A 112437-nucleotide genomic window follows, 5' to 3' on the forward strand; every position below is an offset into this window, starting at 1 on the left:
CTGGGCGCGGAGACCGACGAGCAGGGAGTCACCGAGCGCGCCCGCTTCGCCCTCCGGATCAACGACCTCGTCGCCGACGGCGAGATCGCGGCACCGGTCGTCGTCACGCGCGACCACCTCGACTCGGGCAGCGTCGCCTCCCCCTTCCGCGAGACCGAAGACATGCAAGACGGCTCCGACGCCGTCGCCGACTGGCCGATCCTCAACGCGCTCCTCAACTGCGCGGCGGGCGCGGACATCGTCTCCGTCCACGACGGCGGCGGGGTCGGCATCGGCAACGCACTGCACACGAACAACCACGTCGTCCTCGACGGCTCCGACCTGGCCGCCGAGAAGGCCCGCCGCGTCTTCACGACAGACCCCGGGATGGGCGTCGTCCGCCACGCCGACGCGGGGTACGAACGGGCGCGCGAGCAGGCCGACGCGTCCGGGATCGCGATCCCGATGGAGGACCGAGCGGATGAGTGAGAACACACGCGATGCCTCCGGCAACGATGGCCTCGTCCCGCCGCCCGAGTGGGTCGGCCCCGCTGCCGACCCGAACGACGAGCAGTTCGGTGACGTGGTCGAACCGGCGACGCTCGACGACCTCGACGAGTACGGCGCCGTGATCGTCGGCGAACCGTACGACGGCGCAGTCATCGGCCGCCGCGGCGCCGCCGAGGGGCCGGCAGCCATCCGCGAGTCGCTCGCCGCGACGAAGACTCACCACGTCGACCTGGGACCGATCTCCGTCGCGGGTGACCCCGCCGACGAGGACGGCGAGAACGTCCCCCACGAGCGCATCCACGGGCCGATCGGCCCGGAAGTCGGTCTGGCGGATCTGGGAGACGTTGCACTGCCCGAGGCCGACGAGAGGTCCCCGAGCGGTGACGGCGGTGACGGCGGCGACGGCGGCGACGTGCCGGTCGACGACAGGGACCGGGAACCGTCGGTCGAAGCCGTCCAGGAGCGCGTCCGCGCGGTGACGAGCGACCTGTACGGGCGGGGCGTGGTCCCGGTCTTCCTCGGTGGCGACAACTCGCTTACCTACCCGAACGCGGCACCGCTGCTCGATCAGGGATCGCTCGGCGTCCTCAGCTTCGACGCACATCTCGACTGCCGCGAGGTCCGCGAGGGGACCGGCCCGACCAGCGGCACGCCCTACCGGCAGCTCCACGACGACGGCCTGGACGCCCTCGCGGTCCTCGGCGCCCGGAACTTCGAGACGTCGACTGCCTACCACGACTACCTCCACGAACAGGGCGGCCGCGTGTTCACGCCGACGGACGTGGCGGGGGCGCCCATCGACGCGATGGACGACGCCATCGCCTCTCTGGGCGACGTGGACGCCATCTACGTCAGCGTGGACCTGGACGTGCTCGACGCGGCCGCCGCGCCGGGGGTCAGCGCGCCGACGCCGGGCGGGCTCACGACGCGGGAGCTCTACCGCCTGCTCGAACACGTCGCGACCCACGGCCGCGTCGCCGGGTTCGAGGTCGTCGAGTGCGCGCCTCCGCTGGACCGCGATGGCCGGACGGTCGACGCCGCCGCCCGCGCCGTCGCGCACTTCCTCGCCAGCCTCGCCGCGCCGAAGGGCCGCCACTCGCGACGGGGGGCGCTCGATGCCTGAACTGACCGCCGTCGTCCGCGACGCCGCCGAGGTCGCGACAGCCACCGGCGACCTCCGGAGCGACGACCCCGCGGGCGTCGTCGAGGACGCCGCGGTCGCCGTCGTCGACGGCGAGATCGCCGCCGTCGGCTCGACAGAGGAGGTAACCCGCGAGTACCCGCCGGAGAACGCCGTCCACACGGTCGAGGGTCGCGGTCGAGCGGTGATCCCGGGCTACGTGGACTCGCACACCCACGCCCTGTTCGCCGGCGACCGCTCCGACGAGTTCGAGGCGAAGCTACAGGGGACGAGCTACGGCGAGTTGCTCGCCGGGGGCGGCGGGATCCACCGGACCGTCCGCGCGACCCGCGCCGCGAGCGACGCGGAGCTGCTCGACAACCTGCTCGACCAGCTCGACGTGATGGTCGCCCACGGGACGACCACCGTCGAGGTCAAGTCCGGCTACGGCCTCGACACGGAGACCGAACTGCGGATGCTGGAGGCCATCGACCGCGCCGACGACCGCCACCCGGTCGACGTCGTCCCGACGTTCATGGGCGCCCACGCGGTTCCCCGAAATTACGAGGGCGAGGGCGACCCCGTCGACGCCGACGACTACGTCGACCGAGTCGTCTCCGAACAACTGCCCGCGGTCGAGGAGCAGGGCATCGCCGAGTTCTGCGACGTGTTCTGCGACGAGGGCGCGTTCACCGTCGAGCAGTCGCGACGCGTCCTCGAAGCGGGAAGGGAACACGGTCTCACGCCGAAGGTCCACGCCGAGGAACTCGCCCACCGCGGCGGGACGAAACTCGCCGCCGACGTCGGCGCGGCGAGCGCCGACCACCTGCTGCACGCGACCGACGAGGACGTACAGGCGCTGATCGATGCCGACGTGACGCCCGTGCTTCTGCCGGGGACCGCCTTCGGCCTCGGTGCCGACTACGCCGACGGCCGGGCGATGGTCGACGCCGGCGCGCCGGTCGCCGTCGCCACCGACTTCAACCCGAACTGCCACTCCCAGAGCATGGGCTTCGCCTCCGCGCTCGCCTGCGTCGAGATGGGACTGACCCCCGCTCAGGCCCTCGTCGCCGGGACGCGCAACGGCGCCCGCGCCCTCGACCGCCCCGACCTGGGGGCTGTCCGCGAGGGCGCGCCCGCGGACCTGGTCGTTCTCGACGCGCCCTCGCACGTCCACGTCCCCTACAGCTACGGGATCAACCGCGTCGCGACCGTGCTGAAGGACGGCCGCCCCGTCGTCGGTCCCGAGTGGGTCGGCGAACCGGGGGACTCCCCCCGGGATGAGCAGGGTGACGAGTCAGGCGGTGACGCCGATGTCTGAGGTCGTCCTCGACGGCGAGTCGCTGACCCCGGCGGACGTGGTCGCGGTCGCGCGCGAGGGAGCAGCGGTTTCCATCACCGGTGACGCCCGCGAGGCCGTCCGCGCGTCCCGCGAACGGGTCGACGACGTGCTCGCCAGTGACGAGGGAGTCTACGGCGTCAACACCGGCTTCGGCGAACTCGTCGACGAACGCATTCCCCGCGAGGACGTGGAGACGCTGCAGACGAACCTGCTCAGGAGTCACAGCGCCGGCGCCGGCGAGGAACTCCCAGCCGAGGCCGTCCGCGCCATGCTCGTCGCCCGCGTCAACGCGCTCGTCAAGGGCTACTCGGGGATCCGGGAGGTCGTCGTCGACCACCTCGTGGCGATGCTGAACGAGGGCGTCACGCCGGTCGTCCCCCGGACCGGGAGCCTCGGGGCCAGCGGCGACCTCGCGCCGCTGGCGCACGCGACAATCGTCCTCATCGGCGAGGGCGTGGCAGAAATCGAAGGCGACAGCGACAACGGGGGCGGCGAACGCCTCTCCGGTGAGGAAGCGTTCGCGCGCGCAGGCCTCGAACCGCTCACCCTGCGCGCCAAGGAGGGCCTGGCGCTCATCAACGGGACGCAACTCTCTGTCGGCCTCGGCGCACTGCTCGTCGCGGACGCCGAGCGACTCGTCCGCGCGGCCGACGTGGCAGGGGCGCTCACGACCGAGGTGACGATGAGTTCCACGGTGCCGAGCCACCCCGCGATCCAGGCGGCCCGGCCCCACGACGGCCAGTTGGAGAGCGCCGCGAACGTCCGCCGCCTGACCGCCGACTCGGAGATCGTCGAGTCCCACCGCAACTGCGACCGCGTCCAGGACGCCTACTCGACGCGCTGTCTCCCGCAGGTCCACGGCGCCGTCCGCGACGCCGTCGCCCACCTCCGCGAGGCGGTCGAGACCGAACTCAACAGCGCCACCGACAACCCGCTCGTGTTCGCCAGGGACACCGTCGCCGAACCGGGAGAGGACCCGGGTACGTCGGCCGCCGCCGCGCGCGCCAGCGGCACCGACCGCGCGGCCGTCCTCTCCGGCGGCAACTTCCACGGCGCGCCGCTCGCCCACCGCCTCGACTACCTCGCCGCCGCCCTGACCGACCTCGCGGCCGTCAGCGAGCGCCGCGTCGACCGCATGCTCAACCCGAACACGCAGGAACCGCACCTGCCGCCCTTCCTCACGCCGGACCCCGGCGTCCGCTCGGGCTACATGATCGCCCAGTACACCGCCGCCGCGCTGGTCAACGAGTGCCGCGGAAACGGCCGCCCCGCCACCGACAACACGCCCGTCAGCGGCAACCAGGAGGACCACGTCAGCATGAGCGCGACCTCGGCGTTCCAGACCCGTGACGTGGCCGAACGCACGGGGCGCGTCCTCGGGATCGAACTGCTCTGCGGCGCCCAGGCCGCCGAGTTCGTCGACGAGGAACTCACGTCCGGCCGCGGCACTGGCGCGGCCTACGAGGCGGTCCGCGAGCGCGTCCCGCCGCTTGACGAAGACCGCCCGCTCGCCGACGAGATCGAGACCGCGGCGGACCTGGTTTCGTCCGGCACCATCGAATCGCGGGTGAACGAGGCGCTGGACGACCCGCTGCTGTGAGCGCGAGAGTGGTCGAGACGGACAGCTGACGGGGACTCAGCCGGAGAATCGCAGGTCCGAGCCCGCGTCGCTGGCGTCGTAGCGGTCGCCGCCGTCCCAGTTTCGAAGGCTCGACTGCGTCTCGAACAGCGCCGTGTCGAGGTGTTCCGTCCGGATCGCCTCACCCTCCTGGAGCGCGTTCCGGGCCGCGTTCTCCGCGAGGAGTTCGATGTCGCTCGCGGCGTACCCCTCGGTCCCCTCGACGATCCGGTCCCAGTCGACGTCGTCGGCGACCGGCCGGTCGTCGAGGTGCAGGTCGAGGATGGCGCGGCGCGCCTCGGCGTCCGGCGGCGGGACCTCCACGCGCTCGTCGAAGCGACCCGACCGGCGGATCGCCTGGTCCACGTCTTCGAGGAGATTCGTCGCGCCCACCACGACCACGTCGTCGTCCTCCAGCGATTCGAGTTCCGTGAGCAGCTGGTTGACCATCCCCTGCTGGCCGGACTGCAGGTCGCCGCGCGACCCGGCGACGGCGTCGATCTCGTCGACGAAGAGGAGACAGGGGGCGTTCGCGCGGGCGATCTCGAACATGTCGGCGACGTTCTGTTCGGGCTTGCCCATCCACTTGCTCGTCAGGTCCGCCGGTGACACCTCCACGAACGCGTGGCCGAGTTCGCCCGCGAGCGCCCGGGTGACGTGGGTCTTCCCGCAGCCCGGCGGGCCGTAGAGCAGCAGGCCCGAGAGCACGTCGATGTCGTAGCGCTCGTAGGCCTCGGGATTTTCCAGCGGGTCGACGACGGTCTCTCGCAAGCGGGCTTCGAGGTCGGCCATCCCTCCCACGTCCGCGAACGACTGGTCCACGTCGACCGACACCAGCGAGTGGGCGGACAGGTCGACCCCGTCGGGCTGGACGATGTGGGTCCCCTCCTTGTGCGAGACGCCGACCCAGTCGCCGATGCTCGAGTCGGTCTCTTCGAGCCCGGTTTCGAGGTGGGACTGGCCGATCGGTTCCTCGTCGCGCAGGGCCGCACGGGCGGCGTTCTCCGCGATCAGCTCGACGTCGCTCGCTGCGTAGCCAACCGTCTGCTCGACGACGGGCGCCAGATCGAGGTCGTCGACCGTCGGCCGCCCCGCGAGGTGCAGGTCGAGGATGGCCCGCCGCGCCTCGGCGTCGGGAGGGGGCACCTCCACGCGCTCGTCGAACCGACCGGACCGACGGATCGCGGGATCCACGTCTTCGAGCAAGTTGGTGGCGCCGACGACGACGACGTCGTGGTCGTCCAGCGACTCCAGTTCCGTCAGCAGCTGGTTGACGAGCTGTTGCTCGCTGGAGTTCATGTCGGTCTCGCCGCCGCGGTCGCCGGCGATCCCGTCGATCTCGTCGACGAAGAGGAGACAGGGGGCGTTCGCGCGGGCGATCGCGAACACGTCGGCGATCTTCTGCGCCGGCTCGCCCATGTACTTGCTCGTCACGTCCGCGGGCGACACTTCCACGAACGAGTGGCCGAGTTCGCCGGCCAGCGCCCGGGTCACGTAGGTCTTCCCGCAGCCCGGCGGGCCGTGCAGGAGCACCCCGTTGACGACGCTCAGGCCGTACGCGGCGAAGCGGTCGGGGTCCGCGACAGGTCGCACGACCTTGTGCCGCAGCGTCTCTTTCAGCTCGGCCATCCCGCCGACCTCGCCGAAGCCGTGGTCGGGCGAGGGGTCGACCAGCGATTCGGCGTTCATCTCCACCCCGTCTGGCTGGACGACCTCGGTCGTCCCGTCGGTCGAGTCGGTCCCGCCCGCACCCCGTCCGCCGGTCGATCCGACCGGGTCGGGGCCGCCCTCGTGGTTCGTCCCGGCGCCACTGGCCGGGGCAGTCGTGCCGGCATCGTCGTCGGCCGCGTCGGCCGCCCGCTGGACACGGTCGAGGTCGACCTCGTGGCCGTACTCGCCGACGACCGTCGGGTCGCCAGAGACCCACTCCGCAACCCAGCCGTCCGGGTGTTCGACGGCGGCGTCGTCTTCGTCGCGGAAGGAGACGAGATAGGCGTGGTCCGCGCTGTCGGCCCGGAACTCGGCGAGCCAGAAGGGCAGATACACGCGACTCACGTCGGTGACCTCGATGCCGCCGTCCGGGTCGAAGTCGTTCGGCAGGCCGTGGGCGTCCCGGAACTTGTTGAGGAAGACCGCGGCGGCCTCCTCGCCCGCGGCGGCCCGGCGCTCGCGGTAGTCGATGAGCCGCTCGACCAGCACGCTCTCGGCCCGGTCGTTGGTCGCCTGGAACTCCAGCATCACCGTCGTCCCGAGCGACGGGTGCTCGGTCCCGAGGTCGAACTCGTCGGGGTCGGCCGTCACCGGGTCGGCGGTGCCGTCGACGTACTCGTGGACGAACCGGTCGTTCCCGTCGACCAGCCCGTCGACGAGCGTCGTCGCCGTCTCCGCGTTCGACCCGAACGACAGCAACTCGGAGGCCTCGTACTCGAACTCGAGGCGGAAGGCCGGGTAGAGCACCCGGTGGAGGCGGTCGAGTCGCTCCCCCGGCCCGAAGGGGGTTACCGCGCGTTCGTCCAGCGCCGCACGGACCGTCTCCTCGTCGGGCAACCGACGGTCGAACGCGAACCGTTTCGGCACCACGTCAGACCACCCCGTCGCGTGCGAGAGTCATTACAGTCGTCTGTCACGGACAGCCGTATGAATCTTTCCGACCGCTACGCCGACAGTGACTCGACGGCGTCGATCCGGCGCTCGAACGACGGATGCGGCGAGACCAGTCCGCGGAGTCGGTCGGCCGCGGACCCACGACCGCCGCTGTCGAGCGTTCGCAGGAGGCCCGTGACGGTCGCGGGCGAGGTGTGACTGGCGGCGTAGGCGTCGGCCCGGTACTCGGTGGCGCGTCCCACGAGGACGGCGACGGCTCGCTCGCCGAGCAGCCAGCCGGCGAGCGCGGCTGTGGCCTCCGGCGTCGTCACCGAGAAGACCGTCGTGATGACCGCCGCACCGGCGAACAGCCAGCCAGCGCTCACCAGCGACCGGACGAGAGCGTGTCGCTCCGCCCGGTGGCCGCGCTCGTGGGCCAGGACGGCCGCGAGCTGCGCCGGCGGGAGCGTCTCGACCGCCGCCCGACTCACGCCGACTGTCCCGGACAGCGGCCCACCGATGCTGTAGCCGTTCCGGTGGGTCGGCCTCGCCGTCTCGACGACGCGGACCGACCCGTCCGGATCGATCCCCGCCGCCGCCAGCCGCCGCCGCTCTCGCTCGGTGGGCGCCCGAGCGGCGAGTCGTCGCCCGTGGACGAGCGGCCCGAGCGCGAGCGTTCCGGCGAACAGGACGGCCACGCCCCACAGCCACACGCCCAGCGGTTCCGTCCACACCAGCACTGACAGCGCCAGCGTCGCGACGACGGGGACTAGATCGACGAGTCGTTCCGGCCGCAGCCACTCCCGGGGGTGCCCGAGTTCGCCCGTCGACGGCGCCGCGTCCGGGCCGTCCAGCACGTCCCGCGCCGTCAGCCCGATCAGCACCGCCGCCACGGCGAGAACGACGGCCTCACCGTACCAGATCGTCGGCGTGTGTCCGACCACACCGGTCGGTGCGAGCCCGGTGTCGAGCGGCGCAGGCGTCGCCGGGAGGGTGGGGAGCGCGGGGAGAGCGGGGACCGTCACGCGCGGCGGTTAGCCGTGACCGGTTGTCAATCTTCGGCCGCGTCCGCGTCGTCGCCGCCCTCGCGGATCGCCCGCTCGGCGGCCGCGAGCGCCGCGTCGGGGTCGAACGCGGCGACGATCGATTCGAGCGTCTCGCGGTCCGCGTCGGCCAGGTCGCGAGCGTGCTCGGTGACGTTCGGCAGCGCGCGGATCACGTTGTCGACGATCGGCACGTCCGCGGCCTGCGCCGACCGAGAGAGCGGATTGAGGTCGATCACGATCTCGACTTTGCCCATCTCGCCCAGCGCCTCGGCGCGGTCGCCGTCCTCCAGCGGGACGACGACCACGTCGGCGTCGCCGATGCCGTCGGCGTCGACCTTCGCGCGTTCGTGCTCCAGACCGGGGATGCGGCCGTCGGCGGTGAGGCCCTTGACGTCCTCGGCGCCGTGCTCGCGCAGGTGGTCGACGATGGCGTTCATCCGCTCCTCCGTGCGGTTGAAGAGGTTGACTTCGAGGTCGGCGCTCGTCGCTTCGCCGAGTTCGACCACCTCGCCGGGGACGAGCGCGGCCACGTTGCCGTTCACGGAGATCACGGGGTGTTCGGCGAGCAGGAGGCGGGCCGCCGCGACCCGCTCGGCGTCGTCCGCCGCGGGGATCGTCCGCTCGCCGAGCAGGTAGTCGAAGGCCTCGCCGCGGCCCTGGGCGATGAGCCCCTGCCGGGAGGTGATCCCCTTCTCGACGCCCTCCTCGATGCGGTGACGGGTCAGCAGCGACTCGTAGCGCGGGTGGCTCTCCGGGACCTCGACGTCGGTCATGCACTGACGCTCGCGGGCGAACGAGGAAAAGCCGACGTTTCCGGACGCCGCCCGGTCGATGCGGTGGCGGGCGCCGCCGAGGGCGGCCGGGCGCTACCGTCACTCGACGTCGATGCGGTGGCCGCCGGCGGGGCTGTCCTCCTCGAACAGGGCGCAGAGGAGCTTTCGCTGGGCGGCGCGGAGGTGCTGGGAGAACGTCGACGGCGAGATGCCGAGTTGCGCCGCGACTTCGGCGCCCGTGCGCTCGCGGGGCCGCTGGAAGTACCCGCTCCGGTAGGCCGTCACCAGCACCTCCCGCTGGCGGTCGGTGAGCCGCTGGGCCAGCACGTCCTGGACGTGCTGGCGGAGAAAGAGCGGCCCGTCCCGCGGGCGGTCGCGCTTGGCGACCAGATCTACCGTCGGGTGGTCGTCGCGGACCGACTCGACGACGGCGCCGGGGTCCCTCGAGGGCATCACCTCCGCGACGACGCGACCGTCGCCCTCCTCGGCCCAGAGGTCCCGGATGAACGCCTCCTCGTCGGCGATCGTCGCCGCGACGCACTCCGAGGCGTCCTCGACGCGAAACACCACGACCCCGTTGTCCGTGTACCGGTCGACCAGTCGCTCGACGACCGGCTCCGTCTCCGAGATGGTCTCGACGACCGTCGGCGAGGCGCCGACGACTTCGAAAAACGCCAGGTACTCCCCGTGCGTCCGGCGGACTCATCCTCTCACTCGGCGAGACGACGGTTCGGGTCTCTCTTTCGGGTCGGCGGGAGTGAACGGTGCCACCGGCCTCGCGGCCGGTGTCGTCGCTCACTCCGCATACTGGTCCGTGCCGCGACCGGCGTCGAGACGGCGGCGTTCGCCACCGTCGGTGGCACGGTCGGCGAGCGCACCCAGTTCGGGGGCGAGCGCGAACACCGCCCGCCGGTGAGCGTCTTTCGACCGGTGGATGCCCGTCGGGCTGACGTCCATAGCCTCGTACTCGTCGAACGCGTCCGTCTGCAGGTCGCGGTTGTGCTCGAAGTCCTCGCGCACGAGCGCCAGGAGCGCGTGCAGGTAGAGTGATTCGCGTTTTCGCATCGTTCGGTGAAAGCCCGGAAGGACGGTTCCGGGCAGGGTGTGATGGGGTGGGTGCGGTGGGGTGGGTGTGGTGGGGTGGGTCCGGGGGTGGCGGGAGACGACGGACCGGGGTCGCGTCGGGCCGTCGGCCCACAACCGACTTGCGGATACATCGGGGAAAAACGAATACCTGAATAGTACGGTCACGCGGATCCGGTGCGGTAGGAGGGGCCTACTCGGGAAGCGTGCGATCGCTCGGCGGCCGTACCAGCGTCGCTCCCGTCGGGTCGACGCGGCAAACCGTCGGATCGTAGCCCGCGTCCGTCAGCCCCGTGCCGAGCGCGACGACGGTGTGGCCGAGCATCCCCATCAGCGCCTCCCCGTCGGCCTCGGCCACGTCGGTTATCACCTCGTACACCCGGTCGGAGAGCAGGTCCGCCTCCCGCGAGAACTGCCTGGACGACTCCACGAACGTCGACAGCGTCGGCTCGCGGACCAGCTGCGAGAGCGCCTGCTCGCCCGCCGTCGAGAGCGCCTCCGTGTCCCCGCCGATGACCTCGCTCGTCGACCGCTCGCCGAACGTCTGGAACTCGACGCGCGAGCGGGCCGGGACCGCGTCCATCTTGTTGTGTTGCGGACTCCCGGGTTCCAGCCGGATGGGCACGCCGCCGTGGAGTTGCGCGACCACGTCGCCCAGCCCGGTCCCGGCCTGGACCTCCGCGCCGTGGGCGATCGTCGCCAGTTCGTACGTCGAGAGCCGCCGGTCGAGCACGTCGTTGGTCGCCAGCGCCGCCCCGAGCGCCATGGCCCCCGAGACGCCGAAGCCCGAGCCGACCGGCAGGTCCGTGACGCCGGTGACCCCGACGGTCGCCTCCAGCGCGTCGAGGACGCGCTCGACCGCCTCGATTTCGACCGACTCGCCGTTGAGTACCGTCTCTCGCTCGTCGGCCGGCCGCACGGTGACGGTCACGCCTTCCGAGAGCGCGATGCCGGCGCCGCGCGATCCGGTCCTCGTCGGGTCCTCGCCCCTGTCGACCGTGAAAAAGCCCGTCACGTGCCCCGGGACGAACGCCCGTGCCACCGCTGTCATTGTCTCACCCTCGGCGCGGTGCCTGTAATCAGTTTCGTCCTCCGACGGCAAACCGCCGGTCAGGCCCGCTCTACTTCGTCGCGGTCGTCGGCCGTTCGGTCCCGGTCGTCAGCCGCACGGTCCAGGTCGCCGGCCGCTCGCCCGCGCCGGCGCTCCTCGTCCGCCTCGCCTCCGCGGAGGAACGTCTCGGCGTCGTCGATAGATTCGGTCTCCAGCAGCCGTTCGACGCGCGTTTCGAACTCCACGTCGTCGATCTCACCGCGAGCGTAGCGGTCGCGAAGCGCCTCCAGCGCCTCGTCGGCCCCTTCTTCCCGCTCGATCGACAGCCCCCGATCGCTCGCCCGAACCCCTTTGTCCGTTTCGCGGGATTCGTACCACTTCGCCAGCGAGACGGCCAGCGGCATCCCGCCGCCGAACCCGACCGGGAAGGCGACCCAGAACCACGGGACGCCGAGGAACATGAGTCCGAAGGCGACGCCGAGCGTCAGGAACGTCACCGCGCCGGCGGCCACGCCGGCCAGCGACCCCTCCTCGGCGTCCCAGTCGCCTGACTCGTCCCGTTCCGGTGCCATGTTTCGAGAGAAGACGGCCCCGCATTTGTATCTACGGACGGACGGGCCCGGTCGCGGCGGCCGGTCGTCGAGGTGACCCACAGAGTTATTGTATGCGGTGTTAGACAACGTATCGAGAATGCCGTCAGTCAGCGCTCGCCTCCCGATGGACGAGAAGGAGGAACTGGACGACGTCGCCGAACTGCTCGAAGAGGACCGGAGCACCACGATCCGGAAGGCCCTGCGCGAGGGGCTGAAGGAACTGCGGATCCGTCGCGCGGTCGAGCGCTACCAGACCGGCGAGGCCTCCGTCGCGGAGGCCGCCCGGGTCGCGGGCGTCTCGCTCGGCGAGTGGCTGGAGATCGCTCACGAGCGCAACCTGACGACGCAACTGGCCGCCGAGGACCTGAGCGACGACGCCTACACCGCACAGGAGCTGTAGATGAGCCGCATCTACGTCGGCCCGACGACGCTGTACGCCCTCGGACAGGTGGGCGAACTCGACCTCCTGCAGAGCTTCGACGGCCGCCTCGTCGTCCCGGAGGTCGTCCGCGAACAGGTGACGACCGAGCCAGCGCGGAGCGCCCTCGCGTCGTTCGTCGACGAGGCCGACGTGTCGACGGCCGTCCCCGACGCCGCCCACGAGCAGGCGACCGAGGTCGTCGGCGTCGAGGACGACACCCACGAGGCCGCCATGATCGCCGGCGTCATCGCCCACGCCGACCCCGAGGACCGCCACGCCGTCGCCGTCGTCTCCGAGGACCGCCGGGTCCGGCGCATCGCCGAAGGCCTCGGCGGCGCCGTCACCAGCAGTTTCGGCGTCGTCGCGCGGGCCGCCACGGAGGACAAGTACCTCTCGCGCTCGCAGGCGCGGCGGATCGTCCGCCGGATCGACGCCAACGGGATCCAGTTGACGGGCGAAATGCGGTCACAGGCGGTCGGTGCGGTCGGAGAATAGCGGTCGGAGCGGTCAGTTCAGTCGGTGCGATCGGTGCTGTCGGGGATTAGCGGCCAGTGCGGTCGGTGGATAGGCGCTGTCACGCACTCCGTTCGGGGCTGCCTTTTCCCCAGGTTCTCGACAGGCACGTTCGTCGCCCCTGCATTCGCCGGGAGTGGTTACTCCAGTGGCGGAACCAACAAACCACTATGTCACTGTTTCAACCTGTCTGGGTCCTGCAGCAAGTGACGCAGGGCGAGGTAGTCGAGGTGATCCGGAACGACGCGCTGTTGTCGTCGTCGCTGTGGGTGAACATCGCGCTCGCCGGGCTGTCGACCCTGCTGTTCCTCTACATGGGTCGAAACGTCGAGGGGGAGCGTGCGAGGCTCATCTGGGCGGCGACGCTGCTGGTCCCGCTCGTGTCGATATCGAGCTACACGGGGCTGTTGTCCGGACTGACGGCCGGGTTCGTCGAGATGCCCCCGAACCACCCCCTCGGTGGCGAAGCGGTGCTGAGTCAGTGGGGTCGGTATCTGACGTGGACGCTGTCGACGCCGATGATCCTGCTCGCGCTGGGGGTTCTGGCAGACGTGGACATCGCGAGCCTGTTCACCGTCGTCACTGCGGACGTCGCGATGTGCGTCACCGGTCTCGCCGCGGCGCTCGTCACGTCCTCGTACGCGCTCCGCTGGGCCTTCTACGTCATCAGTTGCACGTTCTTCGTGGTCGTCCTCTACGCGCTGGTGTTCAGGTGGCCCCGGGCCGCCGACGCCGCGGGAGCGGGAGAGATATTCGGGACGCTCCGGACGCTGACGGTCGTGCTGTGGCTGGGCTATCCGATCGTCTGGGCCGCCGGCGTCGAGGGACTGGCGCTGGTCGAATCCGTCGGACTCACGTCGTGGGCCTACTCTCTGCTGGACATCGGCGCGAAGTACGTCTTCGCGTTCCTGCTGTTGCGGTGGGTCGCCGCGAACCAGGACGTCGTCGGCCGTGCCGAGTTCGCGAGGGGGACCGAGCGCGGCGCCGCGATCGGCGACGACTGACGCTGCCGGTGGTCCGCCGGACGACCTCGAGTCTCGGGCTGCTCACTCCTCGTCCTCGACGGCCTCGTAGAACTCGCCCTCGTCCAGCACCGGGTCGTCTTCGAGGAACGTCACGCCGCGGGCCGTGGGCGCGACGCCGGTCTCCTGCTCGAACTCTTCGAGCAGGTCGCTCCCCCAGCCCATCCCGACGGGGGCGTCGAACGCGCCGAAGGGCTCGGTGAACATCGGCGCCGGCGGCGCGTGGGCGAAGGCGCGGAAGCGGAACTGGTGGTCCATGGCGAACCGGTAGAGTATGCCCTGGCCGGCGAGCCCGTCCTCGCCCTCGTAGCGGGCCTCCTCGGCCGGCGCGTCGTCGCGCTCCGAGCGATACAGCACCGCCTCCGTGCAGGTCTCGGTCTCGGAGTCGAACGTCGCGACGGTCGCCCGCTCCCACAGCGGCGCGCTCTCGACGAGCAGGCCGGGAACGGGGTCGTTCGTCAGCGCGTAGACGTACTCGGCGACCCAGGCCAGGTCCGCCGCGCGCTCCTCGCCGTCGCCGTCGACGAGGTCGCCGTGGACGTGATCCGCTTCGTCCGGGATCTCGACCGGGTGGTGCTCGTCGAACCACGCGACGAGTCTCTCGCGGGCCTCGGCGTCCGCGCACTCGAAACTGTAGGCCGTCCACTCCACTGGCGGGCCTCGTCAGGGGCTCAGGCGCTGCCGGTCCTGCGAGACTCGCACGCTCCTCTCGCTGGCTCCCAACGTCTTCGTCATGGACTCAGACGTTGGCGATCCCGCGGGAACAGCACGGCCTCGCGGATGTTGCCGAGGCCGAGCATCGTCATGACGAGGCGCTCGCCGCCGAGACCCCAGCCGGCGTGGGGCGGCATGCCGTACTTGAACATCTTGGTGTAGTAGTCGAACTGCTCGGGGTCGAGACCCTGCTGTTCGAACCCTTCGACGAGCTTGTCGTAGCGGTGTTCGCGCTGGCCGCCCGAGACGAGCTCCATCGTCGGGTGCATCATGTCGAAGCCGGTCGAGAGCTGCTCGTCGTCGTCGTGGTCCTTGATGTAGAACGGCTTGATCTCCGAGGGCCAGTCGGTGACGAAGTAGTGCTCGCCGACGTCCTGGCCGAGCGCGTGCTCGCCCTCGGTCGGGAGGTCGTCGCCCCAGACGAGCTGCTCGTCGAGTTCGCCCGTCGCGTTGATCCGCTCGATGGCTTCCTCGTAGGTGAGGCGCGGGAAGTCGCCCTCGGGCACCTCGAACTCATCGGTGAGGTCGAGCGCTTCGAGCTGTTCCTGGCAGTTCTCGGCGACGCCCTCGTAGGCGGCCGTGACGACCGTCTCGCAGGCGTCCATCGCCTCGGTGTGGTCGTAGAAGGCCGACTCGAAGTCGATCGAGGTCGCCTCGTTGAGGTGCCGCGGCGTGTTGTGTTCCTCGGCGCGGAAGATCGGGCCGATCTCGAAGACGCGTTCGAGGCCGGAGCCGACCATCAGCTGCTTGAACAGCTGCGGGCTCTGGTTCATGAACGCCTCCTGACCGAAGTACGTGATCGGGAACAGTTCCGTGCCGCCCTCGGTGCCGGTGGCGACGATCTTCGGCGTGTTGATCTCCGTGGCGTCGAGGTTCCGGAACGCCTCGCGGGTCGACCGCAGCACTTCGGCGCGGATCTCGAAGATGGCCTTGGTCTCGTCCTTGCGGAGGTCGAGGGTGCGGTTGTCGAGTCGCGTCGAGAGGTCGGCGTCGACCTTCCCGGAGGGGTCGAGCGGGAGTTCGGGGTCGGCCTCGGCGACCACGTCGAGGGAGTCGGGCGTGATCTCGACGCCGGTGGGCGCGCGCGGTTCCTCCTCGACGTCGCCGGTCACGGCGACGACGGACTCGCGGTGGACCCCGAGTCCGGTCTCGACGAGGTCCTCGTCCATCTCGTCTTTCTCGAACTTGACCTGGATCTTCCCGGTCGTGTCCCGGAGGATGAGGAAGGCGATGCCGCCGAGGTCGCGGATCTCGTGGACCCAGCCGGCGACCGTGACGGTCTGGCCCGGCTCGGCGTCTGCGGTGTAGGTGCGATCGTCCATGGGAGTGGGTTCTGGGGGGCTCGACTTAAGAACAGTCCTTCCGGGTCAGCGGTTCCCACGCCACGAGAACGGTTACCACCCGCCGGTCGCCCACCGCAACGTTTCTGTCAGCGGCCAGAGAATAGGGTGTCATGGCAGACCGCGAACTCGACGACCTCGACAGGGCGATCCTCCACGCGCTCCAGGACGACGCCCGAAAGCTGTCGACCAGCACGATCGCCGACCGGATGGACGTCGCGTCGAGCACAGTCCGGACCCGGATCCGCAACCTGGAGGAGGCCGGGATCATCACCGGGTACCACGCCGACGTCGACTACGAGGCCGCCGGCTTCCAGTTGCACACCCTGATCGTCTGCACCGCACCCGTCCCCGACCGCGAGCGCCTCGCCCAGGAGGCGCTGGAGATCGAGGGCGTCGTCGCCGTCCGCGAGGTGATGACCGGCAACGAGAACGTCCACGTCGAGGTCGTCGGCCGCGACGGCGACGACCTGTCCCGGATCGGCCGCGAACTCGACGAACTCGGTTTCGAGATCGAGGACGAGGACATCATCCGCAACGAGTACGTTCACCCGTACAGCGGATTCGCCGACGTCGACGACTGACGCGACATCCCCCTTGGTTTGCCGGAACGACTGTTTCACCATTTTTATTTGCCGGTTCGTCAAACAGATCGGCTAGTTTATGCCGCTCCGGGCCTTTCCGTCGGACGTACGATGAACCGATACCGCACTGCTGATGCAAACGGATTCGCGGTGGCGAACGGAGAGGTCGGACAGACGGTCGGTCCGCGGCGCTCAACGGAGGTGATTCCGTGGTCCTCGGATCTGCGCGCAGGCGGGTGAGCGAGGCGCTCGATCGGCCGACGTCGGTGCTCGTCGTCGGGTCGTCACAGGAGTCGCGGGCGCTCGCTCGTCGCCTCGCCGACGACTACGACGTCAGCTTCGTCAGCGACCGGTCGGACCTCGTCAACGGAGCGACCGCGGACGGTATCGACGCCCGCGAGTCGAGACTCGACGAGGGGAGCGAGCTCGCGGCCCTGGACCTGTCGGCCGACGCCGCGATCGTGGCGGCGTCGCGCGACCGGACGAACCTCTTCGTCGTCCAGCACCTCCGGTCCCGGTACGACGTCCCCCGGCTCGTGGTCCGCGTGAACGACCCCGACCGCGAGGACGTATTCACTGGACCCGAGATCGAGACTATCTGTTCGACGGACGTCCTGGCGCCGGAGATCAGGACGGCGCTCGGGGAGGCCATCTGACGTGCCCAAGGAACTCGAACGGGACCTCGGTCTCCCGTCGGTGCTGGCGATCAGTATCGGCGCGATGGTCGGGAGCGGTATCTTCATCCTCCCGGCGCTCGCGCTCGAGATGGCCGGACCGGCCGTCATCCTGGCGTACTTGCTCGCGGGCCTGCTCGTGCTCCCCGCGGCGCTGAGCAAGGCCGAGATGGCGACGGCGATGCCCGAGGCCGGCGGTACCTACATCTACATCGAGCGCGGGATGGGCCCGATGCTCGGGACGATCGCCGGCATCGGCACCTGGTTCGCGCTCTCGTTCAAGGGCGCCCTCGCCCTCGTCGGCGGCGTCCCCTACCTGGTCGTCCTGTTCGACCTCCCGGTGAAGCCGGTCGCGCTCGGCCTGGCGGCCCTGCTCATCGTCGTGAACCTCTTCGGCGCCAAGCAGACCGGTCGCCTCCAGGTCGCCATCGTCGCCGCGATGCTCGCGGCGATGGTCTGGTTCGTCGGCGGGAGCTTCGGCTCCGTCGAACGGGCGGCGTTCGACGGGTTCTTCGCCTCCGGTGGCGGCGGAATCCTCGCCGCGACCGGGTTCGTCTTCGTCTCCTACGCCGGCGTGACGAAGATCGCGAGCGTCGCCGAGGAGGTCGAGGACCCCGACCGCGTCATCCCGAAGGGGATGATCTACTCGCTCGGGTTCACGACGCTTCTGTACGTGCTGATCGTCGCCGTCATCGTCGGCGTGACGCCCGACGGGATCGTCGGCTCGAATACGCCGGTCGCCGACGTGGCGGCCGCGACCATGCCGACTGCGGGCGTCGTCGTGGTCGTCGCCGCGGCGATCCTCGCGCTCGTCAGCACCGCCAACGCCGGCCTGCTCTCGTCGTCGCGCTACCCCTTCGCGATGAGCCGTGACCAGCTCGCGCCGCCGTCGCTATCGACCATCAGCGAGCGGTTCAACACGCCGACGACGGCGATCACGCTGACCGGCGTCGTCATGCTCGGGCTGATCGCGTTCGTCCCGATCATGGAGATCGCCAAGCTCGCGAGCGCGTTCCAGATCCTCGTGTTCGTCCTCGTCAACGTCGCCGTCGTGGCATTCCGGACGAGCGACGTCGACTACGAACCGTCCTACCATTCGCCGCTGTACCCCTGGATGCAGGCGTTCGGCGTCGTCGGCGGGCTCGTCCTCCTCACGCAGATGGGGACGCTCCCGCTCGTCGGCGCCCTCGTCATTACGGTCGGGGGCGCGCTGTGGTACTACGCCTACGGCCGCCCGCGCGTCCAGCGCCAGGGCGTCGCCGCCGACGCCGTCCGCCGGCGCATCGACCGGCAGGCCGTCGCCGAGACCGACTCGGCGTTCCACGACGCCGACGACACCGACGTGCTCGTCGCCGTCACCGAGGGCACGACGGAGTCGCGCGAGCGCGCGCTCCTGACGGTCGCCGCGAGCCTGGCACGGCGCGACGACGGGACGGTCACCGTCGTCCAGTTCGACCAGGTGCCCGACCAGACGCCGCTCGACTACGCCGAGGGGATCGTCTCCGACGCCGACCGCCGCTTCGAGGAGCGAACCGCCCGACTCGTCGCCGACCTCGACGTCCCCGTCGAGTACGGCGAGGTGGTCAGCCACGACCCCGAGCGCGCGACGGTCAACTTCGCGACCGACCACAACTTCGACCAGGTCGTGGCCGAACCCGCGGCCAGCGGGCCCGTCTCGCGCCTGTTCGACGGCGGTCGGACCGAGTACGATCTGCTGACGGTCGCCGCCGAGGGGGTCGACGACCTCGACACCGTGACGCTCGTCACGGACCGCGGCCCCTTCGACCCGACGAAGGTCCGGGTCGCCGACGCGATCGCCGCGGACAAGGGCGCGTCGCTCGAACTCGTCCACGCGATCGACGCCGACGAGCCCCCCGAGCGCGCGACGGCCGTCGACGACTACCACGACTCGCTCGCCGACCTGTGTTCGGTCCCGGTCGAGTCCCGCGTCGTCAGCGGCGTCGACCGCGACGCCGCGCTCTCGGACGCCGCGAGCGGGAGCGACCTCGTGATCGCCGCGAGCGACGGCGACGTGGTCGTGCGTTCCGACCGCCTCGGCCCGGCCCACGAGAAGACAGGTCTCATCACGGTCCGCCCGCGGCCCTCGCGCCGCACCGGCCTCGTCGGCCGCCTGCTCGAACGCACCGTCTTCTGAGAGGCGGGACGCAGGCGTGGTTCCACGACCGGCACCCACTCTTCGTTCACCCCTATTCTCGTCCGGTTCGAGCCCCACCGCGAAAAAATTCGCCGTTCGTCTCGTTCGTCGCCACCGTCGATCTGTCGAGCGACGCGAGACGGATCCCGGTGGAACTATTCTCCACCGTCGGTCAGCACCTCGACGTCGTCGCCGCCTTCCTCGTTCAGGAACTCCGGCAGATCGTCCTCGGTCTCCGCCTCGGCCTCGTCGCGGTCACGGTCCCAGACGCGGGAGGTGTATTCGTGGCACATGGTATCACACCATCTAGAGACGAGGTCCAGACGCAGTTCAACCTTGCGTCGGGGGAGCCGTTCGGCGAGAATCGGCTGCGAGAGCGGCCGTTTCAGTCGGTCAGCGTCGCGGCCGCGGCGTCTTTGGCGCCTTCGACGGTCTCGGTGACGGCGTCGACGCCCTCGTCGTGGACGAGGTCGCCGACGATGACGGTGTCGGCGTACTGGGCCATCGTGTTCGCCGACTCGTAGTCGTGGATGCCGCCGCCGTAGAATAGCGTCGACTCCTCCAGCGCGTCGGCGGCCGCGCCGACGACCTCCGGGTCGCCGAACGTGCCCGAGTATTCGGCGTAGATGATCTCCTGGCCGAGCATCTGTTCGCCGACCTCGGCGTAGGCGGCCACGTCGTCGGCGTCGAGATCGCAGTTCGACTCGGTGTAGATCGCGGCCGAGGACTCCGGGTTGAGGACGATGTACCCCTCGGTGAACGTGCGCTCCCAGTCGATCTCGTCGTCGAGGCGGACCCACTCCTTTTGCATCCCGGTGAGCCACGCCACGTCACCGGCGTTCAGGACTTCCGGGACGAGGTAGCCGTCGACCCCGTCGGTGTGGACGACGTTCGTGAGGTTCGACGGTTCGATGTACAACGGGATGTCGTACTCGGCGCAGCCGTCGATGACCCAGCGCATCTTCTCCTCGGTGACGCCGGTGGTCCCGCCGACTTCGATGGCGTCCGTCCCGCACTCGGCGATATCCTCGAACGTCTCGCCGTCGACGAGGTCCTTGTCCGGGTCGACCTTCAGTATGTGGTCCCAGTCGTCCCACGGCCTCTGCATACTGGCACACACCCCACGCCCGGATAAAACGGCTTCGGATAGGGACGATCCCGGGCTGGAGTGGGTCAGGCCGTCGAACGCGCCCGCTGCGCCGCCTCGATCGTTGGCTCCAGCGCGCGACGAACGCCCTCGGCCCGCTCGGACGACTCGGTTCGTTTCGCCCGCGGGACACCAGCGAAGCGAGCGCGCCCCACCCGTGCCCGCGCTCGGGGAATCCATCGCCGTCGGTTCTATTTCGGCGGTCTCGTCGAAATCCTCGAGGAGGAACACGAGGAGTGGACCCAACGCGACGAGCGAGTCACACCCATATCCGAACGTCCGATTCAGCCGACGTGTCCGTTCGCCCTCGCCGAGTGCGTCCGAGACGAGTCCCTGTCGAGACTGAGAGCGGTGGGCAGCCTCTGCCGAGAATCGAACCCGAGGTGATTCACCGAGATACCGAGGGTAGACAGTTGGGTCAGAGACCCGTGTCGGTAGTCGCCTCGCGTTCAGTCCGGTGACTCCAGCGCAAGCGAAACGCCTGCACCAGTTCGTAGAGCCACAGGACGACGAGTGCGGCGTATCCGGGGCCAAAGAGGTACGCCGACCAGGACTGATCCTGATAGAAGAAGCCGACGCCAACCGTCAAGACCGCGATGTTCCACACCCAGACCATCCACGTCGAAATCACCGACGGGACGACTCCATCCGGGAGGAGACCGGTCGCGTCAACGTAGTCACTATCCCCCAAACGCCCGTCGCGCAGGGCAGGGAGGTTCCGGAAGTAAAGCAGCAGTCCAGCGAGTGCGATCGGAAGCGCCCACCCCACGAAGAAGAAGTGGAGAGCGCCGTCTTCGATATACGCCGGGTCCACCCACTCGACGCCGAACAGCACGAACGGTGCGAACCCCGCCGGCCCGAGCATCCAGAACTGCGCTACCAGGACCGATAACGCGATACCCGACCGGAAGTCCGCCGACCGATACGTCTGGACGAGGTTGTACAGGTACAGTGCGAACCCCGTCGCGAAGAGGACCAGCCCGGTCGCCGTGACTGTCCGACCCATCCCGATCCAGGGACCGGTTATCAGCGGAAAGATGCCGGCGACGAAGAACCACGCCGAGTAGTCCCGTAACGTCTCACTGTAGAGATCGGTACCGAGAACCCGAGGAACGAGGTCGTACAGCGTGCCGATGGCCGCGAGCCCGAGAAAACCCCACGCGTTGGCGTGGACGTGAGCCTCGCGCAAGCCGAGCCAACCACCGGGGACCTCCCAGAGGTGGGCGAACAGCCCGTACGCGTACGTGATCCCCCACAGGAACACGAAAACTGACACCAGGTACAGCCCGATCGTCGCATTCCACGCGCAGTCGCTTTGCATTACCATCCGCAGCATCACCAGTAGCAACCCGGCGACGAGGAGCCAGATAGCGACGAGCCCGCCGTCAAACGCCCAGGTGCGGCTCCACCCCCGTCCGTACCAGAGCAGGAGAAACCCGCCGTTCAACCCGACGAAGTTCAGCCAATCGTAGTACTTCGATGGCAGTGGGCGATCAAGTTTCCGTGCCGTGAGCTGGGGGAGCATTCCGACCAGTAGTTGCGTGAAGCCACCGATCGTCACGAAGTGGATGTGGCTCCACGAAACCCATCCGAGCCGCGGGACGAGATTGAATTGCGCGAGACCGTGATACACCGCTAATACGAGGCCGGCGAGCAGAAATAGGATACCCGCGAGGTGGAAGGGGGTGAACCGGATCGGGTTGCGTGTCATAGTTACACATCCGGGCGCGACCCAAAGTGGGTTCTCGCGAATAACTGAGCGTACATCGAACGTATTCGTACTTCGTATGAGTGTCATAGTCGAGCACGCCCACACTATTCGAAAGCCGTTCGCGTTCCGACGACGCCCCTCCCCCAATTCGCCTGCCGACTGTGTCGATAGCGGGTGATTCACACCACACGTCCGACGCAGCGGTCGGAGAGCGGAACAGCGAACCCGGCCTCGGACCGACGCTCTCGTTCGCACCCTGCGGAGTCTCCGCGAACGACGTGCGTGACTTCGCCCGGGCCGTGAGGCGTGGATCCCAGGGCCGAACGTGCGTCCGCGTTCCGAGGGCCGCTTCACGCCCGCTCACAGAACCCCGTTCTCGCTGCGTGCTATGGTCTTCGTGGCACCGCTCCTCTGGGTCCCCGTTCGCCGGCGCCGTGCTCGTTTGAGTCCGCTCCTGGCGCTCGATGGACTTCTCACGCCGATCGGCATCCTCTCGGGGATCTACCTCGGTCTGCCCCCCGCCCTAGTTTCGGTCGGGGCAGTTTCGATTACCACGGCGACGGCGCTGTTCGCACTCGAAGTCGTACAGATCGATGACGATGGCTCGATGCCCTCGAAACTCGAGAGGGTGACGATAATGTTCGAAGTGGAGTTTAACGGCTCGTAGTGTGTAGCATATTCATGGGACAGACGTTTCGCAGCGACCTCGAGACAGACTCACTCGCTCCGGCCCACTGGCTCGCGATACTGCTCGTCCTGATAACGGGAGTCATCCACGTGTACGCCGGACTCGTCGAAGGGCGGATTCCAGTTTCACTCGCGGGGGCCGGGTTCCTCGGCGCCGCCGTATTGGTTCTCCTGGATTACCGTCGGCCCCTTCTCTACCTGGTGGGGATCGCGTACACGGCGGTGCAGTTCCCGCTCTGGTACGTGGCGAACGCTGGCGAGTACACGACACTCGGGTACGTAGACAAGATAGTTCAGGGGGTGCTCATCGTCGTTCTCGCATACCTCTACTGGAAAGACCGGAACGCGCCTGAACGAGAGCGGGACGCGACGACCGCGTAGTCTCCCAGACTGCTCCACGTCTCCGCGTGTCTGGTGGGCGTCGGCTACCTCGCACTCTCTGGAGGTGGGTATCGCGCCGAGAGAGCCCGCAGTCCCGGATCGACGCACCGCCGGCCCCGTCGAACCGGCAGCGGTCGAGAGACAGGGGTGTCAGAGACCGTATTCGGGGGATGGATTGACGAGTGTGGAGGCGCATATCGTACACGTGGCGTATCAATTCGAGTGTGCGGCCCCGGACTGCGTGTTCCGAATCCGGGCCGCGGACGAGCAAGAGATTATCGAACAGGTCCAACGACATTCGGAAGAGCGACACGGGAAATCCCCGCCGTCGGCGGACGTGATCCGCGAGCGAATGGAGACCGTCGACGTCGAGTGATACTGCGAAACTCGGTCCCATTCGAGCCGGGCACGGCGAAGTCGCTTGCCGTCCGCGACCGTGACGTCGTCGCGTTCACCGGCAACCGCGATGTCCGCCTCGCCGACCGCGTTGCGCGAGTACTGACCGTCGGGGAGAGTCGGAACCGCGTCTAACCGAGGGCCGCGCTCTGTATTCAGCGCGACCGATTGAACCTATCACTACTCGAGGGCTTCAACAGAGTCATTTCGGCGAGTGCCGATGTACGGACGATGGCAGACGGCGCGCGACTCACGGCGGTCGAGACCGTCCACGAGGAGGGATCGTTCCTGTTCACGGCGAGCAACTCCTTCGACATGGAGGAGGAGATCATCGTGGTCCCCTGCGAGGACGAAGTCGCCGCTGACGGCGGGGCCGCGGCCGACGAGGGCGGCGTCGCCGCGTGGCTCAACCGCTGTACGCACGAAGCCCAGCGCTTCGACACCGGACGCGGCGTCCCCATGCGCGACGGCGAGATCATCTGTCCGAAGCACGGGTCGATGTTCGACGCCTGCTCGGGCGACTGTGACAACGGCGAGGCCGCCGGGACGACGCTCCCAGACGTGGACGTAGCCGTCGAAGACGGGGACGTGTATCTTGTCGATGGTGACTACACGTTCGAACACGAGGGCAAAATCGACGACGGCGACGACGGACCGAGTTCGACCTCACACGTCGGGTTCTGAACTGCGGGCGGTCAGTCGCTCTCTGCGCGTTCGTCGGCGGCGCTCGCGCCGTCGATCAGGTCCTCGGTGTCAGCCTCGGACTCCGCGTCCGCGTCGTCGTCGGGGTCGTCGTCCTCGCCGGCATCGACGTCCGGCAGTTGCGAGATCCAGTCGCGGATCTGGCCGGCGCTCACACCCTGAATCTCCGTCGCGAGGACGTCGGGGTCGACGTCGTGGAGGTCCTGTGGCGCCTCGACGCCGGCGGTCTCCAGGCGCTCGGCCGTGGCGGGGCCGACGCCGTCGAGGTCTTCGAGGTCGTCGACGGCCTGGCGGGCCTGGTACTCCCTGAAGTTGCAGATGGGACAGCCCAGTTCCCAGGGGTCGTCGCCGCTGTGGACGACCAGTTCGGGCAGGTCGTGCTCGTCGCAGTACTCGTCGGTTATCTCGATGTCGCCCCGGCGCGGGAGCGGCAGCGAGTAGTCGCAGTCCGGGTAGCGCGTACAGCCGACGAGCCGCGAACCCGAGCGGAGCTTCTTGATCGCCAGTTCGCCGCCGTGGGCTTCCCCGCAGTCCGGACACGCGCCGATGACTTCGTCCTCCGTGTCGTCGGCCTCGTCGGCCTTGCACTGCGGGCAGCCGTGGACGAACGTGTCCCGCCCGGCGAGCATCTTCACGTGGTTCAGGCCGTGCTCCTCGCAGGTCTCTTCGAGGACGAGCGGCTCGCCCGAACTCGGCAGCGGGAGCGTGTACTGGCAGTCGGGGTAGCCGTCGCAGCCGACGAAGTACGACCCCTGGCGGCTCTGGCGGATGAGCAGGTCGTGGTCGCTCTCGGGACAGGGGCCGAGGCGGCGGTCGGCCTTGAGCGACTCCTGGAGGTGGTCGCCGATGTCTTCGCGGGACGCCCGCAGCTCCTCGAACACCCGTTCGAGCATCTCGCGGGACTCCTCCGTCACGTCGTCGAGTGTCGCCTCGCCGCTGGCGATGGCGGACATGTCGGCTTCGAGCTGGGCCGTCATGTCGTCGCTGACGACGCGGTCGGCGAACTCCTCGGCGGCCTCGACGACCGCCTCGGCGATGGCGGTCGGTCGCGGCGGGTCGGACTCGATGTACCCGCGGTCGTAGAGCTTCTCGATGGTGTTGTGCCGCGTCGCTTTCGTCCCCAGTCCGAGGTCCTCCATCTTCTGGATGAGCCGCGACTGGCCGTACCGGCGGGGCGGCTGGGTCTGCTTGGCTTCGAGTTCGACGTCGCTCACGTCGAGGTGTTCGCCCTCTTCGACGGCCGGCAGGAACGACTCGCTGGCCGACGAGTAGGGGTACACGTCGTGATAGCCCGCCTCGAGCAGGCGCTTGCCCGTGGCCTTGAGCTGGCAGCCTTTCGCTTCGGCGACGACGCGAAGGTGCTCCCACGTGGCCGGTTCGGCGACCGTCGCGAAAAAGCGGCGGACGACGAGTTCGTACACTTCCCACTCGTCCTCGGAGAGGGCGCCCCGGTCGGGGAGTTCGCCCGTCGGGTGGATCGGCGGGTGGTCGGTCGTCTCGTCGTCGCCCTCGGTCGCCTCGATCTCGTCCAGATCGAGCAGCGACTCGGCGTCGTCCCCGAACTCCCGCGTCGCCACGAACTCGTCGAGCAGATCCTCGGGGTCCAGGTCGTCGGGGTAGACGGTGTTGTCCGTCCGCGGGTAGGTGATGTACCCAGTGGTGTACAGCTCCTCTGCGATGGACATCGCCCGCTGGGCGGAGTAGCCGAGCGAGCCCGCGGCGGAGATGAACGCGGTCGTGTTGAACGGCGCCGGCGGGTTGTCCGTGCGCGTGCGCCGGCGGACGGTCGTGATCTCCGCGCTCGTCGCCTCGCGGAGTCGCTCGTAGGCCTCGGTCGCGTCGTCCTCGTCCCAGACGCGCTCGGCCTCGCTGCCGTCGTCGTCGTAGAAGTACTGCGCCTCGAAGGTGTCGCCGTCTTTCGTCAGGTCGGCGAACAGCTCCCAGTAGTCCTCGGGGTCGAACGCCTGGATCTCCCGCTCGCGGTCGACGATGAGCTTCAGGGTGGGCGACTGCACCCGCCCGACGGAGATGAAGTCCTCGCCGAGTTGCCGGGCCGACAGCGAGAGGAAGCGAGTGAGCGCGGCGCCCCACACGAGGTCGATGATCTGGCGGGCCTCGCCGGCGGCGGCCAGGTCGAAGTCGATGTCGTCCGGTTCGGCGAAGGCGTTCTTGACCTCCCGTTCGGTGATCGAGGAGAAGCGGACCCGCTTGACGGGCACGTCGGTCTCGTCGCGGATGAGCTCGTAGGCTTCCTTGCCGATGAGTTCGCCCTCGCGGTCGTAGTCGGTCGCGATGACGGCCTCGTCGGCCTCGCGGGCGAGCTGTCGCAGGGTCGTGACGATGTTCTGCTGGGTCGGCGACTTGACGATGTCGGCGTCGATCAGCTCGACGGGCTCGACGTCGCGCCAGTCGGCGTACTCCTCGGGGAAGTCGACGCCGACGACGTGACCCGAGAGGCCGACGCAGCGGGTCGCGCCCCACTCGTAGACGTTGACGCCGTTGCGCTGGGTGGTACTCGCGCCGCCGTCGCTGAGGATCTCGGCGATCCGTCTGGCGGCGTTGTTCTTCTCGGTGATTATCAGCTCCACCGGGAGCCACCTCCGGGTCCGCGGGAGTCGGTCATGGGAGGCGATAGGCGTGTCCCCGCCCTAAAGGTTTCGGGCGAAATCGACCGACAGCGGGCGTGTGCGTACGATCGAGCGCCCGCGAGTGAGCGCGCGGTCGCGTCCCGCGTGCGCGTGTGCGATGGACTACTTCACGCCGCCTGTTCGGCCGCGCCGCTCGACTCCGGCTCTCGCGAAATCGCGCAGGCGGGGTCGTGGCTCGCCCGCAGCGCGCTCCCGGTCAGCAGGAGGACGCTCGCGGCGAAGAAGAGGCCGCCGACCGGCGACGAGGGGTCCATGAACGCCCAGTAGACGGGCGTGGCCGCCGCGCCGAAGAGCGCGCCGGCGGCGCCGTAGACGGCAGGCGCACAGCACCCGCAAGCGGTCGCGCCGGCGGTCGTCACGGTGCCGATCATCGCCCGGGGGGACTCGATGGCCCCGCCCGCCGTCCACTGCCTGGCGGCGAGCGCGGCGTTGCTCGCGACGAGGCCGCCCAGCACGCCGACGAGCAGCAGCGATCCCAGGGAGACGTAGCCCGACAGCGGGATCGCGGGCAGGTAGAACTCCAGCGCCGGCCAGTAGACCAGCGGCGAGGCGACCTGATACGGCGTGACGAACCCCTGGCCGACCATGTCGGCCGTCACGTCGGGGTTCACCGAGACCGTGCCCGCCGAGAACGCGTAGAAGACGGCGAACGTCGTGAACGAGACCACCGCGGTTGCCAGGGGGACCCGCATCCGCAGGACCCGCGGAAACGCGTCCCCCGCGTCGCGCCAGAGGACGTAGCCGATAGCGGCCGGCACCGCGGCGGCGAGCAGGTACCCGAACGGGTGATAGAGGCCCTCGTTTGGCATCAGCGTCGGGTAGCCGATCCACGCCGCGAGCAGGAGGCCGAGGCCGACGTACCGCGGTCGCTCCGGCCACTGCCAGCGGACGACGACGAGGCTCCCGACGGCGAGGAGGGTCGCCGTGACGGCGTTTATCACCGGGAACCAGCGCGTCCAGTCGGGCGTGGCTCCGGGCGTTATCTGGACCTCGACGAGGCCGATCGTCCCCGCGATGACCAGGACGACCCCGCCAGAGAAGAGGGCGACACCGGTCCGACCGGTCGCGTCCGCGTCCCGGAGTGACTTCCAGCCTCCCGCGACGGCGAGGATCCCCAGGATCGTGACCGCGCCGAGCAGCCAGTGAGGGGTCCCGGCGTGGGTCGTCCCGCTGTGGGCGACGACGGCGTCGATAGCGCCGGGGAACCCGCGCGCGGCCGCTCCGAGCGCCTGTCCGAGTGTCATTGTCGACTGTCGGGCCCGGACGGTCAAGGACGTTCTGATACGCGAGTCGAAAGGGGCCGCCAGTCCGGCGACCGCGACCGGCCGGAGACGATTCACCAGCGACCGACCCAGGTGGATCCGTCCGCGACGAATACGTTTACGGGCGGGTGGTCCCTCCACGCGGACAGTGAGCGAATCGGAGAGTCGCGTGGACATGACCACCGGCGCGGTGACGCCGCGCCTGTTCAAACTCGCCTGGCCGCTCGTCGCCGGCAACCTCCTCCAGACCGCCTACAACCTCGCGGACATGTTCTGGGTGGGGCGCGTCAGTGCCGAGGCCGTCGCCGCCGTCTCCCTGATGTTCCCGACCGCCTACCTCTTCATCTCCGTGGCGATGGGGCTGACCGCCGCGACCAACGCCATCGTCTCACAGCACATCGGCGCCGGCAACGAGCGCCGCGCCGAGCGGACCGTCGCCCAGTCGGTCCTCCTGGCCGTCGCCGTCGCCGTCGCGCTCGGCCTGTTCGGCTTCGCCGTCCGGAACCCGCTCGTCGCCCTCATCGGTGCCGAGGGGGCCGTCTTCGACGCCGCCGTCGCCTACATCGAGTTCGTCTTCCTCGCCATCCCCTTCACCTTCCTCTTTTTCGTCTTCCGCTCGTCACTGCGGGCCGCCGGCGACACGAAGACCGCGATGTGGCTCGTCGGCGCGAGCGCCGGCCTCAACATCGTCATCGACCCCGTGTTCATCCTCGACTGGGGCCCGTTCCTCGGCCTCGGCGCGCAGGGCGCGGCCGTCGCCACCTTCATCTCCCGGGGCGTCGCCGCCGCCATCGGCCTGTACATCCTCGTGAACGGCGGCTGGGGGATCCGCCTCCGACTCGGCGACCTGACTCCCGACCCGGCCATCCTCCGCCACCTCATCGACGTGGGTTACCCCGCGACGTTCGACGGGCTCACGCGCTCGCTCGCGGCGGTCACCTTCGCCGCGTTCGTCGCCCGCTTCGGCGCCGTCGCCACCGCCGCCTACGGCATCGGAATCAGGCTAATGTCCGTCTCGTGGACCGTCTCGGGCGCGGTCGGACAGGCCGCCGCGACCGGCGTCGGACAGAACCTCGGGGCCGTACAGCCCGACCGCGCGGCCGACGTGACGTGGAAGGCCACCGGCGGCGCGATGGCCGTCCTCTTCGCCGCCGGCGGGCTGGTCTACGCGTTCCCGGCCATCGCGATGGGCGTGTTCATCGGCGATCAAGCCGTCATCGACGCCGGCGTCACCCTGTTGCGGATCATCGCGCCCTTCTGGGCCTTCTTCGGCGGGCTGATGGTGATCCAGGGCGGGTTCCGCGGCGCCGGCCGGACGAAAGTCGCGTTCGTCCTCTCGCTGCTCTCCCGGTGGATCTTCCGCGTTCCCGTCGCCTTCGCCCTGGCGTACGCCGTCGCGCTCGACCCGGTCTCGGTGACGCCGGTCGACGTGAACGGGCTCTGGTGGGCGATGGCGTTCTCCAGTGTCGCCTCCTTCCTCGTCGGTGTCCTCTGGTTCCGCCGCGGCGGCTGGCGCGAGGCCGTCATCGACGATGACGCGGAGGTGCCTGGTGGACCGCGCGCCGGCGGTGAGGGCGTGGACGCCGACGAGGAACTGACGACCGATTAGGGCCAGTCCAGACGCTCGGGACCGGTGCGTAAGTTCCGGCTAGCGAGAGGAGGGCCGGACGCAGGCACGGTAGTCCGTCGACGGACTCCAGGTCGGAGCGGGCGCAACCACGTAATACCAGATTTACGGCGTGAGCCGCCCGTAAACGGAGGTACGGGTTTATTCGGACACCACACATCGTGAGAGTGTCGCATCCGTCGAGTGGGCGCCCGCCCACGTGATCTCTCGTGAATCACGACCCATCACAGGATCCGCAACCGTCACCACAGGAGGGACAGAACCGACCAGCCGAACCGGGAGGGAACCGGTCGCCGTCGAGTCTCGATCCCATCGAGTTCCAGCGGGATCCAGACACGGGGCGATTCCTCACCACCGAAGAGCGGGCCTACGTGGAACGGCTCAGTCAGCAGTATCCGGAACAGGTCCGGCAGGCCTACGAACAGAACGTCTCGCTCGCCGCCGTCGGGCTGGCGGTCCCGCCGAACCTCGGTGACCGGGGAACGCAGGTCGGCTCGGGGTACCAGCAACAGCAGCCGTCGCCACCGCAGCAACAGCCACCGCAGCAACAGCCACCGCAGCAACAGCCACCACAACAACAGCCACCGCAGCAACAGCTACCACAACAACCGCCGCAGCAACAGTCGTCGTTCCCGCAGCAACAAGCCGCGCAGACGGGTCAGCAGCCGACAGGGGGAGTTCAACGACCCCAGCCGTCGCAACCGCCGCAGCAACAGCCCCGACAGCAACCGTTCGAACAGCCCCAACAGCAACAGTCCCAGCAGCACCCGTCACAACAGCCGTCACAGCAGCAACCGCCACAACAGCCACCGCAGCAACAGCCGCCACAGCAACCGCCACAACAGGAACAACGGGGCCAGTCGCGACAGGCGGATCGACCGTACGGACCGGGAGAGCAGCAGTTCCAGGGATCACAGCCGTCGGCACCCGCCGGCGAACAACCCGCGGCGCAGGTGCAGATGCCCGACCGCGAACAGGCCGCCCAACAGCCCGTTCAGCCGGAGACGCCGTCGGAATCCGGACAGAGCCCCACGGACGTCCCGATAGAGACGCCGGGGGCGGAGCAAGGGGAGACAGACGTTCCAGTGCAGACCGGGGGGACGAGTGAGCAAGCGCGACGACCGGGTCAGCGCCGGCGCCGACAGCAGCGCTGGTCGTGGTGGTACAACTGGTGAAGACGGGCGCGGCGTCGTCCGGCGACCCGTCGCCCCGCTTTCGGCCGGGAGTACTCCCATATCGGTCCCAACCCGATCCGGTACCGAACCGCGTCGCTCTCCGGTCGTCGAACGCAGATCCCCGAGTACTGGTACGACTCCGGCAGACCCCGACCGAGCAGGGGCCAATCTTGTAGTGGGTTGCGCCCGCACCGCCGGCATGGACTTCGGCTACCACCACGCGAGTTTCGACTACGTGGACCGCCCGGACAGCCCCGCCATCGAGTCCACGGTCGAGCGCGCCCAGTGGCTCGAATCCGAGGGGTTCACCTGGTTCTCGCTGATGGACCACGTCTGGCAGCTCCCATTCGTCGGCCAGCGCGACGAGCCCTTCCTCGACTGCTATACGGCCCTGCCCGCCATCGCGCAGGCAACAGACACGCTGGAACTGAGCGCACTCGTCACCTGCCCGCACTACCGGAACCCCGGCTACCTCGGCCGCACTCTGGCCACCCTCGACCACGTCTCGGGCGGCCGCGCCGTGCTCGGCATCGGCGCCGGCTGGTACGAGGACGAGTACGACGCGATGGATCTGGAGTACCCGGACATCGCCACCCGAAATCGACAGATGCGCGAGACCATCGAGATCTGCCGGGCGATGTGGACCGAGGACTCGCCCGTCTCCTACCAGGGCGAGCACTACGAGATAGACGACTTCTACTGCGATCCCAAGCCCGACGACGGGATTCCAGTGCTCGTCGGCGGTGGCGGCGAGGAGCTGACCCTGCGCGCGACCGCGGAGTACGCCGACCGCTGGAACGTCCCCTCGGGCGACCCCGACGCCATCGACCACAAGCTCGACGTGCTCGAAGGCCACTGCGAGGACCTCGGCACCGACGACGACGCCATCACGAAGACCGTCGGCAACCGGACCGTCATCCGGGAGTCGAGCGAGGACGCCCACGAGACCTACGAGGAACTGATGGCGCGGACCGAGGAGGGACCGACGCCGCGCGAGGAAGGCCGGGGTACCGTCGGGTCGCCGGCCGAAGTCGCGCACCGGCTGGAGCGATTCGACGAGGTCGGCGTCGACACGTTCATGCTCATGGTCCCCTCGAACGACCGCCGCACCGTCGAGTTGTTCGTCGACGAAGTGATGGGCTCGGTGTAGACTCTCGGCCGGCGTCGACTGCACCGGCACTCGCCGTCGTCTCGGAATCGAAAACCTGGACCAAAAAGCCGAACGCTCGCTTCGTTCGCGTTCGGTGACTATCCGTCCAGTTCGTCCCGCAGCAACTGATTCACGTCCCCGGGGTCCGCCGACCCTCCCGTCTTCTGCATGACCTGCCCGACGAGGAAGTTGATGGCACCGCCCTCGCCGTCGTGGTAGTCCTCGACGGCGTCGGGGTTCTCGTCGATGGCTTCGACCACTGCGTCCTGGATCTCGTCGCCGCTGGTCTTGCCGAGGCCCTCGCGCTCGACGATGTCGTCGGGGGCGTCGCCGTCGTCGAGCATCCCGCGGAGCACGGTCTCGCGGGCGTTCTTGGTCGTGATCTCGTCGGTGGCGACGAGTTCGACGAGGCGCTCGATCTCGTCGAAGCGGTCGGAGACGTCCGTGATCTGCATGTCGCGGTAGTTCAACTCGCCCAGGAGTTCGTCGGCGACCCACGTCGCGGCCAGGTCGGGGTCGAACTGCTCGGCGACGTCCTCGAAGAAGTCCGCGACCTCTTTCGTGCTCGTGAGTTTGTCCGCGGCCTCCTCGTTGAGGCCGTACTCCTCGCGGAAGCGCTCGCGGCGTGCGTCCGGGAGCTCCGGGATGTCGATCGCCTGTTTCCAGTCGCTGACGCGCAGCGGCGGCAGGTCGGCCTCGCGGAAGTAGCGGTAGTCCTTCTCCTCCTCCTTGGAGCGCATCGAGAGAGTGACGCCCTTGGACTCGTCCCAGTGGCGGGTCTCCTGCTCGACGGCGCGGCCGCGCTGGATCGCGTTCTTCTGGCGGGTCTCCTCGTAGGCCAGCGCCTTCTCGGCGCCTTTGTGACTGGAGATGTTCTTGACCTCCGTGCGGTTCGGGTCGGTCTCGTCCAGGACCGACGCGTCGATCTCGTCGGCGTCCACGTCACTCAGGTCGACGATGGAGAGGTTTGCGTCCACGCGCAGGGAGCCGTCGCGGGTCGCGTCGAAGATGCCGAGGTACTCCAGCACCTCGGTGAGTTTGGCGAGGAACGAGCGGACTTCGTCCGGCGAGCGGAAGTCCGGCTTTGTGACGATCTCCATCAGCGGCGTGCCCGCGCGGTTGTAGTCGACCAGCGTGTAGTCCGCGGTGTCGATCGAGCCGCCCTTGTGCTGGAGGCTGCCGGGATCCTCTTCGAGGTGGGCGCGGCGGATGTCGACCGAGCGGCGTTCGCCCTCGACGGAGAACTCGAGTTCGCCGTCCTGGCAGATCGCGGCGTCGTACTGGGTGATCTGGAAGTTCTTGGGCAGGTCGGGGTAGTAGTAGTTCTTCCGGTGGAACGTGGTCTCCTCGGGGATGGTGGCGTCGATGGCCTTGCCGACCTTGACGGCGGCCTCGACGGCGCCCTCGTTGAGAACCGGGAGCGCGCCGGGCAGGCCCAGACACACCGGGCAGGTGTGGGTGTTGGGCTCGTCGTCGCCGACGTCGGTCGAGCAGTCGCAGAAGATCTTCGTGTCCGTCTCGAGCTGGACGTGGACCTCCAGCCCGATGACGGTCGCGAGGTCTCCCGTCTCGACGGCTTGTGCGGTCATTACCCGCGATTCGTGACGGCCCGGCTAAAGGCTAACGACCACGTGCGGGGAGAGAGACGATGGGTTCGACCCCTCGCGGGAGCGACCCGAGGCCGCGGGTCAGGACCCGCGACGCCGCCGCGCGAACAGCCCGACCGGTGCGAGGGCCGCGAGACCGAGCAGGAGGTGCCCGTTCGATTCAGTCGGTGAGCGGTCCGTCGGATTCGCCACACTCACGCGTTCCGGGGATTCTACATGCGCGGCCGCGCCCGCCCCCGAGCCGTCCGCAATCTCGACCCCGGCCTGGACGACCAGATCGTCCACCGACGCCGAGACGTAGGCGGTCTGTGTGAACGCCGTCGCGTTCTCGGGCAGCGTCGGTCGGTCGCCGACGGTAGCGTGATACGAGGTCGTTCCGTTGTCCTCCGTCCGGTAGACGTAGAACGTGTCACCGGACTCGACGCGCTCGTCGAGTGTCACGGACCCGAGGGACTCCCACGTGTCGGTCGAGTTGACGTGCACAGTGGTCCCCGCGTCCAGCGCGGGGCCGTCGGTGAAGTCCACGGCGAACAGTTTGCCGTCCGCCTCGGCGCTCGCCTCCGCGTGGGGCGGTTCCGAGAGCCAGGACGGTTCGGTCACGAACGTGCCGGAGCGCCGTTCGACCTCGACGGTGAACGTCCGGGTCTCGGTCTCGCCGTCCCGTTCGACGGTGTACGTGATCGACCCGTTGGTGATCAGCCCATCGCCGTTCACGTCGAGCGAACCGTCGATGGAACGGACCTCGCCAGTGGTCCAGGGGGCCGACTCCTCGGCCACGCCCGTCGCGTTCAGGACGACGCGCTTCCCGCTGTCGGTGTCCCGCACACCGACCGCGTCCCACTGGGCCGTCCGGAGGTGCGACGAGACGAGGTCGCGCGGTTGCTCCACCTCGAGTTCGCTGATCTCCGTAACCACGGTCGGTCCGGTCGCGTACGCGGTGACCGGGAAATCGGATTTGTAGCCCGCCGCGTCTGGCCCGAGGAAAGCGAACGTCTCAGACGAGCCCCGACTGGACTCCATGAGCGCCACCTCGCTGTCGTTCTCGGCTCGGACGGTGAGCACGTTCCCGCTTTCGTTCGTCACCCCTGCCTCGACGACGTACTCGATCTCGTCGAGTCTGTCCCTGTAGGCGGTCTCGACTTCGTCGGCGTAGACGTTCTCCGTGTACACGCCAGGAGGCAGATCCATCGTCGAGAGCGGTTCGAGCCCCTCTGGCGGCGTCGCCGTCGGTGTGGGCGTGGCCGTCGCCGTCGGAGTCGGCACGTCGTCGTCTTCGGCCTCCGGTTCGTCGGTCGGAGTCGGTGTTGCCGTCGACGTGGGCGTCTCCGTCGGTGTCGGTGTCGCGGTCGGGGTCGGGGTGGGCGACGCCGTCGGAGTCGCCACCGGTGTCGGCGATGGGGTCGGCGACGGCGACGCTGTCGGAGTGGGTGAGGCCGTCGGCGACGGTGTCGAAGGAGGGGTCGCCGTCCGCGTCGGCGTCTCGGCGTCTACGGGGGCGGTGGTCGGCACCGCCGTCGGCGTTGCGGTCGGCGAGTTGCCTCCGTCGTCTGGCTGTCTCTCCGTCTCTGTCGGTGCGTCAGTTGCTCCGTCGGGCGTCTGCGGGGTCGCGGTCTGCGACCCGCCGAAGGCATTGCAACCCGCGAGGAGGACCAGTCCAACGACTGCGAGGGCGGCAAAGCGGTGACCCATAGCGGGATGATACATTACTTATTGAAAACATTTAATGTCTGGATAGAAAGCTGTCACCGTGGACACCAGCGATTCGACGTGCCCGACTCGTCGTCACTCCGCGTCCGTCTCGACGCCGGCCTGGAACGTGGCGTTGTCTTGCTCACCGGTTACCCGAACGCGGCCGGAGAAGGCCGTCGCGTTCTCGGGCAGTTCCGGTCGTTCGCCCGCCGAGAGGTGGACCACGGCGTTCTCACCCTTGCCGGTGCGGTGCAGGTAGACGGTGTCCCCCGGAGCGATCACCTCGGAGACGGTGACGTTCCCGACGTGCTCGCGTTCGGCCGTGAGCGACAGCGTGGTCCCCGATTCGACGGGGGTCCCGCCAGTGTGGTCGAGCGCGAGCAGTCGCCCGTCTTCGGCCGTCGAGAGTTCCACGTTGGGCGCCTCGGCGAGCCACTCCGGCGCCGACAGGCTTTCGGGCTCGACGGGTTCGACAGTCAACACCGTCGAAGCGGTCCGGACCGACCCGTTCACGTCGGCCGTAATGGTGACGTTCGCGTCCCGGACGAGCCCATCGCTGGTGACGGCCATCCGGGCGTCCACGTCGCGGGCTTGGGTTCCCTCGCTGAGGACTGGCGGCACGACCAGCCCGCCGTCGCGGGCGACCGTCTCGTTCAGGCTCGACGCCTCGAAGACGAGTCGCTGCTCGCCGTCGACCGCCGTCACGCCGGCGGGCTCCCACTCCATCGCCCGGAGCCACTCCGTCCCGAAGTTGACGGTGAAAATGTTGATGATGCTCACCTGCGAGACCAGCGACGTCTCGCCGTGGCCGTAGGTGACCCCGCCGCTGGTCCCGTTGTGAATGCCGTACGTCGGCGACCCGTCGTAGAGCTCCAGCGCGCCGTCGCGATCCCCTGGTTCGATGCGCAACTTCGTCACCGCGGTGTCGTTTCTCAGCACCAGCCGGCTGTCGGCGCCCGTCGAGTTCCTGACCTCCGTCACCAGCGCGTAGCTACCGTCCGAGAGCCGATTCCGATAGCTGTCGAGCAGTTTCGACTTGTCGGCGATGTCGTCTTCTGTCACGCCGGGCGGTAGCGAGTCCATCGCCGACACCGGGTCGAGGTCGCTCGCCGCAGGTGTCGCCGTCGCGGTCGCCGTCGTCGCGGCAGTGGCCGTCCCAGTTGGCGACGCGGACGGCGACGACGACTGTGACGGCGCTTCAGGTGTCACCGTTTCACCTCCACCAGATCCGCCGATACCCAACGTACTACACCCCGAGAGCAACACGAGCGCGATCACTCCGAACGTCGCGTACCGACCCATATTCGCTCGTTCACTGACACTGTCAAAAATGTTCTGCATCGTACCTGTCAACGCGTCCGTTCGTGCCGGTCGAGACAGCAGTGCGAAGCGGTGTCGTCAGGTGGTTGATCGGCGGATCGTGCGACTACGCTGCCTCGCCGCCTCCGGCGGACGCGTCGCTCGCTATCTCGACCGCGGCGGCGAACTCGACGTCGCCCTGCGAACCGCGGATCCCGATCTGTCCGGAGAACGCGGTCGCGTTCTCGGGCAGCGTCGGCCGCTCGTTCACCGAGAGGTGGGGCGTTCGGTCGAAACTCTCGCCGGTCGCGTAGACGTAGAGCGTGTCGCCCTCGCCGATCGGCTGGTCGGACGAGACGTTCCCCATCGACGAGAACCCGCCGCCGACGGTGAGGTTCGTCCCCGCCTCGATCGTCGGGCCGCCGGTGTGCTCGACGACGAGCAGTTCGTCCTCGGCCGTCGTCGAGGCCGTCAGTTGCGGGGCGTTCGAGAGCCAGCCCGGCCGGTCGAGCGACCCCGCTTCGAGGTCGGCGGCCGTGTACGAGACCGTCTGCGTGTACGTCTCTCCGCTCGCCGGCTCCACCGTGAGTGTCACTTCCAGGGCGCGCACGAGGCCGTCCGGCGTGACTTCCAGCCGCGCGTCGACCGACTGGACCTCGCTCCCGGAGTCTGTCAGGCCGCCGCTCCCGGACTGGCGCTCGCTCCGGGAGCGCAGTTCGTCCGCCTGCAGGACGAGACGCGCTTCGCCGTCGTCAGTCGTGTACGAGCCCGCGGTCTCCCAGTCGGGCGCGCCGACGTACGCCTGCGGGAGGATGTAGACGATACCCGTGACGAACGTGGCGGCGAACCGCGAGTTCGTCGGGCCGTGCCCGTAGGCGACCTCGCCCGACGACCGGTTGTAGATGCCCGACTCCTCCGAGTCGAAGTACACCGACAGGTCGGTCGACGCGCCGAGGGCCCCCTGGCTCTCGGTGATCCGCACCAGCGAGGACTCGGTGTCGTTGGCGATCCGGAGCCGACCGGTCCCCTCTTTCGAGGAGTTTTCGATGGTCACCTCCAGGTCGACGCCGCCCGCGGTGAGCAGCCGCTGGTTCTCGGCCGCGAGCGCGCTCACGTTGGTCACCGACCCGCCCTCGACGCCCGGCGGCACCGACGACAGCGCCGAGACCGGTTCGAGGTCCCCGACGGGCGTCGACTCCGGCACCGCAGTCGGCGTGGCCGTCGCGGTCTGGGTCGCCGTGACCGTCGGAGTCGTCGACGGCGTCTCCGTCGACGCCGGTGTTTCGGTCGCCGTTTCGGCCGCCTCGGTCGCCGCCGTTTCCGTGTCGTCCGCCCCCGCGGTGTCAGCCGGCGTCGCCGTCGATCCGTCGCCCCCGATGGCGGCACAGCCCGAGAGGACGACCAGCGCGGCCACTGCCAGCGCGATCAGCCTGTTGTCCATGCCCCGACGCTCAGACCGGTGTCAGATAAGCGTAGCGGAACTGACACGGGAGATACGTGTTCTGAATCGAGGTTTGCGCCGGTGGAACGCCGCCGGAGGCCGTCGCGAGTAGGCGCTACCTATCAGGTTCGGGGGGAATGTCTGACGTAGGTTTATCATATGGGAGTCCGGTCGTAGTGATATGTGCGGTAACCGAGTCGAGGAGCTCGAATCACGCGTCAAGGAACTCGAGGCGTCCGTCGAGGGACTCACGGACGAACTCGTCGAATGCAAGGTGCGCCTGCGGGAGCTGGAGAACGCGGTGGACGAGGACATCGGCTTCACGCCCGACGACGCGGTGAACACGTCGGAATCTCCAGACGAAGCCGAGGCCGATAGGACTAAAACCGAGGATACCGACGGGGAGGATAGCACGGAGACTGGTCCCGGCGACATCATCGTCGCGTAGGCCACCACTCTACCGCGAGCGACCATGCACATCAAAGAGCTCGTCCTTGACAACTTCAAGAGTTTCGGCCGGAAGACTCGCATTCCCTTCTACGAAGATTTCACCACCGTCAGCGGCCCCAACGGCTCCGGTAAGTCCAACATAATCGACGCCGTCCTCTTCGCGCTCGGGCTGGCGCGGACCTCCGGCATCCGCGCCGAGAAGCTGACGGACCTCATCTACAACCCCGGTCACCACGACGACGACGTCGAGACCGGCGAGGAACGCGAAGCGAGCGTCGAGGTGATCCTCGACAACGGCGACGGCACGCTCTCCCGGTCACAGATCGTCACCGCCGCCGGCACCGAGAACGTCGGCGACGTCGACGAGATATCCATCAAGCGTCGCGTGAAGGAGACCGACGACAACTACTACTCCTACTACTACATCAACGGTCGCTCGGTCAACCTCTCGGACATCCAGGATCTCCTCGCCCAGGCGGGCGTCACGCCCGAGGGCTACAACGTCGTCATGCAGGGCGACGTGACCGAGATCATCAACATGACCGCCGGCGCTCGCCGCGAGATCATCGACGAGATCGCGGGCGTCGCCGAGTTCGACCAGAAGAAGGAGTCGGCCTTCGAGGAACTCGACGTCGTCGAGGAGCGAATCGAGGAGGCCGAACTCCGCATCGAGGAGAAGGTGGGCCGCCTCGAACAGCTCTCGGACGAACGGGAGACCGCCCTGGAGTACCAGGACCTGCGCGACGAGAAACAGGAGTACGAGAGCTACCGGAAGGCCGCCGAACTCGAAGACAAACGCGACGACCTCGCGGCGGTCACCGACGAGATCGACGACCTGGAGGACGAACTCGAAGACCTGCAGGTCGAACTCGACGAGCGACAGGGCAAGGTCGTGCGCCTCGACGGCGAACTCGAGGAGCTGAACGCCGAGATCGAGCGCAAGGGCGAGGACGAACAGCTCGCCATCAAGCGCGAGATGGAGGAAGTGAAAGGCGACATCTCCCGGCTGGAAGACAAGATCGAATCCGCCGAGGAGACCATCGAGAACGCCGAGAACGAGCGCCGACAGGCGTTCGTCGAGATCGACCGCAAGCAGGAGACCATCGACGACCTCGAGTCGGACATCCGCGAGGCGAAGGTGTCGAAGTCCTCGCTGAAGGCCGACGTCCAGGAGAAAGAGAGCGAACTCGAAGACGTCCAGGCCCGGATCGACGAGGTCGGCGAGGAGTTCGAGGAAGTCAAGGAGGAACTCGAAGCGAAGCGCGGACGCCTGGAGGACCTCAAGTCCGAGAAGAACGACCTCCAGCGCGAGCAGGACCGCCTGCTCGACGAGGCCCGCCGGCGCTCGAACGAGCAGCGCGAGACCGAGGCCGAAATCGAGGAACTCGAGGAGCGCATCCCCGAGATCGAGGCCGAGATCGACGACCTGGAGGCCGAACTCGACAAGGCCCAGAAGAACCAGTCGACCATCTCCGAAGTCGTCTCGGACCTGAAGGACGAACGCCGGGAGTTGCAGGGCGACCTCGACGACATCGAGGACGATCTCACGGCCAAACAGCAGGAGTACGCCGAACTCGAAGCGAAGGCCGGCCAGGACGGCGACTCCTCGTACGGCCGCGCGGTGACGACCATCCTGAACGCCGGCATCGACGGCGTGCACGGGACGGTCGGTCAACTGGGCGGCGTCGACCCCGAGTACGCGGTGGCCTGCGAGACCGCCGCCGGGGGGCGACTGGCCCACGTCGTCGTCGACGACGACAGCATCGGCCAGCGCTGCATCGACTACCTCAAGTCCCGCGGCGCGGGGCGAGCGACGTTCCTGCCGATCACGCAGATGCAGAACCGCTCGCTGCCGAGCCTGCCGAACCACGACGGCGTCGTCGACTTCGCCGCCAACCTCGTCGACTACGACCGGGAGTACGCGGGCGTGTTCTCGTACGTCCTCGGCGACACGCTCGTCGTCGACGACATGGACACCGCCCGCGAGTTCATGGGCGACTTCCGCATGGTCACGCTCGACGGCGACCTCGTCGAGAAGTCCGGCGCCATGACCGGCGGTTCCTCGAAGGGGACTCGCTACTCCTTCTCCGGCGGCGAGGGCCAGCTCGAACGCATCGCCGCGGCGATCAACGACCTCGAAGACGAACGGCAGTCCGTCCGCGAGGACCTGCGGGACGTCGAGGACCGCCTCGACGACGCCCGCGACAAGGAGTCCGACGCCGCCGAGCAGGTCCGCGACATCGAGACCGACATCGAGCGCCGCGAGAGCGAGCGCGCGGAGGTCGAGACGAAGATCGACGACCTCACCGAGCGCCTCGAGGAGATCGAGGCCGAGCGCGACGAGGTCTCCGAGGACATGGACGAGATCGAGGCCGACATCGAGGCGAAGACGGCCGAGATCGACGAACTGCAGGCCGAGATCGACGAGCTCGAATCCGAGGTCGAGGACTCCGAACTGCCCGACCTCACGAGTCGCGCCGACGAGATCAACGCCGCCATCGACGACCTCGAGGACCAGATTGACGACCTCGACGGCGACCTCAACGAACTCGAACTCGAGAAGGAGTACGCCGAGGACGCCATCGACGACCTCCAGGAGAAGATCGAGAGCGCGCAGAACCGCAAGGCCAAACACCAGGAGCGCATCGAAGGCTTCGAGGCGGAGATTGCCGAGAAAGAGGAGGTCCTCGAAGAGAAAGAGGAAGCGGTGGCCGAGCTGGAAGAAGAGCTGACGGACCTCAAGGAAGAGCGAGAGGAGCTCAAAGACGAGCTCAAGGAGGCCCGAGTCGAGCGCGACGAGATGAAAGACGAGGTCGGCGCGGTCGAGAGCGACCTCGACGAACTGCGCGACGAGCGCGACCGCCTGGAGTGGGAGGTCGACGAACTCGAAGCGGCCGTCGGCGACTACGATCCCGAAGAGATCCCCGACCACGACGAGGTCGAGTCGGAGATCCAGCGCCTCGAAGGCGAGATGGAGGCGCTGGAGCCGGTGAACATGCTCGCCATCGAGGAGTACGACCGCGTACAGGACGAACTCGACGACATCCAGGAGAAGAAGGCGACGCTCGTCGAGGAAGCGGAGGGTATCCGCGACCGGATCGACCGCTACGAGGAGAACAAGAAGGCGACGTTCATGGACTCGTACGACGCCATCGACGAGCAGTTCCAGGACATCTTCGAGCGACTGTCGAACGGGACGGGGGAACTCCACCTCGAAGACGAGGACGACCCCTTCGAGGGCGGGCTGACGATGAAGGCCCAGCCGGCCGACAAGCCCGTCCAGCGGCTCAACGCGATGTCCGGCGGCGAGAAGTCGCTGACGGCGCTGGCGTTCATCTTCGCCATCCAGCGGCACAACCCGGCCCCGTTCTACGCGCTGGACGAGGTCGACGCTTTCCTCGACGCGAAGAACGCCGACCTCGTCGGCGAGATGGTCGACGAACTCGCGGGGAAGGCCCAGTTCGTCGTCGTCTCCCACCGCTCGGCCATGCTCGAACGCTCCGAGCGCGCCATCGGCGTGACGATGCAGGGCGACAACGTCAGCGCGGTGACCGGCATCGACCTCAGCGCGGAGGGGGTGCCGGCTGATGACTAGCGAGCCGCGGAGCGGCTCGGACGAATCGAGCGGGGAGGAGCGGCGCGACGACCCGCGAGATAGCGAGGGCTCCGAGGAGTCGAAGACGACGACGGAGACCTCGGAAAAGCGAGCGGAGAGCGAAGCGAGCCGCGAGCAGACTGACGGAGGGTCGGACGACGACATCCCGCTCAACATCGCGGGCCACGAAGACAGGGAGGCGCCCAGCGCAGACGCCGGCGGACTCCTCTCTGGGAGCGACGACGACTCCGACGAGGACGGGCCGTCTGGCGAATCCGACGCGCCGGTCACCGGCGAGCCGTCCGTCGACGGCCAGCCCGACCCCTCGATCGACGAGGACGCCGGTGCGGACAGTCTGGGCCCCGACGAGGACGACGAGGACGAGGAAGTGGAACCGGTCGAGGTGCTGGTCAACCTCGCGGAGGACGGCGAGATCGACCCGTGGGACATCGACATCGTGGCAGTGACCGACAAGTTCCTCGACCGGCTCGACGAGGGCGACCTGCGTACCTCCGGGCGGGCGCTCTTCTACGCGAGCGTCCTCCTGCGCATGAAGAGCGACGCGATGCTCGACGACGGCGACGACGAAGAAGAGGAACCGTGGGAAGAGCCCTGGGAGCAGGGCGGCGAGATGGCCGAAGGCGGCTTCGAAGGCCCCGACCCCTTCACCGCGCTGGAGTCGGAGATGGACCGTCGGCTGGAGCGCCGACGCGCCCGCGGGATGCCCCAGACGCTGGACGAACTCGTCCGCGACCTGCGCGACGCCGAGCGGGACAACTGGTGGAAGGAGTCCCGCGAGTACGACACCAGCGACTCGCCGGCGGGGTTCCAGCGCGGGACGCAGGAGCTCGACTACCACACCGGCGACGACCTGCGGATGGACGACGAGCCGAGCGCCTCCGACGTCGTCGGCACCGCCCACGAGGAGCACGTCGACGAGATCATCGACGACGTCCACGACGCGCTCCGCGAGCAGTACGACAAGGGCCGCGACGAGGTGCTCTACCGCGAAATCGCCGAGACCGGCGGCTCGCGCGTCCTCACCTTCCTCGGCCTGCTCTTCCTGGCCCACCGCGGCCACGTCCGACTCAACCAGGACGACATGTTCGGCGACCTGTGGGTCCAGGACCCCAACGCCGCGACCGGCTCGGAAGAGGCCATCGCCGACTGACGACGTTCGGTCGCGACTGCGACGGTTCGTTCTCGGGAGAAACTCGGTCGCGAAGTGACACGGGAGCGGACGTTCGACGGCGCCGTCTGCGTCCATGTCAGAGGCACTCCCCCGAAGGTCTCTGGGTCGCGACCCGACCCGGTAAACTGGACGTCGACGACGGCTAAGACGCGAACGCGCCGATACCACGGCGGACCGCGACCGTCTACACCCGGACGTTCAGTCGCTTCGAGGGGCAGGAGCGCCGTCGGGAAATTCCCGTCCCGCGTCTGCATCCAGTTCGGCCGTTCGGACTGATTACGTCACCGCCCGGGAACTGACCCACGCGCCGGTAGAGTCACAAGAACGTAATTATCTAGGCAAAATCATCCACGACGGTTCGGCTGGAAATCGGGCCGGACACGGACTGAGTCCGCCCAGTGCCTTTTTGGGGCGAGCGGACCACGCACGGATACCGTTTCGAATCACCGGACGGACTTGCCATGGACGACGATACGATCTCGGAACTCGTTGATCTGTTGCGGCGTCGCGCTGAACTACTCGCGTCGCTCGGGGAGGGATCCCGGGAGAAACGCGACCTCGTCGAAGCCCACGACCTCCCGCGTTCGACGCTCGACCGGGCGATACGCGAGCTGGAGGCCGCGGACCTGGTGGAATACGCCGACGGCACGTACGCCCTGACGGCCGTCGGCGCGCACCTGGTCGGCGAGTTCGACGCGTTCGTCGAGCGAGCGGAACAGGCCGTCGAACTGGAACCGTTCCTCCGCTGGACGACGCCCGAGACGTTCGACCTCGACCTGCGGTCGCTCACCGACGCCGAGGTGTGGACGCCCGAACCGGGGGACCCGTGGGCGATGGTCAACCGGCACGTCAGCGCGCTGGAGACCGCCGATCGCGTCCGCGGGGTCCTCCCGCTCGTCGGTCTGCACGCCGTCGAGACGGTCCACGAACGCGTCACCGGAGACGGGGCGGACCATCGGTTCGTCGTAGACGCCAGCGCGGCGGAGACGCTCCGGACCGACGAGAACTACCTGCCGCTGTTCCGTGACCTGCAGGCCCGCCCGGAGCCGACGTTCCTGCGGGACGACCGCGAAGCGATCCCCTACTTCGTCGGCGTCTTCGACGACGAGTTCGTCCAGATCGGCGTCGACGAGGACGGCGATCCCCGGGCGCTCCTGGAGTCCGACAGCGAGGAGGTGCTGACCTGGGCGTGCGACCGCATCGAGCGGTACCGTGCGCGGGCCGAACCGGTCCCGGACGCCGATGGACACGACTCCGGACGCTGATGGAACAGATACAGAGCGCTATTGAACCAGACGAGAGCGGGCGCACCCCGTCCCAGAGTCGCCGTTCACGTCGTCGGCTCCGAACCGCGCTGAGCGGCGAAACGCTTATCGCCTGCAGTGGTGTATGATAACAGTGATCATGACGCCGACCAAGATTCGCGAGCGCCTCCAGGATCGTGACGGGGAGTTCGACGTCGAGACGTACTACGGGGCGCTCCAGTACGTCCACGACGACGGGCGCGCGCGACGACGCCGTCGACGCTGAATCGCACCGGGGAGACTCTTTTCGCGCGAGGTCAGCGACGCGTCGAGATGCCGTGAGGAGTGTCAGATCCGTCGTGGACCCGGTCACGGTCCAGCGCCGGTCAGAGGACGCCTGACTGCAGCAGGGAGATCAGTAGCGTGATCGCGGGGATGCTGACGAGCGTCGTCGCGAAGACGACGGTGCTGGCGAACTCGGAGACGGTGACGCCCCCGACGGACGTGGAGTCGCCGAACTCGATGAGGAGGATGAGCGGCGTCACCGCCGACGGGGTGGCGGTTTCGAGGATGAACACGCGCTCGACCGTGGGGTCGCCGAACCCCACGGCGACCGCGACGGCGAGGCCGACGGCGGGCGCGACGGCCATCTTGAGCACCGTCGCGGTCCCGACCGTCCGCAGCGTCGCCCCGTAGTCGGTCCGCGCGAGTTCGATCCCGAGGATGATGAGCATCACCGGGATCGACGCCTCGCCGAGCAGGCCGATCGTGTCCATGGCCGTGCTCCCCGCGGCGGGCAGGACGGCGAGTTCGCGTCCCGCGAGGGCGGCCGCGACCGCGTAGACCAGCGGCACGGTGAACACCCGCTTCATCCCCTGGGTCCAGTTCTCGCTCCCCGAGCGAGCGGCGATATACACGCCGACTGTGTAGACGAGCACGCTCTGGGTCGTCAGGAAGATGACCGCCGTCGAGCGGCCGGCCTCGCCGAAGGCGAACTCCGACAGCGGGATGCCGTAGTTGCCCGAGTTCGAGAAGGCGCTCACGAGCACCAGCGCCGACAGCAACGGCTCCCGGACGCCGACGGCCCGCCCGACCGCCTCGGCGACGAGCGCCATCAGGAGCGTGAACGCCGTCACGCCCGCGGCGATCTGGACGAGCGTCCCGCCACTCAGATCCGTCGTCGCGACGCTGTGGAAGACGAGCGCGGGCGCGAGGACGTACACGACGGTCGTGTTCAACGCGTCGACCTCGACGTCCTTCCACCACCCGAGGACGTACCCCACCCCCGCCATCGCGATCACCGGGAGGATCGCCGATGCGAAGATGGAAACGAGCGACACGGTCCGTGACTGCACCGCCGCGGGCACAACCTTTCCGAATCCGGTCGATCGCGCCGGAACGACGAGTCCTGGCCCGCGTTCGGCCCGTCTCCGTTCGCCCGAGCACGCACTGGCCTGCCTGGTACGCCGGCTGCAACGGCGGAGGGAGGGTGTTCGCGTTACCCTTCCATGCCGCTAAACGAGAGGCCGCCTTCGATGTACCGCTGTGCGAACAGGTAGACGAGCATGATCGGTGTCGCGAAGGTCAGCGCGAACGCCGAGAAGCGCGCCCAGGGGATCGAGTACTCGTCGATCAGCGCGAACAGACCGACCGGGAGGGTGTAGTTCTCGGTCGTCAGCAGTGTCTGCGCGACGACGAACTCCGTCCAGCCGGTAAGGAAGGTGAAGATCAACACCGTCGCCAGTCCGGCCGTCGAGAGCGGGATGATGACCTCCGTCACGACGCGCCACGGCGGCGCACCGTCGACGACGGCGGCCTCCTCGTAGGAGACCGGGATCCCGTCCATGTAGGTCTTCAGCAGCCACGTGTTGAACGGGACCGCCGTCGCCGCGTAGTACACCGCCAGCGCGAGTTTGCTGTCGTTGAGCCCGAACTGGACGTAGATGGCGTACAGCCCGATCAGCAAGGCGATACCGAGTCCCCCGCCGACCTGGGTCATCAGGACGTAGAGGAACAGGATCTTCCGCCGGAAGATGAACTTCCGCCGCGAGAGCGCGTACGACGCCGGCACGATCAGACACATCGCGATGATCACCGTCGGGATGGCGACCGTGACGCTGTTCCAGAAGAAGTGCTTGAACTGCGAGGGCCGGTCGACGCCGTGTGCCGACGCGTCGAGAAGTGTGACCTGGGGCGTGTCGAACACGAGCGCCTGCTCGGTCAACGGGACGTTCACGGAGACGCTGTAGGCGGGGACGATCAGGTCCCCGACCACCCAGACGAACGGCTGGAGCGTCGGCTCCTTGGGCAACAGCGAGAGTCCGCTAGAGGAGTACAGCGACGCGCCGGTACCCGACAGCGCGGCCTGAAGGATCCAGTAGACCGGGAACAGGAGCAACAGCACGATCACCAGTGCGCCAGTCGTCGCGCCGACGGTCTTCAGCGGCTCGGACGGCGGGATCTCGCCGTTCCGGACGCCCCGTACCGTGTACCTGACGTCCCGGACCGCCTCGACCGGGGTGCGGAGGACGTTCTTCGTGTCGTCTGCGAGCTTCCGGCCGACCGCGGATAGGAGGCTCATCCGTCGGACACCCCGTCGGCGAGTTTCCCGCGTTTCACGTTGATCCACATGAACGCGCCGATGAACGCGACCGCGATGAGGCTGACCGCGGCCCCGCGCCCGTACTTCGAGAACGACAGCGCCTCTCTGTACCCGTAGACCACGACGAGTTCGTTCGCTCGTGCCGGTCCCCCCTGGTTGAAGACGAAGGGGATCAGGAACTGCTGGAACGACGCGGCCGCCGTCAGGATCGACGCGAACAGCACCGGTCGCTTGATCGACGGCAGGGTGACGTGCACGAACCGAGCGAGGAAGCCGGCCCCGTCGACGGTCGCCGCCTCGTGGAGTTCTTCCGGGACGTCCTGCAGGGCGCTGACCGTGATGATCACCATGAACGGGTACGCCAGCCACATCTCGGTGACGTTGTACGCGAAAAAGGCCGGCCAGCGGGTCGAGAGCCACGCGACGGGATCGGCACCGAACACCCCGAGAAGCTGGTTTATCAGTCCGAAGTCCGCGGAGCTGAACATCGACCGCCAGACGGTGATCGTGAAGATCGTCGGCAGTCCCATCGGGAGGATGATGAACGAGCGCATCAGTCGCCGACCGCGCACCCGGTCGCTGGTGACGACCATGGCGACACTGATGCTCAGACCGAGTTTCAGGACGACGCTCGTGGCGACGTACAGCCACGTCACACCGAAGGAGTTCCAGAACTCGGGGTCGGAGAGCACGTCGGCGTAGTTCTGGAGGCCGACGAACGTCGCCTCGCCGAAGGTCAACACGGCGAAGGTCCCCTCGCCGGCGAAGAGGTTCGCCGGCGCCGCGTCGGTGAACGAGAGTCCGACGAGGTACAGGACGGGGAACAGCATGAACGCCGCGAACACGAACAGCCCCGGGAGCACGAACAGGAGCGAATAGTCCTCCCGGTCGAGGACGGGCGTCTGCTCGATCCGGCGCGTGAGGCGTGATACCGTGCTCATTCGCCCGACTACTCCCAGTTACTTCGGGCCTCTTCGGCGGCCCCGCTGAGCGCGTCCGCCGGGCTCTGGCTGCCGTTGAAGATCTGGACGACCGGCCCCTCCATCGCGGCGAAGACGTCGCTCATCCGCGGGTCGGTCGGCATCGGGATCCCCTGGTCGACGGCCTTCGAGTAGGCCTTGACCGGACCGGGCAGGTCGTCGCTCCCGGCGAGACTCGAGAGGACCGGAATGTGGCCCTGCTCCTCGGCTCTGGTGAGGAGGTGGTCCTCGTTGGTCACGAACCACTCGACGAACGCCCGCCCCGCCCGCGCGTCGGCGTCTCCCTCGGCCATCGCCTTCGAGAAATACCACATCTTGATCCCGGTCAACGGCGTAAACTCGTTGCCGTCTATCGACGGGAAGGTCGTCACCTCGTAGTCGACGTCGCTGTCGTTGAGCGCCGCGAGATACCACGGGCCGTTGACCGCGAACGCGGCGTTCCCCTCTGCGAACGTCGCCTGCTGGGGCTCGAATCCCGGGTCGTTCGGCATATACGGCACGAGTTCGTCCACCAAGAACTCGAACCCACGGATCGTCTCCTCGGAGTCGAGACCGACTGCCGGATCGCTCTCGGGGTCGAAGTAGCGGCCGCCGAACGCCTGTGCGATCCCGCTGACGAAGTAGGGGTTGAACGGCATCGCCAGCCCGTACTGCCCGCTGTTCGAGTCGTGGTAGTCCGCCATCGCCGACGCCATGTCGTCGAAGGTCTCCGGCGCCTCGTCGACGATGTCGGCGTTGTAGATCAGCGTCACCGTCTCCGCCGAGAAGGGGAGTCCGACGATGGCGTCGTCGGTCTGGACGGCGCTCGCCGCCGCGCCGGTGAACTGGTCGAGCCCGACGGACAGCTCGTCGCTCTGGTCCACGACGAACCCACGCTCGTAGTAGTCGCCGACCCAGTCGTGGGCCCACTGGAACGTCTGCGGTCCCTGCCCGGCGGGGATGGCGCTCGTCGTCCGATCCTGCATCTCTGCGATGTTCCCGCCCTCGATCGTGTGATGGGACTGCTCGTTGAACGCCGCGATGACCTCCTCGCGGAGGGCGAGTTCGGTATCGGAGAGACCGTACCACGCCGTCGCCGTCCCGGCGGGCGTTTGCGTTTCCGTGTCCGTTCCGTCGGTGGGCTGGCCGTCGGTGCTCTCGCCGCCGCCCTCACCGTCGCCGTTCCCGTCGGTACTCTGCTGTTCGACACCCACACAGCCGCTGATGGCCGCAATCGTTCCTGCTCCGGCGATACGCTTCAGCATCTTCCTGCGGTCGAGTGCCATGGATGTACGAATGAGGTAATAATCTTTCATACCTTAATTCTTCGCATTCCACACGAACGATCATAGGATCGACATCATTCGAAAACGGGCGTATAGCCCCGTATGGCGGCAAATTGCGGGGCAGGACGGAGGCACAGACGAGCGAGCAGTTCGATACGTCGAACCGACCACGACGAGAGAGAAGTTCTACGAAATCGTACTTCACTGTTCCCAAAGAATTATTATCACGTTTCCCATCAGTCGAGATATATGGCTACGCTTCGCGTAGAGTCCCTCCGCAAGGAGTTCGACAACGGCCGAATCGTCGCCGTCGACGATCTCTCTCTGGACGTGGCAGACGGGGAGTTCGTCACGGTCGTCGGTCCGTCGGGGTGTGGGAAGTCGACGACGCTGCGGATGCTCGCTGGGCTCGAACAACCCACCGCGGGGAGCATCTACATCGACGGGGAGGAGGTCACAGACGTACACGCCCGCGACCGTGACGTCGCGATGGTGTTCCAGAATTACGCGCTGTACCCGCACAAGACGGTTCGCCAGAACATGGCGTTCGGGCTCCGGATGAGCACGGACCTCTCGGCGGACGAACGCGACGAGAAGGTCCGGGAGACGGCGTCGATGATGGACATCGAGGAGCTCCTGGACGACAAGCCCGGCGAGCTATCGGGCGGACAGAAACAGCGCGTCGCGCTCGGGCGCGCGATCGTCCGCGACCCGGACGTGTTCCTGTTCGACGAACCGCTTTCGAATCTCGACGCGAAGCTCCGGACGACGATGCGCACGGAGATCCAGCGGCTACAGGAGGAACTCGGGACGACCTCGATCTACGTCACCCACGACCAGGAGGAGGCGATGACGATGGGCGACCGGATCGCCATCCTCGACGGCGGCGTCCTCCAGCAGACCGGGCGGCCGAAACACGTCTATCGGAACCCCGCGAACGAGTTCGTCGGTACGTTCGTCGGATCCCCCGCGATGAACATGCTTGACGTCGACGTCACCGTCGACGGTGACCGGGTCCACCTGACGAACGGCGACCGGTTCACGTACACGCTCGGCGGCGACACCGCACGACAGGTTGCCTCCGCAGACCTCTCCGCGGCACGACTCGGCATCCGTCCCGAGAACGTCACCGTCGACCGAGATCCGGACGACGACGACATCGAAGCGGTCGTCGAGGTCGTCGAACCGGTCGGCAGCGACAACTACCTCTATCTCGACCTGGGAGAGACGTTCATCGCCCGGGTCGCCGCCGACGTGGAGCCGACCTGGGGCGACACCGTGGGCGTCCAGTTCGCGGAATCGGACGTCCACCTCTTCGATACGGACGGCACATCGGTCCTCTCGGAGGGATATCCGGACGACCAGCGGTCGCCGTCGGCTACCTCTCCCAGCCGAGCGCGCTCGACTCCCGAGTGATCCGGCACCCGAACGGAATCGCAGCGGACGAACCTTCCCTCGCGGCATCGAACGGGGCCCCTTCTCTCCGAGGTTGCCACTGTGAAAGAAAGCTGTATTATTACCGCTAACATACGTACCGGCGACTGCGCCGCGTCTGCGGGACGCCACCGCCGGTTCGGTGATCCGGGGTCTCGCTCGAGACAGGGAGTTAATTAAGTGAGCAGCAGGTGATCGGCGTATGGACGACGCGACGCTCTCGGAGCGGTTGATGCGACTCGGGCTCTCGGAGAAGGAGGTAGACACCTATCTCACGGTCCTCGAACAGGGCGAAGTGACCGCGAGCGAGATCTCCGACGCCACGGGCGTCTCGAAGCGCTACGTCTACAGCATCAGCGAAGCCCTCGAAGAGCGCGGATTCGTCGACGTCGACGACCACGTCGTGCCGACGAAGATCCGTGCCCGCGACCCTGACGAAGTGATCGAACTCCTCACCGAGGAACTGTCGGAGATGGAACCGGCGCTGTCCGAGCGACACTCGAACACGGAGCGCACCCTCCAGCAGTTCGACGTCGTCAAGTCGCGGCGGACGATGATCAAGCGGATCCGCTCGTTGGTCGCCGACGCCGAAAACGAGATCACGCTCTCGATCTCCTACGAACAGTTGCCGGAGATCGAGGACGAACTGCGTGCCGCGGTCGACCGCGGCGTCCTCGCGATGGTACTGGTCAGCGACGTGCCGGCAGACGCGCTCGAGGCCGAGGCGTTCGCGGGGATCGCGACCCTCGTTCGGACCTGGGACCAGATCACGCCGCTCACGCTGACCGTCGACCAGCAGTACGCCGTCGTGGCACCGGTCGACATGATGACCCGTTCGAACTCCGACCTCCGCGCCATCTCCCTCGCACAGCGCCAGATCGTCCCGGTCCTGACCGGCTCGTTCTTCGGCAACTACTGGCCGATGGCTGCCGAGGCGTACGTCGACGATCCGCGACCGCTACCGGCCGAACACGGCTGTTTCCGGCACGCCGTTCTCGACGCGACGCTGCACCTCCGGGACGACCGTCCGGTGGGGGTCGAGGCCGCCGTCACCCCGTGTCGCGACACCGAGAACCGCACGTCGATCGAAGGGACGGTGATCGGCACCCATCAGGGGCTCGTCGAACCGGCGACGAACGACTTCCCGGTCGAGAACTCCCTCGTCGTGAAGACGAACAACAGACGCGTCACCGTCGGCGGTCCCGGTGCGATGCTCGAGGACTTCGAAGCGAAAGACGCCGTCACGCTCACCGAAGAGTAACCCGCGTCTCCGGGACCCGGCGATTTTCCCCCGTCGCGCCGGACGGACCGGACGCCCCGACACGTTTCCTGTCGTTCGACGCCGACCTCGCAGCCGACAGGCTATCGATGCCCACCACGAAACACGTGTGATGAAATAATACACAAATCTTTTAGCCGAGCGCTGCGCGTCGGCAGACGATGCAGACGGACGAATCCGCGCGAACCACTACTGACGGCGAGGAGTGGCGCAGATGACGGTCAGTCGAGCGGCGGTCACCCATCGACCGAAGAGCAACTTCGCGTACGCGGTCGACGAAGAGACCATCCAGATCCGCCTGCGGAGCGAACGCGGCGACCTCGACGAGTGTGAGGTCCTCGTGGCGGACAAGTTCGACTGGCCGACGCGCGACCGCGTCGAGATGCGCGTCGTCCGGCGCGACGCCCGGTTCGACTACTGGCAGGCCGAGGTCGAGCCGGAAGACCGACGGCTGTGTTACGCGTTCCGTCTCACCGCCGGCGACGAGACGCTCTGGCTCACCGAGTGGGGCTTCGAGTCGGCCGACGAGAACGACCTGCCGACCGCCGGGACCGACCGGTCGCTCCACTACTTCGAGTACCCCTTCCTCCACGCCGGCGACGTGATCGACCCGCCCGACTGGGTGTCCGACGCCGTCTTCTACCAGATCTTTCCCGAACGGTTCGCCAACGGCGACCCCACGAACGACCCCGAGGACGTCGAGGAGTGGGGCGGTCGCCCGGAGCGCGACTCTTTTTTCGGCGGCGACCTCCAGGGGATCATCGACCACCTCGACTACCTGTCGGATCTGGGCATCACGGCGCTGTACCTGACACCGGTGTTCGCCTCGGAGTCGAACCACAAGTACAACACGACCGACTACGAGCGGATCGACCCGCAGTTCGGCGACGTGGAGACGCTGTCTCGACTGGTCGACGCGGCACACGACCGGGGGATCCGCGTGGTGCTGGACGCGGTGTTCAACCACTGCGGCCGGCAGTTCGAACCGTTCCAGGACGTCCTCGAACACGGCCGCGACTCGGAGTACGTCGACTGGTTCCACGTCGACGAGTTCCCGATCGAGTCCGAGCCGCGGCCCTCCTACGACACGTTCGCCTTCGAGAGCTACATGCCGAAGCTGAACACGGAGAACCCCGAGGTCAAGACCTACCTGATCGACGTGGCGACCCACTGGATCGAGGAGACGGGGATCGACGGGTGGCGACTGGACGTCGCCGACGAGGTCGACCACCAGTTCTGGCGCGAGTTCCGTACCGCGGTCAAAGCGGTCGATCCCGACGCGTACGTACTCGGCGAGGTCTGGCACGACTCGCGGCCGTGGCTCCAGGGCGACCAGTTCGACGCCGTGATGAACTACCCGTTCATGTACGCGGTCGACGGGTTCCTCGGCGACGAGTCGCTCGACGCCCAGGCGTTCGCGAACAAGATCGACCGGTTCCTCGCACGGTACCCCGACCAGGTCAACGACGTCCTGTTCGACCTGCTCGGGAGCCACGACACCGCACGCATCCGCCACCGTTACGACGGCGACGAGCGGACGGTTCGGCTCGCCCTGTTGTTCCTGCTGACCTTCCGCGGGACCCCGTGTCTCTACTACGGGGACGAGGTGGGGATGACTGGCGGCGACGACCCGGACTGTCGCCGACCGATGGTCTGGGACGAGGATCGACAGGACCGGGACCTCCATCAGTACGTGACCGACCTCGTCGCCCTCCGGGCGGACAACCGACCGCTCCGCCGCGGTTCGCTCACCGTCTCCCGCGACCGGTGCGGCGACGGCGTCGTCGTCTACCGTCGCACCGCCGACGCGCCCGAGGATGGGCTCACCGTGGCCGTCAACCGCGGGGACACCCCGATCACCGTTCCGATGACCGGTGACGGCGAGGACGGAACGGTGCTGTTCACGACCCACTCCGACGTGACCGTTCGTGACGGTTCGTCGGTCGAACTGGCCGGACAGTCGGGTGCCGTCTGGCGATAACCGGATTCCCTGGCAGCATCTTCTCACCGCGGGATCCGTCGGCTGGACTTCCGGACGGTATCGGTCGAAAGAAGATCGAGTCGAGCGGTCGGTGCAGACTGGCTGCCGACGACCGCCGTCCGCTTCCCGCTAGCTCTGCCAGTAGTAGAGCGGCGTGTCGTCGGTTTCCGTCGAATCAGTGGGCGAGGTGTAACTCCGATTGCTCCCGCTCTCCCACGTCACGTTGTCGTCTTCGTCGATCTTGACGAACTTGAACTCGAACGAGGTGTTCTTCGGGACGCTCACCGGGAGGAACCACTCCGGGTAGTCCGGATTCATGAACGACTCGCTCCCAGCGAGCGGGTCCCAGTTCCCGAGTTCCGGGAGGTCGCCGACGACGTGGATCGTCTCGCCAGGAACGGTCTCCGCCTCGACGTGGAAGATGACCTGCACCGGTTCGTCGGAGAGCACGTCGTACGTCGTGGCGTTGCTCGTCTGGCCGTTCTTCTCGACGGCGACGTCGACCAGTCCGGTCGGCCCGTCGGGGACGGTGGCCGTCACGCGCGTGGTGCTGTTGGAGACGACGTTCGCGGGCGTGCCGTCGAACGTGACCGACACGTCCCCGTCCAGCCCGGCACCGTAAATGTAGACGGTGTCGCCGGGCTGGCCCATCGTGCTGACGATCGTCCCGACCTTCGGCGCACTCCCCAGGTCGGGGCGCGATTCCCACACGCTGACCTCGCCGCCACCGAGGGTGAACGAGTCGAGTGCGCCGCCGTCGACGGAGATCCCCTGGCCGTAGAGGTCCCCGGAGAGGTAGTCGTCGTAGGTCCCGTCCGGGAGGTTCGTCCCGACGGAGGGGACGCTCTCGGACTGGTCGGGCTGACGGTGGATCGCCGTCACGACCACGTGGTCGTAGAATTGCCGCTCGTAGACGATCACGTCGTCGGTCGAGTGGAGAATATTCGTCAGCCCGTAGGCCAGCGCGAGGTTGTCGTCCCGCAACTGCGCGAGGTCGCTGATCAGCTGGTAGGCGGTCGTCGACGTGTCGAAGGCGGCGTCCGTCTGCATGAACAGCCGACCCGCGTTCGGGCCGCTCGACCCCGGATTCATGTACTGTTCGGTCCCGTAGTAGATCTTCGGCGTCCCCCGACAGGTCATCAGAGCGGCGATAGCCGCGTGGTAGGGTTTGTCGTCCGGCTGAATGTACCGGAACCGGGTCATGTCGTGGTTGTCGACGGCGGTGATCGTCTGGTGTTCGTGCGTGTAGTCGCCGTGCGTCTTGAGCAGCATCTCACCGAAGGCGGTCATCGTCTCCGAGAAGTGGCCGAAGACGTTGGTCGCCGCCCGGTTGAACTCGAAGTCGAGGTTGTTGATGCCGGTCCGGTCCGGGAACGTCCGGTACTCCTCGTATTTCGGGTCCGGACGAGAGATGAAGAACTCGCCGAAGTGCGTGATCGGGCCGCCCTGTGCGCTGTCGATGGCGGTCTTGAGATTCTTTGCGAAGGCGGGGTTCAGGTGGAGGGTCGCGTCGTGACGGATGCCGTCGATCCCCTTCGACTTCCAGAACTTCGTCGCGCGTTCCAGGTGGTCGACGACGGCCCCGTTCTCGTGGGAGAAGTCGGCAAGCCACCCCAGGTCCTTGTGGCGGTAGCCGAACTTCGACGTGTCGCCGCCGCGGTCGCCGATCCCGTGGAACCAGCCGTCAACGTCGTTGTGCGGGTCCGCGAGCAGGTTCTCCCCGACGGCGTCCCCGTTCTCGTCGAAGACGTAGTTGCCGTCCGAGTCCGTGTCCGGTTCGTACAGTTGCCCTTCCTCGGGTTCGTTGTTCTTCGTCGGGTTCTTCCAGCGGCTCGTGTGGTTGGACACGAAGTCGATGACGAGCTTGATCCCGTTGTCGTGGAGGGCGTCCCGCATCGCGTAGAAGTCCTGCATGCCGCCGAAAAATCGGTGGGTCCTGAAGTAGTTCCGCGCGTGGTACCCGTGGTAGCTGGTCCAGACGTCCACCGTGCCGTCGTCCTGGTAGTCCACGATCTTGCTCTCGCGGTTGTCGTACGGCGCCGAGAGCCAGACGGCCGTCACGCCCATGTCCTTGAGATACGGGATCCTGTCGACGATCCCCTGCCAGTCACCGCCCTGATACAGTTTGAGGTCCGACCCGCTGCCGTCGTACAGCGACGAGTCGAAATCCGAGAAGTCGTTGTTGTCCGGGTCGCCGTCGGAAAACCGGTCGGTCAGGATCTGATAGACCGTGTCCCGCGGCGTGACCGGGCCGAGGCGCTCGTCTTCAGCCGCGAGCGTGTGGTGACCGACTTCCGCCGACGCGGTCTGACTCACTCCCGCGGCCGCTGCAGTGGCCCCTATCGCCTTCAGCACGTCGCGTCGCGTCGTCGAACCATCGCTTCTATCTGTGATGTTATCTCTCATCACAATTTCACTGTCAGGCCGAAATGGAAAAAGTTTTTGGTAATCATACAACAAGTATGCCGTCTGACGTCCGGACGGCGACCCGCGGGTCGCCGTCGATGCAGTCACCCGCCCGTCGGGTGGCTGGCTTGAGTACGGGTCGCCCGTTTCACGTCTCGCCCCCGGCGCGCGTCGGGGTTTCCGAGGGGGAGTTGAAGGGCTGGCCCGAACTGGATCGGCCCGGGCTGAACCTGACGGGCTGGATCGGACGAACTGGAGCGGATCGGGCGCCTTTCCCGGCTTCGCTGGCCGGTTTGTTCCGTAGGGAGACGCGACAGGTGCGACGATCGACGGTGGGGCCGAGACGGCCCCCAGATTAGTTGTGAGATACCTGCCTATACCGTACGAATCCACGGCACGTCGGTCGATTCGTCCGCTCGGAGTAAGTGACTATTGTGCCAGCGGAGGCGGACGAAAGCGGTCAATAGTTACAACGGCCGACGACTCACGGAAATCTATGAATCTGGCCGTAATCGGATTCGGTAACGCCGGGGGGAAGGTCGTGGACAAACTGCTCGCCTTCGAGTCTGACACGGGCCGGTCGCTGTGCCGGTTCGCGCTCGCGGTCAACTCCGCCGAGATCGACCTCGCGAAACTCGACTACGTGCCGCGCGACAACCGGATCCTCATCGGGCAGACCGACCAGCGCGTCAAGGGCCGCGGCGCCGGCGCAGACCCCGAAGTCGGCGCGGCCATCGCCCGCCGAGACCACCACGAGATCGAGCGCGCCATGGACGGCGTCCCGATCCACGACATCGACGGGTTCCTCGTCGTCGCCGGCCTCGGCGGTGGCACCGGGTCCGGCGGCGCGCCCGTCATCGCGGAGACGCTCCACGACCGCTACGCCGAACCGGTCTACGGCCTGGGCATCCTCCCCAGCGCCGACGAAGGGGGCCGCGCCGCGTTCAACAGCGCCCGGTCGCTTACCTCCTTCACCGAGGCCACGGAGAACCTCATCTGCTTCGACAACGACACCTGGCGCCAGCACGGCGACTCCGTCGAGATGGGGTACGAGCGCACCAACGAGGAGATCGCCCGGCGCGTCGTCACCCTGCTGGCCGCCGGCGAACTCGACGGCTCGCAGATCTCCGAGGCCGCGATGGACTCCAGCGACGTCAAACGCACCCTCGCCACCGGCGGCGTCAGCTCCATCGCCTTCGCCTCGACCGGTCTCGAACGGAGGACCAGCGAGAGCCGCGGTCTCATCAACCGCTTCACGAACGGGTCCGACGGGACCGACGGCGAGCGTCCCGACGAGAGCGACCTGACCATGAAGGTCCACGGGCTCGTCCGCAAGGCCGTCACGTCGCGGCTGACCGTCCCCGCCGAGATCGACTCCGCCGAGCGCTCGCTGGTCGTCGTCTCCGGTCCGCCCTCGGAGTTCTCCCAGAAGGGCCTGCACCGCGCCCGGGAGTGGCTCGAACGCGAGACCGACAGCGTCGAAGTCCTCGCCGGCGACGACCCCCGCGAGGGCGCCGACCGCCTCTCGGTCGCCGTCCTCCTCTCGAACGTCACCCAGATCGACCGCATCGACGCCCTCCAGGACCAGGCCGTCGACGCCAAGTCCAACATCCAGCAGCAGGCCGACACCCGCGAGGACGAGATCAACGACCTCATCACGGACGACGCCGGCGAACTCGACCCGATCTGATGGATCTGAATCCCGGACTCTCGCTGCTGCCGGGACCGTGAGGTCGCCCTCCAGCACAACCACTGCGACTGCCGACCGCAGGAGTACACTTTCGACCGCGAACAGCGTGAAAGCCCCCGCGCGCTTCGGTCGAGGGCCTCGCTGCGCGCTTCGCTCACTCCGTTCGCTCCAGTGTTTGCGTCGTCCGTCTTCCCGAAGCGCGCGGCCCCTTTCATTCCCACCCACATATATTGGTGATCAGCAGAAACGGGTGGGAATGAAAGGGGCGCCCGTCTCGACGAAGGACGGCGACGCAAGCACCGCAGGGAGCGGAGCGACCGAGGAGCGCAGCGAGACGCCCGAGTCGAGACGGGCGGGGCTTTCACGCTGTACGCAGTGCCAGCGGTAGTGCGGTCGAGATCGACTCCACTCGCGTTCGAACAATCGACCCTTCCTAGCGGGCGACTTATTGTGAAGGTGGGCAACGAAGTTGGTATGACCGATTCACGGCGCGTCCAGATCGTCGACGCGTTCACGGACGAACCGATGGCGGGCAACCCCGCGGGCGTCGTCCCGGAGGCCGCCGACCTCGCCGACGACCAGCTGGCGGCCATCGCCTCCGAACTCGGCGCGAGCGAGACGGCGTTCGTCCTGCCCGCCGACGACGCCGACCGTCGGCTGCGCTACTTCACGCCCGAGCGCGAGGTCGACCTGTGCGGGCACGCCACGGTCGCGGCCTTCGCCTCGCTGTACGACCGGGCGGTCGTCGAGCGCGGCGACTACACCGTCGAGACGAACGTCGGCACGCTCGACGTGACGATCGAACCCGACGGCACCGTCTGGCTCACCCAGTCGCCGCCCGAGATCCGCGAGGTCGACGTGTCGCTGGACGAGGCGGCCGACGCGCTCGGCCTCGACGTCGCGGCGCTGTCGGAAGTCGGCGAGGACCTCCCGCTCGCCCGCGCGTCGACCGGGTTCCCGTTCCTCGTCGTCCCGGTCGGCTACTTCGAGCAGCTCTCGGCGATCGACCCCGAGATGGCGGCCATCGAAGCGCTGTGCGAGGAAACCGACACCGAGGGGCTCTACGCGTTCACGTTCGACACGCTAGAGGGCGAAGCGACGCTCCACGGGCGCGCGTTCGTCCCGCTTGCGGGCATCTCCGAGGACCCCGTGACGGGGACGGCGAGCGGCGCCGTGGGGTCGTACCTGCGCTACCAGGGCGCGCTCGACGAGGCAGACCCGCTGGTCTTCGAGCAGGGTCACTTCCTCGACCGGCCGGGGCGCGTGCTGGTCGACACGCGCGAAGGCGAGGAGGGCGAGACCGCCCCCCGCGTGGGCGGCCGCGCCGTGACGACGCTGGACGGCGACGTCGTGATCCCCGAGAGCGACGGCGACGACATCATCGAGGCCTGAGCGAACTGCCAGAGCCGACCTGAGCGCGACTGCCGGACCGCCCTCAGTCGGCGTATCGCCGGCCGACCCAGATAGCGATGGCGGCGAGGGCCAGGCCGGCGACCACGTCGGTCGCCCAGTGGATGCCGAGGTACATCGTGGCACCGATGATCGTGAGCCCGATAGCGGTCGCGATGGCGAACCAGCCCGGGTAGGTCGCGCGCGTGTCGTAGGCGACGCCGATGACCGTCGCCGACAGCGACGTGTGCAGCGACGGGAAGACGTTCGTGTTCGAGTTGACGCGGCTGGTGAGAAACTGGAACTCGGGGTGGTGAGTGTACAGCAGCGACTCGACGGAGTTTCCCAGCAGGTTCCGCGGCCCGTAGGCGACGAAGAGCACGTAACAGACCAGCCCGAGGCAGTAGTTGACGCTGTAGGCGATCGCGAGTTTGCGCAGCGGTCGCGTGTCCTCCAGGGCGGCGTAGGCGATCAACGGGAAGACGAGGACGTAGACGTAGCCGTAGACGTACGCGTACGAGAACAGCGTCGTGAGAGCGGGCGATCCCATCGACTGGAGCCACGGGACGAAGTCGCCCTCGATCCCGTAGATCAGCGGCGTGATGTTGATCCCGACGAGCCAGGCGACCTCGGTGACGGGCTCGCGGACGACGCTGTTGAGCAACAGGACGGCCGCGAGGACGCCGATGGGGACCGCGACGTCCCGGAGCCGGTCCGGGAGTTCGGCGGCCGTCGCCCGGATCTGGTCGAGGCCGACGAGCGCGACGGCGCTGACCGTCACGAAGACGAGATTGACGGCGACGACCTTGGTGAGCACCGGGAGGAGCGTCATTCGACGAGCAGGCGGCCGTCGTCGTATCGGTATCCGGCCTCGACGAAGGCCGCTTTCACCGCCTCGGTGTCGATCGCTCCGTCGGTACCGACGAACGAGTCGCCGGGACCGATGTCGTCCGGGATGGCGTCCGCGTCGTACCAGCCCGTGCTCGCGAGTGGACTCTCGGTCGGTCGCGCGTACCCGTCGAAGACCGACTCGACCAGGTGCGACCGGCGGAGCAGTCTGGCGACGACGCGCCGGAACCGGGCGTTCGACAGGGGTCGCGTCCTGGTGTTGTAGCCGAGGTGGTAGAACGCCCGGGAGGGCGCGCTCACGAGGTCGAGCGCCGACTCGCGGCCGATCCGGGGGACGACCGCGGCCCCCAGCGGCGCGACGGTCGCGTCGGCGTCGCCGGAGGCGACCAGCTCGACCGCGGAGTCGTCGGACCCCACGGCACTCAACCGGATCTCCTCGTAGGCGGGAGCGTCGACGAACCGCTCCGGAAGCTCGTCCGGTTCGTCGCGCAGGAAGTGGTCGTCGAACCGGGAGAGGCGGAGGGACTCGCTCGGGACCGCGCGCTCGAACGCGAAGGGACCGCTCCCGACGGGCCGCGGGTTGTTCCACGCCAGCGCTTCCGTCATCGTCCGGTTGGTTTCGACGCCGGCGACCTTCGCCGTGTCGGTCCGGTCCGACCAGACGTGCTCGGGGAGCAGCGGTACCGTGAACGCCCGCCGGGCGACCACGGTCGAGGCGTCGGTGAAGCGGATCCGCGCCGTCCGGTCGTCGACGGCGGTCACGTCGTCGACGAGCGAGGTGCGTCCCCGGTAGCGCGAGGCCGGGATCGGGCTGTCCGCCGTGCCGAGCGACGTGTCCGCGAGGAACTCGTAGGTGAACGCCACGTCCTCGGCGGTCAGCGATTCGCCGTCGTGCCAGGACAGGTCCGCGCGCAGGGTGATCTCCGCCACCGGTCGGCCGCCGCCTCCGTCGAGGTCCCACTCGCCGGCCAGCCAGGGGCGCAACACGCCGTCGACCCGCCGCGCCAGCGGATCGTAGAGCAGGTCCACGAACGTGCCGTGGGCCCGGAACTCCGCCGCGATCGGGTTGCGGTTGCCAGTGATCCGCCCGTCGGTGGTGGCGAGCGAGAGCGTCGGTGTCGAGTCGACGGGCGCGAGTCCGAGGAGCACGAGCGGGTCCATCGGACTCCCGTGCCAGCGGCGGAACCGGTCGGTCCGCAGCGTGCCCAGCGCGTCGGGGGCGGCGAGCGTCGTGAACGGCTGGCTCTCGGTGAGGTGGCTCTGGACGTCCGTGACCGCCCGCCGCCGGTCGGTGCCGCTCGTGGTTCGCTGGGCGTCGAGGAGCTCGTCGAGGTCGAGGCTCGTGTATCCGAAGGGGTTCTGCCAGCCCGGCTCGCCCCCGTACACCGAGTGACAGAGCGCGTAGAGGGTGTCCGGGTCGCGCCAGTCCGTCCGCGGGAACTGCCCGACGTACAGGTCGAAGTCGTGGTCGAGCAGGACTCGCCGGTAGAGCGCCTCCGGCCCCATGGGTTCGACGCTCGCGTCGACGCCGCAGGCCCGGAGGTTCTCGGCGAGTTCCCGTGCGATCCGCGACGGATAGGGGTTGGCGTCGACCGGCATCGTCAGGATCCGCAGGGACACCTGGCTCGCGGGGTCGCGCGCCATGACGTTGCGGGTCCGCTTGACGCACCCGCCCGCCCCGGCCAGGGTGGCCGCCGCTGTCGCTAGCACCGACCGCCGGCCGATGGCCTGCGAAGCCTCTCCCCTTCCGGTCATCGTTCGTTCCTGAGCGTTGGGCGAGGGGGTATTAGTCTCCTGTGGTCATAATTGACAACAAGAGCGGCTTACCCTGACCCTAAAGCCGGTAATCCGACCGATCTCACGCTTCCGCCCCAGTAACGCCTTCGTATCTCCCCAGCGGGGGGAGTCAGACGACCCCCACGAGCGCGAGGTGGAGCGTCACCCCCGCACCGATACCGAGCGCCACCAACCCCGCCGCGTCTCGGGGGTCGTCGGACGCCAGTCGAGCGGCCGCAACGGGCGGCCCGGCGACGAGGACCGGGTAGCAGCGCCCCATCGATCCGTGCGTTTCTTGCCCATGGGACAGGGCCACAAGTACTCGGAACCGAAACAACATTCCAGAAAACGGCCTCGTTACCCCCTTAACGCAAGCTATTTATTGGGTCTGGGGCCGGAAAGTTCTTGGTCGTCCTGGGCGACAGTGGTGATACGGTTATGGCATTACTCTGGCTGGACGACGTTACGGCCGAGGACTTCGACTCGGTCGGTGGCAAAGGCGCATCCCTGGGCGAGCTGACGTCGGCGGGCCTGCCCGTCCCGCCCGGGTTCGTCGTGACGGCGGAGACCTACCGGTCGTTCATCGAGGAGACCGGGATCGACGAGGAACTGTTCGAAGCTGTCGACGTATCGGTTGACGACTCGCAGGCGCTCGCCCGCGCGGCCGAGCACGCACAGGAACTCATCTGCGAGACCGAGATGCCACAGTCTATCCGCGAGGAGATCCTCGCGGCCTACGACGACGTCGAAGACGGCGACGCGTCGGTCGCGGTCCGCTCGTCGGCGACCGCCGAGGACCTGCCCGACGCCTCCTTCGCCGGCCAGCAGGAGACCTACCTCAACGTCACGCGCTCGGGGCTGCTCGACCGCGTACGCGACTGCTGGGCCTCCCTGTTCACCCAGCGGGCGATCTACTACCGCCAGGAGCAGGGGTTCTCCCACGAACAGGTCAACATCGCGGTCGTCGTCCAGCTGATGGTCGACGCCGAGAAGAGCGGCGTCATGTTCACGAGCCACCCCACCACGGGCGACCCGCGGGCGATCATCGAGTCCGCCTGGGGCCTGGGCGAAGCCGTCGTCTCCGGCGCCGTCTCGCCCGACAAGTACGTCCTCGACCGCGAGACCGGCGAGCTGCGCGACGCGACCGTCGCCACCAAGAAGGTGATGCACGTCCGCGACGAGGAGACCGGCGAGACCATCGAGCGGGCGGTCCCGGAGGACAGGCGCGACGAGCAGGTCCTCTCCGCGGAAGAACTCGACCGCCTCGTCGGCCTCGGCGACGAGATCGAGTCCTACTACGGCGACCCGCAGGACGTCGAGTGGGCCATCGCCGAGGGCGACCTCTACGTCCTCCAGTCCCGCCCCATCACGACCATCGACGAGGACGCCGGCGGCGTCGCGGGCGCCTCGAACGGCGTCGAGGACATCGCCGGCGTCGCCGACGGCGGGAGCGCCGCCGCGTCCGGCAGTGACGGCGGTGCCGGGCAGGGCGAGGGCAACGTCATCTTCTCCGGCATCGGCGCCAGTCCCGGCCGGGTGTCGGGGCCGGCGCGGACCATCAGAAAACTCGACCACCTCGACAAGGTCGAAGAGGGCGACATCATCGTCGCCGAGATGACGACCCCGGACATGGTCCCCGCGATGAAGCGGGCCTCGGGCATCATCACCGACGAAGGGGGCATGACCAGCCACGCCGCCATCGTCTCCCGCGAACTCGGCGTCCCCGCAATCGTCGGCACCGAACAGGCCTCCGAGCGCCTGCACGACGGCCAGGTCGTCACCATCGACGGCGACAAGGGCACCGTCGAGCAGGGCGACTCGACCGGCGCCGAGCAGCGCGAACCCGTCGAGGAGGTCCGCCCGCAGGCCCCCGTCAAGCCCATGACGGCCACGGAGGTCAAGGTCAACGTCTCGATCCCCGACGCCGCCGAGCGCGCGGCCGCGACGGGCGCCGACGGCGTCGGCCTGCTGCGGATCGAGCACATGATCCTCTCGACGAACAAGACGCCCGAGCGCTACATCGACGACCACGGCACCGACGCCTACGTCGACGAGATCGTCGACGGCGTCCGCGGCGTCGCCGAGGAGTTCTACCCCCGGCCCGTCCGCGTCCGCACGCTCGACGCGCCCACAGACGAGTTCCGCCAGCTTGAGGGCGGCGAGAGCGAGCCCGCCGAGCACAACCCGATGCTCGGCTACCGCGGCATCCGCCGCAGCCTCGACCGCCCCGAACTGTTCGCCCACGAGCTCGCCGCGTTCAGCCGGCTGTTCGAACTGGGCTACGACAACGTCGAGATCATGTTCCCGCTCGTCAACGACGCCGAGGACGTGCTCCGCGCCCGGCGGCTCATGGAGGAAGCGGGCATCGACCCCGACAAGCAAGACTGGGGCGTGATGATCGAGACGCCCGCCGCCGCGCTCGGCGTCGAGTCGATGGCCGACGCCGGCGTCGACTTCGTTTCCTTCGGGACGAACGACCTCACCCAGTACACCCTCGCGGTCGACCGCAACAACGGCCGCGTCGCCGACCGCTTCGACGAGCTTCACCCCTCGGTTCTGAAGCTCATCAGCGAGACCATCGAGACCTGCCGCGAGGAGGGCGTCTCCACGAGCATCTGCGGCCAGGCCGCCTCGAAACCAGAGATGGTCCAGCACCTCGTCAACGAGGGCGTCACCTCCATCTCCGCCAACATCGACGCCGTCCGCGACGTCCAGCACGAGGTCAAGCGCGTCGAGCAGAAGCTGCTGCTCGACAACGTGCGCTGAGCGTCTGCGTTCCCGGCCGGCAGTTCCGCGGCGCGAAGCCTTTTGTCGCGATCGGTGCATCGGTCAGGGAAGCCGATGGAGATGGCCGAGATCGAGATCCACGAGTACGAGAACACGATCGAAGACCACGGGACTCGCGAGGACGGCGCTGGCTGTTACGTCCCCGGCGCGGAGCGGACGGAAGCGATGTTTATCCTCACGATCCGCACGCGCGACGGGACCGAGGGCCACTACCGCGGCGTGATGTTCCCGAACGTCCAGCTCGCCCAGATCCGGATGTGGGCCGAGGAGCTGATCGGCCGGGACCCGCTCGCTCGCGAGGATATCTGGATGGACTTCTGGCGGCGCGGTCGCCACACCGACCGGATCGGGATCGGACCGATCGACGTCGCGCTCTGGGACCTCGCCGGACGCCACTACGGCGCGCCGCTGTACGAACTGCTCGGCGGCGGGAAGCGCGACCGGATCCCGGCCTACGCCTCGACGTTACCGGGCAATCCCGAACACGACACGCCCGAGGTCTTCGCCGACCACGCCGAAGTGTGCGCCGAGCGCGGGTATCCGGGCTACAAGCTCCACCCGCTGGGGGACCCGGATCTGGACATCGAGGTGTGTCGCGCCGTCGACGAGCGCGTCGGTGACGAGTTAGACCTCATGCTCGACCCCTCTAGCACGTACACGACCTACCACGACGCGCTGCGCGTGGGCCGCGTGCTCGACGAACTGGACTTCTACTGGTACGAGGACCCGATGTGGGAGACCGGCGAGAGCACGTACGCCATGCGCCGCCTCGCCGACGACCTCGACACGCCGCTGCTCGGGATCGAACACTCCCGCACCGAACCGTTCGGCAGCGTCAACCACCTCTTCGACGACGCGCTGGACATGCTCCGCGTCGACGCCCACCTCGGCGGCGGGATCAGCGGCGCGCTCAAGACCGCCCACGCGGCCCAGGCCGCGGGGTTCGACGTCGAGCCGCACCTCGGCGGCGCCGCGCACCTCCACCTCCTCAGCGCCGTCCCCAACTCGAACTACTACGAACACGGCCTGCTCCACCCCCACACCGAGTGGCACTCCGAGGCCGGCCTCGCCGAGCCCGTCGACGAGATCGACGACGACGGCCACGTCCCCGTCCCCGACGGCGACGGCCTCGGCATCGACATCGACTGGGATTTCGTCGAGGCGAACCAGACCGACCGGACGCTCGTCGAGTGAGGACGACGGACGGATCGGCGGCCCACACGACCGCCCCCGTCGCCCGAACGTTGAAATCCCTCGCTGGCGACCCACGGGTATGCCATTCGAGGGCGTGCTCCCCATCCTCGCCGTCCCGTGTCGCGAGTCGGGCGAGATCGACTACGAGAGCGTCCGGACGCAGATCGCCGCGCTCGCCGACGGCGGCTGCGACGGCGTGATCCTGTTCGGGTTCGGCAGCGAGTTCTACAAACTGCGCGACGGCGAACGGCGCGAACTCACGCGCGTCGCCGTCGACGCGGGCGCCGACTTCGACCTGCCGGTGTACGCCTCGGTGACCGAACAGACCACGGCCGCGGCGGTCGACCGGGCCGGATGGTTCGCCGACGCCGGCGTCGACGGCCTCATGCTCCTCCCGCCGCACATGGCCGGCCCGAGCGAAGACGCGCTGCTGGAGCACATGCGGAGCGTCGCCGACGCCGTCTCCCTGCCGATCATGGTCCAGTACGCCCCGCAGAACGTCGGCGTGACTATCGCCCCGGAGACGTTCGCGGCGTTGAGCGAGGACGTTTCGAACGTCTCGCACTTCAAGGTCGAGTGCGAACCGCCGGGTCCGTACGCGACCGCGCTGCTCGACGCGACCGACGGCGCGGTCGACGTGCTCGTCGGCTCGAACGGGAAGCACCTGATCGAACTGCTGGATCGGGGCGGCGTCGGCGTGATCCCAACTGGCGGTCTGCACGAGTTCTACGTCGAGATACTCGACCGCTACGACGCCGGAGACCGCGAGGGGGCGATCGCGGTCCACGACCGGCTCCTGCCGATGCTCAATCACAGCGCCGGCGGCGAGTCGTTCGTCCGCTTCGACAAGGAGATCCAGGCCCGCCGCGGCTTCATCGCCACCGACGCGACCCACATGCGCGCGCCGACGACCGACCCCGACGACTACGTGGTCGACCTCTGGGAGGACCGGCTGGAGCGCGCGCTCGACTACCTCGGGGAACTGTGACCGCCGGAGACGCCCCCGGTGGCCTCGTCGCCCGAGAGTCAATTGGTAACGGTTGTCAAATTTCGCGTCGAACGCAGTAGCCTCGGGCATCGCTCGGCGGACGGGCGAATCGGCCGAGCGATTCCGGTGGCGGAGTACCGCGGAGTTCGGCGGAGTAACGGACCGTTGCCGTCGCTGCCGGCCAGATACCTCGCTGATAACGAAGGATCGCGACGTTCTCACGTACTGTCGCAATGTCACCGCAAGACCTCGATACGTCGCGGCGGGACGTGATGAAAGCGGTCGGTGCGGGGACGGTGTTCGCGGCCCTGGGCGGGACCGCCGTCGTCAGCGGCCGAGACGGGAAAGCCGTCGGGGACGTCGACGCGGCGGCGGTCGATCGAAACGACGGGCTCCAGGAAGCCGGGTCGGTCCATCGGGTACAGACGCTGATCAGCGCTCCGCCGACGAATCCCGAACGACCGGCCGACTTCTTCTTCCAGCCGACGGGGCTGCACGTCCAGCCCGGCGACGTGCTCCGGTTCGAGTTCGTGACGCCGGACCACAACGTCGTCTCGTACCACCCGGCCTTCGGGATGCGACGGCGGGTGCCGCTCGGCGTCGACGCGGTCTCCTCGCCGCTCATGGGATGGCGACCGGACTCGATCCCCGGCGACATGGTCGACCCGCCGACGCCGGCGGCCGAGGAGGAACCCGAGGGAACGGCGACAGCGACCCCCGGCGGCGAGGCCACGACGCCGATGGAGACCGAGACGCCCACGGCCACCGGGACCGCGACCGGAACGGACGGCGAGAGCGAGGGGCCGGTACCGGACTTCTGGCTGCTCGCGCTGGACGAACCGGGCGTCTACGACTTCCTGTGCTCACCCCACGAGCACTTCGGGATGGCGATGCGCGTCGTTGTCGGCGACGAGACCGACGCCGCCTTCGAGACCGAGGACCCCGACGCGCTGCCGGAACCTCGCGTCGGCCCGGTCGGGCTCGCCCGCGTCACGCTGACCGACCCGGCGCTGGCACCGTCGAATATCGTCGAGCAGGGAACCGTCTCGTGGGGCGCGCTCGAAGCGGTTCAGGGCGACGGGAGCGGGACCGCAACCTCTGGCGGCGAAACGGAGACGCCGGCTGAGGAGACGGCGACCGAAGCGACGGAAACGGCGGCGGGCGGGACGGAAACGGGGACCGAACCGGGCGAATAGCTGGGGTCGCCCGGATTTTTTCAGAAGAACGTCAGCTTGTCGCGGCGGTACAGGTCCATCTCGGACACCATCGAGGGGTCCTGCTTCGCGGCGAAGCGGACGGCGTCGGCGATCTCGGTCGGTTCCGACGCCTCGCCGCGCTCGAAACGCTCCTCGAAGGACTCGCCGGTCTCGCTGGCGAACTCGCTGCGGACCTCGGCGGGGTTGATGGTGGTGACGGCCACGTCGTCCTCGCCCACGTCGGCGGAGACGCTCTTGGCGAAGCCGCGGACCCACCACTTCGACGCCGCGTAGACGGGGTTGAAGGGGCGCGGGTACTGCCCGGCGAAACTCCCGATGAAGACGAGCGTCCCCGACGACTCGCGGAGGTAGGGCAGCGCCGCGCGCGTCGCGAAGAAGTAGCCGTCGACGTTGACCTCCATCATCGTCCGGTAGTCCTCGGTCGCGAGGTCGTCGACGCCCTCGCCGGCGACGACGCCGACGTTGTTGACCAGCAGGTCGAGGCCGCCGAACTCCGTCACCGTCTTCTCGACCAGCGCGTCGACGGCGTCCTCGCTGCGTACGTTCGTGGGGACGACCAGCGTCTCGACGCCGTAGGCGTCTTCGAGGTCGGCCGCGATCGATTCCAGTCGCTCCTCGCGACGGGCCGCGAGCGCGACGTTCGCGCCGTCCTCGGCGAGGGCGTGGGCCGTGGCCTCGCCGATACCGGAACTCGCGCCGGTGACGATCGCGGACTCTCCGTCCAGGGACTGCTCGGTGGACATGCGAGCGGATAGGACGGTCGAGACTATAAGTATCGGTTGTCGGCCGCCCCGGACAGCAGGCCGAACGGCCGGGTTTCGACGACCCCGAGATCGGCGCCGACAGACTCATCAATGCAGCGAAACGACCAGTAACCATGGCAGCTGATAGCACGCGCGAAACGTCGCGGCTGTTCGGCGCGCTCTCGCATCGCTATCGGCGGATCGTTCTCTACTACCTCCGGGAACACGAGACTGCGACCCTGGACGTGCTGGTCGACCTCGTCACCGGCTGGGTCCAGGCGGGCCCGGGACCGGACGAATCGGTCGACCACGCGGAGGTCCGGGCCCAGCTCCACCACGTTCACCTGCCGACGCTCGATTCGGCGGCGCTGGTCGAGTACGACCCCGACGCGGGGACGGTTTCCCGCTGCGAGTACTCGGCGGCCGCGGGCGAGATACTCGACGCCGCGCTCGAGTCGGACACCACGGGGACTCGCCTCGACGTCCGGGGGGTGCTCGCCGCCGCCGAGGAGCAGACGCGACCGCGTGCGCCCGGCGAGGCGGCGTGCGGCCCGGAAGACGACGCGGGTCGCGATGGATCGGGCGATAGCCGCCCCGGAGACGACGATGACGGCTGACCAGAGCGGTCCGCTGCGAGACGTACGCGACCGCGCCCGCGGGCCGGGCAAGACCGTCACGACGTTCGGCCCCGACCCCTACGCCGACCTGAAACCGGTCCTCGCGCAGTTCGACGTCGGGCTGGATCACGAATTCCTCCCGATACCCGAGTCCGAAGGGTACCTCACCGTCAGCGTCGAGGGTCGGACGCTGGGGTCGATCTCCGCGGCCGCGTTCGGCGAACTGCGCGACCCGGACACCGAGCTGCCGTGGGACGCGGCGACGCGCGAGTCGGCGTATCGCGACCTCGTCCAGTTGCTCGCGGGCACGACCTTCGTGATGGACGACAGGCGCCACCTGCTCGCGACGGCCCGCGAAATCGAGGACCGCGCGCTGCGGCGGGGGCACGGCCGCCTCTACGCCTCGTTCCAGTCGCTATCGGCGTTCCGGGCGCAGGTCCCCGTCTACGAGCGCCTGGTCGGCCGGACCGACCTGCGCGCGTTCGTGTACGGGGCGCCGGACTGGGAACCCCCGGACGTCGAGCACGTGACCGTGCGACTCGACGACGCGGACGACCTCGTCGCCTTCTGGGTGGTCGCGTTCGACGGCGCGGGCGACGACGACGCGAAGTGCGCGATGATCGCGGAGGAGACGGCCCCGGACGAGTACACGGGCGTCCTCACGTACGACCCGGAGGTCGTCGACGACCTGACCGCGTATCTCGACGCCGTCGCGGCGTAGCGGCCCGACCCGGCGTGTCGAGGAGCGCAACTGCTAAACACCTCCCATCCCTGCGATCGGGTATGCAGCTGGCCGAGCCGCAGGATTTCGAGCGCGTCCTGTCGTCGATGTGCACCGAACCACACCCCGCGGCTCGGGAGGCGGCCGAGCGATTCCTGGCGACCAATCCCGGCGACCCCGGCACCTACGAGAGCGTCGCGGCCCTCGAAGAACGCGCGGTCGAACTCCTCGGGGAGGTTACCGGCCACCCCGACCCCGAGGGGTACGTCGCCAGCGGCGGCACGGAGGCCAACATCCAGGCGATCCGGATCGCCCGCAACCGCGCCGACACCGACGACCCCAACGTCGTCGCGCCGACGAGCGCCCACTTCTCGTTCACGAAGGCGGCGGACCTGCTCGGCGTCGAGTACCGGACCGCCCCCACGACCGACCACCGGGCGGACCCCGAGGCGATGGCGCGGCTCGTCGACGAGGACACCGTCTGCGTGGTGGCAGTCGCCGGCTCGACGGAGTACGGATACGTCGACCCCGTGCCCGAACTCGCGGATCTGGCCCACGAGGTCGACGCGCTCTGTCACGTCGACGCCGCCTGGGGCGGGTTCGTCCTGCCGTTCACCGACCACGAGTGGCACTTCGGCCACGCCGCCGTCGACACCATGACGATCGACCCGCACAAGATGGGTCAGGCCGCCATCCCCGCGGGCGGGCTGATGGTCCGCTCGCGCGAACTGCTCGACGAGCTCGCCATCCGGACGCCGTACCTCGAATCGACCTCGCAGGTGACGCTGACCGGCACCCGGAGCGGCGCGGGCGTCGCCAGCGCCGTCGCGGCGATGGAGGCGCTCTGGCCGGAGGGGTACCGCGAGCAGTACCGCGCCTCGATGGACAACGCCGAGTGGCTGGCCGACCGCCTGGCCGCGCGGGGCCACGCCGTCGTCGAACCCGACCTGCCGCTGGTCGCCGCCGACCTGTCCGTGCCGATGACCGAAGAGCTGCGCTCGCGCGGCTGGCGCGTCGCCAAGACCGGCGCCGGCGAGATGCGCGTCGTCTGCATGCCCCACGTCACTCGGTCGATGCTCCGGTCGTTCGTCGCGGACCTCGACTGGTACTGACCGACCCGACTGCGTTCTCCAACGACCCGGGAATACTGTCGCCCCCGTAGGACAAATATGAAAGCTTACGACAACCGCCGTGTAACCGCCGGTCGTGTTCCCGATCGAGGTCCCCGCACTCTTGCTCGGCGGCGCCTGTAGCGACCCGTCCGGAGGGGCGCTCGTCGGCGCTGTCTGCACCGCGACCGGCCCGGCCGGCCTCCTCGTCATCGCCGTCTACTCCTTTCTCATCACCTTCATCCTCCCGCTCCCCTCGGAGATCGTCCTCCCGCTCGCGAACCACCTCCGACTCGGGCTGCCGCTGTGGGCGAACCTCTCGATCGTCGTCTTCGTCGCCAGCGTCGGCAAAGCCGGCGGGAGCGTCTTCGCCTTCCACATCGGTCAGGAAGCCAAGGAGTCCGGCCCCGTGATTAGAGCGCTGCGGCGCTCCCGGTTCGACGTGATCGAGTGGTCACAGTCCAAGGTCGTCCAGCTCTCCAAGAAGTACGGCTACGCCGGACTCGCCCTCGCGCTGTCGGTGCCCGCCTTCCCCGACACCCTGTCGGTGTACGCCTTCTCCGTCCTCGAAGACGACTACCTCAAGTTCGCCGCCGCCACCTTCGTCGGCAGCATCGGCCGGTTTCTCGTCTGGATCCTCTTCTTCCGGGGCGCCGTCGCGAACCTGTGAGTCCGGTCGCGGCGTCGCGGCAGTCGGGACGACGGGATCACCGCGTTCGCCGGTCTCGACCGTGGGTTCCCGCGTCGGTGCGCTTACAAGGGGTCCGCGTCACCTTCGGGGTAATGGAAGGGGTGCTCTGGTACGTGTTCGCCAGCACCCGGGGCGGCGAGAACCGGGCGCGGATTCTCCGGGCGATCGACGAGCGACCGCGCAACGCCAACCAGCTGGCCGAGGACCTCGATCTGGACTACACGACCGTCCGCCACCACCTCGACGTGCTCGAAGACAACAACGTCGTCGACGCCAGCGGCGACGAGTACGGCGCCGTCTATCTGCCGACCGACCAGTGTCGGGCCAACTGGGACACCGTCGAGGAGGTCCTGGCGACCGTTCTGGAGGACGACTCATGACCCACCGACCGACCACCGACAGACCGCTACCCGACCGACCGACAGTCGAGAGCCGACTGCCCACTGACCGCCCGAGTGTGGAGACAATTTGGACAGCCTATTTGACGGCCCGTCGCAAAGGGGGGAGTCGAGGATGAGTCTCTGGTTCGAGGCCGCCCGCGGCGCGGTCGTCCTCAACGTCGTCTTACTGGCGGGACTGGCGACCGTGTGGGCGCGCAACTACCGCTCGCACGGCGCCAGGCACACCCTCGGCCTCCTCGTGTTCGCCTGCGTCCTCCTCGCCCAGAACCTGCTCGCGCTGTATCTCTACACCCTCCACCCGACCTTCCACAACTGGGTCTACTACTCCGCGCCCATCGCCCAGCGCGGCACGATGGCCATGAACGTCCTCGAACTCGTCGCCATCGCGTTTCTCGTCAAGATCACCCTGGAGTGACGCCCGAAGTTGCGAAGTCCGTGTGCCGTCCGTTCCGCATACATTTCGACAGCGTCCGTGATAGTCCCTCTCTCGGCTATCTTTATCGTGTCACTGAACGAATCTGTAGTATGGAATACCGTCGCGTCACCTCACAGCTACTCGTCGGCGGGGTCGTCATGCTCCTCGGCTTCGTACTACTCGCTCGAACGACCGGCGTCTACGACACGGAGCGCCTGCTCGTCTACGTCCCGACGCTGTTCGTCCTGATCGGACTGTTCGCCATCGTCGCCAGCGGGTTCCGCAACGTCGTCGGTCCCCTCATGGTCGTGCTGGTCGCCGGGGGCTGGCAACTCGTCGCGCTCGACTACCTCGCGGCCGAGACCGTCTTCTCGCTGTGGCCGTTGTTGATCGTCCTCTTCGGCCTCTCGCTGGTCCTCGGCCAGTACCGCGCCCGCGCCGTCGCGCGCGAGTCGGACTTCCTGACCTCGGTCGCCGTGTTCGGCGGGCGTGCGGAACGGTCGACGTCCCAAACCTTCCACGGCGCGGACCTGACCGCGGCGTTCGGCGCCGTCGAACTCGACCTGCGCGACGCGGTCGTCGAGCACCCGCCGGGGACGGTCAACGCCAACGCCCTGTTCGGCGGCGTCGAGGTCATCGTGCCCCGGGACTGGAACGTCCGCGTCGACGTGTTGCCCCTGTTCGGCGCGGCCGAAGACGAACGTCCCCGCCGTGACACGGAACACGACGAGGTCGACCTCGTCGTCACCGGTTTCGCCCTGTTCGGCGGCATCTCCGTCAACGACTGATCTCGCCGGCGGGCCGTTCGCCCCCCGGTCACCCGGCACGGCGCGTCGACCGCTCACGACAAGCTTTTTGCCCGAAGCCCTCTCAGTCGGGAGTGAGATGGGCATCCAGTCCACCCGTCGGATGCGTATGCGCACGCCGCTCTTCTAGCGCCGGGTGGACCCAACACACCGCACGGGCTCATACCCCACAGCCAGGTCGGCCGGCCTGGCCGGTGTGCGGCGGGGAACCCCGGTCGACGACCGTACCGCCGACGGACGAGTCCACCCAATCAACGATGACACGCAATCACCGCGTTAAAGAGCCGACTGGAGGTATCGCATAGTATGAGCCACGACGACTTTCCCACCGAGAACCCCGCGGTCGTGACCTGCGGGTTGCCCTACGCCAACGGCGACCTGCACATCGGCCACCTGCGGACGTACGTCGGCGGCGACGTGCTCTCGCGGGCCCTGCGAACGCTCGGCCAGGAGACGGCGTTCGTCTCCGGGTCGGACATGCACGGCACCCCCATCGCCGTCCAGGCCATCGAGGAGGGGGTCGACCCCGAGGCGTTCGCCCTGGAGTGGCACGAGCAGTACGAGGAGACGTTCCCGAAGTTCGACGTCGACTTCGACAACTACGGCCACACCCACGACGAGACCAACCGCGAACTCACCTACGAGATCGTCGAAGCCCTCGAAGACGAAGGGTACGTCGAGGAACAGGCGATCAAGGTCGCCTGGGATCCCGAGGACGAACAGCCCCTCCCGGACCGCTACGTCGAGGGGACCTGCCCCTACTGCGGCGCGCACGCCCGCGGTGACGAGTGCGACGAGGGCTGCGGCCGCCACCTCGAACCCGGCGAGATCGAAGACCCCGTCTCGACCATCTCGGGCAACCCGGCCGAGTACCGCGAGCGCACGCACAAGTTCTTCCGCGTCTCCGAACTCGCCGACTACCTCTCGGCGTTCCTCGACCGCCTCGAAGGCACCTCGAACGCCCGCAACCAGCCCCGCCAGTGGATCGAGGACGGGCTCCAGGACTGGTGTATCACCCGCGACCTCGACTGGGGCTTCGACTACCCGGGCGAGGAGGATCTCGTCCTGTACGTCTGGGTCGACGCGCCCATCGAGTACATCGCATCGACCAAGCAGTACACCGACCGCGTCGGCGCCGACGAGTACGACTGGGAGGCCGCCTGGAAGGCCGACGACGTCGAGGCGGCCGGCCCCGACTCGGGCGAGATAATTCACATCATCGGCCAGGACATCATCCAGCACCACACCATCTTCTGGCCGGCCATGCTCCACGTCGCCGACTACAACGAACCGCGCGCCGTGGTCGCCAGCGGGTTCATGAACCTCGACGGCGACGCCTTCTCGACGAGTCGCAACCGCGCCATCTGGGCGCGGGAGTTCCTCGACGAGGGGTTCCACCCCGACACGCTACGGTACTACCTCACCACCGTCGGCGGCTTCCAGGACGAGATCGACTTCTCGTGGGACCGCTTCGCCGAGCGGGTCAACGGCGAACTCGTCGGCAACGTCGGCAACTTCGCCTACCGCTCGCTCCTCTTTGCCGAGCGGAACTTCGGCGGCACGCCCGAGGCCGACGTGTCGGGCGAGGTCCGCGAGCGCATCGAGGACGCGGTCGCGGAGTTCGAGGCCGCGATCAACGACTACTCGGTGCGGAAGGCCACGCAGGCCGCGGTCCGCCTCGCCGCCTTCGGCAACGAGTACATCCAGCGCCACGAACCGTGGAACCTCGACGAGGACGAGGCCGCGCCGGTCATCCGCGACTGCGTCCAGGTCGCCAAAGCCGTCGCCGTCCTCGTCTACCCGGCCACGCCAGACACCGCCGAGCGCCTCTGGGAGCAACTCGGCGAGGACGGGTCGGTCGTCGACGCGACCCTCGACGACGCGCTCGAAGCACCGCCGGGCGAGTTCGGCGAGCCCTCCGAGTTGTTCGAGAAGATCGAGGACGAGCGCGTCGAGGAGTTGAACCAGAAACTCGAAGACCGCGTCCAGGACGTCGCCGACGCCGAGAGCGGTGCGGACGACGGAACCGAAACCGACGAGGCCGCGGCGGACGACGAGGGGAGTATGGACGTAGAAGACCTCGCGGAGAACCGCATCGGCTTCGACGACTTCGAGGAACTGGACATCCGCGTCGGCCGCATCGAGTCCGCCGAGCCAATCGAGGACTCCGACAAGCTCGCCCGGCTGGAGGTCGACATCGGCCTCGAGACCCGGCAGGTCGTCGCCGGCATCAAGCAACTGCACGACCTGGACGAGCTGCCGGGGACGAAGGTCGTCCTGCTGGCGAACATGGAGAAAGCCGAGCTGTTCGGCGTCGAGTCCAACGGCATGGTGCTGGCCGCCGGCGAGGAGGCCGACCTGCTGACCACCCACGGCGACGCCGAACCCGGCACGAAGATCCGGTAACTCGACGCTCCCCGACGTTGCGAGATTTCTCGCCCGCTCGGTCACTCAGTCCGAGTGTCCGGGTCGGACGGTATCGTCGCCGTTCATCGCCGCTCGCGTGGTCGAGACGGTCCGGCCGAGGAGGCCGGCGACGCTGTCGCGCCGGTGGACGAACAGCGCCACCCCGAGGACGAGGTACACGACGGTGTAGGCGTAGAGGACGAGCATGCTGAGCTCGGTCGCCGTCGTCTCGGCGTAGCGCTGGATGACGTAGAACTCGACGAGCACCTGCGTCGCGAACAGTCCGAGGATCGAGAGCGCCTCGCGGGCGCTGATCTCGAAGTTCGAGAGGACCGCGATCGCGAAGAGGCTCTGAGCGGCGGTGATCCAGATCTCCGCCGCCTGCTTCGAGTCGAACGGGAGCGTCCCGACCGCCCCGGCGGAGACCGAGTAGACGACCGCGAGCGTCCCGATGAGCAGCGTCCACTGGTTGAGCTTCGAGGAGATGAGCGCGTTGAACCCGGCGGTCGTCCGTGCCTTGTTCACGAGGTAGGCGACGACGATCAGCTCCGGGCTCTCGGAGGCCAGCGGCGCCAGCCACTGGATCATGAAGAACTCGGGGACGCCGTACTGGATGCCCAGCTGTTCGAGCCCCTCGGCGAAGGGGTGGACCGCGGTGAAGATGATCGCCCCGGAGAAGGCGAACCCGACGAGGACCGCCGCGGCTCGCCGGGCCCTCGACAACTGCTGGAAGTACGCCGGGACGCCGACGTGCTCCTCGGCCTCGTCGACGTCGCCGCGGACGATGACGAGGAGGTAGAGCAGGTACATCCCGACCAGTACGAGCGTGTCGAACGGCCCGATACCGCCGTTGAACGGGACGAAGAAGGCGAAGGCGGTCGCCGCGAGGAGGAAGGTGATCTCCAGCGAGATGTCCCGGTCGAGCGTGACGACGTTCGCGAGGGTCCCGGAGCGGTCCTCGACCGCCGGGTCGGACGCGCGCATCGCGCGGTAGATGCTGAACAGGGCGATGCCCGACCAGCCGAGGCCGATGAGGATCCGGTTCGCGCCGGTCATGTTGGCGACGGCGAGGTTCGCGGCCTGGTCCGAGCCGGCGCCCGCCTGCCAGGCGTACAGCGCGTCGACGGCGTACTCGGGGGCCACGGCGAGCACCGCCAGTACCGCGATGGCGAACGCCCGCGGCACGTCCTTCTCCGCGGTCTCGGCAGCCCACGCGAGCAGGAACGAGGCGCCGAGGATGCCGAGGCCGCCGACCAGAACGGCCAGGGCGGGCGCGATGTTGTCGCCCGGGTGGACGGTCCCGTACCCGCCGTACGAGACGAACGTCCCGACCCAGGGAAGCGTCACGGCCAGCGTGGCCGCGACGGCGAACAGGGGATGTCGCAGTCGAGAAGCCATGAATCGTGGTGAGACAACACGGCCACCCTCATAATCCACAAGATGTCCGCTGTGCGGCCACAGATAGCGGTTTCGAGCGCTCTATCCGGTGATTTCCCGATCTACCGGTACTTCGGGAAAACGGGCGTTTCAGCCACTATCTGAGGTATTTTCGGCACATTCAGGAGCGATCTGTCTCAGTCCGGAGATCGCGACGATCGGCCCTTCGTTCGGAGGGGTCGGCGCGGCTCACTCGTCCGAGAACTCCACGTCAGCGCCGGGCGCGGACCGCTTCACGCTCCGGATACCCCGTTCGACGCCCTGTTTCGACTGGTATCCTTCGCCGCTGTCCGCGATGATGTTCCCGTTCGCAGCGACGAGTCGCCATCGCCACTCGTCCGCGCTGTCCCGGAAGACTTCGAACGTGGCTTTGCTCATTCGACGGGGCATACACTCGGTCCCGGGTTAAGTGCCCTCACTCTGAGCGCGCTCGCCGCCGGGAGTGCGGACGGCAAGCCCTTTTGGTACCGGCCCGTTACGACCGGGCATGGCAGACGACGCCGGTGCGGACGGCGACGACGAGGAGGAGTGGCGCTTCTCGGTCGACGAGGTCGGCGACGACACCGGCGACGTGGACGAGAGCGACACGCTCGTCGAGGAGGGCGAAGGCGAGAACTGGGACGTGACGGTCGGCGCGGAGAACGACGACGCTCCCGCTGTGACGTTCGGCGACGGCGAGTCCCGGGAGGAGTCGAACGGCAACGGCGAGGCCAGCGGAAACGTCGCCGGGACGGTGACGCCAGACATCCCGGTCGAGTCCGACACGCCGAAACTGGAGAGCGCCGTCTTCGTCGCGGCCGGCGCCTTGCTCATCCTGCTCGTGTTCGCGAGCATCGTCACGCCGCTGACGCCGCAGACCGTCGGCACCATCGCCCTGGCGGTCGCCGCCGTGACCGGTATCGTCTACGCGATCTACGTGCGGTTCTGAGTGCCTGCCACGGGATACTACGGCGAGCGGAGCGAGCGGAACGGAATTCGCGGCGATCGCGACGAGCAGAAGTGTTTTCGGGCAGGCGACCGAATCTCCGGTATGATCGAGTGGATCGGGCAGAGCTCTGTCTTTACGTGGATCGGACAGAACCTCCCGCTGTTCCTCCTGCTCGCGGGTGCGGCGCTGACCATCGCGGAGGCGTTCGCCCCCGGAGCGCACTTCATCGTCCTCGGAGTAGCCCTGCTGGTCGCCGGCCTGGTCGGCCTGTTTCTCCCGCCGGGGCTGGGCGTCCTCGCGCCGCTCATCCTCGCCGGCCTCGTCCTCGCGGCCGGCGGCGCCACCTTCTACGCCTACCGGCAGTTCGACTTCTACGGCGGCAAAGGCGAAGAGCAGACCAGCGACTCCGATTCGCTACGCGGCGCGATGGGGCGGGTCACCGAACGCATCACCACGACCGGCGGCGAGGTGAAACTGGACGAGGGCGGGTTCAACCCCTACTACCGCGCCAAGAGCGTCGACGGCGAGATCGAGGAAGGGACCGAGGTGATGGTGGTCGACCCAGGCGGCGGCAACGTCGTCACCGTCGAACCCGTCTCCGGCGGCCTCGACGAGATCGACCGGGCGCTGGCTCGCGGGCGCGACCGCAACGCCGAGGCCGACGACGCCGGCGCCGAGCGCGACGAGGACCCCGACCGCGAGTTCGAGACCGACCCCGCCTGAGCGCGCGAGCGGCGTTCGCACCCGAAGCTCGAAACGGCCCCGCGCTGACGGGCCGCAGCGACGCTCCATCTGTGGTCGCTCACCCAACACTTTTCTTCGGGTGGGGCCAATTTCGAACGCATGATCCCCGCAACAGTGCTGCAAGGACTCGGTGGGGCACTTCCGATCGTGGCAGTGATACTGCTGCTGCTGGCGGTCGTGATGGTGTACCAGATGGTGGAGATCGTCAACGCCTACGAGAAGCGCGCGCTGACGGTCTTCGGGGAGTACCGCAAGCTCCTCGAACCGGGCATCAACTTCGTGCCGCCGTTCGTGTCGAAGACCTACGCGTTCGACATGCGGACCCAGACGCTCGACGTGCCGCGCCAGGAAGCGATCACCCGCGACAACTCGCCGGTGACCGCCGACGCGGTCGTCTACATCAAGGTGATGGACGCCAAGAAGGCGTTCCTCGAGGTCGACAACTACAAGAAGGCGGTCTCGAACCTCGCCCAGACCACCCTCCGCGCCGTCCTGGGCGACATGGAACTCGACGACACGCTGAACAAACGCCAGGAGATCAACGCGAAGATCCGCAAGGAACTCGACGAGCCCACCGACGAGTGGGGTATCCGCGTCGAGAGCGTCGAGGTCCGCGAGGTCAACCCCTCGAAGGACGTCCAGCAGGCCATGGAGCAGCAGACCTCCGCGGAGCGCAAACGCCGCGCGATGATCCTCGAAGCGCAGGGAGAACGGCGCTCCGCTATCGAGCAGGCCCAGGGTGAGAAGCAGTCCGACATCGTCCGCGCGCAGGGGAAAAAGCAGTCGCAGATCCTCGAAGCGCAGGGTGACGCCATCTCGACGGTCCTCCGGGCGAAGTCCGCCGAGTCGATGGGCGAGCGCGCCATCATCGACAAGGGCATGGAGACCCTGGAGAACATCGGTCAGGGCGACTCCTCGACGTTCATCCTGCCCCAGGAGATGTCATCGCTGCTTGGTCGCTACGGCAAGCACCTCACCGGCAGCGACGTGACCGACATGGCGAAAGCCAACGGCGAGGGCGAACTCAACAGTCTGGACTTCGACGCCGAGACGCGCGAACTGCTGGGCCTCGACGACATCGAGGAGATCCTCGGCCAGATCGACCAGGAGGCGGAGGTCGACGTCGAGGAGATGGAACAGGAGGCCCAGGCGATCAAGGAAGGCAAGGACGCGACGAACATCCGCGACCCCGACGAGGTCATCGAGGAGATGGACTCCGAGATGGACCCCTCGGGCAGTCCGGTGGGCGGTCCCGGCGGCGACGGCACCGACGGCGAACGCGAACCGGAGACCGAGACGGAATAGCCCGTCGCCGCCCGCTCCAGGGCGCACGGGACCGGTTCGGATTCTTTCGGGCGTTCGTGTGAGGTAGCGAAGGCGTTTTACCACCCCACCGCCAAAAGGCTCATAATGAGTCGAGAGGGGGACGTCGACGAGAGTAAGCGGGCGACGCTCAGGCGCTTCGCGGCGCTCGGCGCCACCAGCCCGCTCGTCGGCCTCGCCAAGGAGAGCGAGAGCGACGCACCCGACGCCCTCCTCGGGTACGTCGCCGCCACCCCCGGCGCGCACTTCTCGAAGATCCGCGACGACCTGCAACTCGGCACTGGTGAGACCCAGCACCACCTCCGCCGCCTGGAGCGCGAGGGCGCCGTCGAGAGCCGCGAAGACGGCGAGTACCGTCGCTACTTCCCCGCGGATCGGTTCTCCGAGTTCGAGCAGGTGGCGCTGGGCTACCTCCGGCGGGACACCCCCCGGGGCATGGTCGTCGCGCTCCTGCGCGACCCCGACGCCTCGGGCACCGCCCTCGCCGACGAACTCGGCGTCTCCGCACCGACCGTCAGCAAGTACGCGAGCCAGCTGGAAGACGCCGGCCTGCTCTCCCGGGAGGACGGCTACGACCTCGAACGCCCCGAGACCCTCCTCCTCTTGCTCGTCCAGCACGCCGATTCCTTCGGCCCGAAGGCCGCAGAACTGGCAGCCGACGCCGACGACATCGTCTCTTACGACCCCTGACGGGGGACGCCACTCCCGATTGACATCTGTGAGCGCATCCCACCAGCAACAGCCCTCAGACAGCGGTCACTGGCGAGTGCGAGAAAAAGCGCGAAACCGCGTGCCCGCCGACTAGGCGGTGACTTTCCAGGTGGTCGAGGAGGAGTAGCCCCACTTCTCCACGTCGAGGGTCGCGTCGCTGTTCTGGATGGCCGTCATGTTCGATCCGACTTCCTTGGCCGAGAGGTCGAGTTCGTCCCCGATGAGTCTCGACTTGAAGTAGGTCTGGGTGTCCGCGTTCTCGCGGAGGTACTGGAGGATCCGCTGCTGTTTCTCCGTGAGGGTGAGTTGATCGCCCGTCGCGCTCGCAGTGGTCGCGCTCATACTACTACCGAGGTACTGTCCCCCTAAAGCGGGTTTGGTACGATCGGTAAAACCCGCTCACGTCTTGCGGTTTTTCGATCTCCCCGGCTCGATAACGAGCCCCTACACCCGGTTCGCGGGTCGCCGTTGGTGCCGTTGGTTAACCGGCCGTACCAGCCGCCGGGATCGCGCCCGGTCGCTCAGATCCGCTGCAGAGAGTCGTGACTGGACGGTCGGCCGCCACGCGAGAAGGGCCAGGGAGCCTTAGAGGTCCTCTTCGATTATCTCGCCCACCGCGAAGTTGGACTTGACCTCGGTCACTTCCACCTTGACCCGCTCGCCCACGTCGGCCCCCGGGACGATGATGACGTACCCGCGCTCCACGCGCGCGATGCCGTCGCCCTGTTTGCCGATGTCTTCGATCTCCACGTAGCGGATCTCACCGGCCTCGACCGGCGGCTGTGGCTCGGACGGGACGTTGTCCTCGTCCGTCTCGTTCGTTCGCTCGACGTCAGACGAGATGAGCGCGACGCGATAGGTCTCCCCCGGTTCGATAGAGCCCGTCTCGATCTCCCGCCGCGGCACCTCGACGACGTATCGGTCTCCGTCGTCCGACACGTCCGCGCTGAACAGACACAGCAGTTTATCTGAGATTTCCACGATGTAGACCTCCGCTCGGGACATAGTAGGCCTCTTTTATAAATCTCAGCAACCATCTTTTTCCCGGCCGGGTTTCCTCGCGCGCCTGCGGCGCGCTGCGGGAACAGCGTGGCGGCGTAGCCGCCACGTCATTCGGTCGCGGGCCGTCGGCCCGCGACCGGCAAAAACATGGGTGAAAAAGGCCGCATCTCGGCCTTCGGCCTCGATGCGGTGTCCGCAGGAGTGAGCACCGCGAACGACTGCGGGCTCGTCAGAGCTTCGCTCTGACGGTGAAACGACGCCTTCGGCGTCGTACGTTCTGCTCCGCTACCGCCACCGCACCGCCTCCACTACCGCAACGGCACTCACCGATACCACCACCGCCCCGCCTCCGCTACCGCAACAGCACTCCCCGATACCGCACCGCCTCCGCCACCGCTGACCGCATCTACTCGATCTTCGTCCCGTCGGGCCGCTTGGGGCCCTCCGAATCGTAGACGACGACCTCACCCGGGCCTCGCTCGACAGGTTTGTACCCGTCTCGGACGGCGATGGCCTCGTCGAGTTCCCGGATCGCCCGCTCTTTGAGCGCCTCGGCCAACTCTTCGGCCTCCGCGCGAGAGATGTCCCGACCCAACCCCTCGCACTCGTGTGCGCGGACCATCCCTTCCTCGTCGACGGCCTCGCCCATCGGCTGACTCGTGCCGCCCAGGGCGACGCTGAACGGGTACGTCTCGCATACCAGGGGGCGGTCCTCGTGAACGGTACAGGCGCCGGTGCCCTCCTCCTCGGCGTAGAACCGGCAGTCCCCGCAGTCGTCGGTCTGGAGCGCCCACTCGAAGGTCTCGCCCTGCGGGCCGTCCTCGCCCTCGACCAGTCCGTAGGGCATCGGCCGCGCCACGTCGCGCCAGTCGTACTCGCCCGTCTCCTGCAACTGGCGGACCTCGTCGGGGAAGACGGTCGCCGTGTGGTCGTGGCCCTCGGCCTCGTCTCCGCCCTCGCCTCCGCTGGCCGCCGCTCCGTCCTCGCTCTCGCAGCCCTCGACCGCTTTGCAGCAGGCGCCACAGCGCGTGCACTCGAAGCCGATTGCCTCGATGGCGTCGGCCAGTTCCGCCACGTCGAGGGCCGCGGCCCGTTCGCGCTCGGCTTCGAGACTCTCCATGCGTGAGGTATCGGACCGACGGGGAAAAGCACGTCGCGAGCGGCCGGCGCCGCAGTCCGTCGGCCGTCACGCCACGGATCGCGCACGCTCGCCGTCCCACCGAACGGCTCCTTCGACGGCGAGCTTTTCGAGGTGCGCTCGCACCGTGGCCTCGGCGAGGTCACGCACGCCAGACAGGTCTTTCTCGTACGCGGCGTCGCAGACCTCGGCGACGGTCTCTGCACCGCCTTCGACGGCCCGGCGGACGCGCCGCTCGCGGTGGAGCCGGTGCGCGATCAGCCGCGTCGCCGTCGCGCAGACGGCCGGCCCTTCGACGACCGGGCCGTGGCCCGGGAGGAGTCGATCCGGCGCCATCGCGTGGACGCGCCGGAGCGAGGTGAGATAGGCGCGCACGTCGCCCTCGGGCGCGCCGACCACGACGCTCCCCGCTGCCACCGCGAGGTCGCCACAGACGAGGGCAGTCCCACCGGTTGACTCGCTCGCCGAGAACGCGACGTGTTCGGGCGCGTGACCCGGCGTGTCGACGACTCTGACCGGACCGTCGCCGGTCTCGACGGTCGTTCCCTCCGCGAACGAGCGGTCGGGTTCGACCCCGGCGGCCGCTTCGAACGCAGTTACGCGTCCGGTTCGCGCCCACACGGTCGCGTCGTGGCGCTCGGCGTAGCGCGCGACAGCTCCCACGTGGTCCTGGTGGTGATGGGTCACCGCGACGTGGCCGACTTCCCGGTCAGTTGCGAGCGCGTCGAGTTCGTCGGACTGCGCTGGCGGGTCGACCAGCAGGGCGGGGTCCGAGCCCAGTAGGTACGCGCAGGTCTCCCCGGTGGGTGCCCGCGTCGTCACCTCGACGCCCACTCGCGTGACCTCCATCGGGTCGGTCTTGGAGCGCCCGATACCTGTCGGTTTCGAGTTTTAGAGCGAGAGTTGGCCCGCGATATCACCGAGACCTCCCCCGATTCGATCTATCGCATTCCCAACGGAGCAATTCACTCGCCACAGACAGGCAGATACAGGTGTCGCGACGACGGACGACGATCCAATGCGCGAGGCACACCCCGTCGAGCGGGCGGTCGGGATGGCATACTACGTCAGCGACGCGCCCGGCGTCGGCGGCCACCTCCGGGAGACCCCCGACGACTTCCGCGTGAGCGAGGTCGAAGCCTTCGATCCCGAACCGCTGGACGCCGACCCCGGCGGCTACCCCCACCTGCTCGCCCGCGTCACCCTGCGCGGCTGGGACACCAACGACTTCGCCTCGGAGCTGTCCGACCGCCTGGGCATCTCCCGCGAGCGCGTCTCCTGGGCGGGGACGAAGGACAAACACGCCGTCACCACGCAGCTGTTCTCCGTCGCGAAGGCAGACCCCGACGACCTCCGGGGCGTCGATATCCGCGACGCCGACATCGACCTCCTCGGCCGGACCGGCCGCCCCGTCCTCTTCGGCGACCTGGCCGGCAACGCCTTCGAAATAGTCGTCCGCGAGCCGGACGCCCCCGAACACGTCGACGCGACGACGGCCGACCTGCGTTCGTTTGCCAGCGGCGACGACAGCGATGGCGGATCGGTGGAACCCCGCGAAGGGGTCACCGTCGGCGTCCCCAACTACTTCGGCCAGCAGCGATTCGGGAGCAAGCGCCCGGTCACCCACGAGGTCGGCCTCGAAATCGTCCGCGGAAACTGGAAGGGGGCGGTGCTGGCCTACGTGGGGAACCCGGCCGAGCGCGAACCCGAGTCGACCCAGGAGGCCCGCGCCTATGTGCAGGAGACCGAGGACTGGGCGGGCGCGCTCGACCGCCTACCGCGACGGCTCGGCTTCGAGCGGTCGATGTGCCACCGGCTGGTCGAACGACAGGAGGCGGGCGACGGTGCCCTCGACGACGAGGACTACCGCGCCGCGCTCGAAGCCGTCCCCTCGAACCTCCAGCGGCTGTTCGTCAACGCAGCCCAGTCCTACGCGTTCAACCGGATCCTCTCCGAGCGGCTGGAACGGGGGCTTCCCTTCCACGAACCGGTCGCCGGCGACGTGGTCTGTTTCGCCGACTCCGACGCGCCGGAGGAGTTCGCCCTGCCGGACACCGACCGAACCCAGCGGGTGACCGAGGACCGCCTGCGGACGGTCCGTCGCCACTGCGAGCGCGGCCGGGCGTTCGTCACCGCGCCGCTGGTCGGCACCGAGACCGAACTGGCCGACGGCGAACCGGGCGAGATCGAACGCGAGGTACTGGCTGAACTGGACCTCGCTCCCGGGGACTTCGACCTGCCCGAGGCGTTCGAGTCGACGGGGACGCGACGAGCGATCCTCCTGCGGACTGACCTGACAGTCGAACACCGCGACGAGAGCGACGAACCGGCCGACAGCGACGCCGACGCCGACGCGCTCGCCTTCGAGTTCGCGCTCCCGAAGGGGAATTACGCGACGGTCGTCCTCCGCGAGTACCTCAAGAGCGACCCCGACGACCTGTAGGCCCCGAGCGAGTCCTCGCGACCGGGCCCGTGGTCCGTTCCCTGAAGGACTCGCTTGAGGCTACCGAAGGGGTTTATCCCGAGGAGGCGTCGGAGAAGACATGCACCGTCGCACCCTCCTCGCGAGCGCGGGCGGCCTCGCTGCCGCGGGTCTCGCGGGCTGTCTCGCCGATTCGGCCGGTTCCGGCTCCCCGACCGACGACTCGTCCGACACCGCGACGGATGGCGACGGAGACGGCGCGCCGACACAGACGGCCACCGACGGCGGGACCGACCGGTCGACCGACGCCCCGACGCCGCCCCACGACGCCCCGTTCCCGCCCGACCGCGACGACGTCGAGACGGTCGTCTGGTTCCGGGAGGTCTCTGATCCCGACTCCGCGCTCGTGCTCGAACACGCCGCGGCGTCGGTCGCCCTGCCGAACGCCGAGATCACCTTCACGCTCCGCAACGGTACCGACCGACCGTTCCAGACGAACTTCTACGACTGGGCGCTCTATCGCTGGGAAGACGGCCGGTACCACCGCGTCGCCCCACAGGCGGTCCCGGAACCGCTGATGCAACTGGCGCCCGGCGAATCCCACCGCTGGACGCTCGCGCTCGATGCCGACGACCGAGCGGCGGCGCGCAGACGGAGCGAGGGGACCGAGGGGATCGCGGTCGACCCCGTCGGTGGCGGCCACTACGCCTTCGCCGCCGAGGGCTGGTGGAAAGACCAGGAACGGACCCCCTCCTACGAGCACAAGACCGTCTGCGCGGCGCGGTTCGAACTGGAGGGGCAACCCCTCGACCTCCTCCCCTCCGAGGCGGTGACGGACACCAGCCGCGAGGGGGACACCGTCGTCGTCACCGCCGACAACCCGCGAGGGGGCGAGGACCGCACCGAGGCGACGTACGTCCTCACGCGCGACGACGACGCGACCGGTGCCATGGAGTTGATCACCGAGCAGGTGTACCGGGAGTGGCCGCTCCGCGACGCGCTGGCGCACGCCGGGCCGGACGTGCGCGAGGTCCGCGTCGAGACGACGACCGGGGTTGCGCCGATCTTCGGGGTCCAGTCCGACGAGGACCCGGCGGTCACCTACGACGGCCGCACCTACCGGATCAGCGCCGAGGAGCGATAGGCCGCGGCCGAGTCTCGGGTGGCTTCGGACCGCCCATCGCGACCGACGACGGGAACGCGGGCGAGGACCGCGAGTGCCCGACGCGAACGGCCCGACGCGGCGACGCTTCCGCGCCCCTTTTGCCGTTCGACCGGAAACCCATCGGACATGGAGTGTCGGCGGTGCGGTTCGTCGCTGGACCGACCGGGCGATTACTGCCTGGTCTGTCGCTCCGAGAACGCCGACGCCGTCGTCCTCGAACTCGACCGCGACCGCGCCCGCGTCACCACGCTCGTCGACGAGGAGGTAGCCGGCGTCCGCGAGGTGACGACCACGCCCGAGGACGGCGACGAGACCGGCGTGATCGAGTTGCGAAACTTCGCCGGCCTCGTCGCCGACGAGGTCCGCCGCAAACGCCCCGAAGAAGTGTATGCCACCGGCGACCGCGACGTGTTGCGCGCGGTCCGCGGCCAGTTGCACCACGAGTTCTACCGCATCGGCGACGCCGAGGACCCGATCGAGGCCGTCCTGTCGCGCCGCGGCGAGGCCCCCCTGGAGGTGGTCGAGACCGCGCCCCGGGAGAAGATCGGGGGGTCGCACTCGACCCTCGTCGGCGGCCGCGCCGGCCAGCGCGCTATCCAGACTGTCGCGGGCCACCCCCACGTCAAGAAGATCATCCCCGGCCCCATCGACGCCGGCGGGTCGGGGTCGCGGTCGGGCGTCCGCGCGAAGGCCACCCGCGCCGGCGAGAACGGCAACGTCCGCCTGCTCATCCGCGACGGCTCGTCCGTCCAGGAGAACCGCGTCGTCACGACCGCTCGCGAGCGCGAGCTCGGCGAGGTCGTCCGCGAAGACCTGAACGAGGCCCTGAGAGAGGCAGATCTGCAGGACTGACCGACGGCCCGCGCGCCGCGAGCGGGGCCGTCTCGGCGTCAGTCCGTCCCGACGCTGTCGAGGGCCGCCAGCAACTGCTCGCGCCCCGAAGCCCGGAACGGCGCGTCGAGGTCGCTGAGTTCGGCTCGCGAGAAGAACCGGGCGCCTGCGGCGTCCGATCCGGCGTCGAGGACACCAGTCACCACGTCGGCCGGCGTCGCGTAGTTGAACGAGACCATCGTCGTCTCGCCGAAGTCGAGGAACCCGTCGCCGACGAGGGTCAGGTCCTCGGGCGCCGCGGACAGCCCGGTCTCCTCTTCGAGTTCGCGCGCGGCACCGACCCGCGGCGACTCGCCGTGTTCGAGTCTGCCGCCGGGCAGCGCCCACTCGCCCGCGTCCTCGCCGACGCCGAGTCGGACGAGCAGCAGACTGTCGCCGTCGACGACCGTCGCGCGGCCCATCGGGACGGGATTGCGGTAGACCGTCAGGTCGCAGTCCGCGCAGTGGGGCCGCGGCCCGTCGCTCGTCTCGCGCTCGCCGAGCGGTCCGCCGCACGTCGGGCAGTGCGTGACGCGCTCGGTCTCGATAGTCCAGCCCATGCGGGCCGCGTGGACCGGACCGGAGAAACGAGTTACGCTCGCCGACCCGGTACTGCGTCGGCCGCGGTACAGGGCCGGTTCGCGGCGGCGGACCGCTCGTAACTCGCAGGGTTTATACGGCCCACTGCCGGACAATGCGATACTATGGCTGAACAGCAGGGACGAACCGGGAGCGCGGGACGGTTCGGCGCGCGCTACGGCCGCGTCGCTCGCCGCCGCGTCGCCGAGATCGAGGGCGAAATGAACGAGGAACACAAGTGTCCGAGCTGCGGCGAGGACCGCGTCGACCGCCAGGGCACCGGTATCTGGGAGTGTGGCTACTGCGGCCACACCTTCACCGGTGGCGCGTACAGCCCTACGACCCCCGGCGGCCGGACCGTCACCCGGTCGATCCGCGCGGCACTCGCCGACGACGACGAAGAATGAGCTACAAGTGTTCCCGCTGCAAGCGCGACGTCGAACTCGACGAGTACGGCGGCGTCCGCTGCCCGTACTGCGGCCACCGCGTGCTCCTGAAAGAGCGTAGCCGCGACATCAAAGAAGTCGACGTCAACTGACGCGATCGCAGCCGTGGACCACGAAGCCGTTTTCGAGTTCGACTATCCCGACCCCGAGAGCGCACGCCGCGTCGACCGCAGCGTCGGCGTCGAGGTCGGCGACATCGAGGGCGACCGCACGACCGCGAGCCTCGACCGCGACGGCGCGACGCTGACCGTGACCGTCGCGGCGGCCGACCTCGTCGCCCTCCGGGCCGGCTGTAACACCTGGCTGTCGCTCGTCTCCGTCGCCGAGTCCTGCGCCGACGCGACGCCGCGAACCGACGGCTGACCGACGACCGGTTCGGCGACGGCCCCCCGACGATCGGTTCGGCGACGGCGCGCGACCGGCGTCGACGGGGGTCGAGCGGACCAATCTCGGCCGTTCGGGGACGGATCCAGGCCAACAAGTTATGGACCTGCACAGTGTACCGTACTCCCAGTAACTATGGGTCGTGAAACCGTGCGGGTGGGGATACCGTGAGCGAGCGGATCGAGTCGCACGAAGGCGCCGCCGACCCGCTGGTCTCGGCGGTGCTCGCCGCCGTCGACGAACCGGCCGCCGTCTGCGACCCGACCGGACGGGTCCGGGACTGGAACGACGCCTTCGCCGACCGCGTCGGCCCGGTGGACGCACCGGCCGACGCGTCGTTCGCCGACCTCGTCGACTGCGCGAGCGACCCGCTCGTCCGCGCGGTCGAGACCGGCGAGGAGACGATCGGGAGGGGACCCCTCGACGGGACCGGGCGGGAGGTGACCGTCGCCGTCCGGCCCGTCGAGCGCGAAGGGAGCGTCAGCGCCGTCGTCGCGACGGTCTCGGAGCCGACGGACCCGTTCGAAGACGACCGCGCGCTCTACGAGGCCAGCGTCGACGCCGCCGCCGACGCCGTCTACGTGGTCGACCGGTCGCACACGATCCGGGCCGCCAGCGACGGGTTCACCCGCTTCACGGACATCCCGACCGACCGCGTCGAGGGTCGGGACGTCGACTGCCTGCGCGAACTCGGCATCGTCGACGGCGAGGTCTTCCACGAGGGGATGCGGGGGCTGCGGGCGCTGTTCGCGGGCGAAGCCGAGAGCCGCCACATCACCTCGGAGGTGGAACTGGCCGAGGGTGCGGGCGTCGTCGAGAACCGCATGCGACCGATCGAGCGCGACGGGGAGGTCGTCGGCGTCGTCAACGTCGTTCGCGACGTGACCGAGCGCGAACGCCGGCGCGAGGCGCTGGCGACGAACCGCGAACGGCTGGCGACGATCCTCGACGACCTGCCGGTGCTGATGATGGTCACCGACGCGGACGGACGGATCGACCACTGCCAGGGGATGGACTTCGACGCGTTCGACTGCGAGCGCTCGGACGTGCTCGACGAACCGATCGACGCCTTCGAATCGGTCTGTCCGGACGTCGTCGCGGGGTTCCGTCGAGCGCTCGATGGGGAGACCGCCTTCGCGACGGAGACCGTCAACGACCGGACGTACAAGGTCTGTCTCGAACCGCTCTCGGTGTCCGAGGGCGGAACCACCGCCGAGGCGACCGCGCAGGCGGCCGACGATGCCGCGGCGGACGCGACGTCCGGTGCCATCGCGGTGGCTATCGACATCACCGACCGGACGCGACGCGAGAAGGCGCTACAGACGCGCGAACAGGAGCTCCGAGCGGTCATCGAGAGCAGCGCGGACCCGATCGCGATGCAGGACCTCGACGGGCGCTTCCAGGTCGTCAACGAGGCGATGCTCGCGACGCTCGACTGCGACCGCGAGGACGTGATCGGGTCCCGGCACGAGGACCTGTTCCCGGACGAGTTCGCCCAGCGCGTCGAAGCCCAACGCCGTGCCGTGCTGGAGAGCGAGCGGGCACGTGTCGTCGAGGAGACGCTGGGGTCGGACGGCGAAGAGACGGTGATCCAGCTGACCTTCGCGCCGTACCACGGGCCGGACTACGAGGTGCAGGGGACCGTCAGCATCGCGCGGGACATCAGCGAGCTCGAACGCCAGCGCGAAGAGCTGGAGACGCTGACCGAGATACAGGAACTCGTCCAGGAGAGCATGCGGGCGCTGACGGGCGCGACGACGAGCGAGGCGATCCAGGAGACCGTCTGCGATCGCCTCGCCGAGTCGGCGTTCTACGAGTTCGCGTGGATCGGGCAACGCCAGCCCGGGGAGCGCGAACTGCAGCCGGCGTACTCGGCCGGCGCAGTCGGCGACTACCTCGAATCAGTCACCGTGAACGTCGACGGGAGCGACCACGGGGGCGGCCCGGCGAGCAAGGCCTACCGCACGGGCGACATCCAGGTCGTCCACGACGTCCGTTCCGACCCGGACTTCGAACCCTGGCGCGAGGCCGCGGTCGAGAACGGGTTCCAGTCGGTCGCCGCCGTCCCGCTGACCCACGGGTCGACGACCCACGGACTGCTCGGGGTGTACGCGGACCGGCCGAACGCCTTCAGCCAGCGCGAGCTCGACGGCTTCGAGACGCTCGGCGAAGTCGTCGGGTTCGCGCTCTCGTCCGCCCAGTACCGCCGGCTCGTCGAGGCCGACAGCGTCCTCGAACTGGAGTTCGAGGTGCGCGGCGAGACGCCGTTCACCGAGGCAAGCCGCGAACACGACTGCCGCTTCGAGATCGAACACGCCGTCCGGACCGGCGACAACCGGGTCGTCAACTACCTGACCGTCGAGGGCGCCGACCCCGCGGTCGGCGAGTCGGTCGCGCGCTCGTTGCCGAACCTCGAAGCGATCCGGCGCCTCGACGGCGACGACGGCCCCCACTTCGAGATGACGCTGACCGACTCCGTCTTCCAGTACCTCGCCGACGCCGGCGCCCGTGGCGAGCGGGGAATCGTCGAGGACGGCGTCGGCCACATGCAAGTCGAGGCGCCGGCCGACGCCGACGTGCGGAAGATCACCGACGCGATGGCCGAGCGGTTCCCGGTCGTGGACCTGGTCGCCAAACGCGAGAAACGCCGGACGGAGGCCCCCTGGTGGCACAGCCACGGCGACATCGGTGCTCGCCTGACCGACCGCCAGCGAGCCGTCCTCAAGACCGCCTACTACAACGGCTACTACGAGTGGCCCCGCGATGCCGACTCCGAGGACCTCGCCGACTCGCTCGACATCGCCGCGACCACGCTCCTCCAGCACCTCCGCAAGGGCCACCGGCGCATCCTCGAAGCGATGTTCGAGTCCTGAGCCGGGACGCTGTGCGCCCCCGCCTCCGGGGAGACGACCCCACCGACCGAAATATGATCTCTTCCGAACAAGTGACCTCGATAACATGACCCCTAGGCTTCTAGGGCCGATATTCTTGGTGGAGAGCAGGCAACGGTAGGGTAGACGGGTATGAGTGAACGGACAGGGTCGAAGGACGGTGACCGTGGTGGTACACAGGCCTACGACGAGTCGGAGGGGGATCGGCCGTACATCGATACAGTGTTCGACGCGCTCGCGGACTGGCGGCGACGGGAAGTCTGCCAGTTCTTCCGCGAGACGGACGTGAGCACTGCGACGGTGGACGAACTGGCGATGCTGCTCGCGGCGTGCGAACCGTCAGGGCTGGGGGAGTCCGACGGACGGACGCACGAGGAGTTCGCGACCGAACTGACCGAGACGCACCTGCCGCGACTCGACGCCGCGGGCGTCGTCGACTACGACGACCGTTCGGGGACGGTCCGCTACTGGGGCCAGCCCACCGTCGAGAAGTGGCTCGAACACGTGACGGAAGTCGACGGTCGCAGCATCTAGCGGGGGGGAACGAGCGGTCGCCCGATGCCGTCCGTCGGGACCCGCGCCGGCCCGACCGGATCGGTTGGGGTCGGTCGCCGTCCCGACCGGAAAGCGGGGGTTTTTCACCACGGGTCACGCACGGCAAGACATGCAGGGTAATCTGCCGCCTGAAGCACAGGAGAAGCTCGAGGAACTGCAGGACCTACAGGAGAAGGCCCAGCAGGTCGCCGCGCAGAAACAGCAGGCCGAGACACAGCTCCAGGAGGCCGAGACGGCCCTCAACGAGCTCGAGGACATCGACGAGGACACCGGCATGTACCGCCGCGTCGGTGAACTGCTCGTCCAGACCGACTACGCCGACGCCCAGGACGACCTCGAGGAGAAGGTCGACAGCCTGGAGATCCGCGTCGAGACGCTGGAGAAACAGGAAGAGCGCGTCCAGGAGCAGTTCGAAGAGCTCCAGACCGAGCTCCAGAACATGCTGCAGGGCGGCGGCGCGGGCGGTCCTGGCGGGATGGGCGGTCCGGGCGCCGGCGGCGCGTAAATGCCGGCCGACGACTCGGCGAGTTCGGACGCGGACGCCGACGCGGGTTCCGACGAGGGCCCGTCGGACGAGACCGTCGTCCAGACCGCGGCCGAGGCCGCCGAGAACGTCGTCTTCTCGCGATTCGACCGCTCGTCGGTCGACGACCTCGACGTCACCGTCACCTTCGAGGACGGCATCCTCGAAGTGGACGTCTACCTCAACGCGCCCGACGCGTCGGGCGACCCCGACCGCGTCGCCGACGACGCCGCCCTCGCCGCGCGCGGCGCCGTCGACGACCTCTTCGGCGCGTAACCGACCCCGCTCTGGGTCGGTGTCGTTCGCTTCCGAGTGCCGACGGCGGCGAACGTCCCGTCTTCACGTTCACATTCGAGGAGACGCTTCCGTCCGCTGACTCGCGTTCGACACGAAACGTCCGGGGAGCGAGAGCGCAGTCGCTCGCGGTCGCTGTCGACGGGAGTGTCGGCCGCCCGGCCCGGTCAGTCGTGGTCGACGTCGCCGACCGCGGGTTCGTCGACGCGGTCGCCCTCACCGACGGTCCGGTGGCCGATGAAGCCCGACCGGAAGCCGATCCAGGCCAGCGCGCTCATGAAGAGGATCGGCGGGAGGATCATGAAGCCCCACAGCGGGTTCAGTCCCCACCCGAGCAGGAGGATCACGTCGGCCAGCCCGAGCAGGAGGAATGGCAACACCGCCAGCGCCGCCCACTTCCGGCTGTAGCCGCCCTCGTCAGTCTCGGCCATACCCGGCCTTGGATGCCCACCGCAAAAAACGGCGCGTTCCCGGCCGCGACGGTCCCCACGAGTCGACGACGCTCCGAGTCGCGAACCGCGGACCGCGTGGCGGCGATTACAGCGGGAACTCCCCGTCGGCGACGTTGCGAGCGAGCGAGGCCATGTAGTCGGCGTGGGGTTCCAGGTCCGACGCCGCTCCGGCTTCGACCCGGTGGCGGTGGATGTCCTCCCAGACCGTCGCCAGCACGAACGCAGCGAACGCGCGGTAGAAGCGGTCGTGCTCGAAGTCGATCCCGGTCGCCGCCTCGTACCGGTCGACGAGTTCGCGCCTGCTCGGACTCCCTGGCCTGTTCGTAAACGGAGCGAGCCCGTGTTCGTTGGTCTCGCGCAGCTCTTCGATCGCTTTCTCGTCCCCGTAGCGCGCCTCCAGGCCCCCAAGCGACGGCGTCGGGTCGCCGTCGTCGCGCCACCGGAGCAGCAGGTACCCTAACTCTGTCAGCGGGTCGCCGAGAAACGCGGTCTCCCAGTCGAGGACGGCGCTGATCTCGGGCCGATCCGCGCCCGCGAACAGCACGTTGCCCGGTCTGAAGTCGCCGTGGACGACGGCCGTCGCCGAATCGGAGGGGACGTTCGATCGGAGCCAGTCCGCGACGTCCCAGAGCACGGGCGACTCGCGCCCGGTCGCGCTCGTCGCCTCGTCGAGCTGGGCGACGACGTCGTCTAACTGGTCGCGGAGCGGGCGCCGCTCGCACACGCCCGTGAACTCGTCCACGTCCAGCGAGTGCAGATCCGCGAGCGCGTCGATCAGCAGCGACGCCACGTCGCCGCGTGCCGTCGGGTTCTGCAATCGCTCGGGCAGGTCCGACCCCAGCGGGACCGCCTCGCCGTCGACGTGTTCCATCACCAGGAACGGGTCGCCGATCACCGACTCGTCCTCGCAGACCACCACGGGTTCCGGGACGGGGACCGCGCTCGCTCGCAGCCGGTCCATCACGCCGTACTCCTGAGTCACGTCGTTGAACGAGTCGGCCTGGCGCATCTCGTTGGGCCGCCGCAGCACGTACGCCGGGGCCGCTGTCTCGGTCGAAATCGCGAGCGAGAGGTTGAGGCCGTCGTGGATCACCTCGGTTTCCGTGACGGGTTCCCCGAGCGCGTCCGAGAGAAACGAGACGAGCGTCGCCGTCTCGACGGCCGGCGAAGAGTCGGTCATGCCCCGTCGTACCCGACCGGTCGGCATAAATCACGCCGTACGGTGAGACGCACTCCCATGCGACCCGGCGCGGGCGACCCGGTGACCGTCCGGCAGGTATCGGCCCGGTTCTCGCTCCGGAGCGGCTGCCCGACCGACCCCCCGAGACGGCTAGCAGTTATCCCGCTGGCGTCGAAAGGGTGGGCAAACATGGGCGGGGAACGGTCGAGTCCGGGTGGACGCGTGCTCCGGGACGGCGTCGCGCTCGGACTCGCCGCCGCGGCGCTGGCCGGGCGGGCCGCGGCGCATTCGGGGTCGCTGGGCGGGTCGGTGGCGTCGGCGACGGTCCCGACGTGGCTGGTGATCCTCACCGGCGGCATCGTCGTCGGCGGGTCGTTCCTGTTCACGTCGCTGTTGACCGACCACGACGCGATGCGCGGGGTGAACTGGTGGCGCCTCGCCGTCCCGACGTCCGCGGGACTCCGGCGCCTCGCGGTCCCCGCCCTCCGCGTCGCGTCGTTCGCCGTCCTGCTGCTCGTCCTGGCGACCGGGTTCGCCGGGCCGCGAACGCCCACGCAGAACTTCGCGCTGCTTTTCGTCTGGGTCGGCTGGTGGGCGGGCTACACGACGACGACGTACCTCGTCGGGAACACCTGGCCTGCGGTCAACCCCTGGTCCCTGCCAGTCGCGGCGGTGCGGCGACTCCGCGACCGCGGCGTGGGCGCTGCGGGCGATGGGGCGATTCCGGACCGCTGGGGCGCCTGGCCCGCCGTCGCGGGCCTGCTCGCGCTCGTCTGGCTCGAAGTCGTTAGCCCGGTGGGCCAGAACCCGCGCCTGCTCGCGGCCGTCGTCCTCGGCTACTCGCTGGTCACCGTCGCCGGCGCCGCCCGCTTCGGCGACGCGTGGTTCGAGCGCGTCGACCCCGTGAGCCGCGTCTTCGCCGCCTACGGACGGGTCGCCCCGCTCCAGCGCGACGGGGACGGGGACGGGGACGGGGACGGGGACGGGGACGGGGACGGGGACGGGGACGGGGACGGGGACGGGGACGGGGACGGGGACGGGGACGGGGACGGGAGCGTCGAACTCCGACTCCCCGGGACCGCGCTCACCGAGGACCCGCTGCCCGACCGCCCGGGCGAGGTCGCCTTCGTCGTCGCGCTGCTGTGGGTGACGACCTACGACGGCCTGGTGGCGACGCCGACGTGGGCGGCCGCGGTCGAACCGCTCGTCGCCCTCGGCGTCCCCGCACTGGCGGTCTACGCCGTCGTCCTCCTCGCCGGCTTCGCCGGGTTCCTCGGCGTCTACCGCCTGGCCGCGCGGAAAGTCCGCGACACCGCGGACACCTACGTCACCGCGCGGGCCATCGGGCGGTGGTTCGCACCGGCGCTGCTCCCTATCGCCGCCGGCTACCACCTCGCGCACTTCCTCGGGTACTTCCTCGGACTGGCCCCGGCGCTCGGAGCCGTCGCGCTCAGCCCGTTCGCCCCGCCGACGACGCTGGCGCTCGTCCTGCCCGGCTGGTTCGGGACGGTGAAGCTCCTCTGCGTGCTCGGCGGGCACGTCCTCGCCATCTGGGTCGCCCACTCGCTGGCGTTCGAACTCTTCCCCGGCGTGCTCGCGGCCATCCGGAGCCAGTACCCCTCGGTGGTGGTGATGATCTTTTACACGATGAGCAGCCTATGGGTGATCACGCAACCGTACGCGCCGCCGCCGTACGTGTGACCGCACAGCGGCCCCGATCCACGATGACCGACTACGCACCCACGCTCCGACCGACCCGCGACACCGCCGTCCCCGACGGCGAGACGCCCGCAGCGACCTGTCCGCACTGCGAGTGCCCGTTCCGGTCGGAACACGCCCGCGACCTGCACGTCGGCGAGCGCCACGAGCCGAGCGAGGCCGAGCGCGAGCGATACGAGGCGGCGCTCGAACGGGAGCGCGACGACCTCTGGCTCTTCCACGCCAAGGCCGTCGTCGCGCTCGGCGTCATCTACGCCGCGACTGTCATCCTCTACATGGCCGTCCTCGGCACGTTCTTCTGATCGCGCTGTCGACAGTCGTCGCGTCGAGGCAGGCGACCGGAGGACCGGTCAGCGGAGCCCAAAAGAGCGTGTGTGGGGTGGGTGGGGAACGTGACGCGGCAGGCGGGTTGGGGCCCGACCGCGTCAGGTGGAGTGGGTGGAATCGGTGGGTGTGTGGATTGGGTGGGGTGGGGTGTGACGAGTGGGGTGTGACAGGTGGGGTGGGGTGGGGTGGGGTGGGGTGTGACGAGTGGTCTGTCCCGCGAATGGGAACGGGAGCGCGGGCAGTGGTTCTGCCGGTCGTTACGGGGCGGCCGTGGCCGTCGCGTTGCCGGCGTCGGAGGCGGTCTCGTTTGCCGCGTCGTCGTCGGGCGTCAGCGCGCTGATCTGCTCGCCCAGCGACTGCGCGCCGTCGACGGCGCCGCCGACGTGGTTCCCGATCGCCTCGTGGACGGTACTCACGAAGTCGGGGACCTGTTCGGGCAGGTCGACGGGCGGGCCCTGGCTGCCGTTCGCGGCGTCGGCCGCGCCAGCGGCGGGCACGTCGGACGGCGGACCCTGTCGGTCGTCGGACTCGTCCGCGGCGTCCGATTCGTTCGCGGCGTCGTCAGCTTCGGCGTCCGCCGCCGAGCCGTTCGCGTCCGACTCGTTGGCTCCGTCTCGCGCGTGGTCGTCGGCCTGCGCGTTGTCGTCCTGTGCCTGGTCGGGCGCGTTGCCCGGCATCGCCATCGCAGCGCCGGTCGCGATCAACAGCACGCTCGCGAACACGGCGACGAGTTTCAGTTTCATACTGGGTCTGCCTCCACTCGCTCGATAGCCGGCGGACCCCTTGAAGGGGGCAAGCGCTGACACCCAATCACCCCGATTTCAGCCGATTTAAGCGGGTTGAATCGACAGTTAACCCGGAGTAAATCGGCTTAGGCCGGCGATATAGCGATCGAGAGGGTCAAGGGGTCGATCGGGTCGATTCGCGGTGTCGTCCGCGCTCTCGGTGAGGTGTAACAGGTCGGTCGACGGTGTCGTGGTGGACACTCGTCGAGGTGAGACTGTCCTGTCATGTTCGGACCGGTGTACGAACTGAGTAGTTGTTTCTGTGGAATGAGTCGTGAATGGAAGTCGAGCGGTGCCGACAGGTGACAGTGAGCGTTGAAAGCCCTCGGCACGCTCGCTCACGGGTCGCTACGCTCCCCGTTCGCATTCGAGGTCTCCCTTCGGTCGACCTCGCTCTCGCGGTCGCTGCACGGGATATCCTCACTTCGTTCGGATAGTGCCCGTGCAGGCGACTACATTGAACGCGAGCCTGCCTCGCCCTTTCAATCCACCAGGACCGCACTGAACAGCACCGCGCCTCACGCCCCCCAGCCGATTCACTCCCTGCGGTCGCTCATCCCTCGCGCGGCTACGTCGCGGCACGGAGGCCGCGACAGCGCGCGCCACCGCTCCTGCTCACTCGTTCCATGTACTGAAGCATACGCCGAGCGAAGCGAGGCGTTTCACCGGACGCGAGCGAACGAAGTGAGCGAAGCGGCCGGCCTTTTTCACCACCGGAAGACGGTTCTGCTCGTTCGCTTCGCTCACTGCGCGGACTGCGACTTCCGAGCCTCGCCTCGCTCCGCTCGGCGAGACCATGTTTTTGGCCGGGGGGTCGCCTGCGGCGACCCCCCAGCGAAAAAGATGGTTTTTCAGGTTCGCGCCCCTACCACGTGATATGGCAACACACGAGGCCACAGTCGAGGGGGTCGGCGTCGGGGTCGGCGACGACGGCCCGGGACACCCGGTCGTCCTCCTGCGGGTGCGCGAGGAACTGATCCCCATCTTCGTGAGCGCCGACCAGGCCCAGTCGATGCAACACGCACTCGACGGGACGCCCTTCGAGCGGCCGCTCACGCACGACCTGTTCGTCGACATGGTCGCGGAGTTCGGCGCGGCCATCGACCGCATCCGCATCGACGACCTCGCCGACGGCACCTTCTACGCGAAGATCGACACAGAGCAGTACACCGACGACGAGCGGACGGAGATGGTGTTCGACGCCCGCCCGAGCGACGGCATCGCCCTCGCCCTCCGCGTGGACTGTCCCATCATCGTCTCGGACGAGGTCGTCGACCAGGCCGGCCGCGACCCGGACGAACTCGGGTTCGTCGACGAGGAGGAGGCCCGCCGCCAGCACGACCTCGGCGACGAAGAGGAGGGCTTCGACTTCGGCGACGACGATGACGACGACTCCCCGTTCGGCGACGACCCGTTCTGAGGACCGCTTTTCCGATTCGCGCTCGAAACGCCCCCATGGGATCCGACGGCCTCGTGGACCTCGACCAGGAGACGTGGGTGGTGCTCGCGAAGTACAACCTCGCGCTCGCGACGCTGTTCAGCGTGCTGGCGCTCGTCTCCCGGACCGCCTTCGCCGGGAACCAGCCCCTGCTAATCGAGAACGGGCTGTTCGCGGTGCTGTTCGGCGCCGTCCAGACTTACGCGTGGCTGTCGGCGTGAGCGGTGGCTGTTTGCGTCGACCATTCGCGCGAGTGGAGCGAGCGTGATTCACCGTCAGAGCGAAGCTCTGACGAGCCCGCGGTCGTTCGCGGTGCTCACTCCCGCGGACACCGGGCGCGAACGGAGTGAGCGCCCGGCAGTTGTTCCCCACGTTTTTGCGGACGGGGGTGCCCGCAGGCCGAAGGCCGAGGCCACCCCCGTGCGTAAAAAGTGGCTAGTCGTCGGCGATGACGCGCCCGTCGCTGGTGGCGACGAGGCGGTCGATGGCGCCGACCATGGCTTCGACCGACGCGCGGGTGATGTCCGAGTCGCTGGCGGTGACGGTGACGTAGTCGTCGCCGCGGGACATCTCCACCTCGACGGTGACGACGGCGTCCGTCCCGCCGGTGATGGCGTCGACGTGGTAGGACTCAAGGTGGGTGTCGAAGGAGTGACCCAGCGCGGACTGGACGGCGTTGATCGCGGCGTCCACAGGGCCAGAGCCGATCTCGGCCTCGGTGCGCTCCTCGCCGTCGACGAGCAGGGAGACGGTCGCCGTGGGCGTCGCGCCGCCGGCGACGGTCGTGAGTTCCGTGATCTCGACGCGGCGGTCGTGGGCGCTGTCGGTCACGTCCTCGGCGATCGTCAGGAGGTCCGCGTCGGTGACGCGCTTGCCGCGGTCGCCGATCTCCTTGACGCGGGTGACGATCTCGGCGAGTTCCTCGTCGGTCACCTCGAAGTCGTGTTCGTCGAGGGCGGCCTTCACGCCGGCGCGGCCGGCGTGCTTGCCGAGCGCGAGGCGGCGCTCCCGACCCACCTTCTCGGGCGGGTAGGGCTCGTACATCGCGTCGTCCTTGAGGGTGCCGTCGGTGTGGATGCCCGACTCGTGGGTGAAGGTGTTCTGGCCGACGACCGCCTTGTTCGGCGGGAGCGGGATGCCCGTCGCGCCGGCGACGAGTTCCGCGAGGTCGTACACCTCGGTTAGTTCGAGCGTCTCGACGCCCCAGCCGTGCGAGAGGGCGATCGCGACCTCCTCGATGGCGACGTTGCCGGCGCGCTCGCCGATGCCGTTGACCGTGCCGTGGACGACGTCGGCGCCCGCGGCGATCGAGGTCAGGGCGTTCATCACGGCGAGCCCCAGGTCGTCGTGGGTGTGGGTGCTCACCGGTCCCAGCTCGGAGAGCCGGGAGACGGCTTCGAGCGCGCCGTCTGGCGTCGCGTGGCCGACGGTGTCGGCCCAGCAGATGCGGTCGGCGCCCGCCTCCAGCGAGGCGCCGAGCAGTTCTTCGAGGTAGTCCAGGTCCGCCCGGGAGCCGTCCTCGCCGATGACCTCGACCCACAGGCCGTGGTCTTTCGCGTACTCGACGAGTTCGACCGTGTTCCGGACGTTCTCCTCGTGGCTCGTCCCGACCTTCTCGGTGACGTGGCGGCCGCTCGCGGGCACGACGAGGTTGACCCCGTCGACGTCACACTCCAGCGCGAGGTCGACGTCGCGCTGGATACCGCGACAGAAGCTCGTGACCGTCGCGTCGAGGTCTAGCTCGGCGACGCGGGAGATGGTCTCGCGCTCGCCCGGGCCGGTGCAGGCGCTGCCGGCCTCGATGAAGCCGACGTTCGCACGGTCGAGCGCCCCGGCGATCCGCGCCTTCTCGTCGGGGGTGAGCGAGACACCCGGCGCTTGCTCGCCGTCGCGGAGCGTCGTGTCGAGAAACTGTACGTCCCCTACGTCAGAGAGGTGAGTCGTCTCGGGATGGTCGCCAAAGAGCGTCGTCCCTTCGCGCTCACCGGAACCGTCACTCATGACGGAGAATTTCGCGGCCAGCCGCCGTGAGGCGACTTCCTCTATCCTCCGTGTCGGTGTAGTCCGACATCGTATGCCATGCTGAAGCGAGCGGTCCTAATTAATCCGTCGGGTTCGCCGTCGCGGTGGTGGCACAGTGCTGTGTCGGTGGTGGTGCAGTACTGTGGTGGTGGTAGAGCGATAGTGGAGCGGCGGTGGCGCAGTACTGTGGCGGTGGTAGAGCGATAGTGGAGCGGTGGTGTGAGAGAGCCAGTCAACGGGCCGTCAGCCCGACGCCCTCGGCCAGGAGTTCGTGCGAACGGAGCGCGTCCTCGTGGTCGGCGACGACGTGCTGGATCATCACCTCGTCGACGCCGACGCGGTCGGCCAGCTGGGTCAGCAGGCCGTCGAGTGTCTCGGGACTCCCCGAGATCGCTCGCGGCCACTCGTCGGCGTCGAGCGTCGCCGGGGTCGGATCGGGGACCGCACCGAGTTCGTCGATGGCTTCCTCGACCGAGGGCGTGGTCCCGATCTCACCCCGCTCCATCCGCTTGTACGACGCCTCGGCCGACGCTCGAAGCCGCGCGGCGTCCTCGTCGGTCTCGGCGCCGACCGCGTTCACCGCGACCATCCCCTCCGGTTCGTCGATCCCGCCGGACAGCTCGGAGGGCTCGAAGCGCTCGCGGTACTCCTCGAAGGCCGGTTTCGCGAAGTGCGGCCGGATGAACGCCGCGAAGCAAAAGCGCAGGCCGAGTTCGCCCGCGATGGCCGCGCTGGAGGCGCTCGACCCGAGCACCCACGGCACCGGCGGCGCCTCGCCGGAGCGGGCGATCTCCAGGTCGCCGTACGGGTGCTCGTCCGGGTAGTCGTCGTAGAGGTGGGTCGCGACGGCCTCGATCTTCTCGGTGTGGTCCTCGTCGGGGTTCTGGACGCGCCGTTTCGTCCCGAGGGCGCGGTCGGCGGCCGGCGACCCGTTGGCCCGGCCCAGTCCGGCGTCGACGCGCCCCGGCGCGAGGGCGTCGAGCGCGCCGAACGCCTCCGCGACCTTGAACGGGCTGTAGTGGTTGAGCAGCACCGCTCCCGAACCGAGGCGGATCGAGTCGGTCTCGGCGGCGAGATGGCCGAGCAACACCTCTGGCGTCGTCCCAGCGATGGTGCTCGCCATACCGTGGTGTTCGGCCACCCAGAACCGGTCGAATCCGAGCCGTTCGGCCTGCTGTGCGGCCTCGACGGTGTTCGCGTAGGCGTCGGTCGCGGTACCGTCGTCCGGGACCGGAGAGAGGTCGACGACAGAGAGGTCCATATTCCGGATCGTGGACTACGAGGGATAAACTGCCGGAAAGCGACGCGCTCGGTAGCCCCGTTCGCTCACCCGTCGTCTTCGAGCACGACCCTGTCGCCCGGTTCGACGCCGTCGGCGGCGCCGCCCGGGAGTTCGACGAAGCGGTCTGCCTTCGCGACGCCGGCGCCGCGCCACGGCGCGAGCGTCTTCACCTGCACCACCTCGTCGTCGAGCAACCAGATCACGTCCAGCGGCGTCCGGACGAACAGCATGTGCACGTCGCGGTAGCTCGTCCGCTCGAAGTCGAACACGAGCGCGTAGCCGTCGGGGAGCGAGGACTTCCCCATCAGTCCCTTGACCTTCGCGAACAGCGAGTCGGCGGTCTCGACGTCCGTGGCCAGTACCCGGGCGTCGCCGTCGGCCGACTCGTGGACGAGGCGCATGTCTCCTCCCTTGCGGGAACGAGGGAAAACCGTTCCGCCGAGCGGCGGTCGGTCGCCGGGTGCGACGGTCCGTCAGTCGTCGGTCACGGCTGCCGATGATTCGAGTTCGGCCGTGCCGTCGAGCGTCGCGAAGCCGCTGTCGGCCGTCGCATCGGGCAGTCGGAACCGGTCGAGGGCCGCGCGGAGGTCGTCGGCGCGGTCGGCGACCGACCGCACGTCCGCGGAGACGGTCGAGACCGAAGCGGTCTGTTCCTCCGCGGCGGCGGCCACCGACTCCGCCTCGTCGCGAGACTGCTCGCTGATAGCGGCCACGTCGTCGATCCGGTCGACCACGTCCTGGGTCGTCTCGGCCCCTTCGTCGGTCGCGTCGCTGATCTCCTGGACGCTCTCGTTGACGTCGCCCACGACGGCGACGATGTCCTCGAAGTCGGCGAGCGCGCCGTCGATGGTATCGACGCTGTCGCCCACCTGGTCGCGCATCACCCGGACCTCCGAGGCGGTGGCCGCCGAATCGTCCTGGAGGGACGCCACGAGGTCACCGACCTCCTCGGCGGCGTCGCGAGTCTCCTCGGCCAGCGACTTCACCTCGTCGGCGACGACAGCGAACCCGTCGCCCGCGCCGTCGGCCCGCGCGGCCTCGATCGACGCGTTGAGGGCCAGCATGTTCGTCTGTTCCGCGATCTCGTCGATGAACGAGACGATCTCGTCGATCTCGCCGATACGGTCGGCGAGCCCGTCGACGGCCGCGGCGGTGCGCTCGATCCGTTCTTCCAGGTCGTCGAGCGCGTCGATCGCCTCCGCGGCGGCGTCGCGTCCGGAACGGCCCCGTTCGGCGGCCGTCGCCGCAGTTCCCGCGGCTTCGTCCGCAGCGGCGGCGATCTGCTCGACCGTCGCGGAGAGGCCGTTCATCTCCTCCGCGACCGACTGGAACTGCTCGGTCTGGCGGGTCGCGCCGTCGGAGATCTCCTGCACGGAGTCCGCGACTTCGTCGCTCGCCCGGTCGAGTTCGTCGACGCTCGCGGCCACGTCACCGCTCGCCTCGGAGACGTCGCCCGCGAACCCGCGCACGTCGCCGAGCGCGGCGCCGAGCGTCTCGACCAGGCGGTTGAAGTTCTCGCATATCTCCCGGTACTGGGCGTCCGCGCTCGGGAAGTCGTCGGCGTCGAGCGTCGCCGTGAGGTCGCCGTCGGCGGCGCGGTCGGCAGCGTCCGCGAAGGCCACGACCAGTTCCTCGAGGCGGTCCGAGCGGCGTTCGAGATCGGTCGTCATCGTCTCCAGTTCGTCGGTGTACTCGTGGAGACTGGCGGCCATCCGGGAGAGCGAGTCGCCGAACGCGCCGGGCACCTGCTCGTCGAGGACCGCGGCTTCGAACTCCTGGGCGGCGAGCGCGTCGGCCTGCGCGGCGACGAGCGCGATGTGAGACTGCATCTCGGCGAACGACCGGGTCAGGCTCCCGACTTCGTTCCGGTCGTCGGTGGCGGCGACCGACACGTCGACCTCGCCGCCGGCGATCCGGTCGGCGGCCGCTTCGAGTCGCTGAATCGGCACGACGACCGCCTCGCGCGTGATCCAGACGGTGTTACCGAGCGCGAGCGCCGCGCCGCCGAACAGGATCGCCACCATGGCGACCCGGGTCGTCCCGGAGGTGACGAACGGCAAGACCGCCTGCCCGACCGATATCAGAAACTGGATCCCGGCCGCGGCGAGGACCGTGCGTTCGACCGACCTGTCGACACCGATCGATTCCATCGACCGCCGTATCAACGACTTGTACGCTTCTGCGGGGTGGACAGACATGTTCGGTTGAACGATTACGTTTCGGATAAACCCCCGAATGGAGTTTCAGATTCTGAGAAAAACGTGGTTGACGAGAGACAGTTCGGCGCCGCCGGCGGGTCGGGTCGGGGTAACCGACCCCGTCGGCGCAGCACAGCGGCGGTGTCCGTCCGTCGCGGTCCGGCAGGCCGCCGCGGAGCCCCTCCGGAAGGTCGAGTCGCGTGCGACGGGCGCGCAGATCCACGAGGGGAAGCTGTGAGACAAGTGGATCCGCACCGCGGAACCCACCATTCAAATCGATCGAGCGCGACCGACCGGGCATGGAGAAGACGCCCTCGGGGACGTCGGTGGGGGTCGAGGACCCCTACGCCCACGTCGACCGGTGCGACCACTGCACCGACGACGGTCGCTGCCGCTTCGCCGTCGAGCAGGGCGACCGCGACCCCGAGTTCGCGAACGCCCGCAGTCGCGAGGAGTTCCGCTGTCCGGTCGTCGGCGACCTCGACGAGGAAGGGCTCACTGGCCCCTGGGAGTGGGCCGACTGTCCGCACTTCCGCGCTCGCAACCGCGACCGGGAGTGCGAGCGTTGCGGCCTCGAAGAGCACCGGATGGCCCACGACGACGAGCGCCCGCTCCTGGAGGAACACCACCTGTCGTATCGCTCCGGGTCCCGGGAAGGTGAGGGCGAGGCGCGGAGCGCCTCGGAAACGCGAGCGGGGAGTGAGAACGACCCGCGAGCGGGCGATCCGAGCCACGAGATCACCGTCTTCCTCTGCCGGTGGTGCCACGCGAAGGTCCACAAGTCGTAGGCGAGCGTCGACGACGACGTGAACCCCGATTCCGAGGCCATCGCCGAGCGCGAGGGGCGGCGCTCGCGAGAGCAGGCCGAACTCGGCTTTCAGTCGGCGGCAGAGCGGTTCGACGGGGACGACGAGGGCGACGGCGAACGCGACGGTCACGCCAGCGGGAGCGACGGTTTCGACGCGAGCGACGGCTTCGACACGTAGACTTTTGCTCGCAAGGATCGAACTGACGGGGTATGACCGACGAGAGCGCCACCGACGGGACGGAGCCGACACATCCCCACGCGGTCGGCCACGTCCACCTGAAAGTGCGGGACCTGGAGCGCGCGCTGGCGTTCTATCGGGACGTTCTGGGCCTCGACGTGACCGAGCGGGAGGGGCGCTACGTGTTCCTCTCGTGGGGCGAGCGCCACCACGACGTGGCGCTCCAAGAGGTCGGCGGGGGCGCCGACGGGCCCGGCCTCGGCGTGGGCCTCTACCACGTCGCCTTCGAGGTGGCGGCGCCGAGCGCGCTCGCGAGCGTCTACGAACGCCTGCGCGAGCGCGAGGTGCAGGTCAGCCCCGTCGACCACGGCATCAGCAAGGCGCTGTACTTCTCAGACCCCGACGGCAACGGGATCGAGGTGTACCTCGACACCCGCGAGTCGCGCGGGGAGACCGCGTGGCAGGGGCGCAACGAGCGGTTCGACCCGACCGACCTGGCGTGAAGGGGTCGACTGGGTAGCTACTGCGCCACGCCGGTCAGACGGTTTCGTCCTCTTCGCCCGGGAGCAGCGGCGCGTCGCGGACCCCCAGCGAGAGCGACGCCGCCGCGATCCCTCCGACGAGGACGATGAACCAGTAGTTCGACAGCCGGAAGAGGAAGACCGCGGCGGTCGCCGTCGGGAGGTCGACGAGGGCCATCGCCGCCACGACGGCGGCCAGCGCCACCTCGAACCCCCCGAGCCCGCCCGGCAGCGGGACGACGTTCAACAGCGTCACGACCGGGATGGCGAAGACGACCAGCATGAATGGGACGTGCGACTGGATGGCGAGGAAGCTCGTGTACAGCGGGAGCAGGAAGAAGATCCAGCCGGTGACGGACAGCGCGACGGCGGCGGCGATGCCGCGCCGGTCGCCCGCCAACTGCCCGACGACCGCGGTGTACCGCTCCAGGGCTTCCCGGACGCGCGCAGGCGCCAGCGCCGCCCGGGCTCGACCGGAGAGTCGCCCGACGGTCCGCCGCAGGCCGCCGGCCGCCGCCAGCGCCCCGCGTTCGAGGACGGGGCGCCGGTAGACGGCCAGCAGCGTCAGCCCCAGGATGCCGACCGAGATGACGACCATCGTCACCAGCACGGATCGGAGGAGCGCACCGGTCGGGCCCCGGCGCGTGAGGATCAGGACCGCCAGACCGACCACGGCGAGGATGAGCGACGCGAGGACGTTCAGGAAGGCGAAGACGGTCGCCGCGGCCAGCGCGGAGTCGTGGGGGGCGTCGGTCTCCGCGCTGACCGTGTACGACAGCAGGACCGGGCCGCCGCTCTGTCCCATCGGGATCACCTGCTTCAGGAACTCGCCGCTCAGATACGCCGCCCGATAGCGCAGGCCGCCGACGGCGTGGCCGGTGCTCCCGATCAGTCGTCGTACCGCTTCGCTCCAGCACCCGAGGGCGACGAGGACCGACAGGAACCCCACGGAGAGGACGAGCGGCTTCGCCGTCGCCAGTTCCGAGAACACCGCCTCCGGTCCGACCGCCAGCAGGAACCCTCCGACGGCCAGCAGCGCCAGCGCGAATCCGACGACCAGTCGGAGACGACGTGACATACTCGTGAACAGAGAACCGCACCGGGTAAAAATCGTCCGGCGGCGACCCGATCGGGCGCTACTCCCGCTCGACGGTCCCCTCGTCGGTCGGAGCGAGCGGGGTCGGCGGGTCGGCGAGCCGCACGGAGACCGACGCCGACGCGATCGCTCCGAGGAGGACGACGAACCAGTAGTTCGACAGCCGATAGAGGAAGACGCCGGCCGTCGCCACCGGGAGATCGAGGCCGACGAGCGCGACGAGGACGCCCGCCAGCGCCACCTCGAACCCCCCGAGCCCGCCCGGCAGCGGGACGATGTTGACCAGGCTCAACACGGGGACGACGAGGGCGACGAGCGCGTAGGGGACCGGCTCGCCGATGGCGAGGAAGCTCGTGTACATCGGCAGGAGGAACAGGGCCCAGCCCACCAGCGAGAAGGTGGTCGCGCGCCACACCTGCTCGCGGTCGCCGAGGGCGCGATCGAACGCGGCGTAGTACGTCTCGAAGGTGGCCCCCACGCTGTCGGCCGCGAGCGCCGCGTGTGCCCGCGCGGAGAGCCGACCGGCGGTCGCTCGACCCGCGGCCGCCAACCGGAGAACGAGGCGCTCGAGGAGCGCGCGGTGGGAGTGGACGAGGACCGCGACCGAGAGGAGGAACGCCACCGCGATCGCGAGCCCGATCACCAGCGCGGCGAAGACGGGGCCGTCGGTGGCCCGTCCCGTCGCGAAGAGCACGCCCAGCCCGCAGGCCGCGAGGATGACCGAGGCACCGATGTTGACGAACTCGACGACCGTCGCCGCGGCGAGCGCTTCCTCGTAGGGGGCGTCGGTCTCGCGGCTGACCGCGTAGGAGACGAAGACCGGCCCCCCGGAGTGGCCCATCGGGACGATCTGCTTGAGGAACTCGCCGCTCATGAACGCCGCCCGGTAGCGGGGCCCGCGCACGTCCTGTCCGACGCTCACCAGCAGGCGCCGCAGGGCCTCGCTCCAGCAGTAGAAGGCGCCGACGACGGCGAGAAAGCCGGCGCCGAGCGGTACCGGGTCGGCCCGCGAGAACTCGCGGAAGACGCTCGCCGGCCCGACGAACCAGAGGAACCCGCCCACGGCCAGCAACGCCAGCGCGAACCCGAGGACGACGCGGAAGACTCGTCGCATCTACCGGCGGGACGCGGGCGAATCGGATAAACGCGCTGGCATCGAACGACGCGCTGGCGTTCCTGCACCCGCGATTCGGCGGCCGCCCGGTCGATCGATCCGGCCCGCTCGGGTCGCCCTCCGCTTTCCGCCCGCGTCCGTCCGTTCCGGACTCCTTTTATCGCCCGGCGAGTTACGGGGCGGTAATGACCCGTATCGACGTCGTCGACAACCACGGCCAGTTCACGCACCTGGAGCAGCGCGCGCTCCGGGACATGGGCGTGGACGTGGAACTCGTCGACAACGAGACGCCCCCCGAGGAGATCGAGGCCGACGGTCTCGTCCTCTCGGGCGGCCCCTCGATCGACCGCATCGGCAACTGCCCCGACTACCTCGACCTCGACGTGCCCGTCCTGGGCATCTGTCTGGGTCACCAGATCATCGCCCGGGAACTCGGCGGCGAGGTGGGCGAGGGCGACTACGGCGGCTACGCCGACGTGACCGTCGACGTGCTCGACGACGCGGACCCGCTGATCGGCTCGCTCGCCCCCCAGACCCGCGTCTGGGCGAGCCACGCAGACGAGGTCAAGCGCGTCCCCGACGGCTTCGAGCGCACGGCCGAGAGCGACGTCTGCAGCGTCGAAGCGATGAGCGACACCGACCGCGACCTGTACGGCGTCCAGTGGCACCCCGAGGTCGCCCACACCGAACGCGGCGAAGAGGTCTTCGAGAACTTCCTGGCCATCTGCGAGTGAGCGCCCGAGCGGGGCCGATCTGATTCTTCCCTCGACGGAGAAACGACACTTGAGCGTCCGATGCCGCCGCTGACGGACGTCTGACGGAACTCCAACGTTTAAAGTGACCGTGCGGTGATTGCAGTATAACGATAGACATGACGACCAACCAGGGCAATCTCGCGAACCTTTCCCGGTTCGTCTTCCGGGCGCCGAGCTGGTACTCCAGCGTCGGGTTCGCCCTGCTCATCGCGGCGGTCATCGGCGTCGCCGCGTTCGACTCCAGGTACGTCTTCGAGGACGCCTGGGAGGGGCTGTTCTACATCGGCCTGCCGACCGTCGCGGCGAGCGTGTTCACACCGTACGTCGACCGCAAGCTCGGGGGGCAGCTCACGCGTAACCAGGCCTCCCTGCTGGCGCTCGCCTGCGAGCTCGTCACGATCGCGGTTCTGACGGTCGCGGCCGTCGTCGTCGTGCTCACGCCGCTGAGCCAGGCGTTCGTCGTCGACGCGCTGCTGGTCGCGCTGGCCTCGATCTTCGCCCTGCGGCTGTTCGTCATCATGGCCGTCTCGCGCCAGCGACTCGTCGTCGCCTCGGCCGCCGCGAGCATCCAGACCGTCTCCGCCGCGCTCTTGCTCTTCGTCTACAGCGGCGCGATGCGCTACCTGGAGTGGGGCGGCCCGGTCGCCCGCGCGTTCCTCTTCCGGGCCGACGAGGCGCCCGAACGGATCGCCCAGATGCAATACGTCGACCCCGGGAAGTTCGCCATCCTCGCCGCGCTGTGCCTGATCTACGCGGTCGCGGTCTGGCTATTTTTGACGGTCATCGACCAGCCCTGGCAGCGCAGCCTCGGCGTGAGCGTCCTCGACTTCGTGCGCGGGTTCATCGGCCACGTCGCCGAAGGCAGCCACGAACTGGAGGCGTTCTTCGAGGATATCGGCGAGGACGCGCTCGTCCCCGTGAGCGTCCTCTCGTTTCGCCGCCCCGAGGGCGGGGAGAAGGGGCGGTTCGTCCTCCCGATGCTCCACCCCGGCCCGATGGGCGAGATCGGCGGCGGCAACCTCCCGCGGCGCATCGCCGAGCAGGCCGACGGCCTCGCCTTCCCGCCCCACGCCACCGCTGGCCACGACTTCAACCTCGTCACCGAACGCGAGGTCGACACCGTCATCGACGCCGCCGAGACCGCCTACCAGCGCATCGAGTACGACGCCACCGCCACGAAGTCCGTCCGCGTCACGGAGGGCGAGGCGACCCTGACCGGCCAGGCCTTCGGCGACAGCGCCTTCCTGGCCTCGACCTTCTCCCCGCAGTTCGCCGACGACGTCGAGTACGCCGTCGGTCTCTCGGCCGTTTCGGAGGCCCGCACCGGCGACCTGACGGACGTGATGCTCGCCGACGCCCACAACTGCAACAACGGTCTCGAGGGCGAGGACCTGGGCCACGTCGTCCCCGGGAGCAAGCGCTCGTTCGACATGATCCACGGTGCCAGCGAGGTCGGCCAGCGGCTCGCGGCAGCCAGCGCCGGGCCGCTGGAACTCGGCGTCGCCTGGGACGAGACGCCGTGGGACCCCGAGGAGGGCATCGGCCCGCTGGGCATCCGCGTCGCCGTGTTCCAGGTGGACGGCCAGCACACCGCCTACGTCTTCGTCGACGGCAACAACATGGTCCCGGGGCTGCGCGAGCGGATCGTCTCCCGGATCGACGCGGTCGACCGACTGGAGGTGCTCACCACCGACACGCACGTGGTCAACACGATGGAGGCCGAGAACCAGGTCGGCGACGCCGTCCCCGAGGCCGACCTGGTCGCGCTCATCGCCGACCTCGTCGACCGGGCGAAGGCGGACCTGGAACCCGTCGAGGCGGGCATGGAGACCGAGACCGCGGAGGTGACCGTCTTCGGGAACGACCGCACCGAGATGCTCGCCTCGACCGCCAACGCCGCCGTCTCCATGGGCGCGCCCCTCGCCGGCGCCATCATCACCGCCGCGCTCGCCGTCTCCGCGCTCATCTTCCTCGTCGCCAGCATCTGAGGGGTGGACTGCCCGCCGACCAGACCACCCGCGATCGCTTTCCGACACCGAAACGCCGAACAGGGAGTCAGCCGTAGTCGGTCGCCGTGAGTCGCTCGCTGACCGACGTGGCCCCGGCGCTGCTGGTCCCCGCCGCGTGGACGCTCGCGCTCGCGGCCCGCGTTGACGTCGTCGGTCGCCGACCCCTCCTCGTCGCGCTCGCCGTCATGACGGTCCTGCTCGGCGCCTTCGCCGTCGCCACCCGCGACGCGATGACGGGGCCGGTGCTCGGCCTCTGGCGCTGGGTGCTCGTCCTCGGGTTCGTGATCACGCTCGTCGCCGCCGTGGACCTCGCCGTCACCCCCGCGGTCGACCCGACGCTGGCGGTCGCGTTCTACGGGTGGATGGTCCTCCCGGCGCTGGCGTTCGTCGCGACCGCCCAGTCCGTCGAGAAACCCTTCAGTACCGTCTACCTCGCCGCGACCATCTGCTCGCTCGCCGGCGCCGGCACCCACGCGCTCGCCGGGTCCGCCGTCGAGGCGGCCGTCGGCATCGCCGTCGTCGGCCTCGGCCAGACCGCCGGCATCGTCGCCGCCGTCGCCCAGAACGCCGACGCCGGCGACGAGGACTGATCCGGCCTCCGTCTCACTCGGTGTGGCCGCCCGCGCCGTGACTCGTTTCCTTCGGCCTCGCGTGGCGCCCGCGTTCACCGCTCGATCGACGTGCATCGCGGTCGCTCGCCGTCGCGTGTCGTGGAAAACGCCGAGGGAGATTTGAACTACGCCGAGACGGTCGTGCTCACGCCGTTCGCGCGCTGGGACTTCCAGGGTTCGAATCTCACGTGGCCTTCCCGCTCACCGAGGCGAGCGACACGCAACGCGGTCGCTCGCCGGTGTGGTTCGCGGAGAACGCC

At 68.7% G+C, this 112437-nt stretch carries 105 protein-coding genes, 1 tRNA gene and 2 pseudogenes (2 of these 108 running past the window's edge); 62 read left to right on the plus strand and 46 right to left on the minus strand.

Annotation, left to right across the window (positions count from 1 at the left end):
* The 4 genes in view from hutU to hutH are tightly spaced (each overlapping or abutting the next) and all read left to right on the plus strand, a layout consistent with a single transcriptional unit that may run on beyond the window.
* A protein-coding gene (gene hutU / locus ACMGFE_RS17345) for a urocanate hydratase (RefSeq protein ID WP_436926493.1) crosses the window boundary here: on the plus strand, positions 1 to 468 show its final stretch. 1434 nt of this gene lie to the left of the window's left edge; 468 of the gene's 1902 nt are visible here — the last part of the coding sequence; the start codon falls outside the window, past its left edge; its stop codon occupies positions 466 to 468.
* Positions 461 to 1612 carry an agmatinase family protein gene (locus ACMGFE_RS17350; protein WP_436926494.1) on the plus strand — a complete coding sequence of 384 codons (1152 nt, stop codon included), beginning with the start codon at positions 461 to 463 and terminating at the stop codon, positions 1610 to 1612. Before hutU ends, ACMGFE_RS17350 begins: the two co-directional genes overlap by 8 nt.
* Positions 1605 to 2930, plus strand: a complete 1326-nt coding sequence (gene hutI, locus ACMGFE_RS17355; protein ID WP_436926495.1) for an imidazolonepropionase — start codon at positions 1605 to 1607, stop codon at positions 2928 to 2930. The genes ACMGFE_RS17350 and hutI overlap by 8 nt, the downstream gene beginning before the upstream one ends.
* Positions 2923 to 4551, plus strand: a complete 1629-nt coding sequence (gene hutH, locus ACMGFE_RS17360; RefSeq protein ID WP_436926496.1) for a histidine ammonia-lyase — start codon at positions 2923 to 2925, stop codon at positions 4549 to 4551. Before hutI ends, hutH begins: the two co-directional genes overlap by 8 nt.
* Before the next feature lie 36 nt (positions 4552 to 4587).
* On the opposite strand, the gene ACMGFE_RS17365 is transcribed toward hutH, so the two are convergent.
* The 8 genes and pseudogenes from ACMGFE_RS17365 to ACMGFE_RS17400 all read right to left on the minus strand — a co-directional run bounded on the left by ACMGFE_RS17365 (position 4588) and on the right by ACMGFE_RS17400 (position 11677).
* On the minus strand, positions 4588 to 7149 hold the full coding sequence (locus ACMGFE_RS17365; RefSeq protein ID WP_436926497.1) for an AAA family ATPase: 2562 nt from the start codon (positions 7147 to 7149) through the stop codon (positions 4588 to 4590).
* A 74-nt stretch (positions 7150 to 7223) separates the two neighbouring features.
* On the minus strand, positions 7224 to 8177 hold the full coding sequence (locus tag ACMGFE_RS17370) for a M48 family metallopeptidase (protein WP_436926498.1): 954 nt from the start codon (positions 8175 to 8177) through the stop codon (positions 7224 to 7226).
* Positions 8178 to 8203: 26 nt separating this feature from the next.
* Positions 8204 to 8971 (minus strand): 4-phosphopantoate--beta-alanine ligase, encoded by a 768-nt coding sequence (locus ACMGFE_RS17375; RefSeq protein WP_436926499.1) that lies wholly within the window; start codon positions 8969 to 8971, stop codon positions 8204 to 8206.
* A 99-nt stretch (positions 8972 to 9070) separates the two neighbouring features.
* Positions 9071 to 9298 (minus strand): helix-turn-helix domain-containing protein, encoded by a 228-nt coding sequence (locus ACMGFE_RS17380; protein WP_436926694.1) that lies wholly within the window; start codon positions 9296 to 9298, stop codon positions 9071 to 9073.
* Positions 9299 to 9343: 45 nt separating this feature from the next.
* Positions 9344 to 9661 (minus strand): annotated as a pseudogene (locus tag ACMGFE_RS17385) (bacterio-opsin activator domain-containing protein); the annotation flags it as partial.
* Positions 9662 to 9766: 105 nt separating this feature from the next.
* Positions 9767 to 10036: a UPF0058 family protein gene (locus ACMGFE_RS17390; RefSeq protein ID WP_436926500.1), complete on the minus strand. Its 270-nt coding sequence runs from the start codon at positions 10034 to 10036 to the stop codon at positions 9767 to 9769.
* 211 nt (positions 10037 to 10247) lie between these two features.
* Positions 10248 to 11105: a pantoate kinase gene (locus tag ACMGFE_RS17395; RefSeq protein ID WP_436926501.1), complete on the minus strand. Its 858-nt coding sequence runs from the start codon at positions 11103 to 11105 to the stop codon at positions 10248 to 10250.
* A 59-nt stretch (positions 11106 to 11164) separates the two neighbouring features.
* The gene (locus ACMGFE_RS17400) at positions 11165 to 11677 is read right to left on the minus strand and encodes an SHOCT domain-containing protein (protein WP_436926502.1); all 513 of its coding nucleotides are present in this window, start codon (positions 11675 to 11677) and stop codon (positions 11165 to 11167) included.
* Between the two features lie 118 nt (positions 11678 to 11795).
* Between ACMGFE_RS17400 and ACMGFE_RS17405 the strand changes: the two genes are divergently transcribed.
* From ACMGFE_RS17405 to ACMGFE_RS17415, 3 genes are all read left to right on the plus strand, one after another.
* Positions 11796 to 12098 carry a UPF0175 family protein gene (locus ACMGFE_RS17405; protein ID WP_274324235.1) on the plus strand — a complete coding sequence of 101 codons (303 nt, stop codon included), beginning with the start codon at positions 11796 to 11798 and terminating at the stop codon, positions 12096 to 12098.
* Positions 12099 to 12614, plus strand: coding sequence for a PIN domain-containing protein (locus ACMGFE_RS17410; protein ID WP_436926503.1), 516 nt, complete (start codon positions 12099 to 12101; stop codon positions 12612 to 12614).
* Between the two features lie 188 nt (positions 12615 to 12802).
* Complete coding sequence (locus tag ACMGFE_RS17415; RefSeq protein ID WP_436926504.1) at positions 12803 to 13636, plus strand: bacteriorhodopsin; 834 nt, start codon at positions 12803 to 12805, stop codon at positions 13634 to 13636.
* 42 nt (positions 13637 to 13678) lie between these two features.
* Here the strand turns inward: ACMGFE_RS17415 and ACMGFE_RS17420 are convergent, their stop codons facing one another.
* On the minus strand, positions 13679 to 14305 hold the full coding sequence (locus ACMGFE_RS17420; RefSeq protein ID WP_436926505.1) for a hypothetical protein: 627 nt from the start codon (positions 14303 to 14305) through the stop codon (positions 13679 to 13681).
* Positions 14306 to 14385: 80 nt separating this feature from the next.
* Positions 14386 to 15690 carry an aspartate--tRNA(Asn) ligase gene (gene aspS / locus ACMGFE_RS17425; protein WP_436926506.1) on the minus strand — a complete coding sequence of 435 codons (1305 nt, stop codon included), beginning with the start codon at positions 15688 to 15690 and terminating at the stop codon, positions 14386 to 14388.
* A gap of 131 nt (positions 15691 to 15821) precedes the next feature.
* On the opposite strand from aspS, the gene ACMGFE_RS17430 reads away from it, so the two are divergent.
* From ACMGFE_RS17430 to ACMGFE_RS17440, 3 genes are all read left to right on the plus strand, one after another.
* Positions 15822 to 16292: an Lrp/AsnC family transcriptional regulator gene (locus ACMGFE_RS17430; RefSeq protein ID WP_436926507.1), complete on the plus strand. Its 471-nt coding sequence runs from the start codon at positions 15822 to 15824 to the stop codon at positions 16290 to 16292.
* 209 nt (positions 16293 to 16501) lie between these two features.
* Positions 16502 to 16948 carry an NAD-binding protein gene (locus tag ACMGFE_RS17435; protein ID WP_436926508.1) on the plus strand — a complete coding sequence of 149 codons (447 nt, stop codon included), beginning with the start codon at positions 16502 to 16504 and terminating at the stop codon, positions 16946 to 16948.
* Position 16949: 1 nt separating this feature from the next.
* Positions 16950 to 19121 (plus strand): amino acid permease, encoded by a 2172-nt coding sequence (locus ACMGFE_RS17440; protein WP_436926509.1) that lies wholly within the window; start codon positions 16950 to 16952, stop codon positions 19119 to 19121.
* A 155-nt stretch (positions 19122 to 19276) separates the two neighbouring features.
* Here ACMGFE_RS17440 and ACMGFE_RS17445 read toward each other — a convergent pair whose 3' ends face one another.
* From ACMGFE_RS17445 to ACMGFE_RS17455, 3 genes are all read right to left on the minus strand, one after another.
* A complete protein-coding gene (locus ACMGFE_RS17445; protein WP_436926510.1) occupies positions 19277 to 19414 on the minus strand; it encodes a hypothetical protein in 138 nt (45 codons plus the stop codon).
* Between the two features lie 92 nt (positions 19415 to 19506).
* A complete protein-coding gene (locus ACMGFE_RS17450) occupies positions 19507 to 20229 on the minus strand; it encodes a phosphoglycerol geranylgeranyltransferase (protein WP_436926511.1) in 723 nt (240 codons plus the stop codon).
* A 457-nt stretch (positions 20230 to 20686) separates the two neighbouring features.
* Positions 20687 to 21979, minus strand: coding sequence for a hypothetical protein (locus ACMGFE_RS17455; RefSeq protein WP_436926512.1), 1293 nt, complete (start codon positions 21977 to 21979; stop codon positions 20687 to 20689).
* Positions 21980 to 22421: 442 nt separating this feature from the next.
* Between ACMGFE_RS17455 and ACMGFE_RS17460 the strand changes: the two genes are divergently transcribed.
* The 4 genes from ACMGFE_RS17460 to ACMGFE_RS17475 all read left to right on the plus strand — a co-directional run bounded on the left by ACMGFE_RS17460 (position 22422) and on the right by ACMGFE_RS17475 (position 24127).
* On the plus strand, positions 22422 to 22646 hold the full coding sequence (locus ACMGFE_RS17460) for a hypothetical protein (RefSeq protein WP_436926513.1): 225 nt from the start codon (positions 22422 to 22424) through the stop codon (positions 22644 to 22646).
* A 14-nt stretch (positions 22647 to 22660) separates the two neighbouring features.
* Positions 22661 to 23047 (plus strand): DUF7475 family protein, encoded by a 387-nt coding sequence (locus ACMGFE_RS17465; protein ID WP_436926514.1) that lies wholly within the window; start codon positions 22661 to 22663, stop codon positions 23045 to 23047.
* Between the two features lie 205 nt (positions 23048 to 23252).
* A complete protein-coding gene (locus ACMGFE_RS17470; RefSeq protein WP_436926515.1) occupies positions 23253 to 23423 on the plus strand; it encodes a DUF1059 domain-containing protein in 171 nt (56 codons plus the stop codon).
* Between the two features lie 251 nt (positions 23424 to 23674).
* The gene (locus ACMGFE_RS17475) at positions 23675 to 24127 is read left to right on the plus strand and encodes a Rieske (2Fe-2S) protein (protein WP_436926516.1); all 453 of its coding nucleotides are present in this window, start codon (positions 23675 to 23677) and stop codon (positions 24125 to 24127) included.
* Between the two features lie 11 nt (positions 24128 to 24138).
* Here the strand turns inward: ACMGFE_RS17475 and ACMGFE_RS17480 are convergent, their stop codons facing one another.
* Entirely contained in the window at positions 24139 to 26733 is a 2595-nt protein-coding gene (locus ACMGFE_RS17480) for a DNA topoisomerase I (RefSeq protein WP_436926517.1), read from the minus strand.
* Between the two features lie 167 nt (positions 26734 to 26900).
* The gene (locus tag ACMGFE_RS17485) at positions 26901 to 28037 is read right to left on the minus strand and encodes a hypothetical protein (protein ID WP_436926518.1); all 1137 of its coding nucleotides are present in this window, start codon (positions 28035 to 28037) and stop codon (positions 26901 to 26903) included.
* A gap of 193 nt (positions 28038 to 28230) precedes the next feature.
* Between ACMGFE_RS17485 and ACMGFE_RS17490 the strand changes: the two genes are divergently transcribed.
* Positions 28231 to 29664, plus strand: a complete 1434-nt coding sequence (locus tag ACMGFE_RS17490) for an MATE family efflux transporter (RefSeq protein ID WP_436926695.1) — start codon at positions 28231 to 28233, stop codon at positions 29662 to 29664.
* Between the two features lie 260 nt (positions 29665 to 29924).
* On the opposite strand, the gene ACMGFE_RS17495 is transcribed toward ACMGFE_RS17490, so the two are convergent.
* On the minus strand, positions 29925 to 30275 hold the full coding sequence (locus ACMGFE_RS17495; RefSeq protein WP_436926519.1) for a hypothetical protein: 351 nt from the start codon (positions 30273 to 30275) through the stop codon (positions 29925 to 29927).
* A gap of 781 nt (positions 30276 to 31056) precedes the next feature.
* On the opposite strand from ACMGFE_RS17495, the gene ACMGFE_RS17500 reads away from it, so the two are divergent.
* Positions 31057 to 32007 (plus strand): TIGR03560 family F420-dependent LLM class oxidoreductase, encoded by a 951-nt coding sequence (locus ACMGFE_RS17500; RefSeq protein ID WP_436926520.1) that lies wholly within the window; start codon positions 31057 to 31059, stop codon positions 32005 to 32007.
* A 98-nt stretch (positions 32008 to 32105) separates the two neighbouring features.
* On the opposite strand, the gene gatB is transcribed toward ACMGFE_RS17500, so the two are convergent.
* Positions 32106 to 33596 carry an Asp-tRNA(Asn)/Glu-tRNA(Gln) amidotransferase subunit GatB gene (gatB, locus tag ACMGFE_RS17505; RefSeq protein ID WP_436926521.1) on the minus strand — a complete coding sequence of 497 codons (1491 nt, stop codon included), beginning with the start codon at positions 33594 to 33596 and terminating at the stop codon, positions 32106 to 32108.
* A 99-nt stretch (positions 33597 to 33695) separates the two neighbouring features.
* The gene (locus ACMGFE_RS17510) at positions 33696 to 34877 is read right to left on the minus strand and encodes a hypothetical protein (protein WP_436926522.1); all 1182 of its coding nucleotides are present in this window, start codon (positions 34875 to 34877) and stop codon (positions 33696 to 33698) included.
* On the opposite strand from ACMGFE_RS17510, the gene ACMGFE_RS17515 reads away from it, so the two are divergent.
* Positions 34852 to 35298 (plus strand): hypothetical protein, encoded by a 447-nt coding sequence (locus ACMGFE_RS17515; protein ID WP_436926523.1) that lies wholly within the window; start codon positions 34852 to 34854, stop codon positions 35296 to 35298. The two genes, ACMGFE_RS17510 and ACMGFE_RS17515, sit on opposite strands and share 26 nt — an antisense overlap.
* A 98-nt stretch (positions 35299 to 35396) precedes the next feature.
* On the opposite strand, the gene ACMGFE_RS17520 is transcribed toward ACMGFE_RS17515, so the two are convergent.
* Together ACMGFE_RS17520 and ACMGFE_RS17525 are read right to left on the minus strand one after the other, a co-directional pair.
* Complete coding sequence (locus tag ACMGFE_RS17520) at positions 35397 to 36605, minus strand: hypothetical protein (RefSeq protein ID WP_436926524.1); 1209 nt, start codon at positions 36603 to 36605, stop codon at positions 35397 to 35399.
* A 124-nt stretch (positions 36606 to 36729) separates the two neighbouring features.
* Positions 36730 to 38043 carry a DUF7537 family lipoprotein gene (locus ACMGFE_RS17525; protein WP_436926525.1) on the minus strand — a complete coding sequence of 438 codons (1314 nt, stop codon included), beginning with the start codon at positions 38041 to 38043 and terminating at the stop codon, positions 36730 to 36732.
* Between the two features lie 181 nt (positions 38044 to 38224).
* On the opposite strand from ACMGFE_RS17525, the gene ACMGFE_RS17530 reads away from it, so the two are divergent.
* The 5 genes from ACMGFE_RS17530 to ACMGFE_RS17550 all read left to right on the plus strand — a co-directional run bounded on the left by ACMGFE_RS17530 (position 38225) and on the right by ACMGFE_RS17550 (position 44810).
* Positions 38225 to 38491: a DUF7518 family protein gene (locus ACMGFE_RS17530; protein ID WP_436926526.1), complete on the plus strand. Its 267-nt coding sequence runs from the start codon at positions 38225 to 38227 to the stop codon at positions 38489 to 38491.
* A 24-nt stretch (positions 38492 to 38515) separates the two neighbouring features.
* Positions 38516 to 42088, plus strand: a complete 3573-nt coding sequence (gene smc, locus ACMGFE_RS17535; RefSeq protein ID WP_436926527.1) for a chromosome segregation protein SMC — start codon at positions 38516 to 38518, stop codon at positions 42086 to 42088.
* Positions 42081 to 43259 carry a segregation/condensation protein A gene (locus ACMGFE_RS17540; RefSeq protein WP_436926528.1) on the plus strand — a complete coding sequence of 393 codons (1179 nt, stop codon included), beginning with the start codon at positions 42081 to 42083 and terminating at the stop codon, positions 43257 to 43259. Before smc ends, ACMGFE_RS17540 begins: the two co-directional genes overlap by 8 nt.
* Positions 43260 to 43741: 482 nt before the next feature.
* On the plus strand, positions 43742 to 44545 hold the full coding sequence (locus ACMGFE_RS17545) for a helix-turn-helix transcriptional regulator (RefSeq protein ID WP_436926529.1): 804 nt from the start codon (positions 43742 to 43744) through the stop codon (positions 44543 to 44545).
* 139 nt (positions 44546 to 44684) lie between these two features.
* The gene (locus tag ACMGFE_RS17550; RefSeq protein ID WP_436926530.1) at positions 44685 to 44810 is read left to right on the plus strand and encodes a hypothetical protein; all 126 of its coding nucleotides are present in this window, start codon (positions 44685 to 44687) and stop codon (positions 44808 to 44810) included.
* Positions 44811 to 44910: 100 nt separating this feature from the next.
* Here the strand turns inward: ACMGFE_RS17550 and ACMGFE_RS17555 are convergent, their stop codons facing one another.
* The 4 genes from ACMGFE_RS17555 to ACMGFE_RS17570 all read right to left on the minus strand — a co-directional run bounded on the left by ACMGFE_RS17555 (position 44911) and on the right by ACMGFE_RS17570 (position 49371).
* Positions 44911 to 45864: an AEC family transporter gene (locus ACMGFE_RS17555; RefSeq protein ID WP_436926531.1), complete on the minus strand. Its 954-nt coding sequence runs from the start codon at positions 45862 to 45864 to the stop codon at positions 44911 to 44913.
* A gap of 158 nt (positions 45865 to 46022) precedes the next feature.
* Positions 46023 to 47105: a sugar ABC transporter permease gene (locus tag ACMGFE_RS17560; RefSeq protein WP_436926532.1), complete on the minus strand. Its 1083-nt coding sequence runs from the start codon at positions 47103 to 47105 to the stop codon at positions 46023 to 46025.
* On the minus strand, positions 47102 to 48067 hold the full coding sequence (locus ACMGFE_RS17565; protein WP_436926533.1) for a carbohydrate ABC transporter permease: 966 nt from the start codon (positions 48065 to 48067) through the stop codon (positions 47102 to 47104). The genes ACMGFE_RS17560 and ACMGFE_RS17565 overlap by 4 nt, the downstream gene beginning before the upstream one ends.
* A gap of 8 nt (positions 48068 to 48075) precedes the next feature.
* Entirely contained in the window at positions 48076 to 49371 is a 1296-nt protein-coding gene (locus ACMGFE_RS17570) for an extracellular solute-binding protein (protein ID WP_436926534.1), read from the minus strand.
* Positions 49372 to 49620: 249 nt separating this feature from the next.
* On the opposite strand from ACMGFE_RS17570, the gene ACMGFE_RS17575 reads away from it, so the two are divergent.
* The 3 genes from ACMGFE_RS17575 (at position 49621) to ACMGFE_RS17585 (ending at position 54065) form a co-directional block, all read left to right on the plus strand.
* The gene (locus ACMGFE_RS17575) at positions 49621 to 50787 is read left to right on the plus strand and encodes an ABC transporter ATP-binding protein (RefSeq protein WP_436926535.1); all 1167 of its coding nucleotides are present in this window, start codon (positions 49621 to 49623) and stop codon (positions 50785 to 50787) included.
* A 220-nt stretch (positions 50788 to 51007) separates the two neighbouring features.
* Entirely contained in the window at positions 51008 to 52066 is a 1059-nt protein-coding gene (locus tag ACMGFE_RS17580) for a TrmB family transcriptional regulator (RefSeq protein ID WP_436926536.1), read from the plus strand.
* Positions 52067 to 52298: 232 nt separating this feature from the next.
* Entirely contained in the window at positions 52299 to 54065 is a 1767-nt protein-coding gene (locus ACMGFE_RS17585; protein ID WP_436926537.1) for a glycoside hydrolase family 13 protein, read from the plus strand.
* Between the two features lie 129 nt (positions 54066 to 54194).
* Here ACMGFE_RS17585 and ACMGFE_RS17590 read toward each other — a convergent pair whose 3' ends face one another.
* Positions 54195 to 56471, minus strand: a complete 2277-nt coding sequence (locus ACMGFE_RS17590) for an alpha-amylase family glycosyl hydrolase (protein WP_436926538.1) — start codon at positions 56469 to 56471, stop codon at positions 54195 to 54197.
* A 496-nt stretch (positions 56472 to 56967) separates the two neighbouring features.
* Between ACMGFE_RS17590 and ACMGFE_RS17595 the strand changes: the two genes are divergently transcribed.
* Together ACMGFE_RS17595 and ACMGFE_RS17600 are read left to right on the plus strand one after the other, a co-directional pair.
* Positions 56968 to 58161: a tubulin/FtsZ family protein gene (locus ACMGFE_RS17595; protein ID WP_436926539.1), complete on the plus strand. Its 1194-nt coding sequence runs from the start codon at positions 56968 to 56970 to the stop codon at positions 58159 to 58161.
* A 474-nt stretch (positions 58162 to 58635) separates the two neighbouring features.
* Complete coding sequence (locus ACMGFE_RS17600) at positions 58636 to 59553, plus strand: PhzF family phenazine biosynthesis protein (RefSeq protein WP_436926540.1); 918 nt, start codon at positions 58636 to 58638, stop codon at positions 59551 to 59553.
* A gap of 43 nt (positions 59554 to 59596) precedes the next feature.
* Here ACMGFE_RS17600 and ACMGFE_RS17605 read toward each other — a convergent pair whose 3' ends face one another.
* The 3 genes from ACMGFE_RS17605 to ACMGFE_RS17615 all read right to left on the minus strand — a co-directional run bounded on the left by ACMGFE_RS17605 (position 59597) and on the right by ACMGFE_RS17615 (position 62455).
* Positions 59597 to 60382, minus strand: coding sequence for a phosphatase PAP2 family protein (locus tag ACMGFE_RS17605; RefSeq protein ID WP_436926541.1), 786 nt, complete (start codon positions 60380 to 60382; stop codon positions 59597 to 59599).
* Positions 60379 to 62154 (minus strand): ABC transporter substrate-binding protein, encoded by a 1776-nt coding sequence (locus ACMGFE_RS17610; RefSeq protein ID WP_436926542.1) that lies wholly within the window; start codon positions 62152 to 62154, stop codon positions 60379 to 60381. The genes ACMGFE_RS17605 and ACMGFE_RS17610 overlap by 4 nt, the downstream gene beginning before the upstream one ends.
* 151 nt (positions 62155 to 62305) lie before the next feature.
* Complete coding sequence (locus ACMGFE_RS17615) at positions 62306 to 62455, minus strand: hypothetical protein (RefSeq protein WP_436926543.1); 150 nt, start codon at positions 62453 to 62455, stop codon at positions 62306 to 62308.
* Between the two features lie 158 nt (positions 62456 to 62613).
* On the opposite strand from ACMGFE_RS17615, the gene ppsA reads away from it, so the two are divergent.
* The 4 genes from ppsA to ACMGFE_RS17635 all read left to right on the plus strand — a co-directional run bounded on the left by ppsA (position 62614) and on the right by ACMGFE_RS17635 (position 68340).
* Positions 62614 to 64941: a phosphoenolpyruvate synthase gene (ppsA, locus tag ACMGFE_RS17620; RefSeq protein WP_436926544.1), complete on the plus strand. Its 2328-nt coding sequence runs from the start codon at positions 62614 to 62616 to the stop codon at positions 64939 to 64941.
* A 75-nt stretch (positions 64942 to 65016) separates the two neighbouring features.
* Positions 65017 to 66156: an enolase C-terminal domain-like protein gene (locus ACMGFE_RS17625; RefSeq protein WP_436926545.1), complete on the plus strand. Its 1140-nt coding sequence runs from the start codon at positions 65017 to 65019 to the stop codon at positions 66154 to 66156.
* A 79-nt stretch (positions 66157 to 66235) separates the two neighbouring features.
* Complete coding sequence (locus tag ACMGFE_RS17630; RefSeq protein ID WP_436926546.1) at positions 66236 to 67144, plus strand: dihydrodipicolinate synthase family protein; 909 nt, start codon at positions 66236 to 66238, stop codon at positions 67142 to 67144.
* A gap of 233 nt (positions 67145 to 67377) precedes the next feature.
* Positions 67378 to 68340, plus strand: coding sequence for a plastocyanin/azurin family copper-binding protein (locus ACMGFE_RS17635; RefSeq protein ID WP_436926547.1), 963 nt, complete (start codon positions 67378 to 67380; stop codon positions 68338 to 68340).
* Positions 68341 to 68360: 20 nt separating this feature from the next.
* Here the strand turns inward: ACMGFE_RS17635 and ACMGFE_RS17640 are convergent, their stop codons facing one another.
* On the minus strand, positions 68361 to 69104 hold the full coding sequence (locus ACMGFE_RS17640; protein ID WP_436926548.1) for an SDR family oxidoreductase: 744 nt from the start codon (positions 69102 to 69104) through the stop codon (positions 68361 to 68363).
* A 134-nt stretch (positions 69105 to 69238) separates the two neighbouring features.
* On the opposite strand from ACMGFE_RS17640, the gene ACMGFE_RS17645 reads away from it, so the two are divergent.
* The 8 genes from ACMGFE_RS17645 (at position 69239) to metG (ending at position 76270) form a co-directional block, all read left to right on the plus strand.
* On the plus strand, positions 69239 to 69721 hold the full coding sequence (locus ACMGFE_RS17645; RefSeq protein ID WP_436926549.1) for a DUF7344 domain-containing protein: 483 nt from the start codon (positions 69239 to 69241) through the stop codon (positions 69719 to 69721).
* Entirely contained in the window at positions 69711 to 70442 is a 732-nt protein-coding gene (locus ACMGFE_RS17650) for a DICT sensory domain-containing protein (RefSeq protein WP_436926550.1), read from the plus strand. Before ACMGFE_RS17645 ends, ACMGFE_RS17650 begins: the two co-directional genes overlap by 11 nt.
* Before the next feature lie 62 nt (positions 70443 to 70504).
* Positions 70505 to 71554, plus strand: coding sequence for a tyrosine decarboxylase MfnA (mfnA, locus tag ACMGFE_RS17655; RefSeq protein ID WP_436926551.1), 1050 nt, complete (start codon positions 70505 to 70507; stop codon positions 71552 to 71554).
* 121 nt (positions 71555 to 71675) lie between these two features.
* The gene (locus tag ACMGFE_RS17660) at positions 71676 to 72221 is read left to right on the plus strand and encodes a YqaA family protein (RefSeq protein WP_436926696.1); all 546 of its coding nucleotides are present in this window, start codon (positions 71676 to 71678) and stop codon (positions 72219 to 72221) included.
* A gap of 113 nt (positions 72222 to 72334) precedes the next feature.
* Positions 72335 to 72622 carry a winged helix-turn-helix domain-containing protein gene (locus ACMGFE_RS17665; RefSeq protein WP_436926552.1) on the plus strand — a complete coding sequence of 96 codons (288 nt, stop codon included), beginning with the start codon at positions 72335 to 72337 and terminating at the stop codon, positions 72620 to 72622.
* 133 nt (positions 72623 to 72755) lie between these two features.
* Positions 72756 to 73058, plus strand: coding sequence for a DUF8036 family membrane protein (locus tag ACMGFE_RS17670; protein ID WP_436926553.1), 303 nt, complete (start codon positions 72756 to 72758; stop codon positions 73056 to 73058).
* A 110-nt stretch (positions 73059 to 73168) separates the two neighbouring features.
* Complete coding sequence (locus ACMGFE_RS17675; RefSeq protein ID WP_436926554.1) at positions 73169 to 73846, plus strand: LiaF transmembrane domain-containing protein; 678 nt, start codon at positions 73169 to 73171, stop codon at positions 73844 to 73846.
* A gap of 324 nt (positions 73847 to 74170) precedes the next feature.
* Complete coding sequence (gene metG / locus ACMGFE_RS17680) at positions 74171 to 76270, plus strand: methionine--tRNA ligase (RefSeq protein WP_436926555.1); 2100 nt, start codon at positions 74171 to 74173, stop codon at positions 76268 to 76270.
* Positions 76271 to 76315: 45 nt separating this feature from the next.
* On the opposite strand, the gene ACMGFE_RS17685 is transcribed toward metG, so the two are convergent.
* Complete coding sequence (locus ACMGFE_RS17685; RefSeq protein ID WP_436926556.1) at positions 76316 to 77668, minus strand: calcium:cation antiporter family protein; 1353 nt, start codon at positions 77666 to 77668, stop codon at positions 76316 to 76318.
* A 228-nt stretch (positions 77669 to 77896) separates the two neighbouring features.
* Positions 77897 to 78085 (minus strand): HVO_2922 family protein, encoded by a 189-nt coding sequence (locus ACMGFE_RS17690; RefSeq protein WP_436926557.1) that lies wholly within the window; start codon positions 78083 to 78085, stop codon positions 77897 to 77899.
* 109 nt (positions 78086 to 78194) lie between these two features.
* Between ACMGFE_RS17690 and ACMGFE_RS17695 the strand changes: the two genes are divergently transcribed.
* The 4 genes from ACMGFE_RS17695 (at position 78195) to ACMGFE_RS17710 (ending at position 81392) form a co-directional block, all read left to right on the plus strand.
* Positions 78195 to 78635 carry a DUF7312 domain-containing protein gene (locus tag ACMGFE_RS17695; protein ID WP_436926558.1) on the plus strand — a complete coding sequence of 147 codons (441 nt, stop codon included), beginning with the start codon at positions 78195 to 78197 and terminating at the stop codon, positions 78633 to 78635.
* Positions 78636 to 78737: 102 nt separating this feature from the next.
* Positions 78738 to 79358 (plus strand): NfeD C-terminal domain-containing protein, encoded by a 621-nt coding sequence (locus tag ACMGFE_RS17700; RefSeq protein WP_436926559.1) that lies wholly within the window; start codon positions 78738 to 78740, stop codon positions 79356 to 79358.
* 120 nt (positions 79359 to 79478) lie between these two features.
* A complete protein-coding gene (locus ACMGFE_RS17705) occupies positions 79479 to 80684 on the plus strand; it encodes an SPFH domain-containing protein (RefSeq protein ID WP_436926560.1) in 1206 nt (401 codons plus the stop codon).
* A gap of 105 nt (positions 80685 to 80789) precedes the next feature.
* Positions 80790 to 81392: a winged helix-turn-helix transcriptional regulator gene (locus ACMGFE_RS17710; RefSeq protein WP_436926561.1), complete on the plus strand. Its 603-nt coding sequence runs from the start codon at positions 80790 to 80792 to the stop codon at positions 81390 to 81392.
* A 111-nt stretch (positions 81393 to 81503) separates the two neighbouring features.
* Here the strand turns inward: ACMGFE_RS17710 and ACMGFE_RS17715 are convergent, their stop codons facing one another.
* The 4 genes from ACMGFE_RS17715 to ACMGFE_RS17730 all read right to left on the minus strand — a co-directional run bounded on the left by ACMGFE_RS17715 (position 81504) and on the right by ACMGFE_RS17730 (position 84402).
* Complete coding sequence (locus ACMGFE_RS17715; protein WP_436926562.1) at positions 81504 to 81755, minus strand: DUF7123 family protein; 252 nt, start codon at positions 81753 to 81755, stop codon at positions 81504 to 81506.
* A gap of 243 nt (positions 81756 to 81998) precedes the next feature.
* Positions 81999 to 82394 carry a TRAM domain-containing protein gene (locus tag ACMGFE_RS17720; protein ID WP_436926563.1) on the minus strand — a complete coding sequence of 132 codons (396 nt, stop codon included), beginning with the start codon at positions 82392 to 82394 and terminating at the stop codon, positions 81999 to 82001.
* A gap of 427 nt (positions 82395 to 82821) precedes the next feature.
* Positions 82822 to 83535: a YkgJ family cysteine cluster protein gene (locus ACMGFE_RS17725; protein ID WP_436926564.1), complete on the minus strand. Its 714-nt coding sequence runs from the start codon at positions 83533 to 83535 to the stop codon at positions 82822 to 82824.
* A 66-nt stretch (positions 83536 to 83601) separates the two neighbouring features.
* Positions 83602 to 84402: an MBL fold metallo-hydrolase gene (locus ACMGFE_RS17730; RefSeq protein ID WP_436926565.1), complete on the minus strand. Its 801-nt coding sequence runs from the start codon at positions 84400 to 84402 to the stop codon at positions 83602 to 83604.
* A gap of 169 nt (positions 84403 to 84571) precedes the next feature.
* On the opposite strand from ACMGFE_RS17730, the gene truD reads away from it, so the two are divergent.
* The 3 genes from truD to ACMGFE_RS17745 all read left to right on the plus strand — a co-directional run bounded on the left by truD (position 84572) and on the right by ACMGFE_RS17745 (position 87992).
* Complete coding sequence (gene truD, locus ACMGFE_RS17735; RefSeq protein ID WP_436926566.1) at positions 84572 to 85996, plus strand: tRNA pseudouridine(13) synthase TruD; 1425 nt, start codon at positions 84572 to 84574, stop codon at positions 85994 to 85996.
* Between the two features lie 100 nt (positions 85997 to 86096).
* A complete protein-coding gene (locus ACMGFE_RS17740) occupies positions 86097 to 87119 on the plus strand; it encodes a hypothetical protein (protein ID WP_436926567.1) in 1023 nt (340 codons plus the stop codon).
* 147 nt (positions 87120 to 87266) lie between these two features.
* Positions 87267 to 87992, plus strand: a complete 726-nt coding sequence (locus tag ACMGFE_RS17745; RefSeq protein WP_436926568.1) for a DUF2103 domain-containing protein — start codon at positions 87267 to 87269, stop codon at positions 87990 to 87992.
* 38 nt (positions 87993 to 88030) lie between these two features.
* Here the strand turns inward: ACMGFE_RS17745 and ACMGFE_RS17750 are convergent, their stop codons facing one another.
* A complete protein-coding gene (locus ACMGFE_RS17750; RefSeq protein WP_436926569.1) occupies positions 88031 to 88570 on the minus strand; it encodes an NUDIX domain-containing protein in 540 nt (179 codons plus the stop codon).
* A 144-nt stretch (positions 88571 to 88714) separates the two neighbouring features.
* Between ACMGFE_RS17750 and ACMGFE_RS17755 the strand changes: the two genes are divergently transcribed.
* The 7 genes from ACMGFE_RS17755 to ACMGFE_RS17785 all read left to right on the plus strand — a co-directional run bounded on the left by ACMGFE_RS17755 (position 88715) and on the right by ACMGFE_RS17785 (position 93664).
* Entirely contained in the window at positions 88715 to 88996 is a 282-nt protein-coding gene (locus tag ACMGFE_RS17755; RefSeq protein WP_436926570.1) for a 50S ribosomal protein L37ae, read from the plus strand.
* Complete coding sequence (locus ACMGFE_RS17760; RefSeq protein ID WP_415380661.1) at positions 88993 to 89127, plus strand: DNA-directed RNA polymerase subunit P; 135 nt, start codon at positions 88993 to 88995, stop codon at positions 89125 to 89127. Before ACMGFE_RS17755 ends, ACMGFE_RS17760 begins: the two co-directional genes overlap by 4 nt.
* Before the next feature lie 13 nt (positions 89128 to 89140).
* On the plus strand, positions 89141 to 89398 hold the full coding sequence (locus tag ACMGFE_RS17765; protein ID WP_436926571.1) for a KEOPS complex subunit Pcc1: 258 nt from the start codon (positions 89141 to 89143) through the stop codon (positions 89396 to 89398).
* Positions 89399 to 89586: 188 nt separating this feature from the next.
* Positions 89587 to 92292: a PAS domain-containing protein gene (locus tag ACMGFE_RS17770; protein WP_436926572.1), complete on the plus strand. Its 2706-nt coding sequence runs from the start codon at positions 89587 to 89589 to the stop codon at positions 92290 to 92292.
* A gap of 150 nt (positions 92293 to 92442) precedes the next feature.
* A complete protein-coding gene (locus ACMGFE_RS17775) occupies positions 92443 to 92844 on the plus strand; it encodes a DUF7344 domain-containing protein (RefSeq protein WP_436926573.1) in 402 nt (133 codons plus the stop codon).
* A 130-nt stretch (positions 92845 to 92974) separates the two neighbouring features.
* Positions 92975 to 93370, plus strand: coding sequence for a prefoldin subunit beta (locus ACMGFE_RS17780; RefSeq protein WP_436926574.1), 396 nt, complete (start codon positions 92975 to 92977; stop codon positions 93368 to 93370).
* Positions 93371 to 93664, plus strand: coding sequence for a DUF3194 domain-containing protein (locus ACMGFE_RS17785; protein ID WP_436926575.1), 294 nt, complete (start codon positions 93371 to 93373; stop codon positions 93662 to 93664).
* Positions 93665 to 93849: 185 nt separating this feature from the next.
* Here the strand turns inward: ACMGFE_RS17785 and ACMGFE_RS17790 are convergent, their stop codons facing one another.
* Positions 93850 to 94113, minus strand: a complete 264-nt coding sequence (locus ACMGFE_RS17790) for a DUF8142 family protein (RefSeq protein ID WP_436926576.1) — start codon at positions 94111 to 94113, stop codon at positions 93850 to 93852.
* Positions 94114 to 94219: 106 nt separating this feature from the next.
* Complete coding sequence (locus tag ACMGFE_RS17795) at positions 94220 to 95314, minus strand: phosphotransferase family protein (RefSeq protein ID WP_436926577.1); 1095 nt, start codon at positions 95312 to 95314, stop codon at positions 94220 to 94222.
* A gap of 189 nt (positions 95315 to 95503) precedes the next feature.
* Here ACMGFE_RS17795 and ACMGFE_RS17800 point away from each other — a divergent pair, with 189 nt between their 5' ends.
* Positions 95504 to 97015, plus strand: coding sequence for a hypothetical protein (locus ACMGFE_RS17800; protein WP_436926578.1), 1512 nt, complete (start codon positions 95504 to 95506; stop codon positions 97013 to 97015).
* Between the two features lie 23 nt (positions 97016 to 97038).
* Positions 97039 to 97335, plus strand: coding sequence for a DUF7410 domain-containing protein (locus ACMGFE_RS17805; RefSeq protein WP_436926579.1), 297 nt, complete (start codon positions 97039 to 97041; stop codon positions 97333 to 97335).
* 282 nt (positions 97336 to 97617) lie between these two features.
* Here ACMGFE_RS17805 and ACMGFE_RS17810 read toward each other — a convergent pair whose 3' ends face one another.
* Positions 97618 to 98103 (minus strand): hypothetical protein, encoded by a 486-nt coding sequence (locus ACMGFE_RS17810; protein ID WP_436926580.1) that lies wholly within the window; start codon positions 98101 to 98103, stop codon positions 97618 to 97620.
* Positions 98104 to 99022: 919 nt separating this feature from the next.
* Between ACMGFE_RS17810 and ACMGFE_RS17815 the strand changes: the two genes are divergently transcribed.
* On the plus strand, positions 99023 to 99565 hold the full coding sequence (locus ACMGFE_RS17815; RefSeq protein ID WP_436926581.1) for a bifunctional nuclease family protein: 543 nt from the start codon (positions 99023 to 99025) through the stop codon (positions 99563 to 99565).
* 35 nt (positions 99566 to 99600) lie between these two features.
* A complete protein-coding gene (locus tag ACMGFE_RS17820) occupies positions 99601 to 99804 on the plus strand; it encodes a hypothetical protein (protein WP_436926582.1) in 204 nt (67 codons plus the stop codon).
* Positions 99805 to 100018: 214 nt separating this feature from the next.
* On the opposite strand, the gene ACMGFE_RS17825 is transcribed toward ACMGFE_RS17820, so the two are convergent.
* The 4 genes from ACMGFE_RS17825 to ACMGFE_RS17840 all read right to left on the minus strand — a co-directional run bounded on the left by ACMGFE_RS17825 (position 100019) and on the right by ACMGFE_RS17840 (position 105085).
* Positions 100019 to 101584 (minus strand): (R)-citramalate synthase, encoded by a 1566-nt coding sequence (locus tag ACMGFE_RS17825; protein ID WP_436926583.1) that lies wholly within the window; start codon positions 101582 to 101584, stop codon positions 100019 to 100021.
* Between the two features lie 253 nt (positions 101585 to 101837).
* A complete protein-coding gene (locus tag ACMGFE_RS17830; RefSeq protein ID WP_436926584.1) occupies positions 101838 to 102866 on the minus strand; it encodes an LLM class flavin-dependent oxidoreductase in 1029 nt (342 codons plus the stop codon).
* A 65-nt stretch (positions 102867 to 102931) separates the two neighbouring features.
* The gene (locus tag ACMGFE_RS17835; RefSeq protein WP_436926585.1) at positions 102932 to 103288 is read right to left on the minus strand and encodes a DUF192 domain-containing protein; all 357 of its coding nucleotides are present in this window, start codon (positions 103286 to 103288) and stop codon (positions 102932 to 102934) included.
* A gap of 72 nt (positions 103289 to 103360) precedes the next feature.
* Complete coding sequence (locus ACMGFE_RS17840; protein WP_436926586.1) at positions 103361 to 105085, minus strand: methyl-accepting chemotaxis protein; 1725 nt, start codon at positions 105083 to 105085, stop codon at positions 103361 to 103363.
* 299 nt (positions 105086 to 105384) lie between these two features.
* On the opposite strand from ACMGFE_RS17840, the pseudogene ACMGFE_RS17845 reads away from it, so the two are divergent.
* Together ACMGFE_RS17845 and ACMGFE_RS17850 are read left to right on the plus strand one after the other, a co-directional pair.
* Positions 105385 to 106071: pseudogene (locus tag ACMGFE_RS17845) on the plus strand (DUF7097 family protein).
* Positions 106072 to 106103: 32 nt separating this feature from the next.
* Entirely contained in the window at positions 106104 to 106574 is a 471-nt protein-coding gene (locus tag ACMGFE_RS17850) for a VOC family protein (protein WP_436926587.1), read from the plus strand.
* Between the two features lie 34 nt (positions 106575 to 106608).
* On the opposite strand, the gene ACMGFE_RS17855 is transcribed toward ACMGFE_RS17850, so the two are convergent.
* On the minus strand, positions 106609 to 107670 hold the full coding sequence (locus ACMGFE_RS17855) for a lysylphosphatidylglycerol synthase transmembrane domain-containing protein (RefSeq protein WP_436926588.1): 1062 nt from the start codon (positions 107668 to 107670) through the stop codon (positions 106609 to 106611).
* A gap of 58 nt (positions 107671 to 107728) precedes the next feature.
* The gene (locus ACMGFE_RS17860; protein WP_436926589.1) at positions 107729 to 108802 is read right to left on the minus strand and encodes a lysylphosphatidylglycerol synthase transmembrane domain-containing protein; all 1074 of its coding nucleotides are present in this window, start codon (positions 108800 to 108802) and stop codon (positions 107729 to 107731) included.
* A 185-nt stretch (positions 108803 to 108987) separates the two neighbouring features.
* On the opposite strand from ACMGFE_RS17860, the gene ACMGFE_RS17865 reads away from it, so the two are divergent.
* From ACMGFE_RS17865 to ACMGFE_RS17875, 3 genes are all read left to right on the plus strand, one after another.
* Positions 108988 to 109536 (plus strand): GMP synthase subunit A, encoded by a 549-nt coding sequence (locus ACMGFE_RS17865; RefSeq protein WP_436926590.1) that lies wholly within the window; start codon positions 108988 to 108990, stop codon positions 109534 to 109536.
* Between the two features lie 137 nt (positions 109537 to 109673).
* A complete protein-coding gene (locus ACMGFE_RS17870; RefSeq protein WP_436926591.1) occupies positions 109674 to 111545 on the plus strand; it encodes a DUF2070 family protein in 1872 nt (623 codons plus the stop codon).
* An 86-nt stretch (positions 111546 to 111631) separates the two neighbouring features.
* Positions 111632 to 112156, plus strand: a complete 525-nt coding sequence (locus ACMGFE_RS17875; RefSeq protein ID WP_436926592.1) for a hypothetical protein — start codon at positions 111632 to 111634, stop codon at positions 112154 to 112156.
* A gap of 277 nt (positions 112157 to 112433) precedes the next feature.
* Here the strand turns inward: ACMGFE_RS17875 and ACMGFE_RS17880 are convergent.
* Positions 112434 to 112437: transfer RNA gene (locus tag ACMGFE_RS17880), tRNA-Ser, on the minus strand (it continues 81 nt past the right edge of the window).

Origin of the sequence: Halosimplex amylolyticum (assembly GCF_051414035.1) — an archaeon.
GTDB lineage: Archaea > Halobacteriota > Halobacteria > Halobacteriales > Haloarculaceae > Halosimplex > Halosimplex amylolyticum.

Excerpts from the sequence above, each read along its gene's own strand:
- ACMGFE_RS17350 (WP_436926494.1), top strand. The coding sequence starts at position 461 with ATGAGTGAGAACACACGCGATGCCTCCGGCAACGATGGCCTCGTCCCG.
- hutI (WP_436926495.1), top strand. The coding sequence starts at position 1,605 with ATGCCTGAACTGACCGCCGTCGTCCGCGACGCCGCCGAGGTCGCGACA.
- hutH (WP_436926496.1), top strand. The coding sequence starts at position 2,923 with ATGTCTGAGGTCGTCCTCGACGGCGAGTCGCTGACCCCGGCGGACGTG.
- ACMGFE_RS17375 (WP_436926499.1), bottom strand. The coding sequence starts at position 8,971 with ATGACCGACGTCGAGGTCCCGGAGAGCCACCCGCGCTACGAGTCGCTG.
- ACMGFE_RS17390 (WP_436926500.1), bottom strand. The coding sequence starts at position 10,036 with ATGCGAAAACGCGAATCACTCTACCTGCACGCGCTCCTGGCGCTCGTG.
- ACMGFE_RS17395 (WP_436926501.1), bottom strand. The coding sequence starts at position 11,105 with ATGACAGCGGTGGCACGGGCGTTCGTCCCGGGGCACGTGACGGGCTTT.
- ACMGFE_RS17400 (WP_436926502.1), bottom strand. The coding sequence starts at position 11,677 with ATGGCACCGGAACGGGACGAGTCAGGCGACTGGGACGCCGAGGAGGGG.
- ACMGFE_RS17405 (WP_274324235.1), top strand. The coding sequence starts at position 11,796 with ATGCCGTCAGTCAGCGCTCGCCTCCCGATGGACGAGAAGGAGGAACTG.
- ACMGFE_RS17410 (WP_436926503.1), top strand. The coding sequence starts at position 12,099 with ATGAGCCGCATCTACGTCGGCCCGACGACGCTGTACGCCCTCGGACAG.
- ACMGFE_RS17415 (WP_436926504.1), top strand. The coding sequence starts at position 12,803 with ATGTCACTGTTTCAACCTGTCTGGGTCCTGCAGCAAGTGACGCAGGGC.
- aspS (WP_436926506.1), bottom strand. The coding sequence starts at position 15,690 with ATGGACGATCGCACCTACACCGCAGACGCCGAGCCGGGCCAGACCGTC.
- ACMGFE_RS17430 (WP_436926507.1), top strand. The coding sequence starts at position 15,822 with ATGGCAGACCGCGAACTCGACGACCTCGACAGGGCGATCCTCCACGCG.
- ACMGFE_RS17445 (WP_436926510.1), bottom strand. The coding sequence starts at position 19,414 with ATGTGCCACGAATACACCTCCCGCGTCTGGGACCGTGACCGCGACGAG.
- ACMGFE_RS17450 (WP_436926511.1), bottom strand. The coding sequence starts at position 20,229 with ATGCAGAGGCCGTGGGACGACTGGGACCACATACTGAAGGTCGACCCG.
- ACMGFE_RS17455 (WP_436926512.1), bottom strand. The coding sequence starts at position 21,979 with ATGACACGCAACCCGATCCGGTTCACCCCCTTCCACCTCGCGGGTATC.
- ACMGFE_RS17465 (WP_436926514.1), top strand. The coding sequence starts at position 22,661 with ATGGGACAGACGTTTCGCAGCGACCTCGAGACAGACTCACTCGCTCCG.
- ACMGFE_RS17475 (WP_436926516.1), top strand. The coding sequence starts at position 23,675 with ATGGCAGACGGCGCGCGACTCACGGCGGTCGAGACCGTCCACGAGGAG.
- ACMGFE_RS17485 (WP_436926518.1), bottom strand. The coding sequence starts at position 28,037 with ATGACACTCGGACAGGCGCTCGGAGCGGCCGCGCGCGGGTTCCCCGGC.
- ACMGFE_RS17490 (WP_436926695.1), top strand. The coding sequence starts at position 28,231 with ATGACCACCGGCGCGGTGACGCCGCGCCTGTTCAAACTCGCCTGGCCG.
- ACMGFE_RS17500 (WP_436926520.1), top strand. The coding sequence starts at position 31,057 with ATGGACTTCGGCTACCACCACGCGAGTTTCGACTACGTGGACCGCCCG.
- gatB (WP_436926521.1), bottom strand. The coding sequence starts at position 33,596 with ATGACCGCACAAGCCGTCGAGACGGGAGACCTCGCGACCGTCATCGGG.
- ACMGFE_RS17520 (WP_436926524.1), bottom strand. The coding sequence starts at position 36,605 with ATGGGTCGGTACGCGACGTTCGGAGTGATCGCGCTCGTGTTGCTCTCG.
- ACMGFE_RS17525 (WP_436926525.1), bottom strand. The coding sequence starts at position 38,043 with ATGGACAACAGGCTGATCGCGCTGGCAGTGGCCGCGCTGGTCGTCCTC.
- ACMGFE_RS17530 (WP_436926526.1), top strand. The coding sequence starts at position 38,225 with ATGTGCGGTAACCGAGTCGAGGAGCTCGAATCACGCGTCAAGGAACTC.
- smc (WP_436926527.1), top strand. The coding sequence starts at position 38,516 with ATGCACATCAAAGAGCTCGTCCTTGACAACTTCAAGAGTTTCGGCCGG.
- ACMGFE_RS17540 (WP_436926528.1), top strand. The coding sequence starts at position 42,081 with ATGACTAGCGAGCCGCGGAGCGGCTCGGACGAATCGAGCGGGGAGGAG.
- ACMGFE_RS17545 (WP_436926529.1), top strand. The coding sequence starts at position 43,742 with ATGGACGACGATACGATCTCGGAACTCGTTGATCTGTTGCGGCGTCGC.
- ACMGFE_RS17550 (WP_436926530.1), top strand. The coding sequence starts at position 44,685 with ATGACGCCGACCAAGATTCGCGAGCGCCTCCAGGATCGTGACGGGGAG.
- ACMGFE_RS17560 (WP_436926532.1), bottom strand. The coding sequence starts at position 47,105 with ATGAGCCTCCTATCCGCGGTCGGCCGGAAGCTCGCAGACGACACGAAG.
- ACMGFE_RS17565 (WP_436926533.1), bottom strand. The coding sequence starts at position 48,067 with ATGAGCACGGTATCACGCCTCACGCGCCGGATCGAGCAGACGCCCGTC.
- ACMGFE_RS17570 (WP_436926534.1), bottom strand. The coding sequence starts at position 49,371 with ATGGCACTCGACCGCAGGAAGATGCTGAAGCGTATCGCCGGAGCAGGA.
- ACMGFE_RS17575 (WP_436926535.1), top strand. The coding sequence starts at position 49,621 with ATGGCTACGCTTCGCGTAGAGTCCCTCCGCAAGGAGTTCGACAACGGC.
- ACMGFE_RS17580 (WP_436926536.1), top strand. The coding sequence starts at position 51,008 with ATGGACGACGCGACGCTCTCGGAGCGGTTGATGCGACTCGGGCTCTCG.
- ACMGFE_RS17585 (WP_436926537.1), top strand. The coding sequence starts at position 52,299 with ATGACGGTCAGTCGAGCGGCGGTCACCCATCGACCGAAGAGCAACTTC.
- ACMGFE_RS17590 (WP_436926538.1), bottom strand. The coding sequence starts at position 56,471 with ATGAGAGATAACATCACAGATAGAAGCGATGGTTCGACGACGCGACGC.
- ACMGFE_RS17595 (WP_436926539.1), top strand. The coding sequence starts at position 56,968 with ATGAATCTGGCCGTAATCGGATTCGGTAACGCCGGGGGGAAGGTCGTG.
- ACMGFE_RS17600 (WP_436926540.1), top strand. The coding sequence starts at position 58,636 with ATGACCGATTCACGGCGCGTCCAGATCGTCGACGCGTTCACGGACGAA.
- ACMGFE_RS17605 (WP_436926541.1), bottom strand. The coding sequence starts at position 60,382 with ATGACGCTCCTCCCGGTGCTCACCAAGGTCGTCGCCGTCAATCTCGTC.
- ACMGFE_RS17610 (WP_436926542.1), bottom strand. The coding sequence starts at position 62,154 with ATGACCGGAAGGGGAGAGGCTTCGCAGGCCATCGGCCGGCGGTCGGTG.
- ACMGFE_RS17615 (WP_436926543.1), bottom strand. The coding sequence starts at position 62,455 with ATGGGGCGCTGCTACCCGGTCCTCGTCGCCGGGCCGCCCGTTGCGGCC.
- ppsA (WP_436926544.1), top strand. The coding sequence starts at position 62,614 with ATGGCATTACTCTGGCTGGACGACGTTACGGCCGAGGACTTCGACTCG.
- ACMGFE_RS17625 (WP_436926545.1), top strand. The coding sequence starts at position 65,017 with ATGGAGATGGCCGAGATCGAGATCCACGAGTACGAGAACACGATCGAA.
- ACMGFE_RS17630 (WP_436926546.1), top strand. The coding sequence starts at position 66,236 with ATGCCATTCGAGGGCGTGCTCCCCATCCTCGCCGTCCCGTGTCGCGAG.
- ACMGFE_RS17635 (WP_436926547.1), top strand. The coding sequence starts at position 67,378 with ATGTCACCGCAAGACCTCGATACGTCGCGGCGGGACGTGATGAAAGCG.
- ACMGFE_RS17640 (WP_436926548.1), bottom strand. The coding sequence starts at position 69,104 with ATGTCCACCGAGCAGTCCCTGGACGGAGAGTCCGCGATCGTCACCGGC.
- ACMGFE_RS17645 (WP_436926549.1), top strand. The coding sequence starts at position 69,239 with ATGGCAGCTGATAGCACGCGCGAAACGTCGCGGCTGTTCGGCGCGCTC.
- ACMGFE_RS17650 (WP_436926550.1), top strand. The coding sequence starts at position 69,711 with ATGACGGCTGACCAGAGCGGTCCGCTGCGAGACGTACGCGACCGCGCC.
- mfnA (WP_436926551.1), top strand. The coding sequence starts at position 70,505 with ATGCAGCTGGCCGAGCCGCAGGATTTCGAGCGCGTCCTGTCGTCGATG.
- ACMGFE_RS17665 (WP_436926552.1), top strand. The coding sequence starts at position 72,335 with ATGGAAGGGGTGCTCTGGTACGTGTTCGCCAGCACCCGGGGCGGCGAG.
- ACMGFE_RS17670 (WP_436926553.1), top strand. The coding sequence starts at position 72,756 with ATGAGTCTCTGGTTCGAGGCCGCCCGCGGCGCGGTCGTCCTCAACGTC.
- ACMGFE_RS17675 (WP_436926554.1), top strand. The coding sequence starts at position 73,169 with ATGGAATACCGTCGCGTCACCTCACAGCTACTCGTCGGCGGGGTCGTC.
- metG (WP_436926555.1), top strand. The coding sequence starts at position 74,171 with ATGAGCCACGACGACTTTCCCACCGAGAACCCCGCGGTCGTGACCTGC.
- ACMGFE_RS17685 (WP_436926556.1), bottom strand. The coding sequence starts at position 77,668 with ATGGCTTCTCGACTGCGACATCCCCTGTTCGCCGTCGCGGCCACGCTG.
- ACMGFE_RS17690 (WP_436926557.1), bottom strand. The coding sequence starts at position 78,085 with ATGAGCAAAGCCACGTTCGAAGTCTTCCGGGACAGCGCGGACGAGTGG.
- ACMGFE_RS17695 (WP_436926558.1), top strand. The coding sequence starts at position 78,195 with ATGGCAGACGACGCCGGTGCGGACGGCGACGACGAGGAGGAGTGGCGC.
- ACMGFE_RS17700 (WP_436926559.1), top strand. The coding sequence starts at position 78,738 with ATGATCGAGTGGATCGGGCAGAGCTCTGTCTTTACGTGGATCGGACAG.
- ACMGFE_RS17705 (WP_436926560.1), top strand. The coding sequence starts at position 79,479 with ATGATCCCCGCAACAGTGCTGCAAGGACTCGGTGGGGCACTTCCGATC.
- ACMGFE_RS17710 (WP_436926561.1), top strand. The coding sequence starts at position 80,790 with ATGAGTCGAGAGGGGGACGTCGACGAGAGTAAGCGGGCGACGCTCAGG.
- ACMGFE_RS17715 (WP_436926562.1), bottom strand. The coding sequence starts at position 81,755 with ATGAGCGCGACCACTGCGAGCGCGACGGGCGATCAACTCACCCTCACG.
- ACMGFE_RS17725 (WP_436926564.1), bottom strand. The coding sequence starts at position 83,535 with ATGGAGAGTCTCGAAGCCGAGCGCGAACGGGCCGCGGCCCTCGACGTG.
- ACMGFE_RS17730 (WP_436926565.1), bottom strand. The coding sequence starts at position 84,402 with ATGGAGGTCACGCGAGTGGGCGTCGAGGTGACGACGCGGGCACCCACC.
- truD (WP_436926566.1), top strand. The coding sequence starts at position 84,572 with ATGCGCGAGGCACACCCCGTCGAGCGGGCGGTCGGGATGGCATACTAC.
- ACMGFE_RS17740 (WP_436926567.1), top strand. The coding sequence starts at position 86,097 with ATGCACCGTCGCACCCTCCTCGCGAGCGCGGGCGGCCTCGCTGCCGCG.
- ACMGFE_RS17745 (WP_436926568.1), top strand. The coding sequence starts at position 87,267 with ATGGAGTGTCGGCGGTGCGGTTCGTCGCTGGACCGACCGGGCGATTAC.
- ACMGFE_RS17750 (WP_436926569.1), bottom strand. The coding sequence starts at position 88,570 with ATGGGCTGGACTATCGAGACCGAGCGCGTCACGCACTGCCCGACGTGC.
- ACMGFE_RS17755 (WP_436926570.1), top strand. The coding sequence starts at position 88,715 with ATGGCTGAACAGCAGGGACGAACCGGGAGCGCGGGACGGTTCGGCGCG.
- ACMGFE_RS17760 (WP_415380661.1), top strand. The coding sequence starts at position 88,993 with ATGAGCTACAAGTGTTCCCGCTGCAAGCGCGACGTCGAACTCGACGAG.
- ACMGFE_RS17775 (WP_436926573.1), top strand. The coding sequence starts at position 92,443 with ATGAGTGAACGGACAGGGTCGAAGGACGGTGACCGTGGTGGTACACAG.
- ACMGFE_RS17780 (WP_436926574.1), top strand. The coding sequence starts at position 92,975 with ATGCAGGGTAATCTGCCGCCTGAAGCACAGGAGAAGCTCGAGGAACTG.
- ACMGFE_RS17785 (WP_436926575.1), top strand. The coding sequence starts at position 93,371 with ATGCCGGCCGACGACTCGGCGAGTTCGGACGCGGACGCCGACGCGGGT.
- ACMGFE_RS17790 (WP_436926576.1), bottom strand. The coding sequence starts at position 94,113 with ATGGCCGAGACTGACGAGGGCGGCTACAGCCGGAAGTGGGCGGCGCTG.
- ACMGFE_RS17795 (WP_436926577.1), bottom strand. The coding sequence starts at position 95,314 with ATGACCGACTCTTCGCCGGCCGTCGAGACGGCGACGCTCGTCTCGTTT.
- ACMGFE_RS17800 (WP_436926578.1), top strand. The coding sequence starts at position 95,504 with ATGGGCGGGGAACGGTCGAGTCCGGGTGGACGCGTGCTCCGGGACGGC.
- ACMGFE_RS17805 (WP_436926579.1), top strand. The coding sequence starts at position 97,039 with ATGACCGACTACGCACCCACGCTCCGACCGACCCGCGACACCGCCGTC.
- ACMGFE_RS17810 (WP_436926580.1), bottom strand. The coding sequence starts at position 98,103 with ATGAAACTGAAACTCGTCGCCGTGTTCGCGAGCGTGCTGTTGATCGCG.
- ACMGFE_RS17815 (WP_436926581.1), top strand. The coding sequence starts at position 99,023 with ATGGCAACACACGAGGCCACAGTCGAGGGGGTCGGCGTCGGGGTCGGC.
- ACMGFE_RS17820 (WP_436926582.1), top strand. The coding sequence starts at position 99,601 with ATGGGATCCGACGGCCTCGTGGACCTCGACCAGGAGACGTGGGTGGTG.
- ACMGFE_RS17825 (WP_436926583.1), bottom strand. The coding sequence starts at position 101,584 with ATGAGTGACGGTTCCGGTGAGCGCGAAGGGACGACGCTCTTTGGCGAC.
- ACMGFE_RS17830 (WP_436926584.1), bottom strand. The coding sequence starts at position 102,866 with ATGGACCTCTCTGTCGTCGACCTCTCTCCGGTCCCGGACGACGGTACC.
- ACMGFE_RS17835 (WP_436926585.1), bottom strand. The coding sequence starts at position 103,288 with ATGCGCCTCGTCCACGAGTCGGCCGACGGCGACGCCCGGGTACTGGCC.
- ACMGFE_RS17840 (WP_436926586.1), bottom strand. The coding sequence starts at position 105,085 with ATGTCTGTCCACCCCGCAGAAGCGTACAAGTCGTTGATACGGCGGTCG.
- ACMGFE_RS17850 (WP_436926587.1), top strand. The coding sequence starts at position 106,104 with ATGACCGACGAGAGCGCCACCGACGGGACGGAGCCGACACATCCCCAC.
- ACMGFE_RS17855 (WP_436926588.1), bottom strand. The coding sequence starts at position 107,670 with ATGTCACGTCGTCTCCGACTGGTCGTCGGATTCGCGCTGGCGCTGCTG.
- ACMGFE_RS17860 (WP_436926589.1), bottom strand. The coding sequence starts at position 108,802 with ATGCGACGAGTCTTCCGCGTCGTCCTCGGGTTCGCGCTGGCGTTGCTG.
- ACMGFE_RS17865 (WP_436926590.1), top strand. The coding sequence starts at position 108,988 with ATGACCCGTATCGACGTCGTCGACAACCACGGCCAGTTCACGCACCTG.
- ACMGFE_RS17870 (WP_436926591.1), top strand. The coding sequence starts at position 109,674 with ATGACGACCAACCAGGGCAATCTCGCGAACCTTTCCCGGTTCGTCTTC.